Source organism: Myxococcales bacterium, from assembly GCA_022184915.1.
In the GTDB taxonomy this organism is placed as follows: Bacteria; Myxococcota_A; Polyangia; order Fen-1088; family Fen-1088; genus JAGTJU01.
This window is the reverse complement of the sequence record JAGTJU010000001.1, coordinates 807,402-922,744: the sequence shown is the minus strand read 5'-3', so window position 1 is coordinate 922,744 and position 115,343 is coordinate 807,402. Positions and strand designations below refer to the sequence as shown.

Sequence of the window (115,343 nt, the reverse complement as noted above, 5' to 3'; positions counted from 1 at the left end):
CACGAGCAGCGGGTGGCGCAGATCGCACAGATCGAGTTCGGGGCCATCGACGAGCGTCAGCAGGGTGCCGTCACACGCCACGCCGTAACGGGCCAGCGCCACGAGAAAATCGAGCTGGCCGAGCCGCGCGAGATCGGTGCGAAGGGCGGGAGCCGCTTCGGCCACCAGGGCGGCGAGCTCCTCCAGGATGCGGCGGCATTCGTGGCGGATCTCGAGCTCGAGCACCTTGAGCCTGTTGTTCAGCTCGACGAGGGCCGTGGGCTCGATGAACACGGTCTCTCCGGTGCGCGACGTATCGTGCACGATGCCCATGCCCATCGACTTGAACGACGCGCGCACCGGCAACACGAAGCGATCCCCGCGCTGGGTGACGAAGCGATCTTGCAGCAGGGGCTCGTACGCCTCCGACAGGAGCAGCGCCTCGGCCTGCTCGCGGATGCGGGCGGCGAGCAGATCGCGCTCGCGGCGCAGCCGGGCCAGCACCGGGGAGGCGCTGTCACGGATCTCCCCCGAGGCGTCGAAGGTCTCGCGCGCAAGCCGCGCCAGCTCGCCCCACTCGCCGAGCGGCGCCACCAGGCCCCACACGCCAGCGGCCTCGTGCACGCCTGCGCCCGGCGCAAAGCGCGCGAAGAAGCGCCGACAGGTGGCCCCGATCTCGCAAAATGCCCCGATCCGGCTCATCTCGTCCGCCCCCAGCACGCCCCCCTGCTGCGCGAGTTGCAGGTGAGGCTCGATCTCCGGGAAGGCCAGCGACGGCATGCGGCCCTCGCGGACCAAGATGTCCATGAGCTCGCGGGCCCACTGCCCCCGCGCGCGGGCTTCCTCCATGTTTTCCAGGGGCAGCAGCGCGCGGCAAAATTCCCTGCCGCGGTCGGACTGGGCTCCCGCGGCCAGACGGTCGACCACGGCGGGCCAATCGAGAAATTCGAGGTGTGACGGGGGGACTAACACGATGTTTGCTGGGGAGTTCCCCTATACTCCGAAATCGAGATGTCAACCAAGGTCACGTTGATTCGGGGGGATGGAATTGGGCCGGAGGTCGTGGACGCCGCCGTGCGCGCGATCGAGGCCACGGGCGCAGCGCTCACCTGGGACCCGCAGGACGCGGGGGCGAGCGCGGTGCCGAAACATGGCGCCCCGCTGCCTGAGGCCACGTTGGCATCGATCCGTGCCAACCAGGTCTGCCTCAAGGGGCCCTTGGCCACACCCGTGGGGGGCGGCTACAAGAGCGTGAACGTCTCCTTGCGGCTCGAGTTCGATCTTTACGCCAACTTGCGGCCCGCGCGGAAGTTCGAGGGCATCAAGGGGCGCTACGACACGGTGGACCTTTTCGTTGTGCGGGAAAACACGCAAGGGGAGTACGTGGGCATCGAACATTACATCGACCCCACGCGCAGCGCGGCCGAGGCGATCAGCATCATCACGCGGCACGGCTGCGATAGGATCATTCGCTTCGCCTTCGAGTTCGCGCGGGCTGCCGGGCGCAAGAAGGTGACCCTGGTCCACAAAGCGAACATCTTGAAGATGACGTCGGGCCTGTTCCTGGACACGGGCCGCGACATCGCGCGCAGCTACCCCGACATCGTGTTCGAGGACCTCATCGTCGACAACTGCGCGATGCAGCTGGTGCGCGATCCCTCACGCTTCGACATCATCGTCACCACGAACCTGTTCGGAGACATTCTGTCGGACCTGACGGCGGGCCTGGTGGGGGGCCTGGGGCTCACGGCGGGTGCCAACATCGGCGAAAGCGCCGCCATTTTCGAAGCCGTTCACGGCACGGCCCCCGACATCGCCGGGCAAGGCAAGGCGAACCCCACGGCGGTGATGCTGGCCGGGGCCATGATGCTGGATCGTCTGGGGCAACGAGAGCGCGCGCAGCGCCTGGAAAACGCGGTCAGAGCGGCCATCGCCGAGGGCAAGTACACCACGGTGGACATTGGCGGAACGAGCACGACCGAGGCCTTCACCACACGGGTGATCGACCTCATGCGCTGACGGCAGCTCAGGCCGGCAAAAACACCAACGTGGGGATCCCGGCCGCCTCGAGCGCCTTTTTGATGCGCTCGTGAACGACGATGATCCCGGTGTTCTCCGCCAGGCGAAAGAGAAGCAAGCCCAGCGCGCGATCGGGGTCGATCTTCAGCTCGTCGAAGTGAGTGTCCATCTTCGCGGGGCCATCCAGGTTCTCCCACTGGGACGCTTGCAGATCGGCCGCGGCGACCATGCCGATGATGTTGACGGCCTGATAGGCAAACGTGCGCCCGTGGGTCTCGTCGACCAAGACCGCATCGAAGGTCTGAAGGTTATCCACACCGGCTGCACGCAGCGCCTCGACGAGGGGATGGCTCATGAGACACAGATACCCATCGGCCAACGCGGGCACATCACCCGTGAAGCCCTCGATGGGGGTGAGCGGAACCACGAGGGGCGTGGCGAGAGAAGCGGTGATCGGCACCCCCAGGGCCCAGCTGCGCACGCCGTCGAGCTCGATGCCGTCGCCGATGTCGTAGTAGCCGCCCTCGTCGTCCACGGGGGTGCGCGCTTGCAGAACGAAGTAACTCATTAACTCCCCTTCATGAGCGCCGAACGCGCGGACGTGTAGTACCCACTGGCGATGGGCCACTTGCGCACGGGACCGGCCAAGAAGGCCCGGTGTTGGCGTGACACCCCATCGAGGCGCCCCACGAGGCCGTAGGGAGGGCGCGCCTTGTCGGAGATCTCTTTTTCGCAGATGCCACACTTTTCGGGGGCGTGCAGCTTGATCTTGTCAGCGAGGGCCCGGAGGGTGCGCTGCACGTTGCGGCTATAGTCCGGGTGTGCGTCGTGAAACTGCGCGCCGGCGCGCTTCATGGCCGCCAGGGCGTAGTCGTTCTGAAAGCCGTAAGCGCTCCAGGCCTTGCCGAACTCCGAATCGGACCTCACCCCATAGTTCGCTGGTAGCCAAATGCCGTTTTTGGCGCCGTTGACGTCGTACCCGATGTCCTCGCGCACCTTGCCCTTTTGTTTCTCCATGAGCGCGAGCAGCGAGGGCGTTTTTTTGAGCGAGGCGTTCCCCGGAATCAAGTGATGGGCGCCCGGAACCACGGTCACCGAGCGGGTCATGGTGCCACCGCTCGCGTCTCGGTCTGGCACCGTGATGTTCCACGAAGGCCTACGGCCAAGGTTGCGGCCGAGCTTGCTCGAGTCGTTGTGCAGATTGTTCTCGGCGGCGCTTGCCGAATCGGGATCTTCGGCGAGATCGTTGGGTTTGGGATCTTCGGGTGGGGGCGCTTCGCAGGCCCAGCACGCGCCCTCGTCGGGCGCGGCCACCATGACGGCTATGGCTTCTCCGAGCTGCATGTCAGTCAACCCATCGCATTCTTTTCGTTGTGGAAGAGCGGATCGCCCATGCGGCACACGTTTTTGCCTTCGAACTTCACGTCGAAGGAGTACATCATGAACTCACACGCGCCCTTGATCTTTCCGCTCATCACGCCCCCCACCGCGCCGGCCTCGTCCCCCCGCGCTCATCTGGTACTTTGCACCCTTGGTCATGGGCATCTGCCCGTCGACCTTCACCTTCGTGGGCCCCCCGCTCGTGTGACTGGCTTGCCCCATGTTGGGGTAAGGAATGGGCAGGGGCCCGGCCGGAGGGGCAGGCGTTTTGCAGACGTCAGGAAACACGGGGCTCGTGCCCCCCGAGCCCTTGTGGACGATGCCACGCATGTTCGCGAAGGTGGTCTGTGCCATGGCGGTCTCCTCGTTAGCTCAGGGTGTAGCGGTTTCGATGAACGCACAGCCGCAGGGACCCCGATCCGCATTGGCCCATACGAGCGCGGGGCCGTCCCGGTGCCCGAGCACCAGGGACGCATCGGCGAGCGCTAGCAAAAGCGGGCCCATCGCCGCTCCCACGTCGCCGAACCCCTCCGCGGGGTGCTCGAGCAGGGCTTCGGGTGAGATGAGGTCGCGGTGGCGTAGCTGCGCCACGCCCCAGGTCTTCGCGCCGAAGCTCTCGCCGGTGAGCCCGGCGAAGACGACCTCTGCGGGACCTTGGGGGCCACGCCCCGCCGCGCGCAGGCTCTCAAGGGCGGCCGCAAGGCCTTCACCCAGGGCAGGCGCTTCGGCGTAGCGATGCCCGGCATCAAACGCCGTGGCCACACCGGAGAGCCTACACGCCGCCACCCCCGCAGCAGGGGGCACCTTCGCGAGAAGCAGCACGGCCGCCCCTTCACCGGGGATGAAGCCGTCCATCGTGTGGGGACCCAAGAGCCGCCCTTCGGCGTCCAGACGCGCGAGGCGAACGGGATCGAGGTAGCTATCCACCCCGCCCACGAGAACGTGCGTAAAGTCTCCGCGCGCGAGCGCCTCCTCAGCCGCAGCCAACGCAAAGAAGCCCGCCGCCCGTCCCTGCCGAAACACACGGCTGCGCGCGGGGTCGATCGGCACGGCGGCAAGCTGCGCCACCTGCGACAAAAACCGCCTGTCATCGAAGGCTCGACCGAACCCCGGCTCGGGCTCGGGCATGCCGAGATAAAGAGGCAGGGGTGCGGAAGCGAGCGGCCCGCTCGCGATTTCGGCCAAAGGCGACGCCATCAAGCGCAGCAGCCGACCTTCGACCTGCGCGGGATGCTGTGCTTCGAGCGCGGGGTCAAGCGGTGCCAGCGCGTCTTCGGGCACCAGCGCCAGAGTGAGGGGCTCACCGGAGCCGCCTCGTAGGGGCGACGCGGCGGTGCGCGAGAGCCCCGCACGCGCCGCCGCCCAAATCTGCGCCACGCCGATGCCGAGGGCGCAAAGAGCTCCGCTTGCCAAGAGGTACACGGGTTGATTCACGCGGCCAGCCCTACTTCCTCGAGGCCAGCCACCTCGATTCGCACCTTCTTCACCGCGAGGACCTCTTTGTCGCACGCGAGCGCGGCCCGGTAGGACAAGCTCACGCGGGCCGTGTCGGCGTGGATCCACAGGGTCTCGAGCATCGCTTGCACGATCTGCTGCCGGCGCGCCAGCACGACGTGGACCCCCACCACGAGACGTGGCACCGCAAAGGCATAGGGTCCGTCGTAAGACACGCCAATGACAGAGACCGGTTCACCGCCTTGCAGCGGGTGCGCGAAGGCGAAGGGCGCGGGGGCCACGTGAAAAAAGCGAGGATCGAAATCGGCGGGCAGGTAGGGCGCCCGCGTGCGCTGCCAGGCCGCATCGTAGGTGCCAGCAAAGCGCCGACGCGCGGCCCAGGCGGCGGGCATCGGCCCAAAGCCCACAGGGGGGGGCCTGTCCCCGAGTGTTTGCATGAGGGCCGCAGGATCTTCGATCTGCGGGGCCGGTGTGCTGATGAAGCTCTCGGCGGAGCGGCGGCCCACGAAGCCCACCCCCAGGGGATTGGCGTCTTCGCCCAGCAGGGCCCCACCGGGCGTCACCTCGTGGCAACCACCGTAAGCGTGTTCCCACACGAGCGGGACCTTCTCGAAGGGCTCGGGCGGGCAGAGCGTGCCCCCGCGCCGCCACACGCGCTTGCCAAAAATGGCCGCCGTTTTCTGCCGATTGGCAACCACCAGGCGCACGGCGCTCTGCGGGGCGGGCCGGCCCTGCGGGGCCACGGCGTGCCCGGTGAGGAGCACGTCGGTGCCCGGTTTGCCGAGGTGAAATTCGCTGACCTCGGTGAGGCTGCTCTTGCCGGGCTCGCCCCGCCACGCGTCGACCGCCGACACGGGCAGCTGCTCATCGGCCAAGGCCAGCCGCGGTCGCAAGGCGAACGTAGCTTTGACGACGGTGTAGAGAGTATCGATGCCGTGGGGATCGGGAAACACGGCCAGGGAAGCCGGCAGGCCGGACGCGTTTTCGAGCTGCAACATGGGGCCAGGCTCAGGAGGCGAAGGCGTTCATCGCAAAGGGTATGTCAGCGAGCTCTGCGGTGAACTGCCGGAGCTGCTGGCGCTGGAACGAAGTGAAGGCGCGGGTCTGAAGGTCACAAGCCCCTGCGGTGCGGACGGCCAGCTCGAAGGCCAGCACGTGCCGGCGACGCATGGGCCCCCGCGCGAGCGCGTCCCACAAGGCGGTGGGCGACAGGGGCCGCCCTCCGATGTAGCGGGTGTGCTCATCGAAGCGGTTGCGGTGGGCCGCCCACCACGCAGAAACCCGCGCCACGTCGGGGGCGGGAAGCAGGTCATCCGGTTTGGGCACGAGGTCTGCATCCAGATCGTCGAGCTCGAAAGGCACGGGCCCCGCGGGCGGCAAAGGCTCCGGCAAGGCGGCGTTTTCTGCGGCCAGGTCGAGCCCCGTGATGGCACAAAAGGCCTCGGCCGCCAGGCGCGCCTGCGCGTCTTCGTTCATCAGCTCGAGGGCCAGATCGGCCGCCCTGCGTGTGCCCAAAAACCCCAGGGCCGAAAGGGCAAAGGGCCGTGTGCGCGCAAGCCCCAGCGAGGCTTCGACGAGACGCCGTTCGCGGGGCCCCCCGAGGCAGGCCGCCAGGAACACGAAGAGCGCCGATGATTGTGCCGCGGCCCGTTCGCAGCAGCGTGCCCACGCCGCAGGCAAGCCGTGCACGAGCCCCGCGCCGACCGCGGCGTTGGCCACCTCGCCCTCGATGTCGTCGAGGCCGCGAACCAGGAGCGGCTTGGCCAGCCCCGGCGGAAGGTGCTGGGCTGCCGCCATGGCCACCCGCCGGTGCGCCGGCACGTGGGACACGGCAAGCGCGCTCACCTCGTCGGGCGGTGAAGCTTGCTTGCGAAACACACGCAAGGACACCCGGAGAGCCCGCGAGGCCTCACCCTGATGCGCGAGCCACGCTTCGAGCGCGCTCACCTGGCGCGGCTCGGTGAGCGTTTGCAGGCCGCGCTCGATGTCGAAGCCGAGGGACGCTGTCCCCCGCAGACTTTCCCCCAGGGCGCCCCACGCCGGTGTCGCGTGGGAAGCCAGCACGTGCACCGTGGCCCGCACCCGAAAAGGGGATTCGGGGCGTGCCAGCGCGGGCAACAAGAGTTCGTCGAGCGCCCGGCGCCCGCCGAGCCGCACACCTTCGAGGGCCCCCTGCAGGCGGTCGTCGGTCCAAAACCAGACCTGGCCGAGGTGGCGCGCGTGGGTGTCGAGGCTCTCCTCCCAGGAACGCCACAAAAACTCGGCCTCGTCGAAGCTCTCTTCGACGAGGGGCCACAAAACAGGGAGCCGTGAGCGCATGGGCATGTCAGTTGATGCGAACTTGCCCACCCTTGATCCGGTTCGTGCCTTCGGCGTAGGACTCGATCTGCGTGCCTTGAATGATCACACGGCCATTGGCGCGCAAGGTGATCGAGGCTTTGCCGCAAGAAAGCACGATCTCGCGCTCGGCATGAAGACGCAGTCGCTGTCCGTCGACGTCGGCCTCGATGGGCGCACCCGCGGGCGCCAGCGGCGCCAGCGGCGGCGCCAACGCCAGGCCCACCACGGCCACCACCTCGAGACCTCCCGGGGCCCTGAACACGATGACGGGGCGTTGCTCGGCGGCGATGCGCTCGAGGCGCGCGGCCGACAGCGGCACCTGCAGCGCGGCCCGCTCGGGGCCCTGCCCCACATCCACCCAGGCCCAGACCCGCCCCGCCTCGTCCTCGTTCGCCGCCACCAGCGCCGCCGTCCGCGCCTGCCCCAGGGCCAGCGGTGACATACGCTCCTTAGACCTCGGGCTCTCCATCCCGCGAGTTTCGCCGGGTGCGGGCGCCAAGTCCATAGGCCGCCTGCCCAAAAGCGACGGGACTGCGATAGGCTGGCGCTGGCAGCATGGCCATTCGCTTCAACCAAGAGCTGTTCGAGGAGAGCCTAGAGGAGGCGGGCACGCTCTTCGTGCGGCGCTGCCAGGACCTGGATCCTCCCGAGCTCGGCCTGTCTCAGGTGCGATCCCTCGATGACCGTCTCGACGCCCATCTGGATCTGCTGTTTTTCGGCGGCAAAGACGCAGCAGACTTCTGTCGTGCGGTCCCGCTCGACGGCGGAGGAGCCGTGTACGCGGCCACGCGAACGCTCGCGCATGCGGGGAACATGGCGGCCTTGAGGGTCACGGCGAACGAGGCGCTGGCGCTGAACGTGGATCCCAACCGCCTGGCGGCGCGGGAGCCCTCCCCTGCCGAAGCGCTGAGAACGGCCCTGGCCCACGAGCCCTGGGGAGGTGACCTCGGCGACGTGCAGGCGACGCTCGTTGCCGGAGGCGCGGCGCCGGAGGCCGAGGCGTTGGCCTATGCCGCCGGTTACCAACGCTGGGACGTGGGGCCGGCCTTGTTGGCGGGCCTTCGCCAGGGCGTGCCGACCCCTGCCACGTGGCTCTGGGCTTTGGGGCAAATCGGTGAGGCGCCCGCGCGCGATGCCCTCATCGAAGCGCTGGGGGCAAGCGAAGCCCCGGTGGCCCGCGCCGCGGCACTGGCCTTGTGCCGGACAGAAGACCCGCAGCTGGCGCACTGGCTGCTGGCGCAAGCGCTGAACCAAGCATGGGCGCCCGTGGTGTTGGCGTTCCTCGGAGGTCCCCGCGCCGCATCCCTCCTCGCCAAACACATCGAGACCGGCGACGCCTTCGCCACCTTCGCGGCGGGCCTGCTGGGAGATGGCGCCCTCGTGCCCACGTTGCTGCGGGCCTTGACCATCGAGGGCCTCGCGCCCGCTGCCGCACAGGCGCTGCACCTCATGAGTGGCATTGGTCCGGTCGAGCACGTGATTGAGCCCCCGAACGCAGACGAAGCGTCACGAGAGCGCGCGCCGAGCGACGCCGACCCGCTGTGGCGGCTGTCTCAGGACGAGGCCCCCTGGACCGAAGCGCTCGCGCGCGCCCGCTTGGTGCTTGCCCCCGCCACGCGCTACCGCATGGGTAAGATCGCAAGCCCCGAGGAGAGTTTGTCGGCCCTTTACTCGCAACACCTGCGCGGGCAGATGCGTGCGCTGCTCATCGATGAGCTCTTCGTACGCTACGGTCTTGGCGTACACCTGAGGGCCGATCAGCACGCGGGACGCCAGCTGCGCGTGCTCGAGAAGCTCGAGGGCTTTCTTCCGCAGATGGCCACGAAGCCTGTGCCGGGGGCGTTTTCGTTTCAGGGACGAGGGGGCTTTGCGTGACGGAGCTCAGAGGCCGTAGCGCTTGAGCTTCTCGTAGAGCGTCGAGGGCGCGATCCCCAGCGTACGCGCTGCCTGCACTTTGTTCCCCCGGGTCTGCGTGAGCGTTTGCTTGATGGCCGCGCGTTCGAGATGTTCCAATCTCTGGCCTCCCAGCGGGAGGCGCTCGAGCACCGAGGGCGCGCCTTCGTGGCCAAGCGATCTGAAGTGCCTGGGCTCGAGGGTGCCCCCGTCCGCCAAGGCGAGGGCCGCTGCCAAGGCGTTCTTCAGTTCCCTGACGTTCCCAGGCCAAAGGTGCGCACTCAGCAACACGAGAGTCTCCGGGCTCAGCAAGAGCTCGGGGCGCCCCAACTCGGCGAGCAGATCATTCGCGAGCCGCGGCAGATCTTCCACGCGATCGCGCAGGGGAGGCACGTGAACCAGGGCCACGGCGAGACGAAAATAGAGATCCTGCCGAAAGGCGGCAGACGAAGCGACCGCTTCGATCGCGCGGCAGCTCGCGGAAACGACGCGGACCTCCCCCGCCCCTACAGGCATGTCGCCGAACGAGCTTCGCCCGTCCAGCCAGCGCAAGAGGCTCTGTTGAAGCGGGCCCGGAAGCTCAGCGACCTCGTCCAAAAAGAGCGTTCCGCCCCCCGCGCGCGCCGGGGCGCCCGGTGCGTCGTCGTCGAAGAGGTCCCGCGCGTCGGCGTGCACGTCTCGACAGTCGACGCGCACGAAAGGCGCGTGGGCGCGGTGACTTTCCTCATGCAGCGCGCGCGCCAAGAGGGCTTTGCCCGTGCCGGTCTCACCCAGGAACAGTACGTTGACCTGGCTACGAGCGAGACGCCTCACCTGCTCGACGACGTCGAGCATTACGCGTGACGAGGCGTGCACACGTGCCAATCCCGATGGACTCACGGTCAAGCCACCGTGTAAGCTGGTCATGGTCGAAACCCTTCCTGGCAGGCGCCCCCGATGGGCACCGTTCTGGACGGCGGTCTTATACCAACGCCCTTTTGCGACGCGTGTGACGTTTCAGAGCCAGGGCGTGTCGCGAGCGACCGTAGCCTCCGGTTTCGAGAGGGTGCAGGTCAGGGTGGCACCGTGGGCAAGCCGTCGGGGGCGCCGCGTGTACGAACATCCCATCCATCGCAGAGCCGGGCATCGATGGGCCAGGGTCCCGTGGTTCCGCCGAGGTCGAAGCGCGCCTGGCCCCGCCCCGATCCCTCGATCGGGGACCGCAGGCCCTGACCCACCCGAAGCTGACCCACCACCGCATCGGCGTTTTCGTCTTCGACCACGTAGTCGACGACCAGGGTGTTCCCGTTGCGGGCGTAGCTTGCGGAAATGGTTGGCGATCGCGCGTCTGCCGGAAGAGGGCCCAGACCTGCCGTCATCGCCTCGGTGAAGGGCAACGCATCGAGCTTCGCCACGAACCTCTCGAGCGTCTCTGCTTGCCACCCCTCGAGCGCGCGCCCCGGCTCGGGCGGCATCTTCGGACGGAATCCCGCGGCATAGGGCGTGATGTCGGCGAGGATGAGCCGCCGCGCCGCATAGAACGATGACGGAGGTGAGAGCCCCGCAACGAGGTCGTCAGCCTCCTCTTGTTTGCAGACGCTCGAGGCGTCGAGCAGGTCGAAGCGATAGTTGCCACCGTCCTTGGCGGCCGTCGAGCCGTGACAGTGCAGGCACTGCCCCTGAAGGATCGGATACACATCGGCCCACGTGGGGTCTGTGGCCGCGTCAGGCGGTGAACAAGCGCCCCCCACGGCGAAAGCAACGATTGGCAACCACGATAAAACCTTCACCATGGCCTCACAGGAAGTAGTGGAGCTGCGCGAGCAGCGTGGTCATCGCGCGGGCACCGTCGGCGGCTTGGTGGCGCGCCACCAGCTGAAGCTCGAAGTGGGGATAGGGAAACCACGACACGAGGCCCGTGAGCGCATTCAACGCCGTGTTCTGCGTGGCGAGGTCGGTCTGCAGCCGTTCGCCCCACAACGTCACCAGGAAGCCGCGCAGCGGGGGCAGCCACGAGGCGCCCAGCAGCCCGGCAAACTGCCCCACGGCGTCGACCCCCTCCGGCATGTTCTGGATGTAATTGCCCTCGCCCATGACGAGAAGACGTGCGGGCTCGATGTAGCCCTTGAGCACCACGCCTCCGATGCCCCGCTGGGCGCCCTCACGGCTGGCAAAGCGGCCCTGGACGGCGACGCTGGCGAGTTCGTTCAGCACCCGTCTTTCGGCGTAGGCGGCCACCCCGGTCTCTTGGCTTCCGTTTTGAAGGAAGTCCGGGGCAAAGAGCGTCAGATGCGCTTCCCAGCCGTTGTCGAGGAAACCCGCAGAGACGTTGTACGTTTCTTCCAGGATGTTGAAGCCGAGGTCGCGGCGCACGTACACGAGGTGTTCGGCGAGCCGAAGGCCAAAGGGGGCAAAAAAGCGCCCAGCCCGCACGTACATGCCACGCGCGGCAGGCTGCCAGATCGCCCAGTGCTCACGCGAGACGAGGCGGCTGCCGCTCTCGGGCTGGAAGTTGCTTTGCGGCACCGGGGCGTCGGCGCTTCGCACCTGGGCACGTCCCCCCACGATGCCCTGAAATGCGAACGCTCCCGCCTCGAGGCGCACGTGTGCGTCGAGCTGCATGGGAAAGAAGGCGTTCTTTGGTTGATCGGGGCCGCCGTTGTCGTTCGATAACATCGCGAAACGCAGGTCGAGCCCCAACTTCAAGACACGAGGAAGGTCCGCGGCGCCGTGAAGAAACGCCCCGTCGCCCTGCCACGTCGAGAGCTCCTCACCGATCGCATCGCGACCATAGCCGTTGATGAGGCCACCGCCCGTGGGGGCGTAGTGGCACTGATTGCAGCGTGTGGCTCCCGCAGAGAACTGCCACTGGGGATAAGCCTGCGCGGCGCGGGGCGCGAGCAGCATGACGACAAGCCCCAGCCCAAGGAGAGCAAGGAAACCAAGGAACGAGGTCTTGCCCCCACGTTTCATCCCACACCTCCGCCGTCGTTGGCTCCGCCAACGTCCGCATCAGACGCTGACGCTGCGTCCAGGTTCGCGGCAGGAGCGGCGGCATCCGGTGCGCCCGCATCGGCGCCCGGTGCCAACGGTTCTCCGCAACGGGGGAGGAGGTCCTGCGGACTTCGCTTGGCACCCGCCAGGATCCAGCGCTCGATGAGCTCGATATCCGCGAGGGGGAGCGGCCGATCCGGCGGCATCTGCTGCGTGCCGCGTGCGAAAAGGGTGTTCACCAACCTCGACTCGTCAGGGCGACAGGGCGCCACGAGGGGTCTCGTCGTCGGACACAAGATCCCACCCCGCTCTGCCCTGCAGACGGCAGGCGCCACGCCCACGGCCCCAGGGTCGAGGTACTGCGCCTCCTGCGCGAGCAAGCTCTCGTAGGCCTTCCCAGGCTCCGAGAGATCAAGCCCTGCGGCTGCGGCCTGCGCAGAGTGACAGCTGGCCGTGGCGCAGTTGGGCGCAATGATGACGGGCGCGATGAAGGCCCACTCCGCGGGACGCTCATCCACGTCATTGCAGCCGGGCACGAAACAAACCCAGCACGCCATGGCAAGAGCGATCCGCTTGCAGCTGGCGATTGCAGGTTTGCAGGGGCGTTCGTGCCGAATCACGCCCAGTGCCTATCCTACTGCGCCTGGCCGTGGCAAGTGACGACTTGATGACGTACGGACGGCGACACGCACAGCCTTCAGGAGCCCGCATCTCGCTGGGAGACGGGCCGACACGGCACGAAGATACGACTGGCATCGAAGCACGAGCCGTCGTCGTAGCGCACCATGACCTGTATCTCCGTATCGCTGAGCGCGGCGTCGCCCGCCTCGAAAGCCGAAGGCGCATCGGTACACGTGACCGTGGCACACGCGGCGGCACCCGCACCACAAGCTCCGCGGACCTCGAGAGTCGCCGTGGGTGAAGCGGCGCCCGCACGCTGAAGCCACCAGGAGAGCTGTGGCGTACCGCCATCAGCATCTGGGAAGGTCAGCAAAGCCGCCTCGATCCGAGCGGACTGTCCCACGGCGATTTCGCCAGGGTACGCAGCGACGATCTTCACGCGCGGCGTTTCGCAGGCGGGAAGGGGGCCTGTCTCGAAATCGAAGCGAGGGCCATCGCTCGCCACGAGGGCCGCGTCTGCACCCGCGTCGGGCGACCAAAGCCCATCGCCGCAGGACACGCACAAAGCACCGACGAGTAGAGCCAGGTTGATTCTCGTGCGCGCGTTCATGGGACCGCTTCTCGTCGACATGACCGCGCCTTGCTACGGGGACACGCAGGGGCCGCGGTTGGCCACGGAGGCGCCCACCGCATTGGCGAGGCAGACGTTCGTGTACTGTTTGCCGTTGCATGCGCACACGGGGGCGTACTGTATCGTGGGGCAAAGACGAGGGCGCTCCACGCAAACACCGACGCGCACCGGGTCCGCGCACGTTCCGTCCGCAAACGAGCAGAACATGGAGGCCGGACAGCCTGCGTTCACCGGACCTCCGCAGGGGATCGGCGCGCAAGCGCCTTCCGCGAGAACCGATGCCCCAGCCGCTGCCGCCAGACAGCGGTTCGCATACGTTCTTCCGTCGCAGCCACACACGGGCTCGGACACACTGGGGCACGCCACCGGCGCCGCCGTACATACACCCGTTTGGCCAGGACTGGCGCAGACGCCGTCCGGATACGTACACGCATAACCTGCCGCGCAGGTGACAGCATTTGGGCCTCCGCAGCTGCAGGCGCCTGCGTGGGCCACCGAACGATCTGCCGCGGCGGCTTCGCACGCGTTGGCATAGGTCACGCCATCACAGCCGCAGACGGGGTCGTATTGTTGCGAACAGGTGAGCGGCCTCTTCAGGCATCCGCCGGAGGCGTCCCCGCAGGCCAGCACGAAACAAAGCTCGTCGCTGCTGCAGGCGTTTGCGCCTGGCGCACAGGGCTTTGCGAACTCGAAGCCAAATCCTACCTCCGCCACCCCGTTTCGGCGGAGCACGAGCGTCAAAACAGCCGTGGTGCCCGCAACCAAAGTCTGTGTCTGCGGGGCGCTGCGCCACTCAGCGATGTCCGAGGTCGTCACCGAAGCGCAGGCCGACTCGAAGGCTTCCGCCTGAAAATGAACAATGCCGGTGGGCAGGCCCCCCGCGGAGAGAGACGTGACCTTGCCCGCCTCGACGTCCAAGGAAAACTGCATCGTAAACACCCCCGCCACCGTGACGCGCAGGCAGCGCACCCCCTCGGGAACCTCTTGGACCCTCACCAGGGCACGCGCCTCACGCACCAGGTCCGGGTTGCTCGGGCCTTCGGGGGCCAGCACGTCGTCTCCGCAGGACGCAAGGGACCAGGCCGTCATCAAGGCAACCAGGACGCCCCGCGCACGGGTCTGTGCTGAACGATGCCGAGGGAGTCGCATCTACCGTCTTATACACGGGCCGTGGCGGGCGGAAGCGAACAGTCGTGTCAACTTACGGTGACAACCCTTGCCACGAGGATCCGGATACAAAAAAGGGCAGGCCCCACGAGGTGACCTGCCCTTTTCCGTCCCGGAGCGCCCTGGACAGGCGCCCCTCAGTAAAGCCCCAAGGGCTTAGTTGTTCACGAGCGAGTCATACGAACGGGCGTCGATCGCGCATGCCGAGAGGGGCTGGCTCGAAGGAGCGCCACAGCCAGCGCTGCCCTGAGCACCCACGCACAGCGCGGCAGGCAGCGGAATGAAGCCCGCGTTGCTGCAGATGTCGCCGAGCACGTTGCCCGGCTGCCCCACCGTGAAGAACTCCTGCGCGATGCGGACCTGGTCCTCGCAGTAGGCCTTCGTGCCGCCCCGGTTCTTGCAATCCTCCATGATGTTCTCGAAGCCGCGCGAGGCGTTCATGAAGAGGAGGCGCGAGAACGGGTAGCTGCCGGCCGAAACGGCCTCACCCGAGGGTGGAAAGCCATTCAGCTTGACGGGCTCGTTTGACAGGTGAACCGTGGGCTGCGAGTTGTTGAACGCCGCTTCGCGGCCTGCGTAGCCCAGGGTGCACTTCGAGTTGGCCGTGAGGCAACCGATGTTCCGCGTGGCGTCGCTCTCCTGGCAGACCACGTCGGCGGCCGTGAGGACCTTGCCGTTGGCGAGCGCGCTGTTGTTCAGCACGGCCATGTTGTGACGCCAGTAGGCGGTGACGGGCAGACGGCGGTTCAAGTCGGCAAAGGAGACGGTGCCGTCGTCTGCGTGGACCACGAAGTTGTACGAACGGCCGTCGGTGCCCGCCGGAGCGGCCGGAGACGCAGAGCGTTGGTTCGCGATGCAGTTGAAGGTACGGAAGGCGCCGTCCTCGTAGTAGGGGAAGCGGCAGCGACCCGCCGAGGTCTTCGTGCCGTCGGGGCAAATGTTCAAGGCCGCGTTGATGTACTGCTGGTAGGCGAAGAGGCGCTTGCATTGATAGTCCGGATAGGCCTGGGCCACGGTGGCCGTGTCGGTGGAGCGGATGGCGCGGACGAGACCGAGCCGGCCGTCGCGGGCGCAGATGTCGTCCTCGGCAAGGCACGCCGTGCGGATCGGGTCGCCCAGATCGAAGGCGGCTTCACCACTCGGGCCGAAGTTCGTTGGGATCACACCTTCGATGTCGCCACCGTCGCAGAACGAGAGGTTCGCAGGCATGGGCGTGATGGCGCGGGGAATGCCCGAAACCACGTCTGCGCGTGAGGTGATGTTGGTGGACACGTTGAACGCCACGCCGATGAGCTCGAGGAACACGCCGGTCGTACCAGAGGCATCGTCGCGACGGAACGCGCGCACGAGGCCCGAAGGGCAGCCGCCGCTCTGCGAGCAAGCCACGCCCTGGAAAAGATTTCCCCAGTTCTCGACGACTTCGCGGCGCACGGCGCTCCCACAGCGGGTCACGCGGTTGGTGGTGTTCGCGCAGGTGCCGTCGGCGTTGGTACAGCCCGTGTATACGAGCCGAATCACGTCTTTCCAGTCCGCGATCTGATACCCGCTGGCCAGGGTACCGCTGTTGCGGAGAGCGCCCACTCCACGATCCGGGAACTGGTTACCCGTGTTCGGCGTGGTGGACGACGCGAAGTAGGCGGCGCACGATGCTGCGTCGGTGCCGTAGGCGCCGATGGAATCGTTGTTGCCGAGGATCACGAGGCCGTCGGCGCAGAACGCAAGGCCCTCGGCCTGATCGTTCGTGCTGCCGGGGAAGTTGGGGTCGTCATCGCAGATGCCGCTTTGAAGCGGGCGGGACATGCCCGAGATCTCCTGGCAGCCAGGGTTGGCTTCGGGAGCACCGTTGCCGTCAGAGGGTGTACAACCATTGTTGGCACCATCGCCGGAGCTGGGCGAGCCGGCAAGTTGACGCTCGCCGCAGGACGAACCGCAGCCGAAGTAGGTGTTGATGCCGCCCGAAAGCGGAAGCTGAAGGAGCAGGTCGTCCATCACCTTGTTGAGCGTGTCGGAGCCCGAGATGGCGTTGGGCGTGGCGCGGGTGGTGTCGATGAAGTTGGGATTCTGTGCGAATGCCGGGCTCGTCATGCCCAGCACGAACACGGAACCCGCTACGAGTCTCATGGTGCGATTCATTGTCGTTCCTCCTGGATGATCGCTCATGTGCAGCGACCAAGCGGTTCGAAGTTGGCGGAATACCCTTTCGAGGCAGGAGTCGTATAGCCCGGGCATTCCCCGCGAGGGGTTACGATTCAGAAAACGAACCGCGACCAAAAGACCACGCATCGACCGCATCTGTCGCGCGACCAAGCCTTGGACGCACGGGCCACGCCCGCCATGACGATATCTCCGATAATCGAACACTTTGAATCGGTGACCTCACCGATTCCAGGAGAAGCGGACGTGTTCCGTCGAAGACTTGCGACCGGATCGTCACACCGGGCCTCCGCCCTTGCGGGGTATACGAGGGACTCGATTCAGACCACGTCGCCAGGTTCATGCCGCGCGACAGATCATCGTGTTCAACCACAAAGACAACCAGGAGCAAACCATGTTCAAGAACTTCGGAACCGTCGGCGCGCTTGTCGCCGGCCTTACGCTGGCCGCTTGTAGCGGCGGCCCCGAGGGCGCCAACTCGCCCACCACCGGGTCCGTCAACTTCGACCTGACCCTGCCCGACGAGCAGACGGTCGACACCATCAACCTCCAGATCTCGTGCCCCGCCAGCAACGTGACCCAGAGCCACGTGCTGAATGTGGTCAAGGGATCGGTAACGGCTTCGTTCGGTGGTCTCACCCCCGGCGACTGCACCGTGAGCCTGGCCACGCAGGCCTCTGACGGCACGGACTGCACCGGCTCGAAGGCCTTCACCGTTGTGGCCGGACAGACCGTCGAGGTGGAGGTCACCTTGCTCTGCCAGGCTGTGAACATGAGCGATGACGGCGCCGCCGTGGTCATCCCCACGTTCGACAAGCGTGCTTGCAGCGCTGACCGTATCAAGAAGGTCTACGCCATCCCCGCCAACGTCCTCACGGGCGAGAGCACCACGGTCGAGGCCGAGGTGCACGCCGGCGCGGTCGTGGGAACCCCCGCCTTCTCTTGGTCGGTGCGCAATGACGCGACCAACACGGGCGTGGGCACTTTGGCCACGGCCACCTGCGCAGCCGGCTCGTCGGCCTGCCAGGCCTTCACCTGCACCGGCCTTGGCGCGAGCCCCGTGGTCGACACCCGCACGGGTCTGCCTTCGGCGGGCGTGTTCGTCAGCCTGAAGTTCGAGGACGACGACTGCTTCGACACCGAAGAGGTGTGGGTACAGTGCGTTCAGGCCAGCCAGTGTGGCGACGGTGCCAAGGAAGGCGCCGAGGCTTGTGACGACGGCAACCTCACCAGCGAGGACGGCTGCTCGGCGAGCTGCGTGGTCGAAAGCTGTGGCGACGGCATCATCCAGGCCGGTCTGCAAGAAGTGTGTGACGGCACGGTGGGCGTGGGCGCCAATCAGGCTTGCGCTTCGGACTGCAAGTCGCTCATCAACAACCCCGTCTGCGGCGACGGCGCCAAGAATCAGCCCTCTGAAGAGTGCGACGGCACCGACGGCATCGTGCCTGGCCAAACCTGCGGCGCCGACTGCAAGATCGTCGTGGCGTGTGGCAACGGTGTGGTCGAGGCCGGTGAGGAGTGCGACGAGACCTCCGCAACCTGCGTGGCTTGTAAGCGCGTCGCAGAGGACCTCTGCACGCCTTGCCTTTCGACTCTTCCCGAGATCGGCGAGTTCCTGGCCGGCGTGTGTACGCCCGACCAGGCTTGTGCGGACGTTCTGTCCTGCCTCAAGGCCAACCCCACCTGCTGGACCGAGATCGCTCCTGCAGCGTGCTACTGTGGCAATAGCCAAGCGGACATCGACGCTTGTGAAAACCCCAGCTTCGTTCCGCAGGGTGACTGCGCGGCCATCATGAAGGCCGGCGCCGGCGAAAACCCTGCGAACGCAGACGTGCTCGCGCGCTACTTCGACTTCAACTACTCGATGGGCAACGCGACGGTCATCTGGGACTCGGCTTTCATCAGCTGCAACGCCCAGTGCTTCTAAGCTACTAAAGAGAGAAGCTTGACGAGGGGCCCCGGCTTAGGCCGCGGGCCCCTTTTCTTTTTTGGCACGCCGGGCTCAAAATGTGGCGGCTCGGTGAAAGTCAATCATCGGTTTGGTTACGGCGCGGGAAAAGTTCGCCGTACGGGCTCTTCTGGTCTGGCTTGCGAACCGACGGAATGGCAAACGAGCGGAGCGCTCAGGCGGGAACATGCCGCCGGTGCCCCAATGTCTGGTGACGCCATGAAAAGAACCCTCACCTCGAAGAATGTTCTCCGCTCGCTCTGGCTCTTTGCGTTCGTGGGAGCGTGTTTTCCCGGTTGCAAGCGGAAACCCGCGGTGCCCCAGGCACCCGTTCAGGTCAAGCCCGCCGATCCCGCGGTGGAGCTCGAAGAGACCCTGGCCAAGCTGCCCACCTTCGTAGACAAGGACGTCTACAAGGGTTTTTGGAACATGGCCCGCCGGTGCAACGTCGATGTGGCCCGTTCGGCCTTGTCGTGCAACTCCGACTACTTCGAGAACATCGTCAAGATCTGTGCACGGGGGCTCAAGCCGCGCCACGGCGTTCTGCAGACGGTCTCGTTCGTCCTCGAAACCGGCGATGACAAGATGAAAACGGCCGCCGCCGAGCTTTTGGCGCGCGCCTACGCCAAGAACGCAGGCACGGTGCCGAACAAGGAGATCACGCGCAAGCTCATGGCGCAGTTTGCAGCGCTTCCCGAGGCCCAGGCGCTCGACGTGGCACCCGTGCTCACCCATGTCGTGGGCTCCGTGGGTCTCGAGGGCGAGCTTTACCCGCTCATCGACCAGCCTGGAAAGCAGAAACTGGCCTCCGCGGTTTACCGCAACATCATGACCACGGCCCGGTTGAGGGTCTTCGAGAAGCTCTGGGACGTTGCCCGGAGTGACTCGCTCGAGGTGTCTGTGGCTGCCGTGGAAGCGCCCCGCGCCCTGGGCGGGCGCACCCTCGAAGAAAACAAGCAGGTATGCGACTGGATGAAGGACCTCACGAAGGACACGCGGGCCGTCATCGTCACGCGGGCCCACGCCTTTTTGGCCTCGTGTGGAAGCCCCTACCTCGAAAACGTTTTGGCCAGCGACGAGGCGCGGCTTGCGGCGGGAAAGCCCCTGGCGGCAGGACTCGACGTATACCAGAGCCTCTGTGGCGCCGACGCCCGCAATGCGTATGGCGACCCGACCCGAGCCCAATGTTCGCGCCTCAAGAAGCTCGCCTTGGCAGTGGTCAAGGATGCCAACGCGCGGGAGGGCGAGCGGGTGCAAGCCCTTGGAATCCTGGCGGAACAGTTTCCGGACAAGGAGACCTTGGCCCTCGCCACACGTTTCGCCGAGGGCGACGCCGCCTCGGCGTTGTCACGGAAGGCCCACGCAGCCCTTCAGGATTTGGGCGCGGGCTCGGTTTCCCAGGGTCACTAGCCAACGAACTTTGGCCAGGTCCTCCACATGCGCGCTGCAAGGTTGCTTTTGGTCCTTGTGGCGTTCGGGTTCGGACAGAGTCGTGCGATGGCATTTTGCCTGGCGAGGCAATGCGATCCCGATGCAACGGACGGGGCGGCCTGCCAGCGCGACGCGGCTGGGTGCTCGATACAAGGCGCACCGCTCAGGCGCAGCAGCCCGTGCCTGACTCTGGCGGTTCAACGAAGCAGCGGCGTGCGGGTGGGCGTGAGCGACGACGAGCTGACCGCGCTCGTGCGACAGGCCTTCGAGACGTGGGCTTCCGTCGACTGTGCGGGAGCGCCACCGCGTTTCGCCGTGAGTGTGGCGGCGCCGGTTGATGCGGCCTTGCCGTTTGCGTGCACAGCGCTTCCTGAAGACAACATCGACGTTTGGGGCATCAGCCCCCAGTTTCCGAACCCGCCGGTCATCACACTCGCCACGGGGGTCGTGGCCGGAAGAACCACGCCCGTTTTCACACTCCCCGACGGACGCGTCTTCGACGCCGACGTGGAACTGAACGAATTGTGGCTACAGTTGCGCCGCGACGATGCAGCATCGGTACGCGGCCACCTTGCCACCGTGGCGCTCCACGAAGCCGGTCACGCGCTGGGGCTGGCCCACTCGCAGGACCCGCAGGCTCTGATGTTTCGCTCGTATGCGGTCGAGGCTTATCGGGGGCTCACCGCCGACGACGTGGCCGGCATCTGCGCCCTCTTCCCGCCCGTAGCCCCAGCGCTCGCCTGTACGCCCACCCCATCAACGCCTGCCGCCTTGAATCCGACAGCCTGCGCCGCAGTCCCGCCGGAGGCAGCCGGCGGGTGCACGTTTGCCAGTCGACACAGGGCCACCCCTGAACATTGGGCGTGGCTCGTGCTTGCGCTTGGCCTTGCCGCAAGACCGTGGCGAAGGCGCCCGAGCGCGAGGTGACCGATTATCGAAGAGCTGCTCCGGAGATCGGCAGCCCTCTGCGCGCGCCTGCGCGAGCTGCCACGGAATCGTCACGAAGACCCTGCGTTCCGGGATGTATGAAAGGCTCGTATCGCGTTCATCCCGTGCCTTCGGCACCAACCGGGAGACCTCTCATGATCCAGACCCTCACGCGTCTTCGCGCCGCTTTTGCCCTTGCCCTCGTTACGTCCCTCGTCGCTTGCGGCGACGGGGACACATCGGGACGCCCCACGGGGAGCGTTCGCTTCGAGCTGGACGTGCCGGAAGGCCAAACCGTGCAGTCTGTCGATCTGAAGCTCGTCTGCGCCGGCAGTGGCGTGGACATCACCAGGACGTTGCAGGTGCAAGACGGACGCATCCTGGCCGTTTTCGGCGGCCTTGCGGCCGGAGAGTGCGTGGTGACCCTGGGCACCAAGACCGGCGAGGGTTTCGAGTGTCAGGGCAGCAAGACCTTCTCGGTGGTGCCCGCATCCACGGTAGACGTGCAGGTCACCCTGCTCTGCAGCGGCATCTCCAATGGCGGCGGCGGGGCACGGGTGCGCGCCACCGTCGCGTACAAAGACTGCTCCGCCGATCGGATCAAGACGATCTACGCGGCCCCTGCGGACGTGCTCCTGGGCAGTTCCACCGCGGTGAACGTGCTTCTTCACGACGCTGCCGTCGTGGGTACGCCCTCGTTGACCTGGTCGCTCCGCAACGACGCGGCCCAGACTGCGCAGGGCACGCTCGGTGACGGCACCTGCCACGAGGGCGCGTTCGCATGCAAAGCCTTCACCTGCAGTGGTCTGGGCACAGCCTCCGCAGCGGATCCGTTCACGGGTCTGCCCGCCGCGGGGGTCTTTGTCTCCGTGACGTACGAGGACGACGATTGCCTCGACACCGAAGAGGTGTGGCTGTCCTGTCTTCAGGCCAACGTATGCGGAGACGGTCAGCAAGAGGGCACGGAGGCCTGTGATGACGGCAACACCACGAACAACGACGGCTGCTCGTCCACCTGCGCCATCGAACGCTGCGGCGACGGCATCGTGCAAACCGGCGAAGCCTGCGACGGCACGGCTGGTCTCAGCGAGGGCCAGGGCTGCACACCAGAGTGTCAGATCTCCTCGGCCGCGACCTGTGGCGACGGTGCGGTCAACCAGGCGTCCGAACAATGCGATGGAGACGCAGGGCTCGAGGCCAACCAGCTTTGCAGCGACACGTGCACCATCGTGCCCATCTGTGGTAACGGGGTGGTCGAGGGTGCCGAGGAATGCGACGACAGCATGAACCCCGCCTGTGTCGAGTGTAAGCTCGAGGTGCAGGAGAACAACCTGTGTCTGGAGTGCATCGCCACCCGGACCGAAGTCGGCGAGTTCAACGCAACGGTTTGTCAGCCTGACGCACTCTGCGCTTCGGTGCTCTCCTGCATTCTCGCCAGCCCCACCTGCTGGACGGCCATCGCGCCAGCAGCGTGCTATTGCGGCAACTCACAGGCCAAGATCGACGAGTGCGAGAATCCCTCGTTCGTGCCCGAGGGTGACTGCGCGGCGGAGATGAAGGCCGGCGCGGGAAACAACCCTGTGAATACCGATGTGCTGGCGCGCTACTTCGACTTCAACTACCCCATGGGGAACGCCACCGTGATCGTCGACGAGGCCTTTCTCAAATGCAACGCTGAGTGTTTCTGACGCTTCAACGACCGTAACCCGGGAGCTTCGCCATGCGCCTCGCCCACGCCGGTGTCTTCGGAGTTGTCCTGTGTGCCTCGTTCGTCTTTCCGAGCTGTAGCGAGAAGACGGACAAGGCGCCCTTTGATGGGTACGACCCAGGATCGACGTTCGTTCCCACGTCGCCGAGCACGCCGGGGACACCCTCCCAACCGGGCTCCTGCCGCGAGGTCAAGGCCGAGCTCCTGGCGGCGCGCCGCGAGGTCACGGCGGCTGGCGCTCCGGGGAGCGGCGGTGGAAACAACACGCGCAGCATTACGAAGCAAGAACTCTGGACGGACTTCGAGAAGAGCTGTGGGCAGGCCGGCTGCCACGGGGTGGCGGTCGGCGCGGCGCCGCGGCCCGACCTGAAGTCGGGGGTGACGGGCACGTTCACCATCAACCTGGAAACCTTCACCCAGCGTGCGGACCTGGGCAGCCTTTCGCACGCCCGCATTCTGTCCGCTGACCGCGACAAGGTCATGCCCCCCGGCTCGGGAGACGGAAGCCGCCGTGCGGCCAACGAGCCTCTTCGTCTCTTGGCCGAAAGAATGCTCGCCTGGGAAGAGCAGCAGTTCCCCGACGTGTTCCAGGTCCAGACCAACGAGCCTCTTGCCGGAGGCAGTCCCGCGCCCTCATCCGCGCCTTACCGGCTGCCAGCGACCATGGCAGCGGGCTTGACCAACATCGGCAGTTGTCTGCCCACCCAGAAGCTCGAGATCGTGCAAGACGAGGCGAAGGCGCTCGATGCGCGCTTCGCGAGCATGACGTCTTTTGCGGACCTGCCTGACACGCTCGTGGAGACCGACCTCGCGACGCTCGACTCGGCGGAACTCGCGCGCCGCGGAGTCTTTAGCTACGCCCCCACGTACACGCTGTTTTCCGATAACGCCTCGAAGATGCGCTACGTGCGCGTGCCCGTGGGTCAAAAGATTCGCTACAACCCGGAGACGAAGGACTTCTTCATCCCGCCCAACACGCGGTTCTACAAGACGTTCTTGCGCAAGGTGATCGACAAGAACGGTGAGGTGGGCTACCGGAAAATGGAGACGCGGCTCATCGTGTCCCGCCCCGACGAGCTCCTCCCGGACGGACGCTACGCGGTGCGATCGTTGATGGTCATCTATGCGTGGGACAAAGACGAGCAGATGGCGAGGAAAATCATCGATCCGCTCGAGAGCGGAGACCCCTGGGCCGATCGCCTCTGCCCCTACGTGACGGACGAACGCGCCCCGCGCGATCCCGACAAGAACCCCGTCAGTCCCGAATCCAACCGCGATACGTGCACGTACATGACGTCCGATGAGCTGGCGAACGCCGCCTCCGGGAAGATTCGACACTATCCCTTGCCCAGCCGCGAACGCTGCGTGGAATGCCACATGGGCTCTCAGAATCACTCCTTCATCCTCGGGTTCACCCCCTGGCATGTCGATCGACGATCGGCTGACGACGAGATGAGCGGGGTCTTCGAGCCTCCCTTTGCGGACGAGCTCGAACAGCTCCAGCGCCTCATCGAGTGGGGTGTGATTGAGGGCATTGCTCCGGGTGAGGCGAAACTCGAGGAGTCGCAAGGTACACGCAAGCCTCGCAACAAATACGAAGCGGTGGCGCAAGGCTACATGATGGGCAACTGCGCGTTTTGCCACAACCCAACCGGGTTTCCCACCGTGCAAAATCCCGTGCTGAAGGACTTCGATCTTTTCCCGAGCGCCACGGGGGGAGTGTTCCAGTTTCCTTTGGAAAAGTACTCGCCACGGGCGAAGGTGGGTCCCCTGCAAACGCTTCGGCACCCCTACATTACGCCTGCGATCGGCGACTTCGAACTGACGGACGGGTTCACCGGCTCCGAAACGGAAAAGCCAAACACGAAGACGCTTCGAGAGCTGACCTCCCGCGAGCTCTTTCCCACGCTCGACTATCTTCCACCCGTGGGGCCCCGCTCCAACAATCCCGGCCAGAACCTGGATGAACTCGACCCGGTCGAGGGCATTTTCAAGTTCTATGGCCCCTGGCGAAGCCTCATTTGGAGGAACGTGTATACGCCCTTCACCTACGAGGAGGACAATACGCTCTTCATTCACATGCCCCGCAACGTACCGGGCTACGACTGCCGGGCGCAGACGATCATGGCCGAGTGGATGCTGAGCATCCCCAGCATTCCGAAGCTCAAGAAGTTGGCGGTCAACGATCCCGTCACAAATACGATCCTCGTGCCTGGACACGAGCAGTACAAAAAGGGTGCCACGGGCTTTGAGCAGCCCTATCAGGAGGTCAAGGAGGGCGAGTTCCCCTACGAGAACGTGGTTGCGGGCGATGGCAACAAGCTGCCTGACAGGGATGGACGGGCGTATGGGTACCAAAACGCAGTGACTGAGGCCGAGCTGCGCCTCCAGCGCTTCCGCAACAGCTTGACCGGCAGCCACTGCCCTGACGACGACGACACGGTCGATCCCGGCGTGGCCAAGGGTGAGCGCAAAGCACCCATCGACGAGGGGCGGCTGAACGGTGCGCGTGTGAACGTCGCCGCGCAGGGCACATTGCGCGATGCCGTCCCCGACCGCGCGCACTGGGTGGTTGTCGACACCACGGATCGAAAAGACGTGTGGAAGCCGCGCCGCTCTCAGTGGAAAGATATCTTGGTTGATCGCAGCCCCTCGGTACCCGTGTCCCCTGAGGTGTCGACGGTGGTCGACATGCTCCAGGGGCTCTTCCTCGACAGCGAACAGGAACGGTTCGCAACCGAGTCTTTGCCCATGGGCTTCTGGGCGCCCGAATGCAGCGAGAGCCAGGAGGCGTCTACGTCCTCCAAGCGTCTGTCCGCGTGGCAGGCGGAGCTTGCGTCGAGTTCCCCTTCCCCCGGCTACCAGTGGCTGGTCGCGAAGGAGGGCCCACGGTTCGCGCTGCGCGACGGGGCCCGAAGGGTTCATCAACAAAGCCGCGGTGAGGCTGTCTTCCGTGCCACATGCCAGAATTGCCACGGACGAGACATCGATTCACGCAGTCCCTTGGCGGCCACCATCCTCGAGCTCACCGGCGGTGGGGTCAGGGTGGCGAACTTCCTCGATGGCATGCTGGGCCCGGTGGCCGCTCCGGGCCAGTTCGCCCACACAGAGTTCCAAGGGGCGAAGGGGGGCGGCACGCCCGCCGATTGGTTGGCGCGCTACATGGTGTTCATGGGCATGGGCGGAACACTGAGTGCCATTCCTCCCATCGCCGTGCGGCTCGTATCGACCAGCCCCTTTTACGGTTCTGCACCCAAAGCGGGCGACAACGTCAAGGACGCCAACATGCTCGAGTCTGCACGCGCACTCTGTCGAAGCGTGCTGGATCTGCCGTGGGAGGTGAAGTTCTTCCGCAATCCGGCCACGGCAGCGACCGGCATGTACCTGGACGCCCGATCGATCGTTCCCTTCGTGGAAAACTCAGGCCACTTGGAACTTTGGGCCTCCCTTTGCGGGTTCAGAAATACACCCACGGTCCGGGTGTTCACCGAGGCGTTCCCGTCTCCGGCAGCCACCGAAAATGCAGCCGACCTGTTCAGGGAACCGACCGGAAGTGTCTATCTGGCGAAAAGTCCAGAGGGAGAGTGGCTCTACCCGCAAAACCACCCCGTAGGCACCCTGGACGGGCGTGTGGAGAAAGGCATCAACGCCAACAACCTTTTCGCCTGGTGCGTGGCACCGAAGAGCGAAGAAGACCGTCAACGTGCGGTTTCGCACTTTCGCCTTGCAGGCGTCGACGACGAAAAGGACATGCCGTTTTGTCCTTCACCGGTGCTGGCACGCGCCTTTGGCAACAAGGGGGTTCATCAACTTTGGCCGAGGTCGAGTGCGCTGGTTCCCCGCTTGCTCGACGATTGGACGCGACGGGGTGCCATGAACGCAGGCGTCGCGGCGTACTACTTCCTCGATGGCATGACGAAGAAGAAGCTGCAGCCGAAGATCGGGTTCGATGAATGCAAACGTTGACACTTCTGAAGATCATCCGAGCCTGGCCATGAAGCGCCCTCTTCACACCTTTTTCTGCACGCGTCACGTTTTGTGGCTTGCCGCCTTGGGGGCACTGGCCGCCTGTGGCGACAACGTCCCCGCACAAAGCCCGGTTGATGTCTCAGTGGAGATCCCAGACGGCGGGTGTAGCGACGCGGGTTGTCCCGACCCCACCGCGCCCATTTGCGGCGACGGACTCGTGGCTCTTCCCGAGACCTGTGACGACGGCAACCTCGTGGCGGGCGACGGATGTAGCTCGCTGTGCCAGGTGGAGACCTGCGGCAACGGCATCGTCGATCCCTCGGAGTCGTGCGATCCCCCGGCCGCCGGCGTCTGCAGCGCGACCTGCGGCCTTTTGAACGTGACCTGCGGCAACGGCACGCTGGATCCGGGCGAAGAGTGCGACGACGCCAACACCGCATCAGGTGACGGCTGTCGCGCCTGCCGCAAGGAATGCGGCGATGGGCTCCTGGACGCGACCGCAGGAGAAGAATGCGAGCCTGGACTGGGGCCCCGCGCCGCCGACGGTTCCAGCACCACATGCACGGCGGCCTGCAAGCTCAAGCCCTTCTGCGGCGACGGCAGGCTCAACGCCGAGCTGGGAGAGGAATGCGAACCGGTCAACGGCATCTCATGCGTGGGGGCCTGCAAGCGCGCAGGCGCGACTATGCCTGATGCCGGTCTGCCGGGTTGCGTGGTCACGCCCGATGCGGGGGCGGCGGACGCAGGTGCGCCCGATGAGAATATCGTGCCCAACAGCACTTTCGACACGAACCTGGCGGGCTGGAGCGTAGGGCCCGCGGTGCAGGCGCAACATGACCCGAGCGCAGGAGCCAAGAGCCCCGGCAGCGTCAAGGTGACCTTTACAGCAGGCACTTTGCCCCCGTTCAGCGTGGACGGCGTCGCCCGCTGTGTGGCTTTTTCCCCCGGAGCCTTCCTGGAGTTCCGCGCCGCCTACCGCAACGCCGCAGGGCAGCCCGCAGGCGCCAAAGCCTTCGCCGTACTTCAGGCCTTCTCGAACGGAACCTGCACGGGCAGGCCGGTCAGTACAGGAGCCGCCAGCTCGCCAAGCGCTCAGCCGGACACATGGCTCACCTATAGCCGCCTCATCGATACGACCAGCCTCGCGGCCTCGTCCCCCGCAGCGTCGCTGCTCATCAAATTGGGCGTGGTGGCTCCCGCGGGGGCATCGGCGTCCGCCTCTTGGGATGATGTCACTCTGCGCGGCGCCAACATCACCGAGCTCTTCCCCAACTGTGGAAACTGCCAGCTGAACGACGGGGAAACCTGCGACGATGGGAATCTGCTCTCGGGCGACGGCTGCAGTCCCGTGTGTGGCAAAGAGTTCGATTGCGGCAACGGCAAGCGGGAGTTGGGCGAGGCCTGTGACGAGGCCGCGACCTCCTTCACCGCTGCGGGTTCGTGCACCCCAACCTGCCGCAACAAGACTGCGTGCGACAACTGCGCCATCGCCGAGTGCCGCCCGCGCATGGACGCCTGCCTGGGCCTCGAAGGCGTAGCCGCCGCGGGCCCCGCCAAAGGCCGCGCGAAAGCCTCACTGTGTGAGGGGCTAAGAGAGTGCATCATGCGCACCGGGTGCGACGGTAAGACGGTCATCTCGACCCGGCCGAGCTTGACGTCGAGCATATCCATACCCGCAGGCGAAAGCCGGCTCGAGAACTGCTACTGCGGCAGCGCGGGCCCCGGTTGCCTCGAACCCGGACGTGCCAACGGAAGCTGCCGTGCGCAGATTGAGCAAGCCCTCGAAACGGTGGACCCTCTCACGATCATGCAGCGGTTCGGCGGCTCTGACACGCGCTTTCCCGTCGTGGCCGCGGTTGGTCAGCTCCTCTCGTGCCAAGGCCAGGCGTGCGCTGCCGACTGCGTATCCCCCCTCGCCTGCGGCAACGGCATCAAGCAGGAGAGGCCGCTTGCGTTCGATGTCAACACCACACTCATGGTGGGCAGGACTCCCAATACCTGCAGCGACGGCATCACGCCCACGGGACTCGGTTGCACCTTCGAGGAATGCGACAGCACTCCCGATTGCGACGACCAATGTCTCCTTCTGGCCTGCGGAAACGGCATCCGCCAAAGGGGAGAAGCGTGCGACGATGGCAACACCACTCCCGGCGACGGATGCGATGCGGCCTGCAAGAGCGAGTTCGTGTGCGGGGACGGTGTGGTCACGGCCGACTTCGAGGCGTGCGACCCGCCTTCCACAGGCCCCGTGTGCAGTGTGGCGGAGGCGCAGGCCAACCCCATGGCCTGCGGGTGCGCCAAGGACTGCCAGCTCAAGGTCTGCGGAAACGGCATCGTTCAAGAGGGCGAGGTGTGCGACCCACCCGACGGCACCGTTTGCGACGATAAGTGCCAACGCATCGGTGTGAGCGCGTGCGTCGAGTGCATCGGTCTCGTTGAAGGCGAGTGCGGCAAGCCTCTGCTCAACGGGGTTCCTCTGGAGAAGGACCTGGGGCGAGACATTGGGTGTCTCAACGATGCCCCTTGCCTCGCACTTCTCAATTGCCTCCTGGACTCGCGCTGCGGCCTCGGATTCTCACCGCAAGCCTGCTACTGCGGACCTACCCCGGAAGACAACGAGATGTGCGAAGACCCCAACTTCGTGCCCAAAGGCGTATGCGCGGAACAGTCTCGAAAGGCCTACGAATCGCAGTTTGCGATGACACCGACAAACGCTGCGATCTTTGACGACTACTTCAGGGTCGAGCCCGCCCCGGGACGTCCGGCGTCCTGGTACATGGCCAACATCCTTGCCGACTGCCACCTTTATGTAAGCAATGGTCACGCGACTGAGCTCAGGATGTCAGGACAGAGCGAGGAGACCATCGCACGCTGCGTGGCGGCCTGCGGCTCTCGGTAGCAACCACCCCTTCAGGAAGCGAAGATGCAAAGACCCTTTAGGCTCTCTCTCTTTTTTCTCGTCGGCGCGCTTGCCGCCGGCTTCGGCCCGGCAACGCATGCCTCGGAACAGCCGGCACTTGCGTCTGGCGATCTCGCCTCGAAGTGGAAGGTGAACGACGACAATCCCAAGGCGAACATTCCGTCCGTGGCAGAGCGAAACGCCGATCCCCTCGAGTTCGCGTACTTCCTTCAGGACATGGCTGCGCGCGCGGAAGGAGCCTTCAAGGCCTCGGATTGGTCCGGCGCCGTCAAATATTACGAAGCGCTCGCAACAGCCGTGCCCGAGGCTTGGGTCTCGTTCAGCCGCCTTTGTCTGGCGTACGCAAAGCTAGGAAACTTCGACATCGCGGCAGGAAACTGCGGCAAGGCCGTATCGCTGACCGGCGCCAAGGTCATGGATCACCTGCGCTTCGTGGAATACACGCTCAAGGCGAAGCGCTTCGGACCCCGCGACATCAACAACATCGAAGCCAGCCTCGCGCATCTGCAGGAGCATCTCAAGGCGAACCCCCAGCCTTCCCTCGAGGCGTTCAAAGCGAAACTGAGCGGCAAGACTGAGCCCGCCCCTTCGCCCGCCCCGCCGGCGGCGCAAGCCCTTGCGCAAGCCGAGCCCCCCAGAAAACGCAGCCGCGAAGAGATCATCGAGGCGGTCAAGGCTCTTCAACTCAAGAAGGTGCGCGAGAAGCTCGAAGGCGCCGCGAGCGAACCCGCCCCCGTGATGCACTTGCCCACCGAGGTGGGATTTTTGGAGTGCCGGTTCGCCGTACGCCTCAACGATGCGGCCCGGCTCGGCCGGTGCGTGGCGCAGCTGCGGAGCCAGGGCGTTCCAGACCCCAACCTCTTGCCTTTCGACTGGGCGTTGGCACTCGCCGAAAAAAATCAAGCCGGCGCCGAGGCGATCATCGGACGCATGGAGGCGCTTGGTTTGTCTGCACAAATGAAAGCTTCGATGCGCGCCGAGCTCGAGAGGGCGTTTCCCCGCTTTCAGGCGCCGAAGGTGTTCGTGGCGCTTGCGGCATTGCTCGGTGCCGTGGCGGCGTTGACGATTTATCTGTGGGCCCGGCGCAGAGGGGCTCGGCCGGCACCCGCCGTTTGAGCTTCCCCTTCACGACCAGCAACCAGGGCCGCCCGCTTTTTGGGCGGCCTTTTTTCGTAAACACGAGGAGAGACGTACATGATTCGTAAACAACTTGGAACACTCATGGTCTTGGCGGGGGGGGTCGGCACGGCCGCCGTCCTGGCCGTCGCCTGCGGTGGTGACTCGAACGGGGGCGGCACCGGCAACACGGGCAACCTGCCTGCAGGCACCGGGGGCGTCCCTGCCGGTACGGGAGGCATGGGGATGGTCCCGGTGGGAGGCACAGGGCCTGCACCAACGCCCATGGGGGGCACTTCGGGCGGAACCGGCGGCGCCCCGGGAACCATGGCAGATCCTTGGTCATTGAAGAGCTATTTGGAGCTCCCCACGTTGGCCAACCGGGTGGGCCCGTCCGGGATCGACAACAAGGGACAGCCTGGCGCGGGAAGCACCCTTACCGGCGCTGCCTTCACCAAACCGGCCATGTGGAATGGCTTTCCCGTTCCTGCGTACTTCACCAACACGGCGTACGTAGGTGCCTTCGAGCCAGGAAAGCCCGCGTGGACAGACGGCTGGACCATCGGCATCAACGGCAACAGCGCGGTTTGGGACTTCGCGAAGGGGGAGCCCAACACCGCACTCGCAACGGCAACCGCCCCCGTGGCCAACAAATCCTGTCCCGCGGGCACCACGCTGGCTGCGCAGTCGTTCGCACAAACCTTCGGCCCTCTCACGAACGACGAGGCCAAGCTGTTCGTGGCCGCCGGCGACTACGACATCTGTGAGCTGACTTCCTTCGAGCAAGCTGGGACGATCAAGCTCACGAACGACAACGTTTACCGCTTGGCGGCCATGCCCGTGCGCATCGGCAACGGCTACCAACGTACAACCGTCGTCCCACCGGCCAGCCGTGTAACGGCCGTCCTCGAGATCGAGGCGGGCACCTTGATCTTTGGGTTTCGGGGGCAAGCTCTGGCCATCACCCGAGGCTCGAAGATCATGGCCAACGGCACGAAGGAAAACCCCATCGTCATGACCTCCGAGGATCAACTCAAAGGCCGCTTCGACGGCAGTCCCTCCACACCCATCGACACCAACGCCGCCGAATGGGGCGGACTCGTTCTGATGGGGCGCGCCAAGAGCAACGAGTGCGTCACTGAAAACGACGCGAACTGCGACGTCGAGGCGGAGGGCCAGGTGGGCAGCTACGGTGGCAACGACGACAGCGATGCGAGCGGCTCTCTCAAGTACGTGATCGTCCGTCACGCGGGCTTCGACGTCGATGGAAACGGCAATGAGCTCAACGGGATCTCCTACTTCGGCACGGGCTCAGGCACGCTCACCGACTACGTGCAAGTCCATCGAAACTTCGACGACGGCGTCGAGCACTTTGGCTCGGCAGACTTCATTGGGCACGTGGTTCTGACCTCGAACGGGGACGACAGCCTCGACTGGGGACAAGGCTGGCGCGGTGGTGCCCAACACGTGGTGGTCCTGCAATCCGATGTCTTCGGAGACTTCGGGATCGAAGCGGACAACGACGAAACGAACAGCGCACGTGCCCCTGTCTCGTTCCCTCTGCTCGCGAACCTCACCATCCTGGGGCCGGCCAATCCCGGGCCCGGTGTGTTCGCCGGTGGCACCGTGCTTCTCCGACGCGGAACGAAGGTGCAGATCTGGAACTCTGTCTTTTCGCGCGCAAAGACGGGCTGCATCGACGTTGACGACCTGGGTACGTTCGCCCACGTGCCAAGCCCCACGATGCCCAGCAATGATCTGCTGATTCGGAACTCGGTCTTCGACTGCCAGATGCCCTTCGTCCTCGAGTGAGGACACGGTGAAGCGCCAGGCAGACCACAGGGTTTCGCCTGGCGCCACCCACCGGCCGCAGCTCAGTAGCTAAGTGCGTAGGTCAACGAGCCGGACACGCCTAGTTTGTAGGCCCGCTGAACGCCCTCTCCCTGCTCGAAGCGGAACGTCGGATTCATGAGGTTCCGGAGCGACAGCTTCAGGGCGCCACGGCTTCCGAAGTTGAGACGACTCGTAAAGTCGAGCAGCGGGGCGGGCTTTTCGTAGATGTCGGGCAGGCCTTTGTTGCCCACGTCGCTGATCCGGGCGCCGAAGACGTTGAACGACAGCGCCGCCGAGAGCCAGTCTTCGCCATCGTCGTACTCGAGCTGGGCGTTCACGACCCACGGCGATTGGCCCTGCAAAGGTCGATTTTGGCTCGTGTTCGTGCCGATGGCTTCGCCCAGGTTCACCTCGGACCGGATCACGGACACGTTGGCGACGGCCGTCAGGCCCTCCATCCAATCGGCCCATCGTTCGAGGTCGTGCCGACCTTCGAGCTCGAGGCCAAAGTTGGACGCGGCGGGCACGTTCGCGAAGGTGCGCACCCCGCCGCTGTCTGCCCCTCCCCCCAAGATCACCTGCTCGATGGGGTTGTCGAAGTCTTTGTAGAACACGGCAACGGACGCCGTCTCCGTGACCGAAGGATAGTACTCGAAGCGGGCGTCCACGTTGCGAATGCGCGCGACCTCGAGGTTCGGATTGCCGCGCTCCTCGAACCTGGTTTCCGGATTGACGAAGATGTTCTCGGACAGCTCCTTGAGCTGCGGACGGTTCACCGTTTGGCTGTAGGCCGCGCGCACTTGCGTTTTGTCCGAAGTGAGCCAGGTGAGGGTCAGGGCGGGAAGGATGGGGGTATCGGACAACCGGGAGACGGCTCGCTGGTCAGTGGCCCTGAGACCGAAGGTTTGTGTTTCGATCGACGCGTCCTCGTAGCGCACGCCGCCCTGCGCCTTCACTCGCTTTCCCAGATCGAGCTCACCCGCCAGGTAAAGGCCGGTCACGTCGTAAAAGCCGTCGTAGTTGTCAACGTTGAGGCCCCCGTCCACGATCTCCCAGCGGCCCCGTCCGAGCGCGCCGGGAACGAGGTTTGCTTCGACCGAGGGATTGCTCGTGCGCTCCAGAATGTCCGGTGAAAGACCGAAAAAGTTGGTGATGACGTAGTTGTAACGGTTGATCCGTACCTCGCGTTTGGCTTCGCTCCGCGAGGCCCCGAGCTTCGCCCGTCCCTCGACCTGCGAGCCCAGGCGCAGCGGCGCCACGAGGTTGAGCCCGTAGCTAAAGGCGTCTTCCGTGAACTCTTCGTAGCTGCGCACCGCGGGGCGCCCGCCCGTGGCGGTTCCGAACGAAAGCGCAAAGGGATCGTTCTGCGCGCGCTCGAGCCGGGCGTACTTCGTCTCGCGCCGATCGGGCAATGCCTGCGCGGCCCGCGAGTAGGCGACCGCCCAATCCACACCGAGCCCCTTTTCGCCCCCCACCTTGTGTTCACCCCGAAGCTGCGCGCTGGCCATCTCGCGCTCGAGCCACTCCAGCATCGTCCAGCGTTCAATGCGCTGCTCGCCCACGTTGTCGACCTCACGGAAGAGCACGCTGTCCTGCGTTCTGCGCGTGATCATCGCAAAGGCGCCGATCTTGTGGTTACGACCGAACTCGGCAGACAAGGCGCCCATGGACGTCAGGGACACGTTCTTCGCCGTCCACGACAGATCCGTCGTGTCCAGAACCTGCAGACCTCCCGGTTGAAGGGAGAAGGTCTTGCGGAGCTCGTTCCTAAAGCGCGTGTTCGTGTCGTAGCCCGCGTAGAGCCTGTAGCCGATGACAGTGCTGCCGCGGGCGGCAAGCCGGCTGCCCACTGAGACGTCCACGCCGTAGTCCGGCCCCATGGTGAAGGGACGCGCGTCCCACACGTTTGGAAAGGACCGCCACACGGCGTCCCTCAGCTCGTCGGGGCTCACACGGCCGATGTCGTCCTGCCCGCCGTTGGTCGCCTCCTGCACGAGCCGTGGCCACGCGCGCGTGCCGTCGTCGATGCCCAAACGATCGAGCGACCCGCCTTGATAGCCAAGGCCTTCCCTAAAGGTGGATTGTGAGTTTCCACCGAGGGTCAACGAGGCGTTGAAGAAAAACGCCTCGGGCACGCCCCGGGTACGCAGCAGCACGAGCCCTCCCGAAAAATCCCCCGGCAGATCGGGCGAGTAGGTCTTTTGCACGACCACGCTTTCGAGAATGTCGATCGGAAACAGATCGAGCGGGATCACCCGGCGGGAGGGGTCCGGACTGGGCAAAAAGCTGCCGTCCAAGAGCACGGACGAGTAGCGCTCTCCGAGACCCCGCACGTAGACGTATTTACCGCCCACCACGGTCAGCCCCGCCACGCGCTTGAGGGCTCCCGCTGCGTCGCTATCGCCCGCCTTCTTCATCGCCTCGGCGCCCAGCACGTCGGCCACTTCGGTGGTCTCCCGCCGCTCGTGCGTGACCGCCACCACGCCGCCTTGCAGCCGCGGTGTCGACACCACGAAATCGTCCAGCTCCACCTCCGAAGACAGCAACCTGACCTCGAGGCTGGTGGTCGCTTCGGCTTCGACGCTCACGGGGCGCGCGGCGTCCGTGGCGTAGCGGGGGTGAACGACAGACAGGAACCACTGGCCCTGCGGTAAACTCAGGCGAAAGCGTCCCTGGGCGTCCGTCTTGACCTCGAGCGCAGCGCCGCGCACGAAGATGTACGCATCTTGTACGAATGCGCCCGTCTGATCCGCGCGCACCACCCCCTCGATGGTGCCTTTGGGTCCCTCGAGCGAGACAGGCCGCGCCGCGGCCATAGCGTCGGCGTTTGGCACTTCGACCAGAAGATTGACGAGGTGGCCGTCTGAGCTGAAGGTGGCAATCACCTCGGTGGTCTCGCCGTCTACGACCTTCACCGGCAGCGTCTCGAGGCTTCGCACAGGCGCGTCTGGGTTCCCGGGGGAGAACGTGTCGGAACCAAAGCTGAAGCGCAGAGGGTAAGCCCCCGCGGGGACCTCCAAGCGCACGGCGCCATCCATGTTGGTTCGCCCGGTCTGCGCGAGCACGTCGACCTGCACGTCCTCCATGACCACCCTCCGCTCGCCCGTGACTTGTCGAAACACGAGCACGGCAAGACCGCCCCTCGGGGGCTGGGGCTCAGTGTTCGCGCCGGCGTCCGCCCCCCCGTCCGCGGGCGGCCCGGAGCCTCCGTCGGGCGCAACGGACAGGGCCAATGACGTGAGGAGCAGGTGTAGAAGATGTGGAAAAGTCACGATGAGTGAAAAGGCCCCACTACGGTGGGCACCCGTCAGGCGGCAAACTACCCACATCAGCTCACCGTCCGGGCAACAACTCCATGACGTTCCGTTCACAGTCTTTCCCCACGCGCTCTCGGGCCCTGGGCGTAGCCCTGGGTACACGGGCGCAGACGGTGGCGCTCGTGCTCGCGCTCGTGCCCCTTGGGGCCGTCGCTTGCCAGGGCGGGGGGGAGGCGACGCCCGATGCGGCGGTTGATGCGGCGATCGAGGCCGGTGCCCCCTCCGTCTGCGACCTCCTGGCCGCGCGCGACGGGGGCAGTGACGCCGGGGTGCCCGACGAGTTCGGCCCCAACGCGGCCCCCGCCAAAAACGCCTCCGCCCTGGCGCGGCTCAACATCTACGAAGTCACCCGCCCGCGCTGGCTCACGGGCGTCGAAATCTTCCTCAACCCTACGCTGCCCAACACCCGGGTGACCCTGGCGGTAGCCGAAGCGCCCTCGAAGCAGGCGCCTTTCACCACGCTCTTTACCTTGCAGGTCGACACCGTGGCGTGCCCGGCCTACGTGAGCGCGGGCCCGCTCCAGATCCTCTTGCGACCCGGCCACTACTACGCCGTGGGCTTCGATCCGAACCAGGCCGTGGGCTTTGCCTCCGTCACCGACATGGGCAGCTTGCCGATCGATGGCGCCTTTGGCCGGCTCATTGGCTCCCGCACGGACTCGAGCGTGTCTTTGCCCACCCTCGGCTGGGACAAGTGGAGCGACAAGGACTACTTTCGGCAGCGGCTCACCACCACCGAGGCGAGCCTGCCTGATGGCGGGGCTCCCACCGATGCGGGCGCCACCGACGCGGGCGCCACCGACGCCAATTGACCGCGGGCCTTCAGGTGGGGGCCACCCAGGACTGCACGGGCCCTTCCAAGACCACACCGTCGGCTTCGAGGTAGAGGTGCCCGCCCGCAAGGGTCACGATCCAGCGCTGGCGCAGGGTCTCCATCTCCTTGAGGTACGCAAGCACGCTCGGCGGGGGCAGCCAGGCCGTGAGGTTGCCCCAGTTGCGCGGCAACTTCGGCCAGTGGCGCACCTTCTCCGTGAACGCCGCGTAGCGCTCTTCGCCATCGAAGACGATGTGCGCTTTGGCGTCGCGGTTGTGTTGCACCACTTTCTTCGCCAGGTCGGCGGACACGTCGCCACAGCCCACCCACAGACTGAGGTGGCCGGTCAGGTCGTTGGCCATGAGATCCGGGGCATCCCCCACGCACACGCCGGGCCCGAAGCTGAGCCCTTCTTCGTACACCAGGCAAAACGCAAGCACGCGCAGAGCCAGATGCTCCGTGGTCTCGGACGGGTGGCGTCCCACCACCACGGTGCGGTCGGCATTCAAGCCCCGCTCCACGTCGGTCAAGGTCAGGCGGTATTCCCAGCGTTCAGGGCGGTACAAGGGGGGCTCCTTCGAGACTCAGTTCACCGTGAGTGTGCCCACGATCAGGCGCTTGCTGCCGTCGCTCGCGGCGGTGGGCACCACGTCCATCCGTTCGGAGCCCTTCCAAAGGCCCACGTACAGCGTGTAGCTGCCCGGGGGCAGGTGGGGGGGGACCGCAGCAACGTGACGATCCACGATGGTTTGGCCTTGGCGCCACCGTTCCAGGGGAAACGCTCCCGCAAGCGGTGGGTGATCCAGATTGACGAACACACCGGACGGACCGTTGAGATGGAAAAACAGCTTCCAACCTTCGGGAATCTTGCCCAGCACCTCGAAGTGATAGGCCACCTCGAAAGACTCGCCGCGTGCCACCGTGGTGTTCGACAGATCCACGCCTTTGAAGCGCACCACCGCCCCCAAGGTCGCGTGCACGGGCAAGGTGGGCGGGGGGGGCTTTCGGCCTTCGACGAACACCCCTTTGGCGATCTGGGCTTGGGCGTCGGGCGGCACCGCGAGCCAGGCCATCCACTGTCGCAAACGCGCCTTGAGGGCCGGGCACACGTCGGCACCGGCAGGCGTGCCCCACAGATCGGGACCGTTCGGCTGGGCCAGGTCGTAACACTCTGTGGTGTTGTGAGGCGTCCAGTTCCACACCAGCTGATGGGTCTCGGTGACGATGCCGCGTTTTTTGTTGTCGCCTTCGTACGACACCTCCTGGAACACGGGCGCAATCGGCACCTCGGGGCGCGGCGTGCCGGCGAGCAGATCCACGAACGAGCGGCCCAGGAAGCTCTCTTCGTGGGGCGCTCCCAGCAGATTGACCAGGGTGGGTGCCACATCGACGTGGCTCACGGGCGTGGCCACCCGCCGCGGGGGCAGCCCCGGAACCCGCACGATGAAGGGCACCTTCGTTTGGGGCGGGTAAAGGTGGTAGCCGTGCGCGACCACGCCGCGTTCGCCGAAGCCTTCGCCGTGATCTCCCGTGACCACCACGATGGTGCGCTCCCACAAGCCCTCACGCACGAGCCCCTCGAAGAGCCGCCCGAGCTGCTGGTCGGTGAACCACACCTCGCGATCGTAGAGATCCGCGGGCGCAGCGCCAAAATCGGGCGCGCCCGGGTGTCGTTCGTAGGAGAGGTGGGGGTCGTAGTAGTGAACCGAAAGAAAGAACCGTTGGTCTTTGTGCGCTTCGATGAAGCCAAGAGCATCATCGGTGATCTCGCGGGCCGAAGAGCCCACCGACTCGGCGGGCCCCGCCACGTTGGTATGCAAAGCGGCCCGCCGCGTGTCGTAGACGTCGATGCCCCGCTCGAAGCCCCGGCGTTCGTCCGCATCGAAATAGCTGTACGCCCACAGGCTGCCCGTCACGAGCCCCGCGTCTTTGAGGGCCTGCCCCAGCGTGCGCACGGAAGGCGCCAGACGCGGCCACCAGCTGCGACACGCGTTGCAGTCCTGCCAGCTGAGGGCGCTTGGCCAGCGCCCCGTGAAGAGCGCCGGCATCGAATAACGGGTGGAAGGCGCATGCGCCCATCCGTTCTCGAACACCACCCCCTCTTGGGCCAGGCGGTCGAGGTGGGCAGAGGTGTTGCGAGGGTAGCCATAGGCCCCGAGGCGATCGGCGCGCAAGGTGTCGATGGCGACCAGCAGGATGTTCGCGTCCCGGGGCACCGTTTGGGGCACGGCATGAAACGGCGGTGACGTGAGGGGGGCAAAGACCGCGTCGTGGCCGTCGCAATCCTGATCCACGCCATCATCGGGCCAGTCGAGGGCGCCGGGGTTGATCTCGGGCTCGGCGTCGTTGCAGTCGCCGCCGCCGAGCAGGCGGGCATAGCCATCACGATCGGCGTCGAGCGCGCGGCTGCCGTAGGTGAGCGCAGGCCCCACCAGGCCGCCCCGCGCCGAAAGCACCTTGCGTGCGACCTCGGAGCCTGCGCTGGCAAGCGCGAGCGGCACACACAGGCCGAGTCCCACGGCCGCGTACATTCCCGCCCGCCGCAGGGATCGAAAGGCCCCCGCACGATGCAGGCCCACCCCCACGGCAGCGATGAGGGCGGCCACGATCAGGTCGGCCCAGGGCAGGAACTGCAGATCACGCTCCCAGCGCAGCGCCCCCAGCCCCGCCGCGGCGGCCAGGCAGAGCCCCGGCACCGCGACCTTCACCCCGCGTGCGCCCGCGACCCCCACGCGGACGTGCGCGCCCGCCCGGGCCGCGCGGGCGACGAACCAGGGCCCGCCCAAGCCAAGCAGCGCCACCCAGGCGCCCCGCTCGAGCAAGGCCGCGCCCCGCAGCGGCGCGCGCGTGCGCCACACGATCACAAAGGCAGCCCCCGACACGAGACCCAAGGCCAAAGGACCGAAAAGCCAGCGCCCGAGGACCGAAAGCCCGGCGGGCCGATCGCTGTCGTCGGCTTGGGGCGCGCCCCGCGAAAAGGCCCTGGCGAGCGCAGGCCCAAAAGCGGCCGCCAGCGCAAAGCCAAGCCCCAGCGCCAGCACCACGAGGCCCGCAGCCAAAAAGCGGTTGACCCGCGTCGCCGTGGCAAGCAGCGTGGCCACACCCAGGCCGGCGGCAAGGGCGCCCGCCGCGGCCGCGCCCCCCACACGGGCGACAGGCCCCGGGGATCCGGCCTGGCCCCAGACCCGCACCCAGCCCCACACCGAACACACGAGCCCGAGCGTGCCGCCCCCGATCGCGTCCACGGCCAGCGCCAAAGCCACCGTACGCCCGAAGCCCGCGGGGGAAAGCCCTGCCCCCAGCGCCACCCGCACCCCGTCGGCCAGACCCACCACGGCACCCGCGCCCAGGCCCGAAAGCACGGCGGAGGCGAGGGACGGGCGGTTCGACATGAGCGAAGAGCTACCAGGAGCGCCACGAATTGACCAGGAGAAGCAGCCACTTGCGCGGCTCGGAGCCGCGCGCGCGGCCCCCCGGCCCGGGGTGCTCCTGCTTTTCCTGTGCAAGGCTGAATCGCGGGGGCACTCTGGGTGTCCAACACTCATGGCACGTCTCTCTCGTCAGCGAAGCGGCCTCTACGCGCTTCTGGGTCCCGGCGCGGCCGCGGCGATGCTCGCCGCCTGCGCCACCACCACGCCACGCCTTGCGCCGGCCTCGGTTGACGCCCCCCCGGTCGCCACACTAAGCGAAGGGCCCCCGATGCTGCGCTTCCCCGAACGCCTCCACTTCCAGATTCGCCACTCCCTGGCTGGACAGGTGGGTGAAGTCACGCTGCTCGTCAAGGCAGAGACGTCCCCTGCGCCGCTGTGGGCAGGTGAGGGGTTCGGCTCGGGCTCGTTCCTGGGCTTTGGCACCCGCAGCAAGTTCTCGCTGTCCTTCGATCCGCAGACGGCGCTGGCGCGGGCGTGGACCGTCGAACGGGACACCGGCAGCGCCGTGATCCGCGACGACGCCGCACAAAGCGCCCCGGGCGTGGTGAGCACGCACCGCCTGCACAGCAAAAAACCCGAGAGCTGGGCCACGCTGAACGCGGGCGCGGCGACGTACGACCCCTTTGGATATCTGCTGGCGCTGCGCACCCGCGGCCCCCAACGGGAGCCCTGGACCGCCCCGGTGCTCGATGGCCGCGCGCTGTGGAGCGTGACGGCTGCGCCCCCACGGGCCGAGACGATCAAGCTGGCCACGGGCCCCCGCACGGCCCTGCGCTACGAGCTCGCGGCAGCACCCATCGACTGGCAGGGACGCCCTTCGACGCTGCGCAAGCCGCGCACGATCACGCTGTGGCTGTCGGACAACGCGGAACACACGCCGCTGGCACTGGTCACGAACGCACCGCTTGGCGAGCTGCGCGTCGAGCTGGCCGCTGACGGGCCTGCGGTGGCGCTTCACTGACGGGGATCATGCGCGCAGGGCTGCGCTCAGGCTTCGGTCACGAAGGGCGCGGCCAGCTGGCTCAACATTTGGCGGCGCGCGTTCGCCAATACATAGTCCGGGGCCAACCTCACCATGGTACGCCGCCGGTGGGTCGAACCGTACCAATGCACGATCCGTGTTTGCGGCGACAACACCTGATCGAGGTCGTGGCGCGCGTGATGCCGAAACCAGTGGTCGGCGATCTCGGGGGCCAACGGGTAAAAGTACTCTGGCGGATACACCACGAGACCGGCGCCCGCGTAGTCGGCCACATGCCGCTGCAGCAGATGAGTGCCCAGCGCAAAACGCACGCGCCGTCGCGCGGGTGGCACCTTCACCATGCGCGCGAGCAGCTCCAGCATGAACGGGTGACGAGCGGCGCAGCCCAATACAGCGTTGTTCACCGCCAGAGGATAGAGCCCTTCGACCATGCGAAAATGCAAGTAGCCGCGCGGCCACAGGCGAAAAGCTTGCCGCAAACCCAGAAGGGCCCACGACTTCAGCTGGTCGGCCGCGCGACGCTTCTGTATCCAGCGAAGCGGCCGCGCCACACGCTCCTGTCCGCAGAACGCGCCGCCGGACGCGCGCAGATCGTCGAGGCTCTTGACGGTCACGGTGTCGGTGTCGAGGTAAACGCCCCCCTCGGCCGCCAGGGCCAGGCAACGCAGCACGTTCGATCGCGCGCTCGGCGCGGTGAGCTCGGACATGAGCGCGGCGAAGGGCGCCGGGGCCACGCCCGCCCCGGCACACAGCGCCTCGAGATCGATGGGACGAAAGTGCACCCGCGGGTCCGCAAGCAGGGGGCCCAAGGCCGACGCCGCGAGCGCCTCATCGTGGTGCAACACCACGCGCGAAAAGCCCCCCCGCTCGAGCGCGGAGCGGATGGCCAGCACGTTGAACCAAGGAAACCAGGATCCCAGCCAGACGAAGTGGGCCGTTGCGGGAATCATGCGCGCGCATCCTGGCACGCGAACGTGCACCGTGCGCCGTGGCCTCACGAGTGCTGCGAACTCGTCACAATTGCCACGAAAGAGTTTCCAGTACGCCGTTGACCCTGCCCTGCAGGTGCGCTGCTCTTGCCGCCCGTGACCTTTCGATTTTCCTGGCGCCGCCTCGCAACCGCCTACGTCAAAAGCGCGCAGCGCCGCCCCCTCGCCTTCTTGGCACTGTGGAGCGTGCTGGTCGCGGCAGGGGTCTTTTCGGCCCGGCGCATCGTCATCGATCCGTCGCTCACCGCACTATTGCCGGCAGAGAGCCCTTCACAGGAAGCGATCGCCACGCTCAAACAGCGGGTGCGCAGCACGGCCTCACTGTATCTCGTGGTCGCCTCGAGCGATCCCGCGCTCAACATGCGCCTGGCCGAACGCCTCGCCGAGGAACTGCGTGCCTGGCCCGAGACACGATGGGCCGTGGCCAAACGCGATCCCCGCTTCTTTCTCGAGCGGCGCTTGCTCTTTCTTCCGCCCGAGACCCTCGATGGCTTCGCCACGCGCGTGCAGGAACGGCTGACGTGGGAACGCTGCGAAGCCAACCCCATGTGTGTCACGCTCGACACGCGCCCGCCCTTGCCCGATGCGGCCGAGGTACGGGCGGCGTTCCGCGACGACGCGAACGTCAAGGCGATGCTGGGCCTTTTGGGGGCGGACAGCACCGCCCCGTCCGCGGATGCGGCACCGACCGGCACGAGCAAGCCGCCGGCCGGCACGCTCTGTTCACCCGATGGGCAGGTGTGCGCGGTGGAAGCGTCGCTGCGAGGGGATCCGGACAACCTGGGCTTCGCCACGGCGATGAGCCAGCGGGCCGAGGCGCTGTTCGCCAAGCTGAGGCCGCCCCACGCGCCCTCCGGCCTTCGTTTGGAGGTGAGCGGCCCCTATCGCAACGCCCCGATGGAAAAACAGATCGTGTCGAACGATCTCCGCCGCACCACCTTGCTGGGCGCGGGGCTCATCGTGCTGCTGATGTTGGTGCAGTTTCGCTCGTTGAGGATTCTGTGGTTGCTGCTCGTGCCGTTGGTGGCAGGCATCGCGTGGACGCTGGGGCTCATCGGCCTTGTGCATCCGCAGCTCAACCTGCTCAGCGCCTTTGGGCTGTCCCTGCTGGCGGGGCTGGGGATCGATTACGGCATCCACCTCTTCATTCATTACAGCCAGCGCCGCGCGGGCGGCGAGCCCCTGGCTTCGGCCCTGACCGAAACGCTCGTGCACGTGGGCAACGCCATGGTCACCGCCACCGCCACGACGGCGTGTGGATTCGCCGCCCTGAGCGCCGCACGCTTCCGTGGCTTTTCGCAGATGGGCCTCATGGCGGGGCTTGGTGTGGTGATCTCCATGACCGCCTTCCTGGTGGTCATGCCCCCGCTCGTCTTCGCCACGGATCGGGTGTGGTCCGAACGCCCTCTTCGCTTTCGCCTGCGGGGGCTCGGGGTCTTCAGCTGGCTCGACGCGTGCGTGCGGGGCACGAAACGCCGCGCCCGCATCGTGGTGGCCGTGGCCCTCGTCGTGACGATCGCCGGGGGTCTTGCGGCCACGCGCATCGGGTTCGAGTACGACTTTCGTCGCTTGCGCCCCTCCCGCGTCAGCCACGGCCTGCCCTGGGGCAAGGCCCTTCACGGCACCACCCGTGTGCCGGTGTTCGTGCTGGCGCGCTCCCGGGACGAGATGCGCTCCGTGGCGGAGCGGCTGCGGGCCCAGGGCCCCGAAGGGGTGGCGAACCCCGATGAGCCCTGGCTCGTGACGGCGGAGAGCTTCATTCCCCGCGACCAAAGCGCCCGCCTCGCAGCGCTGGCGCGGCTACGTGTTGCGCTCGAGGAGGCCGTGCCGTTCATGAGCGATGAGCAGCAACGCGCCTTCACGACGACATGGGCGCCCCTTGTGGCCGTAAACCAGCCCTTTTCCGTGGAGCAAGCGCCTCCCTGGGTGGCGGACTGGCTGGTCGAACGGAACGGACAGGTGGGCTCGCTTGGCATCATCTACACCGACCTCAGCGGCGCGGACGCCCGCCAGATGCAGCGGCTGGCCTCGCAGATGGCGCGCTGGCGCCAGGCCTTTCCTCACGTTGTCTTTGCCTCACCGGCTGCGCAGGTGGGCGAGGTGGTTCCTGGGCTCGCCGCGGACACCCCCCTCATCTTGGGCCTGGCGTTTGCGGGCCTTGCGCTGGGCACATGGCTCATGGGGCGCTCGCTGCGGCGCACGTTGCTCGTGCTCACGCCTCTCGCGATGGCCATGGTGCTCACCTTGGGGATCGCCGTCGCCTTTGGGGTGAAGGTGAACCTCTACAACCTCATCGTGCTGCCCCTCGCCTTCGGCCTCGGCGTGGACGGCGCCATCTACCTCGTGTGGTTGCCTGCCGAAGGGCCGCGCACGGCCCGGCATACGGCGGCCTTCGCGATCGCAGGCTCCACGCTGACCACCTTGGCAGCCTTCGGAAGCCTGATCGCGGCCGAGAACCCCGGCATCGCTTCTTTGGGCTCCTTGGCCCTCATGGCGCTCGGCAGTGCGCTCGTGGCCAACCTCGTGTTCTTGCCCGCCCTGCTCCGGCTCGTACCCTCCGCTCAGGGTGCGCACAGGGGCCCAAGCGCCCCCTCGATCCCCTCGTCCCAGGGCGGCGCTTGACGCTTGTGACGGTTCACCACCGCGGGCGCCCGCAGGAGCCCGGTCAGGTACGCGAGGGCATGAAGCCCCGCCCAGCGTGACAGGGCTCGCCACGTCCCCAGAGGCTCGTCGCGCGTTTCCTGCGCCTGACAGTGGCTGCGGGCTGCCTCGAAGGCCGCGTAGTGCCGTTCGACCGCCTGGGCAGGGCCACAACGATCGAAGGCGCTGCGACGGGCGCTTTCCGCAAAGGCGCGGCGGCGCAAGGGGTTCGCGAGCAGGTGACACACGGCCTCTCCGAACGCGCGATCGGCGGCGGGCTCGGGCGTGGGCGTGATGAGAATACCCGTCCGCTCGTGTTCGATCTGGTGGCTGACGCCCATGTCGTCTGCCAGGGCCACCGCCGGAAGCCCACAGAAGGCGGCTTCACTCACCACCTGACCGTAGGTCTCCGACAAGGACGTGTACACGAAGAGATCCGCATGTCGGTAGTAGGCCGGCGCAGAGGCCGCGCTGCACTCGCCGGGGAAAAACGTGCGATCATCGATCTTCAGTGACTTGGCCAACGCCTTGAAGGCATCGTGATCGGGTCCGTCACCTACCAGGGTCAAGGTGGCGTCGGGACTGTGCGGCGCGATCTCCGTGGCGAAGATCTGAAGGAGCCGCGCCAGCCCCTTTTCGCGCGTGTGGCGACACAACACCAGCAGGCGCCCGCCCGGGGTGGCGCGGGGGTCGAAGGGATCCGACTGGCCCCGCTCGGCAAACATGTCCACATCGACGCTGCGGGGAATCACGAAGATGGGCGCAGTCACCCCGCGGGCACGCCAGTACATCTCGAGCCCCCGCGACAGCACGATGAGCCCATCACTGCGGTTGTAGATCCGTGCGGCCTGCCGCTCGAGCCGCGGGATCACGAAACGCTCGAAAAGCGCGCGCACCCGAGGCACGTCATGCCAACCATCGGGCAACACCACGTTGTAAACGCTGGGGAGGTGGATCGTGTTCACGCACAAAAACGGCACACGCTCCGTCTTGCGCAGCCACACGGCCAGCTCCGTGAAGGCCGAGCCGGTCTGACAGAGAAGTAGGTCGAAGTGTTGCTGTCGGGCGGCCTTGAGCGAGGCCCTCGAAGGCATGGGCAGATAGACGCCCGGATGATTCTCGAGCGGAAGGCTGGGCAGCATCAAGCTGCGGGCGGGCAGATCACCTGGCCCAGCCGCGGGGTCACGCGGGCCAAGCACCGTCACCGTATGCCCACGCCGACGGAACTCCCGGTAAAGGCGCTGCGATGCAAACGACGACCCGTTCGCATACGGGATGCGCACATAGTCATTCAAGATGCCGATGTGATGGGGCCAACCGGGCGCCGCCGGGGAGGCGAGCGCCAAAGTGCTTTCGTTTCGTAAGGGCAACGACACCATGGAAGATCTCTCCCCCTCAATTACAGGCTGAACACGGTGGGCGAGGTCGCCTTTTTGCGACAAGAAACGCGGCATTTTTGACGAATGGGCCACGACTCCGTGGCAGCTCTGCAGGTTTGTGACGGGAGCTGCGCGCACGCGGCCCACAAAGCACCCTCAGGGGGCAGCAGAGGCCCCGGCAGGGCTCGAACCTGGGTGAATCACATCGTCATAGGCCGCTCGCAGGCGCTCACACACCGCCGGCCACGTGAAGTCCTTGACGATGTGGGCACGCCCTGCGGCCCCCATCGCGGTCCGCGCCCCGGCGGGCGCTGCCAGCAGCCCCTCGAGGGCGTGCGCCAAGCCGCGCGCCTCCCCCGCCTTGAAGAGCACGCCCCCCCCGCTGTCTTCCACGAGCTCGCGCACCGCCCCGCGATCGGCCCCCACCACGGGCACGCCACTGGCCAAAGCCTCCGCGGTGGTAAAGGAGAAGGTCTCCGTCTGGCTGGGCACGACCACGGCGGTGCTCTCGCTCAACAAGCGCGCCATGTCGTCCACGGAGGCGACATAGTCGAGCACCCGCATCCACGGCCGCGACGCCGCGTGCTGGCGAACCCGCCCCTTCAACGGCCCATCTCCCACGAGGGTCAAGCCCGCCCCCGTGCGCGTGTGGACCTGATCGAAGGCCGCGAGCAGCAACGGCAGCTCCTTGTCGATCGTGAAGCGCCCCGCGTAGATCACATTGGGGCTCCCTTCGGCTTTTGGGCGCGGGCGGAAGGTTTGTACGTCGACGCCCAGCCCCACCCGCAGCACCCCGGGCACCCGTCGCGACACGAGCTGCGCTTCGATGTGCCGCGACGCCACGAAGGTCGACGCGTAAGACTTGTGTTGGCGCGCAAAGAACGACCACGCACGACGCCCGAGCCACCCGGTGCCGAGACGCCTTGGCAAGTGTGCCGTCACGTTTTGCACGATCTGCTCGGGATGGCTGTGAAAGAACCCCACCAGCCGCGGCCTGCGGGGCGAGGCCGCAAACGCCCGGCGCACCATCGTCGGCAGAAGATAGTGGCTGCCCACCTCCACGACATCGGGCGCAAGTGAGCGCAAAAGCTGGGGCAGCCGCGAGCTGAAGCTAAAGCGGCGGTAAGCCGCGTTGCCTGGCTGCAACGGTCCCGCCACGTGATGCAGCCAACCTCCAAAGAAGGGCTCGTCGCGATCGGACTCACCCGGCACCACGAAGTGGCACGTCACACCCAGGGCCGGCAGATGCCGGGCCTTCTCCTGATAATACCGCTTGATGCCACCACACGACGTCGAGAAGAAACTCGAGACGTCGACGACCGTGAGGGAAGTGTTGGAGCGCATGAGGCACGCACTCACCTACCAGGCCACGACGATGTGACCGTCACAATTTCGGCCCGTTTGTGACGCGTTGGCAAGCGCACGAAGCGAGGCCGTCACGCCCATGTTGCACGGGCGCCACCGGAGCGAGCGCATGCCCGTGACACCTTGGCTGGCGCAGCGGCAGCCGGCATGGGGCTCCGTGGCTTCCTCTCTTCCCTACTCATTGACCGCGTGACCCTTTCAACCCTTCAGCCTCTCGGCCCCGAGACCGCGCTCGCCTCCCGCGCGGATGATTCCGCATCGCTAGAAGCCGACGCCCTCGCTCCTGCGGCTCCCGCCACGCGTATTCGGGCCTGGCGCTGGCTGATGGCGGGCGTGGCCGTAGCGGCCGTCGTGATCCTGGCGGCGCGCGGCGACTGGTCCACCGCACTCACCCGGCTTGGCAACATCGGGTACGCCTGGCCTCTCGTGCTTTTGCCCTTCGCGGGTTCGATGGTGTGCGCCACGGCGGCGTGGCAAGTCACCTTGTTCCAGCTCGGCTACGTCACGCGCTTTTTTCCTCTGCTGCGCTTGCGTGTGGCGGCCGAGGCCGTCGTCGTCGCCGTGCCGGGAGGCCCTGTGCTGGCAGAAACCTGCAAGCCCTACTGGCTGCGCCATCGCCTGGGCGTTCCCTACGCCGAAGGCACGGCCAGCGTGGCGTTGACGAAGGCCTTCATCGTGCAGGCCGAGGGCCTTTACATCCTGCTCGCGTTCGCCTTGGCCTACACCACCTGGAGCGAAACGGCTGCCACCTTGACCGGGCCCGCGCATTGGGTGTGGCGCTCCGTGCCTCTGCTCGGCGCAGGCCTCCTGCTGGCGGGCATGTGGCTGCTGCACACCCTGAGGGGCGGGTTGGCCCTGCGCCTCGTGCACGGTGCGCTCACGCGGGTCCCGGTACCGCGCTTTCGGCGTTGGCTCAGTGACAAGGCCCACATGTTCGACGCCACGGCGGGAAGCTTCTCTCGCTTCTTCGGCGTGGGCGGCAACACCACCTGTGGGTTCGGCCTGGTGTTCACGCTCGGCCAGTGGCTGATGGAGGCTCTCGAGACCTACGTCATCCTGCGGCTTTTGGGTGTGTCCCTCTCCTTCTCGAGCGCCCTTCTCCTGGAGTCTCTCGTTTCGACGATTCGCGCGGCGGCCTTCTTTCTCCCTGCCGGACTCGGCGCCCAGGAGATGGGCTCGTTCGTGCTCCTCGAGCTTCTGGGTGTTCCTGGCGCCCCGGGCGCGGCGACGGCGCTCGCGTTCACAAAACGTTCGAAAGAAGTTTTCTGGATCGTCGCGGCCGCGGCGCTTCACTTCGTGAAAAGAAGGTGACCGATGGATGACTTCGTGGCTTCAACTTCTGCCCCCACCGGACGGCGCATGCAGCACCGGCCCCGCGTGTTGTTCATCTGTGGCTCCCTCAACCAAACGCGCCAGATGCACAAGATCGCGCAGGAGCTTCCGGACTGGGAGGCGCACTACTCGCCCTACTACTGTGACGGCCTGCTCGAGTGGTTCCGCAAGGCCGGCATGCTCGAGTTCACGATCTTGGGGTGGCGCCGTCGCAAAGAAGCCCTTCGCTACTGCAGGCGCGCCGGACTGTCCGTGGACTACGAAGGCCGCACGCACGCCTACGATCTCACGGTCACCTGCTCCGACGTGATCGTGCCGCGCAACGCGAGGCGCTCGCGCCTGGTGGCCGTGCAGGAGGGGATCACCGATCCCGAAAACTTCTGGTACTGGGCGCGCCGCGTGTTTCCCTTCGTGCCGCGGTGGGCGGCGGGAACCACCTGGACGGGCACGTCGAACGCTTACGACCGTTTCTGTGTGGCAAGCCAAGGCTACAAGGACCTCTTCGCCCGGCGAGGCGCCGATCCCGACAAGATGGTGGTCACCGGCATCCCGAACTTCGACGACTGCGCCGAGTACCACGCCAACGACTTTCCGCACCGCGACTACGTGCTCGTGTGCACGTCGGACGCCCGCGAGACGTTGAAGCTCGATAGCCGCAAGCGCTTTTTGGAACGGGCCCTTGCCATTGCTGCGGGGCGCCCCCTCATCTTCAAGCTCCACCCCAACGAGGACTGGGAGCGGGCCCAGCGCGAGATCGCGCACATGGCCCCTCACGCCCGGGTCTACACGACGGGCTCGGCAGAGCAGATGGTGGCCAACTGCGCGGTGCTCGTCTGCCAGTACTCCACGCTCGCCTTCGTGGGCCTGGCTTTGGGCAAAGAGGTGCACAGCCACTACCGCCCCGAAGAGCTCGCGCGGCTGCTTCCGGTTCAGAACCGAAGTGCGGCGAAGCTCATCGCGCAGGTCTGTCGCACGGTGATGGACGAAGCCCCGGCCCGCGAGCCGTGGCAGAGCGGCCTGGCAACCGCCAACCTGGAGCTGTCAGCATGAGGGTCGTGGCCGTGGTTCAGGCCCGGGTGGGCTCCTCACGCTTTCCGGGCAAAGTGCTCAAGCCCCTCATGGGCGCGCCGCTCCTGGCGCGCATGCTCGAGCGGGTGCGCGCCGCAACGACGCTGCAGCAGGTGGTGGTGGCCACCACCTTCGAGGCGAAGGACGAGCCCATCCGGGAGCTGGCGCGCGTGCTTGGGGTTCCTTGTATTTCGGGACACCCGACGGATCTTCTCGATCGGCACGTGCAAGCGGGGCGGGTGCACGAGGCCGAGGTGGTCGTGAAGATTCCCTCCGACTGCCCGCTCATCGATCCCCGCATCATCGATCGGGTCGTGTCCCACTTTTTGTCGAACCACGATCGCTTCGACTTCGTTTCGAACCTACACCCCGCCACCTATCCCGACGGTAACGACGTCGAGGTTTTGCCCATGGCGGTGCTCGAAGAGGCCCACGCCGAGGCCAAGCGCCCGCACGAGCGCGAGCACACGACCCCCTTCGTCTGGGACCAGCCCGAGCGCTACCGCGTCGGCAACGTCGCCTGGGAAACGGGACTCGACTACTCGATGACCCACAGGTTCACGATCGATTACCCCGAAGACTACGACTTCATTCGCGCGATCTACGAGGCCCTCTACAAGCCCGACGCGACGCCCTTTTCGCTGGCCAGCATCCTGCGGCACGTGGCCCACAACCCCGAGGTGTTCCGCATCAACGCCCACCTCGCCGGCGTCAACTGGTACCGCAATCACTTGACCGATCTACGCACGGTGAGCCGGCGCCAGACCGTGCTCTTCGAGGACGACTGATGAGATCTCTGACGTACGACAAGGCCCATCTTCAGGCCACCGCCCTGCGCGTGCGCGAGCACATCATCGGCATGGCGGGCGGCGGTGGATGCTTCATTGGCGCCTCGCTCTCGTGTGCCGACCTGCTGGTTCACCTTTATAGCCGTGTGCTTGCGCTCGACCCGCAGAACCTCACGGATCCCGGGCGGGACTACCTTCTGCTCTCGAAGGGCCACGATGTGCCTGCTCTTTACGGCACCTTCGCCGAGCTGGGCCTCATCGAGCGGGAGCGGCTCGCGCGTCACCTCGACCCCACCGATCACGTGTACTGGCATCCGAACCGGAGCATCCCGGGCATCGAGTTTCATTCAGGCTCGCTCGGTCACTTGCTCTCCGTGGGCATCGGCGTGGCGCTCGACATGAAGCTCCGGGGCACGTCGAACCGGGTTTTCGTGATCTTGGGCGATGGCGAACTCAACGAGGGCAGCATCTGGGAGGGCCTCCTGGTGGCCGCCGCGCACGGGCTCGACAACCTGGTGGCCGTGGTCGATCGCAATGGGTTTCAAGCCAATGAAGCCACCGAGGCCCTGATCCCGCTCGAGCCCCTCGCGGCCAAGTTTCAGGCTTTCGGGTGCAGCGTGCGCGAGGTGGATGGGCATGACTTCGACGATCTCGAGCGCACCTTCACGAACCTCATACCCACGGGACGCCCCCAGGTGGTGATCGCCCATACCGTGCGCGGCAAGGGCCTGCCGAGCCTCGAGAACCGTGCCGACCGCTGGTTCGTGCGCCTGCGCGACGAAGAGGTGGCCATGCTGCGTGACGAGCTTGCCGGACACGCCCCGGCACACCTCACGTCCGCCCCTCTCATCGTTCGCTGAAAGCCCCAAAGGAGCCCTGTGCCGAGCTACGAAGACATCCTCACCGATCTCGCCCTGGCCGACGACCGCGTGATCGTGATGACCGCGGAGAACCGCGCCGCAATCCGCAACCTACCAGCGCGCATCGGCAAACGCTTCATCGACGTGGGGATCTGCGAGCAAACGATGGTCGGCGCCGCCGCCGGCCTCGCGCTCCGGGGACGGATACCCGTGGTGCACGCGCTGGCCGCCTTCCTGACGATGCGCGCGTTCGAGTTCATTCGCACCGACGTGGGCATCGCCGGACTTCCCGTGAAACTCGTGGGGGGCGTGGCCGGGCTGCTCTCGGAGGCCAACGGCCCCACCCATCAGGCCATCGAGGACATCGCCCTCATGCGGGGGATCCCGGGCATGCAGATCGTCTGCCCCGCGGACGAGTCCGAGCTTGCCCTGGCTCTTCCTCACATCGTGGGCAGTCCCCTACCCTGCTACGTGCGGCACACGGCGCTTCCCGCGCGCGTGAAGCACCACGAGCCCTTCGAGCTCGGGCGGGCCGAGCGCCTGCGGGACGGCGAAGACGTGGCGATCCTCACGTACGGGCTGCTCGTGGGCGAAGCGCTGGACACGGCCAACCTGCTCGAAGCCCAGGGGGTCACGACCCGCGTGGTGAACTTGCGCACGCTCGTCCCGCTCGATACCGCCGAGGTCGAAGACGCCCGCCGTCAATGCCGGCTGGTGGTGACGCTAGAGGATCACTTCCTCACGGGCGGCTTGTTCTCGATCCTGTCCGAGCACCTGCTGCTGCACGGTGAATCCGCGCGCGTGCTGCCCATCGCGCTCGAGGGCCGCTGGTTCCGCCCCGCCCTGCTCAAAGACGTCTTGGAGGTCGAGGGACTCTCTGCGCCCTGGATCGCTGCGCGCATCCAGCACGCCCTCGGCCGTGTTCACGCCTCCCCCGGCCGCGCGCCGGCGGAGCCCTTTTCAGGAAGCATCCATGGCTGATCGACACCCCCTGTTTCCCACCGAACCCTCGCTGCCTGTCATCGCACGCTCGAACGCGCTGTGGGAGCGGGCCACCCGGCTCATTCCCGCCGGCACGCAAACCCTTGCCAAGGGGCCGAGCCAACACGTTGACGGCGTGGCACCGAAGTACCTGGTGCGCGGCGAAGGCGCGCGCGTCTGGGACGCGGACGGCAACAGCTACGTGGACTTCACCATGGGCGTGGGACCCTTGGTGCTGGGCTATGCGCACAAGGCCGTCGACGACGCCATCAAGGCCCAGCTGGCTTCGGGGATCACCTTTTCGCTGATGCATCCCCTGGAGGTGGAGGTGGCGGAGCAGATCGCGGCTTTGGTCCCCGGCGCCGAGCGCGTGCGGTTCTCGAAGACGGGCTGCGACGTCACGACCGCGGCCGTTCGTTTGGCCCGCGCGTATACGGGCCGCAGCAAGGTGCTCTGCTGCGGCTACCACGGCTGGCACGACTGGTACATCGCCACCACGGACCGGAACGCGGGCATCCCCGAAGCGGTGGGCGCGCTCACCCACACCTTCGCGTACAACGATCTGGATAGCGTGGCCGAGGGGCTCGACGCAGACACGGCCTGCGTGATCCTGGAGGCCACCGTGTTCGAGGCGCCCAAGCCGGGATTTTTGGAAGGCCTACGGACGCTCTGTGACCGTGCGGGCGCGCTGCTCATCTTCGACGAGATGTGGACGGGCTTCCGGCTTTCCACCGGCGGCGCTCAGGCACGCTTTGGCGTGACGGCCGACCTCGCCTGCTTCTCGAAGGCCGTGGCGAACGGCATGCCACTCTCCGTGCTCACGGGACGCGCCGAGGTCATGGACCTGCTCCACCGCGACGTGTTCTTCTTCACCACGTTCGGCGGTGAGGCGCTCTCCCTGGCAGCCGCGCAGGCGACCTTGTCGGTGCTGACCCGCGAGGATGTACCCAGCCGGCTCGACCGCCTCGGCAAGCAGCTGGCCGAGCGCTACAACGCCCTGGCCGACGCGCTCGACCTTCCGTTTACCCGCTGCACGGGCTTCGGCGCCCGCACGCTGGTGAGTTTCGCCAGCACCGGCCTCGCCGAGGGAGCGCCCCCCCTGGTGATGAAGTCCCTCGTCCAGCAAGAGCTGATTCGGCACGGCATCTTGTGGAGTGGCTTTCACAACCTCAGCGCGGCGCACACGGAAGCCCAGCTGGATCAGCTGCTCGAAGCCTACGCCCAGGCGCTCACCGTGCTGCGGACCGCGCTCGCCCACAAGGCCCTCGATCAGGCGCTTCATGGCGAACCAGTGGCACCCGTGTTCCGGAAAACCAGCGGTTTTCACACCAAACCCAAGAGCCCCTCAGGCTTGTCCGCGAAGGAGTGAGGATGGCAAGACAGGTCTATCCCGAAAACGCGCGTTTTTCCCTCGACGGCCGCGTGGCGATCGTCACCGGCGCCTGCGGCCTTCTGGGTCAGCGGTTTTGTGCGGCTCTCGCCGGAGCGGGCGCCCGCGTGGTAGCCGCCGATCTCGACGAAGAGCAAGCCCGCACCTTCGCGGCGGCCTTGGTCGAAGCCACGGGGGCTGACGTCGTGGGCGCAGGGCTCGACGTGGCCGAAGGCCGCTCGATCGAAGCGCTGCGCGTGCGCACGCTCAACGCCTTCGACGGCATCGATATCTTGGTGAACAGCGCCGCGATCAACGACCGCTTCGACGAAGGCGCGGCGGCCGAGCAATCGCGCTTTGAGTCCTATCCCCTGGCACTCTGGCAATCCCAGCTCGACGTCAACCTCACGGGCAGCTTCCTCACCTGCCAGATCCTGGGGGCCGAAATGGCCCGGCGAGGCCGCGGCAGCATCGTCAACATCGGCTCGACCTACGGCCTGGTGGCGCCCGATCAACGGCTCTATGAGCGGCCCGACGGGACCCAGGCGTTCTTCAAATCGGCCGGTTACGCCGCCAGCAAGGGGGGCGTGGTGATGCTGACCCGCTTCGTGGCCACCTATTGGGCCTCGCGCGGCGTGCGCGCAAACGTCATCTGTCCGGGCGGCGTGGCCCAGGGCCAGGCATCCCATTTCGTCGAACGTTACGCTACGAGAACGCCGCTTGGCCGCATGGCAGAGCCCGATGAGATCGCCGGAGCCGCCGTATTCCTCGCAAGTGATGCGGCTTCGTACGTGACCGGCGCCGTGCTTTCCGTGGACGGAGGCTGGACGGCATGGTGAGCCCCGCCACGTTGCTGACCCCCGCCGAGCTCCGCGCGCGAGCCGCACGCATCACGGTGGTGCTGACCGATTGCGATGGGGTGCTGACCGACGGCGGCGTTTACTATGGCCCCGGCGGCGAGGCGCTCTTGCGCTTCAACCGGCGTGACGGGCTCGGCGTGGAGCGCCTGCGCCAGGCGGGACTCGCCAGCGCGATCGTCACGCGCGAGGCCTCGCCCCTCGTCGAGCTCCGGGCCGCAAAGCTCGAGGTCAGGCTCTTTTCGGGGGTCAAGGACAAGCTGCACCTGCTGCCGGTCATCCTCGACGAACTCGAGGCCACCGCCGACGGCGTCGCTTACATCGGCGACGATCTCAACGATCTGCCCCTTCTTCAGGAAGTGGCCAAACACGGCCTGACGGCAGCACCCGCGGATGCCGCCGCGCCGCTCAAGCCCGCCGTTCACCTGGTGACCCAGGCGCTGGGCGGACAGGGTGCTTTTCGCGAGTTTTCTGAATGGATATTGAGCCTCAAAGGAGCGTCCGTATGACCACGAGGGTATTGAAGCTGGGTGATCGGTCTGTTGGTGACAACATGCCTGTCTACGTGATCGCCGAGATCGGGATCAATCACAACGGCGACCTGGCGCTGGCCAAGCGCCTCATCGACGGCGCCGTGCTGGCCGGCGCCGACGCCGTGAAGTTCCAAAAACGCACCCCGGAACTGTGTGTGCCGCGCGATCAATGGGAGCTCGAGCGCGACACGCCCTGGGGCCGCATGACGTACATCGCGTACCGCCGCCGCATCGAGTTCGGGATGGACGAATACACCCAGATCGATCGGCACTGCCGCGAGCGCGGCATCTCCTGGTTCGCGTCGTGCTGGGACGAGCCCTCGGTGGACTTCATCGAGACCTTCTCTCCGCCTTGCTACAAGGCGGCATCGGCCTCTCTCACGGATCACGCACTGCTCGTGAAGATGCAGAGCACGGGTCACCCCCTCATCATCTCCACGGGCATGTCGACCATGAAGGAGATCGAAGACGCCGTGGCGGTGCTCGACCCTGAAAACCTCCTCATCGCCCACTCCACGTCGGCATACCCCTGCCCGGTCGAGGCCCTGAACCTCCGCATGATCGAGACCTTGAAGACACGCTTTGCGGACATTCCCATCGGCTACTCGGGACATGAGACGGGGCTGGCTCCCACGTGGGCCGCGGTGTCGATGGGCGCCACCTTCGTGGAACGGCACATCACCCTCGATCGGGCGATGTGGGGCACCGACCAAGCCGCCTCCGTGGAGATCGGCGGCCTCATGCGCCTGGTGTCGAACATCAGGGACATCGAGCGCTCGATGGGCGATGGCGTCAAGCGCGTGTACGAAGCCGAGCTGGCCATGCGCCGCAAGCTGCGCCGGGTCCCGAGCGGCACCGAGGCGGGCGCAAACTGAGCATGTCCTGGACGCTCCTTTCCCCGCTGCTCATCGTCGTCGCGGCGCTGGTGCTGATCGGGCTCGAGCGGCTTTTGCCCTACGAGCCCCGTCAGAGGCTGTTTCGCCCCGAGTTCTGGAGCGACCTCTTGCTCTACACCTTCGCGCAGAGCTACGTGCTGGGGCTCGTCATCAACCAGTTGATCCTCTGGATCGATGACGCAAGCGGTATGTCCCGCTGGCACGTCGTGACCGACTGGCCCGTGGGGCTGCAATTTCTGTTCTTCTTCGTCACGCACGATCTCTACATCTACGTTTTTCACCGCCTACAGCACCGGGTGCCCGTGCTCTGGCGCCTTCACGAGGCGCACCACAGCACAACCGACGTCGACTGGCTCTCGGGCTCGCGCTCTCACGCCCTCGAGATCTTGGTGAACCAGACCATCGAGTTCGCGCCGATCGTGCTCCTGGGCGCTCATCCCGACGTTGCGCTGATGAAGGGCACGCTGGACGCGGTGTGGGGCATGTACATCCACAGCAACATCAACGTGCGGGCCGGTTGGTTGCAGTTCGTGCTGAACGGCCCCGAGATGCATCGGTGGCATCACGCCAAGGAGGTCGAAGACGGCCACCTGAACTACGCAACCAAGCTGGCGCTGTGGGACTGGCTCTTCGGCACGGCTTATTTGCCGCGCCACAAGCCCGCCGCCTACGGGATGTACGGTTACGACGTACCTCCCGGCTACCTGGCGCAGTTCGTCTTCGCGTTTCGCCCCTTCTCTCGCCCCTTGTCACCGCGTTCGAGCCTGCGCAAAGCTTCATAGCGCGAGGACTCTCGTTACGTTCCGTTGCTCGACCGTTTCCAAACGGTGCACGTGTGCGGCTTGGGTGTAGCGATTTTGAGCGGATTTTTCGCTGGATCTGCATTTAGTCGTTGCATCAACCACCGAAGATTCTCAGAACGAAATGCTCTTGCGGCGCCCCTCCTCCCGCTCATCCCGTCGGACCCTCTTGCGCGCGATCGCCGGTTTGGGACTCACCAGCCAGATCGACGCCGGCAGGGCGGCACCTGGCTCCCTTCTCTTGTCGCAGCTTTGGGCACCCACGCCCCTCTCACCCGACGAAGAAGACTCCCACGCACTCGTGCACCTGGCGCGCCGCCATGCGCCCGCGATGGCGCTTGCCAATCCCGACATCTGGCCCGTGGATGTCTCGTACGCCTGGCACGATGGCAGCGCCATGGTGGCGCGCGCGCGGAACGGCCAAAGCCGCGTCGTGCTCACGGCCGCCGAGCTTCGCGACCCCAAGCGCTTCCATGCGCCCCCACCCGACGATGGCACCCGCTACTACGTCGACGTGCCTGGCAGCGGACAGGGACAAGCCCCTCTGTCGTGGCGCGGGCGCTGGCGCGCGATCCAGAAGAACGACGAACCCGCAACGGCGGCCTATCCCCCCACGCAGCACGTTCACGGTTTCTGGCTGAACCGCAAGCAAGGTTTGCTGGCCCTGCAGTACTGGTTCTTTTATCCCTTCAACGATTGGGTCAACGTTCACGAAGGCGATTGGGAGCACATCGTGGTGGTGCTGCGCGGCGCACACACGCTCGATGACGCGGACGCGTTCGCCCCCGTGTCTCACCTTTATTACTTTCACGAGTGGATCCACGAGCCCGAGCGCCTGATTCAGCTCGGCGGGCCCGACCCCCGCGAAGCCCATCCCGTGGTGTTCGTGGGCGGCCGAGGCGATCTGTGGAACCTCTGGCATTGCGAGCGGCCGCAAAGCGGCGGCAGTTACCCCTGGCCAGGCCGCTACGGTCGTGTGGGAACGGAGTACCGCTGGTTCTCTCCCTCGGAGAAGATTGGATCGCCCCGCCGCTTTTTGGCACCCGAAGCGTTCCGTTTGGTCATGCTGCCCGAACCCGACCGGGTCACGGCCTCCCACCACCCCGAACTGTGGTGGATGCGCTGGCCACTCTTTTTGGGCCAGCGCCACGTCGCGGGCAACCTGCCCACCTTTTCGACCCTGGGCCTCGACCACCCGCCCAGCCACCCTGGCCGCCACCGCGACTGGAACGCCGCCCGGCGCTTTCAAACCTGGCCCGGGCAGGTGGAAGTGCCGCTGACCCCGCATTTACCGGTGGCCTGGCAGAAGCGGCGCCTCGCCCCGGAAGCCGTGGCCCTCCGCGGCTGAGTCCCGGCGCACACCACTTCACGGGCACTTGCCTGCCCGTACTCAAGGAGTGCTACGATAGGAGCCCCCTTTCGTTTGACGGCGTCCAGCGACAGGCGCCCGCTCGGCGAGGCCCGACATGAAGTACGACCGGCTCTGCCTCGAGGACCTGCAACAGCACCAACGCTGGCTCAAGAAGCTGGCGACGGACCTGACCCGCAACGCCGAGGCAGCGGAGGACCTCGTCCAAGACGCCTTCTTGGCCGTGCTGCGGCGGCCGCCCCCGGCCGTATCGCCGCCGCTCGATATGCGCGCCTATCTTGCCGGTGTGGTGCGCAACCTGTATCGGATGGCCGTGCGCACGGACGTGCGGCGAGAACGACGCGAGTCCCTGGTGTCGCCCCCCGCGGCAGAGCCCGCCCCTGACCTGCTCGCGGACCGCGCCTCGGCGGCGGCGGCTTTGCTTCAGGAAGTGGATCGCCTGTCAGAGCCCTACCGAAGCACCCTTCTGCTGCGGTACTACGAAGGCCTCGAACCGCAAGAGATCGCGGGAAGGCTGGGCTTGCCTCCAGCCACCGTGCGCAAGCGCAACCAGTTGGCGCTCGATCGGCTGCGTCAACAGCTGGCCCGGCGCGGGCAGAGCGACACCACCGCCTGGCTCCGCACGGTGTTCCGCGCGCTCGTGCCCACGACCCTGTGGCCGCGGCGCGCGCGCACCGCAACCGCCGCAGGTACCGCGTCTTCGCAAGGCAGCTGGCTGCCGCTCTTCGGCACGGTGGCCGCCCTGCTTGCCCTGGTGCACCTCTTGCCCGCCCGGTTTCCCGGCGGCGCCGAGGCCAGCGCGCCGGAGGCTCCTGCCCGCAGGGGCGCCCTGCTGCCCTCGTTCCTCGATCCCCTGCCCTCCGACGAGGCTCTCGCAGAGGCAAGCGCGGAACGCCCTGCCTCGTCCTCCCCCTTAGACGACCCGGCACGCGCCCCCGACGAACGCTGCGCCCCCCTGCAAGCCCGCATCGACGCCGCTCCTGCGGGCGCGACCTTGAAGCTGCAGGCCGGCTGCCTCTACCGCGAAAAACTCATCGTCACGAAGCCCCTCGATCTCCTGGGAGCAGAAGGCGCGGAGATCCGCGGCAGCGACATCTGGACGCGCTTTACGCCCCGGGAGGGCCGCTTCGTCAGCGCCGCCACGGTGCCCCCGTTCCCCGACGAAGACCGCGCATGCGTGGTCACCCACCGCACGGGCGTGTGCGTTGGGCCCGAGCAGGTCTTCCGCGATGGGCAAGCCCTGGAACGGGTGGGCAGCGACAGCCCCCCCGGACCAGGTCAGTTCGCGCTCGACGACGAGCGGCGGGTCATTCTCGGCGCCGATCCGCAGGGACATCGGATCGAGGTCACCACGCGCCTCGGCTGGTTGAGCGTGGCGGCCCACGACGTGCTCATCGACGGCCTGCGCATGCGGCACGCTGCCAGCCCGCTCTACGCGCTGGCCGTCATCAATCCCTCGAAGCGGGTCACGATCAGGAACAGCCAGCTCTCCGACGCCGCGGGCGCCTGCGTGAGCCTGGCGGGTGAGCATCATCGCTTCGAGCACAACCAGGTCTTCTCCTGCGGCCGCGAAGCCTTGCGCCTCGAGCCGGGCTTCGGCGCCTACGTGCTGGGCAACGAGCTTCATCACGCGAGACTCGCCCGCAAGCCCCGTGGATGGACATCGGGAGGCATCGCCCTCGTCCTGCATCCCGACGCCCGACTGGAAAACAACCACATCCACCACAATGGCGGCATGGGCATCTTCAGCGTGAAAGGCCATCGCCTGCTTGGCCTCGGCAACCGCCTCCACGACAACACGGGCGCGGCATTCACCTTCCTGAAAACCAACGGAGGGCTTCTGCGTGCCAATCAGGCTTGGTCGAACGGCGCCGTTGCGCTACCGCCCGAACCCGCCGTGTTCATCACGTCGTCCCGTAACATCGAAATCGTCGATAACGTCTTCGCCCATCATGCCGCGGGCGTTTTGGTCGGGCCCTTGCGCAGCGAGGTCGTGCCCGCAAGCTTCGATACCTGCCAGGACACCGCCAACAACCATGTGCACGACAACGTCATCGTGGCGGCCACGGAAGAGGCCACCCACATCGAGATGTCGGGGGATCCCCGCGTGGCCAACGAGATCAGCCCCTGCCCCACGAACCGCATCGAAAGAAACCGCCTGTGGCCGCTCGCAGCGGCAGGAACCGGCCTACCCCTCTCGCGTGACGAACGAGACACCGCGCTGCGGACGGCACGCATCCCGGCGCTCTGACCACCTTCGTTTGCGCCCCGCAGGAGGGCAGGCTCCTCTCGTCAGGAGGGTGGCAGGCGGGCGTGCGCGGGGCCATCCAACACGCGCCTGACCGCACGCAGAAGACCTTCAGGGTCGTAGGGCTTGCGCAGGAACGCATGCACGTCGTCGCGCAGCAGCGCCACCACGTTGGTCTCTGCGGTGTAGCCGCTCGCCAGAAGGAAACGCAGCTCGGGGCGCAGGGTCCTCAAGCGCTCGATGGTCTCCGCGCAGGTGAGCCCGGGCATCACCACGTCCAGGAGCACCATGTCGAAGGGCTCGATGGCCGCGGCGGCACACGCCGCTTCGCCGCTTTCGGTGGCCACCACCCGGTAGCCCCCCGATTCGAGGATGCGCACCGCCACGTCGCGCACGGCCGCATCATCTTCCGCCACCAACACCCGCTCGCCCCCCATGGGTACCGCTTTTTTCGCTTCAGCCTTCACCCAGCTCACGGGCCGCTCGAGGGTGGGCAGATACACCTTGAACGTGGTCCCCGCGCCGAGGGTGCTCGCGCACTGGATCATGCCGCCGTGCTGGCGAACGATGCCGTAAGCCACAGCCAGCCCCAGGCCGGTGCCCGCGCGCTCCTTCTTCGTGCTAAAAAACGGCTCGAACACCCGCTCCACCACCTCGGGGGCCATGCCCACGCCCGAATCGCAGACCGTCACGAGCACAAAGCGCCCTGCTTTGGCCCAGGGATGAATGCGCGCGTAGCGGCCGTTGATGACGACCGCCTCCGTCTCGAGCCTGAGGCGCCCGCCCTCGGGCATCGCGTCCCGTGCGTTCACGCAGAGGTTCATGAACACCTGATCCAGCTGCGACTCGTCACCTTCCACGAGGGGCAGGCGCTCGGCCCGCACGAAGTCGAGAGCGATGCTCTCCGGCAACACCCGCTTGAGCAGCTCCAAGAGCTGTGTCAGGCGCGAGTTGAGGTCGATCGGCGCCAGGGAGAGCCTTTGCGTGTGGCTCATGGCCAGAAGCTGACGCGTCAGCCCTCGCCCCCGCTCTGCGGCCGCCAGCACCGACTCCACCTCGGGCATGACGTCCGGCTCCATCTTCATCTTCGCCAAAGAGGCGCTGGACAGCACCACGGTCAGCAGGTTGTTGAAGTCGTGAGCGATGCCGCCCGCCAGCATGCCCACGCTTTCCAAGCGCTGCGCTTGCATCAGACGCCGCTCGAGCTCTTGCTTCTCCCGTGCGGCGCGCGCCAGGCCATCCACGTACAAGATGCGGCTGGCGGCCACGGAGATCTGGCCGGCCATGCCGATCAGATGATCCAGCTGCTCGGGGCCCGGCACCCGGGGTCCTTCCTCGCCAAACGTGCCCGTGCCCAACGCCCCGAAGGGCTTGTCCAGGAGGCGCAGCGGCACGTTCACGATCGTGCGGCTGTCGAGCGCGCGGCCACCCGGCTTTTGCGTGCGCGCGTCGGTGCGCGCATCTTCGATCACCTGCGGGTGATCGGTGCTGAGCATTTCCTCCAGCATCGCATCCCCCGCAACCGTGAGCACCGGCGCATGCTCCCAGACGTCCTGGGTGTTGGCGCCCGTGGCCGCCAAGAGCCGCAGCGTTTGCACGGGCTCCCGGTCGCTCACGAACATCCACGCGTGTTCGTAGCCCAGGGCTTCCCACAGCTCACGTTGCACCACGTCGAGCAGCTGCCCAAACGTCGTGGCGCTCTGCAGATTGCGCGCAAAGCCCAAGAGCCGCGCCGACAAAGACGGCCTTCTGCCCCCACCCCCTTGTGAGCCCTGCAGGCTCTCCGTAACCACCATGACTTGAAAAGCATAGCGGGTTTGTCCTGGAAGGCAGGCGCGGCCTGAGGGGCGCTCTGCTTTCGCGGCCCTCGAGCTTGGGCGGGGTTCCGTCGATGTGCCTGCGAGAGCCCCATTCCCCGATGACAGCACCCTCTGCGCCGCGGCTTGCCCCCGCAAGCCCGCCCCACCCGCCTGCCTTTGCAGCCACCGCCCTCACGCTGGGGCTGGCCGCCGCGTCGACGGGCACGGCCATCCCCTCGCTCAAGCCACTCGCCGCACACATGCCTTCGTTTGCAGGCCCGAGCGGTTTCGTGGTGGCCCACGTGGCTGGGGGCATTCTGGCGGCTTGGGTCTTGCGGCGGGACCAGGGGCACCTGTTCCGTAACGACCGCCGCGGGCTCGTACGCGTCGCACTTGCAGGCAGCCTACTTCTGAATCTCGCCATGACGCAGGCCTCTTCGGGCGCGACCCTCGTGGGGCTGCGGCTTTTGGAAGGCATCTGCCACGTGGCGGCGGTCTCGGCGTTGATGGCCAGCGTGCACGGCGCAGCGGCCCTTCGTCGCAAACACACGGCGGGTCTTGGCGCGGTGTTGGTGCTGGGGGTCGCTGCGGGCCTGGGGCTCGGCGGGGTTTTCGTTCACGACGGAAGCCCCACGCGCTGCTTCTCGCTTGCGGCCGGGCTGGCTGCGGTGGCACTGCTCACGTCGATGAAGGTGCCCTCGGCGAGGGGGCAAGGGCTGACCCCTGCACCGTCCGGCTTTCCGTCGGGGGCGTCGTGGGCGCCGGCGCTGGTCGTTGCTGCCGAGCGTTTGGCCATGGGTCTGCTGACCGTGCTGGTGCCGCTTTCGGCCCCTTCGCCCCGACAGGCGGCGTCCCTGCTGGGCAGCCTCATGCTGACGTCCGTGGCGGGCATCCCACTTGCGCGTCGGCTGGCCGATCGCCTGGGAGCTGCGCGGGTGGTGCAGCTGGGCGTGGTGATCTTGTCGTCCGCCCTTCTCGCATCCGGACTGCTTCACCCCTTTTTCGGCAGCGGCGCGGTGGTGTGGGCCGTGGCCGTGGGTCTGGGCGCCGCCGCGGTGTTCTCGGGCGCCCTCATGCAAGTGAGCGAAGGCAGCGAAGCCGAGCGGCTCCGCGGCATGGGGCTCGTGCACGCCTTCGGGGCGCTGGGGTTCTTGATGGGCTCGAGCCTGGCAGGCGTGGCCGCCGCGGTGACCACAGAGGCCACGGCGCTCGAGGGCCTGCTGGCGCTGGGTGCACCGGTGATGTGGGCGGCCTCCCTGGCCTCCCGCCGCCTTGACCGGCCCGCCCCGGCCGCCGCGTGAACGACGTTCAACGTCCCGGCGGGGCCCACCGGCGATGGCCGTGCAGGCAGGAGGCACAGCCTTTGCTGCAAAGCCCGCATGGTGGGCTTGTGGAAGACGACTTTGAATTGCTGGCGCGCGTAGAGTCTATCGAGGTTGTCCAGAGCTGCATCGGAGCAGCATGACCACCATCGGATCGACGATTTCTGGCCGGATCGCCAGGCGCGGTCCGTCCTAGGGATATGGTAGCCCCGAAATTCAAGCCGATGCTCGTTTTTGTCGCGATGATTCCCTGTGGTTTTGGTCAGCCGGGCCCCCACGACCTGGCGGGTGAGGACTGATAGCGCCGCTTACTTCGAGGCGCTGTGCGCGCCGAAGGAAAAGGAGAAGCCGAAGCCAGGATCTGCCAGTCCCCTCATGGTCCATGAAGGACGGGAGTACTTCGACTGCAGAAGCGCCCCGCCCGATGCCGCCACGTTTTGGGGCAGTCGGACGAGGCGGTTAACCCAGGAGCCCCCCAATGCCACGCATCAACATAATCGTTCACATCTGTGCCATTACTGCGTTGCAAGCTTGCACAGCCTGCGGCCACGGTGATGTTTCCGCGCCCCCTCTGGATAGCGACGCAGCGTGGGTCGATGAAGATGCTGGCTTTTCAGTCGGAACAGGCGGAGGCGGCAGCGGCGGAGGCGGCAGCGGCGGAGGCGGCGGAACAGATGCGCCAGCTGAATCCAACAACGCCGACGGCGGCTTGCTTATCGAATCCCAGTGCGGAAAGGCTGGGCAAGCCTGCTGTAGCCTTACGGGCTGTGATTCCGGCGGATGTTGTTCGGCCGGAACATGCATTAGCTCTGGCGATCAATGCATCCAGGTAGCGGCCATCTGTAGCGATGGCATTTGCGGGGCGTGTGGAGGGGCGAATCTCCCTTGTTGCGGCGAGGGACCGAACCGATTTTGTAGCGCACCGGGGGTAGTCTGCGGACCGTCCAAGACCTGTGTCGCATGCGGCGGAGCGGGTCAACCTTGCTGCGGACCAAAGCGTTTGTGTGCGGGCGCGGGTTTGAGCTGCAGTTCGCTGAACGTCTGTGAAACTTGTGGAGGCACAGGCCAGCTCTGCTGTGCGAATTCGACTTGCTCGTCAGGGGGCTGTTGTGTTGCCCAAGCTTGCGTGCGCAGTGGTGATTCGTGCGGTGCCAATGCGGGCACATGCGCGTCCGGCAAGTGCGGAGCGTGCGGAGGCGACGGGCAACCTTGCTGCGGGGGCACTTCATGCCAGCCTGGCGCAGGCTGCTTTGATGGAACATGTAAGACTTGTGGTGGTCCGGGGGAGACTTGCTGCAATGGTTCAGTATGTGCTCAGGGAATGTCGTGTCGATCTCATAAGGGAGAGACAGACCCTACCCCTCGATGCGAAGCATGTGGCGGTGCGGGACAGTTGTGTTGCCCGGGAGCACTTTGTAACGGTAGCTCATGCTGCAACGGATCGAAATGCGTGGCTGACGGCGCGACTTGTACCGGCAGTGGTACCGGCGCGGTAAAGTGCCAAGCGGGACGCTGCGGTTGCGGTGGCAACAATGAACCGTGCTGTGGCGGCAATCGGTGTACGGATCCTGCAGCACAATGTCTTGGATCAAGCGTCCCCGTCTGCCGTAAGTGCGGGGTCCGGGGTGGACCGTGCTGCGGCGACAGCACTTGTAACGATGGCGCTGATGTCTGTGATCGAACTCTAGAGATTTGTCGCAAATGTGGGGTGGCTGGCGGTCCTTGCTGTTCAGGCCTCACGTGTGGGGACGGCAGCTGTTGCGTTAGCAAGCCAGGAATCACCCCACTTTGCATCGCTCAAGGGGATTTCTGCCCGGAATCGGCGGGCATCTGTCAAAACGGCGCGTGCGGTGGAATGTGCGGAGCCCTCGGGATGGTCTGCTGTGGTCTCGGTTTGGGAGGAGTGAGTAACTGGTGCGCCCAATCCGGCACGCATTGCGAATATACCAACCGCAACCCGATCGCTTGTGAGGCATGCGGTGGGAAGGATCAACCTTGCTGCGGGTCTGCGAGTACAATCTCTAATTGTCGAACCGGGTTAAAATGCATGTCACAGGGTGCCGCCAACACGTGCCGCTAAACCTGTTGCAAATACACGTGGGCGACTACAGACCCCCGCCCCGGGGCGGACCGCAAGGGAGGGTCGGCCGAGCACAGCGCAGCATCATGGTCAACCGAGCCTACGGGATGTCCTCACACCCGAAGGTTGCCGGCCGAGGCTGGCCTCGAGCATCGAGCTGGAACGTGAGGTTCCAGCTCCCACAGTCGACACGTTGTCCTGGTTCGCAATTCGTGACTCCGAATCTACATCCCCCCTTCGTGCATACGTACGAGAACGGGTTGTATGATTCGTCAATCCCTGCCTCCACGACACCCAGCAGCAACTCTTCGACGGTCGACGCCTCCCTGTCGTCGCAATGGTTGTTCTCTGGCGTGATCTTCGTTTTTCCGGATTTCAGGACGTCTTTCAGTGACGGTCTTTTCACGTCCCCGATGGACTTGGAATGCTCCGACATCCGGCAGCTGCCCGCCAGAACCAAACAGATCACGCATGCCAACGATACCTTCATCGACAAGACGATAGCAGTCTCGTTCTCATGGATGTCTTTCGAGGGTCATCAGGGAGCGCCCGAAGCCAACGCTTGATTGACGAGGGCGGCCGCCTGTGCCGTCTCATTGACGACACGCCGGCTTACGACAGGTCGGCGCTCCATGTAGCCCAAAAGCCTCATCGTGAAGAAGCGAGGACGAAACGGCTGTGCGAAGGCTTCAGAATCGGCGTTTGTCAGGGGGAACGCCGCGCTCGCGTACTTCATCGCAGATGCCTCGACATCCACGCCGCGCTCTGTTTTGGCGAGATGCAAGGCTTGCTCGGCCAGATGGCAGGCGGCACAGGTCTGGGTGGAGAACCCATGTTTGTCAGGATTCAAGGTCTCGTGAGCCGCATTTACAAGAGCGCCGAGTTCCTCTGCAGAGGCTGACGACAGGGTCGCAACTTGGAACGACCTATCGAAGGGCGTTTCAGGCAGGGGCGCACCAATGATCGAGGTTGTTCCCTCGTTGGTGATTACGGTTTGTGACATTTCGGACTCTGGGTCTGCCATCGAACCGATCGCTACCTGCACCGCCGCGCCCCCTTCAATGCGGAAGTGGGCAAAGCTCCAAAGCACTCCCGAAGCTCCAAATCCGGCCTCCGTCATGAGTGTGACCTCCGCCAGGTTGTCGCCCCCAGCGTGCCTCAGAACCAGCGCGTTGAAGGCCTGAACGACGGCGCCATCCGCTCCCTGTGCTTTCATGATGGGGTGAACGGATAGCGGCGCATCGTAAGGAGGTCGACCGTACTTGTCCCCCATCACAAGAATCTCCTGAATGGCCGCTTCGAAATCCTGTGCGGTTAGCGCATAGGTTGCGTGGTAGGCAACGTCTTCTGCCGTCGGTTCCTCTCGATCCGGCCGGAACACCGCGAAGCTCAGTCGAATCGTGGGTGTGCACGCACTTGAGAGCGTCGGCGCCGCCGCAGGAGGCGGCAAGCAGGGGATGAAGCGCGCTGCCACGACACGTGTCCGTTCGTAGAGTTCAGGAAGGCCGTCCACTGCGATCAACTGATCAAAAAGACCTCGCGGGAGCAGGGCGCCCTTTCCCCCAACCTGCGCCGGTCCCAGCAGCGCGGCGGCATTCGTGGTTGGCAGGGGAAACAGAACAGTGAGCTCGTTGAGTCCCAACTTGCCAGGCGAAGCGCTCGGGGCTACGGGCGCCTGAGGGGAAGCTACGTCAACTCCTGCGTCCGGGGCTGGCGCAGGCGAACCCTCGGGCGAAGCGCCCTCGGCGGAGCACGCGCCCAAGGCACGCATGGAGAAAGACAGGGCCAGTATGTCCAACCTGATGCGTGAGTCTGAGTCCATGTCGATTCGTGGCCGCAGCTCGCAAAACCTTACCAATCCTTCGTTGGATGGTTGGACGCTCGAGGATCTCCGAAGGAGGGTTGCCGATCCGCTTGACGAAGCTCACAGAGAGCTGCATTCTGGAAACGATGTTCCGTTCCGTGTACGTCATGTGTCCCCGGGTAAGCGTCATGCAGACGCGGGGATGCTTGCGCGCGGAACACGGCCGATGAAGGCCCAGTAACCGGCGGCGCCAGGCTCCTCCCGAAAGGTCGAGGAGCCTGCCCCCCCGGACGGTTCCTCTTCCGGGAGCAGCTTGGGCCGTGTGCCCAAAGACGACGGAAAGGAAGCGAAAACATGGGTGACGAGACAACGTGGTGGAAACCGTTCTACGAGGATCTGTTCGGACACGTACAGTTATCCCCGGGGGACTGGACCAGCCGCCGGGAGACCGAGGCCGCCATGATCGAAGCGCGGCTCGCGCTACAGCCCGGGTCCGAGATCTTGGACGTGCCCAGCGGCACCGGACGCATCGCCAACGAACTGGCGGCCCGTGGCCATCGCGTGACGGGCATCGATTTTCACCCACGGGTTCTGGATGAGGCGCGGAAAGAGGCGCAATCCCGCGGACTCGCGGTGACTTACCAGCAAGGTGATATGAGAGCCCTGGACGCGCGCGAGGCCTTCGATGCAGCGCTGTGCTTCTGGGGCAGCTTCGGATACTTCGACGACGCCCACAACGAGCTCTTCGTCACCGCGGTTGCGCGCGCGCTGAAACCGGGCGGGCGGTTCCTGATCGATACGCCCGCCGCTGACTCACTCCCCAACTCTTTTCGGCCCCGGTCGTGGAGCTGGGTCGATGAGAAAGCCGGCCTGCGGCTGCTGGAAGAGACGGCTTTTGATCCGTATAGCAGCCGCATCACGACCCATTGGACGCTGCTTGGGCCGAACCTCTGCGTAGAGCGGGACAGCACCATTCGCCTTTACACCGTTCGCGAATTGGACGAGCTGTTCCGGCGCGCGGGATTCGCCCGGATCGAGGCCTACGATGGGCACCAGGAGGGACCCTACACGATGCTCTCGCGTCGATTGTTGTTGGTGGCCTGGAAAGCCGCCTGAAAGCGCCCGCGGCACCGCGCCTCCACGAAAGCACGTCGTGGAGGCGGCCGCGCGGCCAGAGCGCGACGCCCAGATCTTCTTCACCGAATATGTATGGTAGAGACATGACGATGAATGCGAAACGCGTTGCTTTGATCACCGGGGCATCAACGGGCCTCGGTGCTGAGTTCGCCCGTTTGTTCGCCCGCGATGGCTACGACCTCGTACTTGTGGCACGCAGCCTCGGGCGCTTGGAAACGCTTGCGCAAGAGCTTGCTGTGTTCCAGGTGAAGGCACACGTCATCGCAGAAGATCTCGCGAAGCCAGGAGCGGCGGGCCGAGTTTGGGAACGGGTGCAAGGTCTGGGCGTGCAGATCGAGTGCCTGGTTAACAATGCGGGATTCGGTAGCACGGGTGCCCTGCTGGATCTGCCCGCGTCGTCGCAAGTGGAAATGATCGAGCTCAATTGCGTCACGCTGCTCGAGCTTACCCATGCCTTCGGGCGGCCGATGCGCGAGCGCGGCCACGGCCGCATCCTGAACATCGCCTCCACGGCGGGCTTCCAGCCGGGCCCCTACATGGCCACGTACTACGCGACAAAGGCCTTCGTCTTGTCGCTCACGGAGGCGCTCGCCCACGAGCTGAAGCGTCACGGGGTGAGCGTCACCTGCCACTGCCCCGGTGCCACAGCCACCGAATTCGCCAGCCGCGCTGGCAACGACAAGTCGAAGCTATTTCAGCGCCCAGGAGTCGCAAAGGCCGATGCCGTGGCAGCTCACGCTTACAAGGCCTTGATGCAGGGCAAGGTCTTGTCAATCCACGGCATTCTCAACTGGTTGGCGGTGCAAGCCCTGCGCGTGTCCCCGCGCGCCATCGTGCGCCGCATCGCGGCCGCTCTCAATCAAGCGTGAACCCGCTGCACCGGAATCAGCATGTCTATTTCAGAACCGATTCACGAAGATGCCCTGATCATCAGTCCTGGCGCTGTCGGTGAAAACTCGGCCTGAATGGCGGCGGGCACGACGAGGGTCGCCTTGAAGGTAGAGACGGACTCACAGGCAACAAGGGCAGCCGCGAGGCCGAAAAGTAAGATGTGCTTGGGAGCTTTCATGAGGGGGCGACACAGCAACGGCCATGCCAGCTGTTCGACCGGTTAGGTGTTCACTTGGTTTTTGGAGTCCCCGCGCATCGGGGCCGACCACGTGTGAGTCACGCTTCGGTCCGAAACCTGACAGATCTGTCGCGGAATGGTCGCGGGGAGATCTCGCCTCGCATCCTCGGCCTCGCGGGGCAGAGGTGGACGTGTTGCCGGGGCCATCGGGAGGTCGCGAGTTTTTTGATCATGACGTTAAAATACTCGCGAGTTTTTTAATGTGAGGATAAAATCACTCGCACCGATGTCCCAGGGCGCCTACACGACGCGTTATCTTCTGCCCTCCGTGCAGAGCGACCTGAAAGAGAAGATGGTCTTTCTTGGTGGCCCCCGGCAGGTGGGGAAGACCACTCTGGCGCGCGCGCTGCCAGGAGGGAAGCAAGGGTACTTGAATTGGGACATACCCGAAGATCGCGCGCGCTTGCTCGCGCGAACTCTGCCGGACGCAAGTCTTTGGGTCTTCGACGAATTGCACAAGTTCCGCGGCTGGCGCGCCTTCCTCAAGGGGCTCTACGACAAGACCCTTGGAGATCCGCCCATCCTCGTGACCGGGAGCGCACGCCTCGATTGGTACCTTTATGGAGGGGATTCGTTGCAGGGGCGATACCACTACCTCCGTCTTCACCCTTTCTCCGTGAAGGAGCTTGGCGCGGCGCCAGGCGCTGTCATGGACCTATTCGAGCGCGGCGGCTTTCCCGAGCCCTTGCTCAAGCTCGACGGCCGCGGCGCGCGCCGCTGGTCGCTCGAATATCGATCACGTCTTCTGCGGGACGATCTGCAGGGTGTGGAGAATCTCTCGGACCTCGGCAGGCTGGAGATGCTCATGGCGGCCTTGCCCGACCGCGTGGGCTCACCGCTTTCCATCAACGCCTTGCGAGAGGATCTTCAAATCTCGCACCCCACCGTTGCGCGCTGGTTGGACGTCTTCGAACGAGTGTACGCCATCTTCCGAATTCCACCTTTCGGCGCGCCGAAACTGCGGGCCGTCAAAAAAGAGCAGAAGCACTACCACTTCGATTGGACTTTGGTGTTCGAGCCAGGTCCACGGTTCGAGAACCTCGTGGCGAGCCATCTACTCAAATGGGTGCACCACCAACTCGACATCGAAGGGCGCGAGCTCGAGCTTCGCTACTTTCGCGATGTGGACGGGCGCGAGGTCGACTTCATCGTGACCGAGCGTCGAAAACCTATCCTGGCTGTCGAGTGCAAGCTGAGCTCTGGCCCGGTGGACAAAAGCCTGCGTTACTTCGTGCAACGGTTTCCCCAGGTGAAGGCCTGGCAGGTCAGCCTCAACGGCACCGAAGATCTGCGGACGCCCGAAGGCATTCGCATCGCGCCGGCCCACACCTTGCTCGCCACCCTGGTGTGACACGGGGACAAGCCAAGCTCGTGCCGCGACGATTGTACGTCACGCCGCGGCCTGACTCAACGGACGCGCCCATGCCCCGCGACCTCGGTCTGCCCGTCCCCGGCACACCCCCCATCGCCTAGCCACAATGCTGTTCACTTAAGCACCACCCCTTTGGATGGTGCGACCGAAGGGACGTTTGCACTCCCTCGGATAGTGCCTGTCTTGTTGTGGGGCGTACGCGAACATTCGAAGGGCGGCGATGTCATCGTCCATCTGTTCATGGATGGATTTTCCTGAAAGCATCGCAAAGAGCAGATCACCGGCCGCTCGTAGGCAGTCTGCGCGAACGACGCGTCGGCCATCAAGGGTACGCTCCGCTTCTGCTTGAAGGAACGATGCCAGGGCTATCCAGATCATCGCGGAAATGAGTTCCTGTTCACATCCTTGGACGCTCTTGCTGTGGAAGTCCTCGGTCTGCATGAAGCTCTTCATTTCCTTGAAGAGAGATTCGATTCCCCATCGAGAGGCGTAGAGCTTGATGATGTCTTTGCGATCGAATCCGTCCTTTCCGCTCAAGGTGGACACGATGACCATCCTTTCGTTCTTCGTGCCTTTCCTCGGGCGGCCTGGCTTTGCGTCGCGCTCGACGACGCGCACCTGAAGCTCAATGTTCCCTTTCGCCCCCGGAAGCGTCAGTGTCACTTTCGCGGTCTTCTTGTTTGAAGACAAGAATGGCTTGAGCTCTTTCCACGCCGTCGCCTTCGATGCGCTCATTCTCGCAATGATGTCAACGCCATGTTCAATCAAGGCTGAGAACAGGTGGCGACTCGGAAACCCTCTGTCCATGACGGCCACGTCGCCTGCCTTGAACGGCAATCGGTGAACCAGCTTCTGCATGGACGTCCTCTCGCCGATGCCTTTTCCGGTCAGGGACCAATCCAACGGAAGACGGCGAAACACATCCGCAGCCATCACCACCAACCCTTGTGGATTGTGCACCGACGTCCCATTCGGCCGCTTCGGCCGCGCCATCTTCCTCGCTGTATCCGCGCTGCGCGGCAACACAACTCGCGTTCCATCGAACGCGATGAATCGACGTTTCCCCCACGGGGTTTTCGGAGTCGGCATGATGGACTCGCACCGCTCGACCAGCTGGTGCAGCAACCCACGGCATGTCTCGATCGAGACCTTCTTTCTTGCTTCACTGATGGACGACAACGTCGGTACCTTCGCCCAATCGAACACCTTGCGCCCGTAGTACGCCACGATCCGCAAGCTCCGTCGATAGCTCATCTTTCGGTCCGGCATCGTCAGGACCATCAGCCACATCAAGACGCTGCGGGCGCTCCATGTCCGTGTCCGGTCGAACTTGTCCGCACAGCCACTGGTCAGTTTGAAGAACGCTCGAAAGTGATCGCCAGGTCCACGAAGCAGGCTCATGAAGGCCGGCGCTCGCAGCCTCGGGCCTTGTCAAGATGAATTGCACAATATTTTCAGATGGTTACGAGGTTTCTTAAGTGAACAGCATTGCGCCTAGCCACGCGCTCGTTTTTCTGGCAGCCTCGGGGACATGGCTGCCAAGGGCGAGAACCGGGCGAAGAAGTCACGGCCCGTGGACCCCGTGCAATCACCGATCACCTTTCGGCCCTGCGCGAACGACGAGTTTCATCCGTTTCCGTACACCGAACGTGATCACCGTGCCGAGGCGATGTTTCAGTCCTTGGTCGATGAAAAGGCCTCACGGCTCGGTATTTCTCGCCGCGCCTTCGCCCAAAGCGCCTGTGGCTCCGCGGCGGCCCTGTTCGTGTTCAATCAGGTCTACGGCTGCAGCGAGCACGGCCAGACGCTACGCGATCCAACGACAGACGCCGGGTACGACGTTTCCCCCGCGATGATGGAAGACGCCGCGGCTGCCGAAGACGCCCTCGCGGGCGACGAGTTCATCTTCGACGTGCAGGTACACGCCGCGGCTTCCAAGCCACCGTGGACACCGGACGACCTGTGTGACGGCGCCCCGCCAGGCTGCATCAGCCCGGTGACCTTCATCAAAGAGATCTTCATCGCCAGCGACACCGATGTGGCGTGCCTTTCCGGTGTGCCCTCGTCACGCAGCGCTGACCCCCTGGCGATCGAAGCCCGCGCGCGCATCAAGGAGATCGTGGATCGGCTGAGCGGCGGGCCCCGCTTGGTGATCCACGCCAACGTACGCCCCAATCTAGGCGAAGCCGAACTCGACCTGATGGAAGAAGACGCGCGTGCCTTTGCCGTGGCCGCCTGGAAAGTGTACCCGAGCGACGGCTCGTGGGCGCTCGACAGCGACGAAGTGGGTCAGCCCTTCATCGAACGCGCGCGCAAGCTGGGCATCAAAGTGATCGCCGCCCACCGGGGCATCAGCAGCGACGCCGGCCGCTACGACGACGTCTCTTCACCACGTGATCTCGCCGCCGCCGCCAAAGCCAACCCCGACATCGCCTTCCTCGCATATCACGCAGGCTGGGAAGGCCGCATCCAGGAAGATCACCCTTTCGATCCCCGCGAGGCCAACCCCGCGGGCATCGACCGCATGGTCAAGGCCGTGCTCGATCACGGCATCGACAAGAACGGAAACGTCTACGCCGAACTGGGCTCCACCTGGCGCAACCTGATGGCGTCTCCCTCGCAGGCAGCGCACGCTCTTGGCAAGTTGCTCAAGTACCTGGGACCCGACCGCATCGTGTGGGGCACCGATTGCTTGTTCACGGGCTCACCCCAGGAGCAGATCGAAGCCTTCCGGCGGTTCCAGATCCCCGAGGCCATGCAAGAGACCTACGGCTATCCGGCCCTCACCGACGAGATCCGTCGCAAGATCTTCGGCCTCAACGCCGCCCGCGTCTACGGCGTCACACCTGGCCGCGTGCTCCAGCACATAAAAGCCGACGACATCAGCCGCGACAAATTGGCCGCCAAGTTGGATCCCGGCGCCCTGCCCCTGCCCCGCCGTAAGCACTACGGTCCTCGCACCCGCCGCGAGTTCTTCGCCCTGCGCGAGCGGCCTTCGCGTGGGATCCCCTCCCGCAGCCCGACCTAAAAGCCCTCTGGCAGCCTCGTTCACCGTGCCAGAATGCTCGCCCCATGAGCAAAGCCCTGAAACTGAAGTTGCCCCCCTCCATCGCCGAAGAGCTGGCCCTGGTGGCCACGGCCACGGCCCGCTCTACCGCCTTCATCGCCGCCCGCGCCCTTGCGGCGGCGCCCAAGCCTCTGACGCCGCCCGCGCCGCTTGGCCCCGTGGTGGCGTGCGAGCTACGCACCGACGAAGACGATCCGGCCAACCTGCTCACCAAGCTCAAGGCCAGCGCAGGCGCCCTGCCGCTCGACGAAGCTCTTGCCGCCGCGTGGACGGCCACACGCGACAAGTTCCAGAAGTTCCTGGCCCGCGAAGCCGAGGCCCGCAAGGCCGAAAGCGCCGATGAACTCGACCAAGCCCTCGCCGAGGCCACGCATCCGGACACGCCTGTGACCCGCCTCGTGGCTCTCGCGCAGAGCGAGTACCCGCGCGTCCGCGCCCTGGTGGCCGCCCACCCCCGCACGCCGCACGACGCTCTGGCCGGCTTGGCCAAGGATCGTGAGCCCTACGTACGCGATGCCGTGGAAAACCGGAAGCTGCGGGGAACTCACACCGCATGAAAGCGTCGCTGGGCGCGCCCAAGGGGCTGCCACGCCCTCAGATCAAAGGCAGCACCCGCGAGAGCAAAAGCGCCACCAGCAAGCCTGCCACACTGGCCGCCGTCAACACCACCGTGAAGGATTGCAAGGTCTGCTTTTCGCTGAGCCCCGCAAGACGGCTGACCACCCAGAAGCCGCTGTCGTTCATCCAAGAAAGCACGAACGAGCCGCTCCCGATCGCCAGGAACACGTAAACGCGGTGATAGGGCAACGGCGGCCCCGTCACCAAAGGCTCCATCATCGCGGCGGTGGTCAACATGGCCACCGTGGCAGATCCTTGAGCCGCCCGGATGACCGCCGCCACCAGCCACGCGAGCAGCACGAGGTTCAAGTCGAGCCCCGCGGCCAGCGCTTGCACAGCCTCACCCACGCCCGCGTGCCTCAACATGAAGCCAAAGGCCCCTCCCGCGCTGGTGATGAGGATGATGACACCCGCCGTTTCCAGCGGCGGTCCCATCCGGTGGCCGAGCTCCGACAGACGGACCCCACGCGCGTGCATGAGCAGCCACGCCCCCAGGAAAGCACCGAGCAGCAGCGCCACGTTGCGGTTGCCCAGAAACAGGAGCCACGTCGAAAGCGCGGACCGCGCCCCGGGCAGCGCGGCCACGGCCGAGCCGGCCCCGATGAGGACAATGGGCACCAGCACGGGCATGAGCGCGAACCAGAAACGGGGCAAGGTCAAAACGGCGTCGGGCTCTTCCGCCGCCGCAGGAACCTCCACGACCACACGACGGGCCACGAAGCGGCTGGCCAGCCAGCCTGCCAAGAGAGGCCCAACGCCCGCGGCCAGGCCCACGACGATCGTGAGCCCCACGTCCACGTGCAGGCTGCCCGCCATGGCCAGCGGCCCGGGATGCGGGACGATGAGCGCGTGCGTGACCGTGGCGCCGCAGCAGATCGCCATCACGTAAAGCAGGTAATCCCGGCCCGTGCGGCGGGCCAGGGCCTGCGCAAGCGGCACGAGCAGCATGAAGAAGGTGTCGAAGAAGATCGGGATCGACAGGACGTAGCTGGCCACGAGCAAAGCGAACCCCGCCCGCGCTTGCCCGCACAGCGCCACGAAGCGACGCACCACCGCATCGGCGGCCCCACTTTCGCCAAGGCACATGCCGATGAGCGACGCCAGGGCGATGGGCAGACCGATCTTGCCGCTCGTCTCTCCCATGTGCTGGGAAAGAAGATCCATGGCTTCGAGCCACTTGTGGCCGCCCGGGGAAAAGCGCGCCGCCGGGGTGGCCAGGCCCACCAGCGCCCCCGCCAGGACCAAGGAGACGAAGGCATGCAGGCGGGCCACCGTGATGAGCCCGATCACGGCCGCCATGCCCAGCAACAGGAGCCAAAAGGGCGCGTAGACCGCGAGGGACGAAGACATGCACGCGCAGACTAGACCGGGCGCGCGGACGGCTTCAACCCTGCTGACCGTTGAGCGGGCCAGGGCCTCCTCGGGGATCACGCTCATCGCAACGATGCGGTTGTCGCGGAGCCACCGGGTGCGGTGCGCGCGCGCACGCCTGCACACCGGCCTCGACAGGCCCCTTTGACGTGGACATTGACGGCCACAGCCCCTCACGACAACGTGGCACGTCGCCTCACGACGCCCCGCTCGCCTATCGCCCCTGCAGAAAAAAAAACGTGCCCTCACTTCGTTTCTTCTCAAAAGCTCTCCTGCTTGCCTGGTTGTGGTCAGGCATCGCCGCCGTCTTTGGCGGCGGCTGCGCGCACCCTACGCCCGAGCTATTCGCCCAGTTCCAGCGCCCTGATGCCGACGCGCGCCCCTTCGTGCGCTGGTGGTGGAACGGCGGCCGCGTGACGGAAGCGGAGCTCTTCCGCGAGCTCGACGTCATGAAGGCCGCTGGCATCGGCGGGGTGGAGATCAACACGATTGGCATGCCCCCCGGCGCCACGCCCGCATCGCTCGCGCGCTACCCCCGCTCACGCGTGGCTCGGACCTTCGTGGGCACACCTGGTGAAGGTGGCCGTGCAGGAAGCCCATGCCCGCGGCATGACGGCGGACCTCATCGTGGGCTCGGGCTGGCCCCTCGGGGGGCGTTTCCTCACCATCGACCAACAAACCCAGCGGGTACGGTTGGTCAAGCGGGAGGTGGTCGGCCCGGCGGTGCTGACGCTCTCGCGCGAGGAGCTCGCCGCCCCCGATCCCACCCGCCGGGCCCGCGATGAAGTGCCTCCGGCCCGGCAGGAGCTCGTGTTCCTGCGGCTTTTGCCTGGAGGTGCCCTCGCCGGGGCGTTTCAACCCGGCGCCGAGGCCCTGCCCCCGGCAGACCAGGCGACGCTGCGGCTCGAAATCCCGCCCGGTCCTCACACCCTCTACGTCGGCTTTCGCGAGCAAGGCTTCACACACGTCAAGCTCGGTGCACCTGGCGCGGACGGCCCCGTGCTCGACCACTTCAACGCAGACGCGGTCAGGCACTACCTGAACGAACTCGCCACGAAGCTCGGGCCCGCGCTGGGCGGCAAGCTCGGCAACGGGCTTCGCGCATTGTTCATCGACAGTCTGGAGCTGGACCACGCGAACTGGACGGGCGACCTGCCCGCCGTCTTCGCGCAGCGACGCGGCTACGACCTACGCCCTTACCTGCCCTTCGTACTGGATGCCGACGTCGCTTCTGCCGAGAGCCCCTTCATGCGTGACGTGCGTCGCGCCCGCCACGACTTCGTGCGCACGCTCGTCGAGCTCTTCGAGGAGCGCTTCCTCGCCACGTTCGTAAGCTTTTGCGAAGCCCAGGGCGTGTTGGCCCGCGTTCAAGCCTATGGGCGCGAGACCCATCCGCTACACGGAAGCATGCGCGTGCCCCTGCCCGAAGGCGAAACGTGGCTGTGGCACGACGAAAAGAACCCGACACGGATTCGCGTGGAATCCACGGTCGTCAACAAGTACGTGAGTTCCGCGGCACACCTGACGGGCAAAGCCCGCGTGAGCTTCGAGGCGATGACCAACGCCGTGCCCGTGTTCCGCGAGACCTTGGCAGACTTCAAACAGGGGCTCGACGCGTCCCTCTTGGCGGGGCTCAATCACCCGATTCTCCACGGCTTCAACTACACGCCTCCCGACGCCGGCTTTCCTGGATGGGTCAGGTTCGGCTCGTACTTGAACGAACGCGTCCCCTGGTGGCCCGCCTTCCGCCACTTCGCGGACTACGCCGCCCGCCTGGGCTCGGTGTTGCGCGCCACCAAGCCAGAGGCCCAAGTAGCCGTTTTGGCACCGAGGGCCGACGAATGGGCCCGCTTCGGCATGCTGTATCAGCCCTTTCCAGAGACCCACTACCCCTGGTACCAGTACGCCCTCGCCAGCGCGCTTGCGCACGCAGGCTACGGCAGCGACTTCGTGAGCGAGCGCGTCCTCCAGGACGCACACATCGTGGAGGGGCGGCTCACGTATGGGCCGCAAAGCTACGAACTCATCGTGGTCGAGCACGCCACGTCCCTCGAGCCGGACACCGCTGAGGTGCTGGTCAACTTCGTCGCGCGCGGGGGCCGGGTGCTCTTCGTGGGTCAGCCGCCTGTCGAGGCGCCCGGGCTGCGGGACGCCGCACGGCAAGGCGCGCGGGTGAGCGCTGCGCTCGCGTCTCTTGCGGCCCAACGGAACGGACGTGTCCACGTGGTGGAGGCCCCGGACGAGAGCCAGGGCTACCCGGGGCTCGTCAGGTGGGTGCAGCGCCACATGGTCGCCACCGGGATCAAGAGCCCCGTAGAGCTCTCGGAGGTCTCACCGCAGGTGGCCCAGATCCACCACCGCGACGAGCGGCACGATCTTTTTTTCTTCGCGAACCTCGACGTCGATGAGGCCCATAGCTTCGAGGCCCGCTTTCCCGCGGCGCGCGGACAGCCGTGGCGCTGGGATCCCGAGACAAGCCTGCGGCAGCCCTATCCTCACGTCCGCGAGGGACGCGTGGCGATCCATCTCGCGCCGCAGACCTCCTTGCTCCTGGTGTTCCAAGCCGAGGCGCCGCGGGGTGAGTTCGCGTCCGGGACCTGGCCCGCCCCCGGCGATCCGCCGCAGGGGGTCTCGCAGACGCCGCTTCGAGGACCTTGGACCGTTGCGTTCCACCCGGCAAACCAAGGAGCGCCGTTTACGCGCACCTTCCCCACGTTGATCGATCTCAGCCAACAGCTGGACCCTGCGCTCGCGGCCTTTGGGGGCGTTGCGATCTACACCACCCACGTCGAGGGGCATCATGGCAGCGAAGAGCTGATCCTGGATCTGGGCGCGGTGCACGCGGTGTCGGAGCTCATCGTGAATGGTCAGCCGCTCGGCATGCGCTGGTACGGGCGGCACCGCTACGCGCTTGGCACACATTTACGCCCGGGACCGAACACGATCTCCGTGAAGGTGTCGACGGGGCTCGCAAACCTCATGAAGGCAAAAAAAGACGATCCCGCGGCCCAGCGCTGGGCGCATTGGTTTGCGCCCCTTCCCACCGGGCTTTTGGGCCCCGTCACGTTATCGCAGAGCGAGCCGGCCCCCTGAAGCCGGAACGCCCCTCAGGGTCCGCCGGCCGCCGCGCGGCTCTTTGCAGGCCTGCCTTGGGGGGCGATGCGCATGACGAAGCCGCCGTACCCTCGCAGGGCAACCTCCAGCGCGTCCGTGGCCGCACGCACGTCCGTACGCGCAGAGAAGGTGCGATCCGAGTCGCCGTCGCTGATCAAGGTCACGTCGTAGCGGGCCTTGCCCCCCACGAACGCCAACGGCACCTTCACCGTCGAAGGCTGCGGCAGACCACTGATCCCGCCCACGTACCACACCCGCCCCTTGCGGCGCGCGATCACGGCTTGCTTGCCGGGATGACCCGCGAGCAAGCGCACCTCGTCCCAGGCCACGGGGACCTCTTTCAAAAACGCCTTGGGGGCCTCCGGCAAAGCGTCGTAGGCCTGATGGGAGTCGGCGAAATGCTGGAGGCCCGACTCGAACACCACGGAGAGGGCCAGCTCGTGAGCGTTGGTGGTTTTGTGAGGGTACTTCGAGTCCGAGAACGTCACCGGTGTGTAGTCCATCGGCCCCACCACGTTGCGCGTGAAGGGCAATATGGTGTTGTGCACGGGCGCATCGTCCGGAAACGTGCGGCTGAACTTGTAGGCCTCGGCCCCCTTGACCGCCTCGTGGGAGAGCAGGTTCGGGTAGGTGCGGGACCAGCCGCGCGGCAACGTACAGCCGTGGAAGTTCACGACCAGCTTGAACGCGGCCGCGTCCTCCAGAATGTCCTGGTACTGCGCGATGGTGCTTTGCTTGTCGCTTTGGAAAAAGTCCACCTTCATGCCCGCGATGCCGGCCTCGGCGATGGCCTTCATCTCCGCGCGGCGGATCCGCCTCTCGAACATGAGATCGCGCGGCGCCTCGGTCACCCGGTTGTGCGGCCCCCCGGAGTTGTACCAAAGCAGAAGCCGGACCTTCTTCGCCCGGGCGTATGCGGCGAGCTTTTTCCAGTCGCCGTTTTGCATCTCGCCCCAGTTGGCATCCACCAGGAAGTACTCCCAGCCCATGCGTGCGGCCAGGTCGATGTAAGGCACCATCAAGGCATAGTCCTTGGGGCTCGGGCTATCGGCCCACCACGACCAGGCGGCGCGCCCGGGCTTGATCCACGAGGTGTCCTTCACCCGTGAAGGTGCGGCCAGATGGGTCACCAGATTGGACGCGACGATCGTATCGAGCGCATCCCCCACCATGACGATGCGCCAGGGCATCGCCCACGGCAACACGGAGCGCGGCGCCACGGCCCCCACGCCTGAACCCTCTTCGGCCCGGGGCAACCGCACCCGATAAAGCCCGCCTTCGGGAGACAGGCGCGAGGCCGCGAAGCTTCCGTCGAGGCCGGATTCGGTCAGCAAGACCCAGCGCGCGCCCACCTGGAAGAGCGCGGGGAAGCTAAAGCCCGAAGCGGTGGGCGCAGGCGTTCCGGCAGGCACATCGGCTTTCCAGGTCGCCTCGTAGGCAGGCCCCCAATCGGTGGGCTCGTCGTGGGGAAGCAGGTAGCCCCGCGCGGTGGCATCGAGCCGAAAGGCCGTGTCCTCGCCGGTGACCTCGAAGAACCCTGGCTTCGCTTCGGGGAAGCGATAGCGAAACGCCACGCCATCGTCGTAGGCGCGCAGATCCAACGCCAGGACGTTGCCTCCCTCACCGAGCAAGGTCACGGTGGTCTCCTCGCCGTGGGCGCTCACGTCGAGAGCCTTGCCGCTCGACAGCTTGTAGCGTTCGCGCACGGGCCGGGATCGCGCGCCCTTCCAGGTGAGGTTCGTGACGAAGGACGTATCGAGACGCCGCACCCCCAGAGGCGACCACGGCAGAACCGCTTCGTGCTTGCCCTTGTCACCCCGCTCGACGCGGACGTAGAGCCGCTCGCCCGCGGCCAGGCCGGGCGTGCCCGCAAAATCAGCCAGCACGACCGCGATGCGGGTGCGTCCGTCCGGCGACGTGGCGCGGGCCACGGAGGGACGCGGCAGCTCCTCGAGGGCCGGCTCCCGCGCGCTGCGGACGAGGCGCAACGCCAGTTCGGAACGAGCCGGTCCCTCGAGCTTCGCCAGCCCCCCTGCGTGCACGTGGCGGCTCGTCGCCAGGCTCTCGCCCGTGACCGGGTCGAGCCACGTGACGTCGTACGCGCCGAAGGGCAGCGCCAGCGCGAGGCGCATGGGCCGTGCGGGTTCACCCGCGGCGCGGGCCAGGTAGAGCCCATAAGCGCGGCCCGCCGCGGCCAGGACCTGCACGCCCGCAGGGGCGCCGCCTTTGACCAGGCCCTCATCGGGACGCATGTGCACGAGGTCTTCGCCGAAGCCCCGCAAAAAGCGCGAGAGGACCCCGAGCTCCGCGCGGGAGGGGGCCGCAGCCGCCGCGGGCAGGGCCGGGGCGAAGTGGCCAAACGCGCCGCCGCCCGCCAGAAGGAACGACCAGGCCTGCCGACGCAGGGACGCTTCGTCGCTACCTGCGCGCCCCGCCACGTCGAACCCGAAGACCCTGGCGAGACCGGCGTTCATCGCGATCGCTGCGGGTGGACTGGCCTCGTGAAAGTCGAACACGGACACGTTCGGATCTGGCTCGGAGATCGCCACCGCGCGGCGGGCCACGTTCTGTGAGACGAGCGGCACACGCCCGCCGCGTGGGCCTTCTTGCAGGATCAACGCGGCCACCTGTTTCTGCCATGCCAACGAAGCGGCGTCCGCCGGCGTGGCGAACGTCTCCTTCGCGGGCCGGTCGAGCCACGGTTCGCTCGCAAGCTCGTAGATCACGTTGTCTGCTTGGGCCAGCGTACGCACGGTCTGCCGCACGAACGCCTCCTGGTATTTCCAGAGGGAGCCGTTGTCGAGCGTGTGAACCTGTTTGCGCTCGACCTTCCCGACGCCGTTGACGTTGTTGCCGGCAAACAGGGGACTCGCACGCCAGGCCGCCTCGTCGTCGAGGGCCGAAAACAGCGTCACCTTCACGACGATGTCGCGCTGGGCCGCCTCCGCCACGAAACGCGCGAGCCGGTCGAAGTGCGCGGGGTCGAAGCGGGCCAAGTCGAACTTGGGGCCACCGTCCGCGCTCCCCGGCTGGGTGCTGCGGGCCCAGGGGGCCGCGATGCGCTCCGCGGAAGCCCCCTCCGTGTGCGGTGCTTCGCCCGCGAAGACACGGGTGTAGTTGAGGCCTTGCGACACCAGCGCGTCGAGCTCGGCCTTCACGTCGAGCTCCTGACCCAACGACACGCCCTCGTGCGCACCGGCTCCTACGAGCACGGTGGGCACGCCGCGGAAGCGGAAGAGCCGGGGGTTATCGGGGTGCAGCGCCAGGCCTGGGGGAGGCAACGCGGCCCCCACGGGGCCGGCCCCAAGAGCCATGAAACCAACCGCAAACAGGGCCGCCCAACGGGAACGAGACGATACGCCAGCGAAAACACGAGGAAAGGGCATGAGGACTCCGGCAAACGGCTTAGCCCACAATCCCGCGGAGGCGCAACCGCAACCCGCCCACGGGGCCCTTTGGGCCGCGCGCGAGGCGGCGCTGGCCACACCGGGCTTCGATACCGCCCACGCGAGCCCCGCGCGTGCCGAACGGCCCAAATTGTGCGATACCACCCCGCGCCCGTGCCCGACGCTCCGATAGGTCCCCCCCCACCCGCCGCGCAAGCGCGGGGCCTCACCGCCTTTTTGCGCCGGTACGGCCCCGCCCTCGTGGCTTCAGCGCTCCTGGTGCCGCACGCGCTCTATTTCAACTTCGTCAACGACGACGCGTACATCTCCTTCCGCTACGCCCGCAACCTGGCCGAGCACGGGCAGCTGGTGTTCAATCTGGGCGAGCGGGTGGAGGGCTTCACCAACTTCCTCTGGACGGTCCTGCTGGCGGCCGCGATGAAGCTGGGTGCCCACCCCGCAGACGCCTCGCGGGTGCTGGGTGTGGGCTTTGGCATCGGGGGTCTCTTCGTGGTCAACCGCCTGGCGCTGCGCCTGGATCAGGAACGTCCGCACCTGCGGCACGCCGTGGCGCCCGTTGGCTTGGCGCTCACCAGCGCCTACGCCTGCTGGTGCATGGGTGGCCTCGAAACGCAGATGTTCACCTGCCTCTTTCTGCTCGCCACCGCCGCGTACCTGGCCGAGCGCGCGGCCCCTATGCGCCGCCCCTCGAGCGGTGTGTGGTTCGCCCTGGCCGCCATGACCCGCCCCGAAGGCGTGCTGCTCTTCGGGCTTGCGGGACTCGACCGAGCGCTCGGGTGGGTGGCCGCGCGGCGCCTGCGCCCGTCACGGCAGGAGCTCTTGTGGGTGGCGTCGTTCCTGGCGCTCTTCGGGCCGTACTTCGCCTGGCGCTGGTGGTACTACGGCTTCCCCTTCCCGAACACGTTTTACGTGAAGTCGTCGGGAGGCACGGGCGCGCTGCCGTGGGGGCTTTATTACCTGCGTCGCTTCGCCGAAGACCACACCGTTCATTTTTGGGCTCTGCTTACCTGCCTGGGATGGCCGCGCGCCCGGGACGAGGCCCGCACACGCCTCTTTCGCTTCGGTGCCCTGGTGATCGCCGCCTTCGCCGCCTACACCGCAAAGGTCGGCGGCGACTTCATGGGGCTTTACCGCTTCGTGCTGCCGGTCGTGCCGCTGGGCGCCTTGATGGGGCAAGAGGCGCTCCACACCCTGGGCGCGCGGCTTTCGGACTACCTGGCGCGCCCGGTGCAGCGGGCCCTGGCGTTGGGCTTGCTCCTTGGCCATGGCGTGGGCCAAGCCAAGGTGTCCCACGACGGCATGAACATCATCGGGGCTGACCGCGGGATCGACACCCCCGGGTACCTCGCGCTCTACGCCGAAGAACGCATCCCCGTGGGCCGCTGGTTCGCCCAACACGCACAGCCCGACGATCTCATGACGGTGGGCGGCGCCGGTGTGATCCCCTACTACGCGGGCATTGCCGCCTACGATGTGTTTGGCCTCGTCGATCGCACGATCGCCCACGATCCCACCATGACCGTCTCGCAGCGGCCAGGGCACCAGAAGTGGGGCTCGGACGCGTACATGCTGTCACGCAAGCCCACGCTCATCACCCACCATTACAAGCTGCACGCCCGCGCAAATGACAACGCGGACCTCTGGCGCGCGCGAGGCTACGAGTGGGTGACCGCCACCATCCCGGGCCTGTCCGATCCGCCGCTTTACAGCTTTCTCAAGCGCATCGATCGCGCCTTCGGACCCTTCCCGGCCCATGCGACGGCCGCGCCCTGAGGGTCAAAGCCTCACACCCAGCGCTTCGAGCTGCGCGTCCACCTGACCGGCCCAGCCGCGGTTGGCGGCCGGGCTTGCGGGGCTCGGGTGCAGAATGCAGCCCACCTGCAGGTCGAGCCCCTCCAGGGCCTCGCGCGCGCGCGTTTCGGCGAACGCACCCACCCCGATGACCCAGGTCGGCTTCCACAGAGCCACCATCTGCCGAAGGGCGCGATCGCAGACCTTGGTGACCGCCTGCCGTTCGGCGGCCGTGAGCTTGTCGGGCGTCACGTTGCGCCCCGCTTCGTCCATGAACACCAGGGGGCAGTAATTCACCACGAAGGCGTGCCGGAAGAAGCGGGCGGCAGAGCCAAAGCGCGCACGCGCCCAGCCCCAAAAGCGCGTGCCACTCACTTCGCTGCGCCGGCACGCAAAGCCGGTCACGGGCCGCTTCGGGTGCTCCGGGTGCGGACGCAACACCAGACCCTCGGCGCCCGTGCCCAGGCCCAAAAAATCTCGCACCATCGTCACGTCCCCGAAGGGCACGCCGGTTTGGGCCATGCCAAAAGGGCCCGGGTTCATGCCCAGGAACACCACCCGCTTTTGCCCTTGCCCGAAGCGCTCCAGGTAGGCCGCGTGAGGCGCCCAGGCGTAGACCAGCGGGTTGTAAACGAAAGCGACGGGCGGAGCGAAGGCAAGCTCGTCCACCGCGCGCGCCAGTTTGCGGCTGATCTCGGTCAGGCTCATGACGGCCCGGGTCTTAGCGCGCGGGCTCTCCGCTCGACAGGGCCCGCCGGGGCATCAGGCCCGGGCGGCGTGAGGCGGACAGGCGCTTCGCCTCAGCGGAGCGCCTTCCACCGCGGGGTGAACCCGCGCCCGCCAAGGGGGGGCGGCTCGAGGGCCAGGATGTAATCGACCCTCCTGTTCCGCGCCTCATCGCTGCCGTCGGGCGTGGCCACCGCCAAGGCGCGCTCGCCGAAGCCCTCGAACGCAATCGGAAGGCGCAGGCCCTTTTTGCGGAAGTAAAGCGCGATCGCCTGGGCGCGGGCCAACGACAGCTTCAGGTTGTGCGCGTCGTCTCCCACGGTATCGGTGTGTCCCGCCACGAAGAGCGTGACGGCCCCCAGCGTGCGCGCGCGCACGAGGGCCTCCTCGATGGCCCGCAGGCTCGCCTCGAGCTTGGGGGCCTGGTCGGGCAAGATATCGGCGCGATCGGTGGCGAAGCTCACCTCTTCGTGCGGAATGCGTACGGCCCAGGGCAAAAGCGACACGCCGGTGAAAAAGCCCTGGGTGTCGGTGGCCTTCAGATCGATGCGGCCCACGTCGTCGCCCCCCGGGAAGCTCACCTCGAGCGGCACGCCGGCCTCGCTGTGCGTGATCGCGTGGCGCTGTGTGCGTGCGGTGGCCCCCGGGGCCGCGCCATGAACGGTGACCTCGACCTCGGCGAGCGCGCGGGACGCAGTCAGCCACAGCCGGCCCGCCGCGAGGTCCAGCCGGCCCCGGTCGACGTCGAGCTTCAGGGCTTCACTCACCTGTGTCTCGAAGTCGAGCAGGCTCGTTTGCGGGCTTCCCCCCCTGGGCGAGGCGACGAGTTCCCCCGTGTACCGGTGCGTGCCCGGGGCGCCATCGAGCGCGACGCGGGCGGTTTGCCCTTTGCGCAGGGAGGGAAACAAGCGGCGCACGATCTTCCCGTCGTCGCGGGTCAAGGCAAGCCTGACGGCGGCCAAGGGCTCGCGCGCCTCGAGCTCGACGAAGGGCTGTTGCCCCACCGGCACCTGCGAGCCGTAGCGCACCGCCACCGCAGAGCCCTCGGCACCCTGCACGAAGGGCAAGGCCCCGAAGCCGAGCCCCACCGCAAAGGCCAGACTTGCCACGGCCCACCTCGGTCCTCTCGTCACGGCATTACGCCCCATGAGCTCGATCATGAAACCGCCGGAGGCTCGAAAACAACTCTTTTTCCCGGCGCGTGCCCCCGGCCAAAAGTCAAGTACGGCGGGGGCCGCGCTTCCTGCGGGCCTGGCGGTCCTGTATGCTGCCAAGCCATGTTGAACCCTAGCATTCGGCGATCTCTGGTGGCCCTCGTGGGCCTGGCGGCGGTAGGCCTGGCCACGGCCGCCTGTTCGAGCAGCAGCGAACCTTCAGACGAAGACGAAGATGATGGCGGCAACGGCGGTAGCTCGGGTGGCCAGTCCGGTGGCTCGGGTGGCAAGTCCGGAGGCTCCGGCGGCCAATCCGGTGGCTCGGGTGGCCAAGCCAGCGGCACGGGCGGCGGCAGCGGCGCGCCTGACAATGGCTGCGACGATCTGAAACCAAAAACCGGCACCCTCGCGGGCACCATGGCCCTGCCGAACGTGCTGCTCGCCGAGGTGGCCCCCGGCGAAGGGGTGGTGCTTTACAACACCACGAACGCGGACATCGAGCTGACCGACGAGAACTTCTTCCTTTGCGCGCAGTTTCAGTACAGCAAGGCGGCCAAGGAGCTGGCGGGCGGCGCGACCAAGATTCCGGCCCGCGGGTACTTGAAGCTGAACTGGCCCACGGAGTTCACGCTCTCGAAAACCGAGGGGGGTGAGGTGGTGCTCTACAGAGACGCAAGCTTCTTCTCGGCCTCATCCGTGCTCGACTACGTGTGCTGGGGCAACCTTCCCACCGGCAACCAGAGCCGCAAGACCAACACGGCAGGCGGCCGCAACGAATTCACAGGCGATTGCGCCCCGGCCCCTACCAACGGCACCATCCTGCGCAAGCCAGACACGGCGGGCGAGACGAAGGACGATTACGACGCCACGGCCGAAAAGAAACTGAAGAGCTGCCCCGAGTAAACGGAGCGGCTGCGTTCGGCACACAGGGGGCCCATGAGGCCCCCTTTTCTTTTTCGAGCGGCCGGCGGTGAGGCAGAATGCGCCCGTGGCCGTCACCGCCGTCGACGAATCTTCTTTTCCGCCGCTCGTCCTGGTTCGCCAGCCTTTCTCCAAGGCGGCGCCCGTGGACTTCGAGGCCGCGGTGGACGAGGGGCTCTCCCGGCTGCCGGCCCTCGCCGGCCGGCGCATCGCCGTGGGCGTGGGGAGCCGCGGGATCAGCAACCTGACCCGCGCGGTCGGCGCGCTGCTGGCCGGCTTGCGGGCCCGCGGCGCCCTGCCCTTCCTCGTGCCCGCCATGGGCAGCCACGGCGGCGCCACGCCCGAGGGGCAAAGGGGCGTGCTGGCCCACTACGGCCTCACCGAAGCCAGCCTGAACGCCCCCGTCGTCGACAGCCTGGACGTGGACGAGCTCGGGCGCACCACCAACGACATGCCCGTTTTCTTCTCGCGCGCCGCCCGAGAGGCGGACGGCATCATCGTGGTCAACCGCATCAAGCCCCACACGGACTTTCGGGGCGCGTTTGGCAGCGGGCTCGTCAAGATGCTGGTGGTGGGCCTCGGCAAACACAGGGGTGCGGGCACCCTCCACCGCGCGGCCGCACGCTTCGGTCACGAGCCCGTCATGCGGGAAGCCCTGCGCGTGATTCTGGAGCACACCCCCGTCCTGGGAGGGCTCGGCTTGCTCGAGAACGCGCGGCACGACACCCAGCACGTCGAGTTCGTGCCCGCCGCGGCGCTCGCAGAGCGAGAGGCAGTTCTGGTCAAGCAGGCGCACGCGCAGATGGCGCGGCTTCCCTTCGAGACACTCGACTTTCTCGTGGTGGACCGCATAGGCAAAGAGCTGAGCGGCACCGGCATGGATCCCAACGTGGTTGGACGAGGCGTCAACGGCTACATCTCGGCCCTGTCCCACGTGCCTGACTACCGCCCCGTCATCCGCCGCATCTTCGTGCGTGACCTCAGCGAGGAGACCCACGGCAACGCTTCGGGGATCGGCATGGCGGACTTCACGACCCAGCGGCTCGTGGACGCCATCGACCGCCACGTGACCTTCACGAACTCGCTCACCTCGTTGTCGCTGCAGTCCTCGAAGATCCCCATGCACTTCCCAAGCGACCGCGCCGCCATCGCCGCGGCCCTCTCGACGCTGGGCGTACCCCTCGAGCAAGCCCGTGTGGCTCGCATCCGGGACACCCTTCACCTCGAGGTTCTGGCCGCCTCCGAAGCCGCCCTCGCGGACACGCCGGGCCTCGAGCGGCTCGGGCCCGCCTCGGCGTGGGCTTTCGACGCCGAGGGCAATCTGCCGCCGCTTTCCGTTGTGGCTCCCCCAGCTCGAGAGGCGTCGTGACCCGCGCGTCGGCCGAAGACGCGGCACATCCAGCGCAACCGCGGGGTCTCTACGTGCTCTTCGGCGTGGAGATGTGGGAGCGCTTTTCGTACTACGGCATGCGTGCGCTGCTCGTGCTCTTCCTGGCCAACGCCGTCTCCGGCTTCGGCTACAGCCAGGAAGACGCCATCGCGGTGTACAAGTGGTACACGACCGCGGTCTACGTCACGCCGCTTCTCGGCGGCTACCTCGCCGACCGCTACATGGGCACCCACCGCGCCCTGCTCGTGGGGGCCGTCGTCATCAGCGCGGGCCATTTCAGTCTCGCCCTCGCCACGAAGCCCACGTTCTTCGTGGGGCTTGCCCTCATCGCGCTCGGCACGGGTTTTTTCAAGTCCAACATCTCGACCATGGTGGGCCAGCTCTACGACGAGGGGGATCGTCGCCGCGACGCCGGGTTCACCGTCTTCTACCTGGGTATCAACCTGGGCGCCGCGCTTGGGCAGTTCGTCTGCGGCTGGCTCTCGGAAAGCCCCACCTTCGGGTACCACTACGCGTTCGGGGCGGCGGGCGTGGGCATGCTGCTCGGGCTTGCGCAGTACGTGCGCGGCAAGCGCAAGCACCTCGGCCCCATCGGCGACGTGCCCGCGCGCAGGGCCACCACCGCCGAAGCCACGAAGGCTCCCGCCCCGCCGCTGACGAAGCTCGAGCTCGAGCGGCTGTTGGCGGTCGTCATCCTCGCCCTCTTCAACGTGGTGTTCTGGGCGGCGTTCGAGCAAGCGGGCTCGTCGATGAACTTTTTCGCTTTGAGCCGCACCGATCGCACCCTCTTCGGGCGGGAGATCCCCGCCCCTTGGTTCCAGAGCGTGAACCCCGTGGTGATCGTGATCTTCGGGGGCCTGTTTTCCTGGCTGTGGACCTGGCTCGGACGCCGGGGCCGCGAACCGAACACCCCGGCCAAGATGGGGCTGGGCCTGATTCTTCAAGGCATGGGCTTTGCGTTCATGGTCGTGGGCGCGTCCGCCTCGGAGGGAGGACAGCTGGCAAGCCCCGCATACCTGGTCTTGGCGTATGTCTTCATCACCTGGGGAGAGCTGTGCGTGTCACCCGTGGGGCTCTCGATGGTGACGAAGCTCGCTCCGGCGCGCTTCGCTTCGCTGCTCATGGGGTTTTGGTTTCTCACCACGGCCCTTGCGAACTTTTTGGCAGGGCAGCTGGCCGAAAGCACCACGCGCATCGCACGCGGAGACCTGTTCAGGGCCTTGGGGGGCCAGGCCGATTTCTTTCTGATCTTCGTGGTGGCCTCGACGGCCGCAGGGGTGCTGCTGCTGCTCGCGAGCCGCCGGCTCACCCGCATGATGCACGAGGGCGACGTGCCATCGCCGAGCTCCCACCGTTGACGAACGCCACGAACTGCTTCACGAATGTGTTCCCGAAACGGCCCAAGCCCGGAAGGCCCCCCCCATGAGCAAGACCCCTGTCGTGATCCTTTTTGGCGGCCGATCCTCCGAACACGAGATTTCGCTGCTCTCCGCGCGCAACGTGCTTTTGGCCCTCGACCGCGAGCGCTACGAACCCCGCGCCGTCAGCATCGACAAGCAGGGGCGATGGCGCCTCGAGACCGAGGCGTTTTTGCTCGCGGCCACGGGCGACCCCCGCACGCTTCGTCTGCCGGCCGATAGCCCTACCCTCCCCGTCCCCGTCTATCCCCAAACCGAGGGGCCCTTTGCGCCCGGCACGGTGGTCTTCTCTACCCTGCACGGAACGTTCGGCGAGGATGGGCGTGTGCAGGGCCTGCTCGACATGGCCAACGTGGCCTACGTCGGCTCCGGCGCGCTCGGCTCGGCGCTGGGCATGGACAAAGACGTGGCCAAGCGCCTGCTCACGCAGGCCGAGATCCCCGTGGTTCCCTGGCAAACCCTCCACGCCCCTGCGTTTCGCGCGGACCCCGAGGGCGTCGCCGCGCGCGCGGCCGCCCTCGCCTATCCGCTCTTCGTCAAACCTGCCAACGCGGGCTCTTCGGTGGGCGTCACCAAGGTGCCTGCGCCGCACGCGCTCGCGGCGGCGCTGGAACGGGCGTTTCGCTACGACACGAAGGTGCTGGTGGAGGCGGCCGTCAACGCCCGCGAGGTGGAGTGCGCCGTGCTGGGCAACGAGGCCCCCGAGGCATCCACCCTCGGAGAGGTGGTGGTGACCCACAAGGATGGATTTTACTCCTACGAGGCCAAGTACCTCGATCCGTCGGGAGCGCACTTGGTCATCCCTGCACCGCTGCCCGACGAGGTGAGCGCACTCATTCGCGACCTGAGCGTCCGCGCCTTCCAGGTGCTCGAGCTGTCCGGCCTGGCGCGGGTCGACTTCTTCGTCGAACAGGGCACCCTGGAGGTGTACCTGAACGAGGTGAACACGCTGCCCGGCTTCACCGCCATCTCGATGTATCCGAAGATGTGGGAAGCCTCGGGGCTTTCTCAAAAAGCGCTCGTCACGCGCCTCATCGAGCTGGCACGTGAGCGTCACGCAGTGCGGTCACGTCTCGAAACCAGCTTCGTCTGAGCCACGCGAGGCCACACACTGACTCTCCCTGGGCCCCCGACCACGGGGCCGCTTCGGGCTTTTCCAGGTCAGCCCCTGAGGGCCAGGTCCGCATTGACGCGAAAGGGCCTAAAAATGTCATCAGTGAGTCAAGCGGGCGCCCGTTTCGCTCGATGTTCTCATCGGATGGACCGCGGCTCTGTGGGGGGCGCCGAGGGGAACATCGAAGTGCCCCGTATCAATCACGCGTCCGTTCACCAGGATTAAGACCGGTGCTCAAAGTCCTCTTCGTCGACGACGAACCCTACGTGCTCGAAGCCCTGCGCGACATGCTGCGGCCGTTTCGCCACCGCTGGAGCCTGAGCTTCGCGAACGGGGGTCCGGAGGCCTTGGACCTGCTCGACCGCAACACCATGGACCTTGTGGTCACGGACATGCGCATGCCAGGCATGGACGGGGCAGAGCTGCTCTCGACGCTGAAGCAGCGACATCCCCACATCATGCGCGCCGTGCTCACGGGGCAAAGTGATCTGCGTTCGGCCGAACGGTTGCTTCCCGTGGCCCAGCAGATGATCCTGAAGCCCTGCGATCGGGGGCGCCTCGAGGACTTGCTTTCGCGCGCCGAACGCATCCGCGCCCTGCTCCCGGAGCAGACCGTGCGTGCCTGTGTTGGCCGCATCGAGCGGCTTCCGCCCGCTCCCCGGGTGTACGCCACGCTGGTCTCGGCCATCGAAAAAGGCGATACGAGCGCCCGCGACGTGGCCCAGATCGTCGCCGGCGAGCCCGCCATGGCCGCCAAGCTGCTGCAACTCGCGAACTCGTCGTTCTTCAGGCTCGCCCGCCAGATCAGCACCGTGGAAGAGGCGGTGGTTCACCTCGGGTTTCTCACGGTGCGCAACCTGGTGCTCTCGGTCGAGGTCTTCGAGTCGGCCGCGCCTTTGCCGGCCGCGTCCGAGCTCACGGTCGAGGGCATCCGGGAGCACGCGCTGCTCGTGGGGCGCATTGCGACCCGCATCTGCCCCCCCACCTTACCCACCCAGGTCGTATTCTTGGCGGGCTTGCTTCACGAGATCGGCCTTTTGGTGCTGGGGATGGGCATGCCCAAGGAGACAGCCGCCGCGATCCAGCACGCCGCCGACGCGCACATCCCGCTCGTGAGCGCTGAGCGGGAGCGGCTGCATGCGACCCACGCGCAGGCAGGCGGCTACATGCTGGGGCTTTGGGGCTTGCCGCTCGACTTGATGGAAGCGGTGGCCACCCACGATGACCCATGGCCCGAGCCGCGTCACATGGAACCCTCGCTCGATCTGTGTACGGTCACGCACTTCGCGAACGCCCTGGCCAATGGCCAGGGCTCCGTGTCCCCGCGGCTTCCCCCGGCAGAGCACCTGGATCAGGCGCTGCTTGCGGCGTTGGGTCTCGAACGCCACCTCGACGCCTGGCGCACCGTGGCCGCCGAAGAGGCGGGGCGCCTGCGCGCCTGAAGCGCACGCGTCAGGACAGCGGAAGCTTCACGAAGAACGTGGTGCCCTGTCCGGGACACGTCTCGAAGGAGATCTGGCCCTCGTGCCGATCCACCACGATGGCGCGGGAGATCGCGAGCCCCTGGCCGGTTCCGCGTCCCAGCTCCTTCGTGGTGAAAAAGGGATCGAACACATGGGGCTGCACGGCCGCGGGGATGCCAAGCCCATCGTCGCGAACGGACACCACCGCCAGGGTGCGGGCGCCCACCTGCTCTTCGTAGGTCTTGACCTCGATGAGGCCCCGGCGCCCCTGCTCTCGCGCGCGCGCCTCGATGGCGTGGGCTGCGTTGATCACGAGGTTCACCAGAACCTGCTGCACGTCACCCACGTGGCAGCGAATACGGGGCAGATCCGCAAGCTCGGTTTTGACCTCCGCCACGTGCTTGTACTCGCCCCGGGTGATGGTCAGCGCGCGTTCGACGGCGTCGTTGAGATCAGCCGGCGCCTTCTCTCGCTGGTCGGGATGAGAAAAATCCTTCATGGCCCGCAAGATGCCCGAGACGCGCCCAAGGCCGTCCACCACCCGATCCACGGCGCGGGGCACGCGGTTGATGAGGTAGTCCACGTCGTTGGCCTCCATCAGGGCGCGCAAAGCCTTGCGCAGCTCATCGGTCGTTTCCGGGGCGCCGTCCGCGCTGGGCCCTCCCGCCACGATCGCCTTGACGCCCTCGGCGAACACCTGGAGATCGGCGAACGCACCGCGAAGGAAGCTCACGCTGTCACCGACGAACTGCACGGGTGTGCTGATCTCGTGGGCGATCCCGGCGGCCAGCTGACCGAGCGCCTCGAGCTTTTGCGCATGGCGCAGCTCCACGTCGAGGCGGGGCTTCCGTGTCCGTGGGCGCTCTGGGTCAGCCACCTCATCGAGCAGGGAAGGTCCTGTGTCGTTTCGGATCGTCACTGGCACGTGGGCTGGTCATCGACGGGACTCCCTCGCGCCTTGACGTGGTCGGCCCTGTTCCTCTCGCAATGAGGGCTAAAGGCCCCGCTCACTTGGGTCGATGTTGACACGAGGCCAAGCAGGGCAACGGCGAATCACGAGCCCAAGGAAAAGGAATGTACGACAAAGTCCTGGTGGTGGATGACGAGCCCGAGGTGATCGAGGGCTTGAAGGTCGCGCTGAGAAAAGAGCCCTACGAAGTGATCGGGGCGCACTCGGCGGCTGAAGCCCGAGTGATTCTGTCACGGGAGCCGGTGGGGGCCATCGTGGTGGACGAGCGCATGCCCGGGCAGTCGGGCAGCGAGTTTCTGGCCGAGCTGGCCAAAGAACAACCTCACCTGCCCAAGATCATGCTGACGGGCCACGCGGATCTTCAGGTTGCCGTGAGAAGCATCAACGAAGGGCGCGTGTTTCGGCTGCTGCAGAAACCATGCGAGACCGACGAGCTGGCCATGGCCATTCGGGATGCGCTTCGCAAGCATGCCGTCAAATCCGTGACACAAAGGCTCGTTCACCTCTCGCGGCGCCAAGCCGTGTTGGTTGAGGAGCTCGACCGTGAGAGCGCGGGCTCGACGGACCCCGGCCTGACGGGGCTCATGAGCACGCAGGAGATGCCCTCGGTGGCGGTGTCCGACGACGAAGCGGACCCCGTGGCCATGTTGAGCCCCGAAGAATCAGCCAATTTGTCGCGCCGAGAAAAAGAGATCTTGCGCGCCATGGTCGCCGGGAAGAAGCCCCGCGAGCTGGCCCACATGTTCTTCATCAGCGTGCACACCGCCCGGAACCACGTCAAAGCGATCTACCGCAAGCTCGGGGTTCACTCTCAAGGAGAACTCATCGCCAAGGTGCTGAGGGCTCCCGGACGGGTCAAGTTCCGCCCGGCCTCCTGAGCGGCCTCCCTTTCATCGCCTGTTTTCGCAGGGTTGCCGCGCGCGGCCCGGGACGGCGGCTCCGCAGCGCGGAGCGTCCGCCAATTTCGGCACAACCGTCTTCCTGAAAGGTGGCGCCTGGTGTCAATATAGGCACCTTCACAATGGCATCACCTCATCGCAGGGGCTCCCCACGTGGACGGGGGGGCCAGTACCCCGCGGCCCGCTCCGTCTTGGTCATCGGTTTGGTCATCGGTGTCTGGGCGTGCTTCGGCCTGGGCGCGCCACTGGCCGCAGCGGCGCCGGTCAAGCCGCGTTTCGTCGTGCTGGTGGATACCTCGGGGTCCATGGCCGAAAACGCGTTGCGCGTGGAAACTCACGGCGATGGCTCCGAGACGCACCCCGGCTGCGATCTCGACGGCAACGGGCTTTTCGACGACAGCAAGCTCTTCCAGGCCAAAGCCGCGCTCACCGACAGCATCACGGCCTTTGGTGCGGCCGAGTTTTCCCTGGCCCGCTATCACCAAAACGAGCTGGGCGCGGTGTGCAATAGCCTGCAAAGCTGCCAAAGCGTCAACCCCACGGCCAACGTCTGCGAGGGGCGCTGCGGGTTCAGCATCCCGCTCATCAGCCCCGACTACGACGAGTGTACGGGCGGTACGGCCACGGGCAACGGCTGCGTGCGCTGCGCAGCCCCCGCAGACGACCCCACCCACATCTTTTACGAAGGCAACCTCTGCTGCACGGGCAGCGACCCCCGGGCGGGCGGCTTTGGCCTGGCGGGCGACGTGTTGGTGGGCTTCCCCGCTGCCAACGGCGCCAACCACGTCGAGCTTTTGTCCTGGATGGACGGCAGGGAAACCTTCCCTGAAGGAACGAACCGTGAGCTCCGGGCGGTGGGCATCACGCCCATCGGCGGCGCGCTCAACGCGGTTCGCGACTGGCTGGTGAACGACGCCAGCGTGGCCGGTCCCGAGCCCGGTATTTTGAACCGCGACGGCCAGGTGGATTGCCGGTCCTACAACGTCATTGTCATCACCGACGGGATCGAGACCAACTCCTGCACCACCAATTGCGGGATCAACGGCGCGATCGCGGCCGAGAACCTGTTTTTCGCCTGCACGAACGGCGGGCTGTGGGATCCCCTCGACAGCCGCTGTGAGCGCGCGGGCAACCCGGCGGGCACGCGCCGCGTGCGCGTGCGCACCTACGTCGTGGGCTTCACCGTCAACGATCCTTCGCTCAACGCGATTGCCGCATCGGGCGGCACCGGTACGGCGCTGCTCGCGAACGACCGCGCAGAGCTGACGGCCCGGCTGGGCGACATCATCGCCGCCTCGCTTCCGTCCGAACGCTGCGACTGCCAGGACAACACCTGCGACGGGGCGATCGACGAAACCTTCCCCCGCAAGGGCGAGATCTGCACGGTGGGCGTGGGGCGCTGCAAACGGCAGGGGGTGCTGGCGTGTTCTCCCGACGGCCTCGGCCTCGTCTGTGCCGCAAGCCCGGCCGGCCTGTGCCCGGCGCAAGGGCTCGGGGCGGCAAGCCCACTCGAAGAGCGCTGCGGCTCGGCGCCCGGCTGCCTCGCCCCCACCGCCCAAGACTGCGCCGACGACGATTGCGACGGCCTCGTCGACGAAAACCTGTCCTGCGCCTGCAGCGCCAAGCCCGAGGTGTGCAACGGCCTCGACGACGATTGCAACGGCGTGACCGACGACATCGCCGACACCGCGTGCGGCCTGGGCGTGGGCGCGTGCCGCCGCGGCAAGATCGCGTGCGCCGACGACGGGCAAGGGGGCAAAAAGGCCCTCTGCGTGGGCGGTACGGCCCCTTCCCCCGAGCTCTGTGACGGCCTCGACAACGACTGCGACGGCATCACCGACGGGTTCGCGCTGGCCTGCTACCCCGAGGGCGCCGCGGGTTGCACCCGCAACACCACTCCCCTGTCGTGCGGCGGGGCCCCGGCGGGCGACTGGACGTGCCGCGGCCTCTGTCAGACCGGGCTCGTGGCCTGCGAAGGCGGCACGTGCGGCGGGTGCGTGGGAGCCATCACCCCGCAACCCGAGGTGGCCTGTGACGGCGTGGACAACGACTGCGACGGCCTCACGGACGAGGGCTTCGGCCTTGGCGCTGCCTGCGGTCCCGGCCAGGCGGGCCAAGGCCGATGCAAGGCGGGCGTGTTGGGCTGTGTCAACAACACGCTGGTCTGCCAGGGCGCAGAGGGGCCCGAGGAAGAGGCCTGCAACGGGCTCGACGACGACTGCGACGGACTCACCGACAACCTGCCGGGCCCCTGCGGACCCACCGCGGGGGAATGTCAGGCGGGCACGTGGCGCTGCGAAGGCGGCCAGCCCGTCTGCGAGCAAGCCCGGGGCCCCACCCCCGAGTTCTGCGACGGCCTGGACAACGACTGCGACGGAGTGACCGACGACGAGCCCCGCGACCCCGACCTCGTGGTGCCCACGCCCTGCGGCCTCGACGAAGGCATCTGCCGCAAAGGCATGCTGCGCTGCCTGGGTGGCGGAAAGTACTGCGACGAAAGCGTCGACCCGAGCTTCGAGCGCTGCAACGCCCTCGACGACGACTGCGACGGCCAGGTCGACGAAGGCCTGAACCCTCCGGGCATGTGCCCGCCTCCGGGCCTGCCCCCGGGAACGGGCCCGCTTGGCGAGTGCCGTCCCGGTGCCAACATCTGCTTGGCCGACAGCCAGGGGGGCGCCACCTGGGCTTGCACGGGCGGAGTGGGCCCCGCGCCCGAAATCTGTGACGGCAAAGACCAAGACTGCAACGGCAAGACCGACGACCTCGCCCCGTGCCCCGAGGGCTTTGCCTGCGCGTTTGCCGAATGCGCCCCGAAGTGCCGCGACGGCGAGTTCCCTTGCGAAGGCGAACGTACCTGCGTCGACGGTGTGTGCGTGCAGGACGAATGCGTGCGGACGGCCTGTGCGGCCGGGTTCCGCTGCGACCCCAAGCGCGGCTGCATCGACCGCTGCGAAGGCGTCAGCTGCCCCGAAGGATTCCGGTGTGACAAGGGCTCGTGCTTGTCGTGTCAGACCGAAGGCTGCCCCGAAGGCCAGCTCTGTCGGGGCGCGGTGTGTGAACCCGATCCCTGTCGCACGGTCAGCTGTGCCGCGGGCACCTATTGCAGCGAAGGGTCCTGCGTGGCGTCTTGTCGAGGCGTCAGGTGCAACGCGCAGGACAAGCTTGCCTGCCGCCTCGGACAGTGTGCGCCCGATCGGTGCCTCGGTGTGGCCTGTGCCCGCACGGGGTTCTGCCACCCGGCCACCGGCCAATGCGAACCCAACCCTTGCCTGCTGATTCGCTGCCTCACGGGACAGGTCTGCGTGCCCACGCGGGCCGCCTGCGTGCCCGATCCCTGCCTGGCCACGGCCTGCAAGGGCGACGACGTCTGCGTCGTGCGCACCGACGGCGTGGCCGAATGCCTCGGGCCCGACCAGCTGCCACGGCTCGACCCCCTCGATCGGGTGGCCGCCGCGGGAGGCGGGGGGTGTAGCTGTGACGTCACCGGCAGCGCCTCCGCTCCCTCGCCCCTCGTCCTCCTGCTCTCCCTGGGTCTGGCGTTCTCATTCTTGAAACGGCGCCGGCGCCGCGCCCGTGCGGGAGGTGTGCAATGAACCGCCTCGTTTTCCTTTGCAGCGCCTTCGCCCTTTTTGCAGGCTGCGAGGTGCGCAGCTTTCCGTTCTTCGCCGAGACCCCCGACGGCGCTCCCACCCCGCAGCCTCGCCCCGACGGGGGGCTGCGTGAGGGCGGCCCCGTGCTCCCGCCGCCCCCCGACGGCGCAAGCCTCGAGACCGGGGCGCCCGAAGCCGGCACGATCTGCCAGCCGTCGGCCGAGCTGTGCAACGGTGCCGACGACGACTGCGATGGGCTCATTGACGAGGACTTCGACTTCAACACGGACGATTCCCACTGTGGCCGATGCGGCAACGCTTGTGCGCTGCTCAACGGGGCCGCCCGTTGCTCGGTGGGGCGCTGCCGGCTTTCCGCATGCAACCCGGGCTTCGTCGATCTCGACCGGCTCGAGATCAACGGCTGCGAATGCGCCCTCACGGCGGGTGGGCAAGAGCTCTGCGACGGCGTGGACAACGACTGCGACGGCCTCATCGACGAAGACTTCGATCTCGAAGCCGATCCGCTCAACTGCGGAGGGTGTGGCCGTGCCTGTGCCTTCGCCAACGCGGGAGCTCTGTGTGAAAACGCCCGCTGCGTGAGGCAAGCCTGTGTGCCTGGCTTCGTGGATCTGGACGGAGCGCCCCAGAACGGATGCGAGTACGCCTGCACGCCCAGCGCAGGGGGCCTCGACGCCTGTGACGGCCAGGACAACGACTGCGATGGCGCCACGGACGAAAGCGATCCGCTGGCAGGCAGAGCCTGCTTCCCCACCGGGATCGTGGGCTGTGATCCAGGCTCGGGCGCCTGCGGCGGGGGCTGCGCGCTTGGCACGTGGGCCTGCCTGCCCGGTGGCCTCGTTTGCCAGAACGCCAAGCTGCCCGAGCCCGACGTCTGCGACGGCCAGGACAACGACTGCGACGGCGCCACCGATGAAGACTTCGATCTGCAAAACGATCCCCGCTTTTGCGGCGCCTGCACCAACGCGTGCGCGCTGCCGAACGCCATCAACGGCTGCGCCGCCGGAGCCTGCCGTGTGGCCTTTTGCAAAGCCGGTTTCGTGGATCTCGACGCTGCACCGGACAACGGCTGTGAATACGCCTGCAGCCCGGACGGCCCCGAGGTGTGTGATGGCCGCGACAACGACTGCAACGGCAAAACCGACGAAGCCGATCCCGGCCTCCGCTTCCCACCCGAAAACTTTTGTCTGCAAACAGGCGAATGCGGCAAGGGCCAGGGGGGCTCTACGCGCTACCCGGGGTTCGGATCCTATCCCGTGTGCACCACCGCCGGGGACGGGACCGCGCCCGACTGGTACTGCAACTACCCGGCGTCCGTCGAGCTCTTCGCCCCCAATCAGGTGCTGGGGCAAGAGACGTGGTGCGATGGCCTCGACAACGATTGCGACGCCGAGACCGACGAGCACACCCAACCGCGCGTGGGCACCACCTGCAAGGACGAGGGCCTCGGCGCATGCCAGAAGGACGGCGTTTTGCGCTGCCAGGCCGATCGCTTGCTCCGCCCGGCCTGCGACGTCAGCGCCGCCCCCGACCACGTCGTGGTCCACGAGAGCTGCGACGGCCTGGACAACGACTGCGACGGCCTCACCGACGAGCCCTGGGACAACCCACAGGGCAGCAGCCTGCCCGCCTGTCAGGGGGCCCCGTGCCTGGGCGTGCGTGACGACGTCATCCATGTCACCACAGGCGGCAACGACTATTTCATTCACCGCTTCGAGGCGAGCCGCCCCGACGCCACCGCCGACGATCCGGGCAAGCTGGACGGCCGCGCCTGTGCGCTTGGCCCCGCGCACCTGCCGTGGACCTCGGTTTCCTACGACCGCGCGCTCGCCGCCTGTGAGGGCGCGGGCATGCGCCTCTGCCGCACCACCCGCCAAAGCGCCTGCTCGTCGAGCGCCCCTACGGCCGACGAGTGGGGCTTCGCCTGCGCCGCCGGCCTCATCTGCCCTGCGCCGACGGTGCAGCCTTACCCCTACGGCTGCGGCTACACCCCCAACGCCTGCAATGGCCTCGACGCCGCCCGCGCGTCAGCGGCCCCGGTGGGCGCCTTCGCGGCATGCGCCGGCCCCGACCTCGGCGGCGGGGCCCGCGCCTTCGATCTCAGCGGCAACGTGGCCGAGTGGACCACCGACTGCCGGGGTGTGCTGGCGGATGGCCGTCGCACCCATACCTTGAGGGGCGGCTCCTACCTCAGCATTCCCGCCGCCCTCGCCTGTGGCTTCATGGCCACCGTCGTGGGCGAGGACTTTGCCTTCGTGGACACGGGCTTCCGCTGCTGCTCGGGCTGCCCCCAAGGTCTCGCGGACTGCGAAGGCGCTTGCGTGTCGCTCGGCAGCGACGGCGCCCACTGCGGCGCCTGCGGCACGAGCTGTGAGCCCGGACAACGGTGCGACAATGGCCGCTGCCGCTAGGGCCGCGTCGCGCAACGAGACCGCGGCCTCGCAAGGTGACGCGCGCGCGGCGGGACAGCACCCTTTGGCGGCCGCCCGGGTCCACCTGCGCTATACTCGAAAAAGCTCCCCGCCCCCATGAAGCACCCTGGATGGCCGCGCGCGTTCGGGCATTCGTTCCTGGCTTTCGCCGTCGCTTTTGCCCTGCTCCCCCTACTCCCCTCCTGGAACCACCCGGGAGGCCCGCAGGTGGCGCCCGCTTGGGCCGACGGCATGCGCTGTGGCACCCGCCTCGTTTCAGACGGCGACAACGCCTACCAAGTGCGGTCGCTGTGTGGTGATCCCGACGCGATCACCTCGTGGGTCGAGTACCGCTCCGTCAAAGTTCGCGTGGGCAACGCGTGGATCGACCGGGTCGTCGAGGTCAAGCACGAAGAGTGGACCTACGACCAGGGCTCGAGCCGCCTCGTCCGCTTCCTGTTTTTCGAAAACGGACGCCTGCGTGAGGTCCGCACGGGGCCCTACGGCGAGAAGCACTGAGCCCCCGCCGAGGCCCCGGGAACCTCACAAGGGCTCGGCACACTCGGCCTTCACCACGTCGTCCACGGTCTCACGGCGCGAGATGAGCGTGGCCTGGCCGTCCTCCCACCACACCTGGGGTGGTCGGCCCTGAGACACGTAGTTTGAGCTCATGGCCATGCCATAAGCGCCCGCGTCGTGCAGGACCAAGAGGTCGCCTTCGTCGGGCAGAGGCAACAGGCGGGGATCCAGGAGCTCGCGATCGTCGCGCGTGAACACGTCACCGCTTTCACACAACGGCCCGGCCACCACCAAAGGCTCCTCGGCCCGGCCGGCCCCGCGGCCCACGATCGAGATGTGGTGGTACGACCCGTACATGGCGGGCCGCACCAGGTCGGAGAATCCGGCGTCCACCATCACGAACTTGTGCCCCGGGCCCTTGTCGTTCGTGCGCGTCTCCTTGATGTCCTTGACGCGGGCCACCAGGAGCCCCATGCCCGCCACCGGATAGCGGCCCGGCTCGATCTCGACCCGAATCGGGCGCCCTGCCTCCTCTGCCAGCAGGCGCACGGCGTCCTCGAGCACGGGACGGTACCAGGCATCGAGGTCATAGGCCGGCTTACCGGGGCGGTAGGGGTGAGGAATGCCCCCGCCCAGATTGACGGCGTTCACGTCGGGAAAGCGTTTCAACCAGGGCGCCATGAACGCCACCAGGCGCCTCATGTTCGCGTCGAACTCCCGCAGCTCGGGGCCCGTGCCCACGTGGGCGTGCAGGGTGACCACCGGGAGCTTTGCGTCCGTGGCGGCGGTGAGCACCGCCTCCAGCTGGTCAGGCCAGATGCCGTGCTTGGAGGAAGGCCCTCCCGTGTCGCACGACTTCACGTGCCCGTGCCCGAAGCCTGGGTTCACACGCAGGCCGATCGGGCCCCGGTAGCCTGCCCCTCGCAGCTCGTTCACCATGCCGGGCGAGCCCACGTTCGGCAACACGTGATGTTCGAGCACCGCCGTGAGCGCGTTGTCGCGAAACACGTCCGTGGTGAGCATGACGGCAGGCGGCTCGGAGCCCGCCGCAAAGCCCGCCGCCAAGGCGCGGAGCACCTCGTTGCCGCTGACCGCGTCGATCCACAAACCCGCCTCGCGCACCGTTTCGAGCACTTTGCGCGCCGAGTTTGCCTTCATGGCGTACCGACAGGCGAGATGTTTGCCCTGCACGAGTTGCGTCAGCTGCCCGAGCGACGCACGGAGAACCTGGCTGTCGTAGAGATAAAACGGCGTCCCGATCTGGTCGGCCAGGCGGCTCAAGGGGTAACGGGAAAGGTCGAGCATGAAAGCGCGGCAGATTAGCAACAGGCCCGGATCCTCGCCACAGAGCGCCCGCGACAGAGCCCGCGGGGCAATGTTTCATCGAGAGCTGCAGGCACGCTTTTGATTGCTTTGTGCCCCGGCATTTGGTAGCTCGCATCACGCGTAGGATCTCGCCCCACAGGGCCGAGGGGTGGTCGAGGGTGGCGTTAGGAGGGCAGGATCGTTCGTCCCGAGAAGCCCATGCCAATTCACCGAATCCGAAAAGGCCTCGATTTGCCCATCTCGGGCGCCCCTCGCCAGGAGACGGCGGGAACGGTACAAGTGCGCACCGTGGCCCTCGTCGCCGACGACTACCCGGGCATGAAGCCCCGCATGATCGTCAAAGAGGGCGACATGGTGAAGCGGGGTCAGGCGCTGTTCGAGGATCGCAAGACCCCCGGCGTGTTCTTTACTGCCCCCGCCGCGGGTACGGTCGAGGCCATCAACCGGGGCGCGCGCCGCGTGCTCCAGTCCGTGGTCATCAAGCTGAACGACCAGGAACTCTCCGGAGACCCCGATGCCGGGAACTTCGAAGCCTTCCCCAGCTTCACCGGATGGCCCGTGTCAGAGCTTTCCCGTGCGCAGGTGGTCGCGCTGCTCACCGAGTCCGGCCTGTGGACGGCCCTGCGGGCCCGGCCCTTCTCGCGCATTCCGTCGCCGACCACCACGCCTCACGCCATCTTCGTGAACGGCATGGACACCAACCCCCTCGCGGCGCAGCCCGAGGTGGTGGTCAGGGGCCGCGAAGACGACTTCGCCGTGGGGTTGGCTGCCATCGCCAAGCTGAGTGACGGGAAAACGCATCTGTGTGTGGCCCCGAACTCCCCCCTCAAGGCCGCGGCCCGGGCGGCCATCGAGACCCACGAATTCGAAGGGCCTCACCCCGCGGGGACGAGCGGCGTGCACATTCACACCATCGCGCCGGTAGGACGCAACCGGACGGCGTGGTGGCTCGGTTACCAGGACGTGCTGGCCATCGGCCACCTCGTCAAGACCGGCAGGCTCGACGGCCACGTGGTCGTTTCGGTGGCAGGTCCGCCGGTTCAAAATCCGCGCCTCGTCAGAACGCGGGCCGGGGCCAATTTGGCTGACCTCATCGACGCCACGAAGGTGCTCGCGGGTGGCCTGCGCGCCATTTCGGGTGACGCTCCGGACGTGCGCGTGATCTCCGGCTCGGTGCTCTCCGGCAAGCGCGCCCAGGGGGCCGTGTTCGGCTACCTCGGCCGCTACCACATGCAGGTGAGCCTTCTCACCGAAGGGCGCGAGCGGAAATTCCTCGGCTGGATGACGCCGGGTGGTCGCAGATTCTCGATCTTCCCCGTGTTCGTTTCCAGGCTGTTTGGCGGCCGCAAGTTCGACCTCGACACCGACACCAACGGCTCTCCCCGCGCGATGGTGCCGATCGGCATGTACGAAGAGGTCATGCCCATGGACATCCTGCCCACGTTTTTGCTGCGCTCCTTGATGGTGGGCGACATCGAACAGGCGGAGAAGCTCGGTGTCTTGGAGCTCGACGAAGAGGACCTTGCGCTGTGCACCTTCGTGTGTCCCGGCAAGGTCGATTACGGCCCCGTGCTGCGGGCCAACCTCGAGAAGATTTACGCCGAGGGCTGACCAAAAGGTGAGGTTGCACTGATGAAGGCTCTACGCGAAGCGCTCGACAAAGTAGGCAAGCCCTTTCACAAGGGCGGCAAGTTCGAGAAGCTCTATCCGGTCTACGAAGCGACCGACACATTCCTGTATACCCCCGGCCAGGTGACCCGCACCGGCTCGCACGTGCGCGACGGCATGGACCTCAAGCGCATGATGGTCACGGTTGTGGTGGCGCTGATCCCGGCCATTCTGATGGCCATGTACAACACGGGGTATCAAGCGCACCTGGCGATAAGCCAGGGGGCTCTGCCGCTCGACGACTGGCAGACCGGCCTTTACCAAGCGCTTGGCCTGGGCTTCGACCCGTCGAGCGTCGTGGCCAACGTGGTGCACGGCGCCCTTTATTTTCTGCCTGTCCTGCTCGTGACCTTCCTCGTGGGCGGTCACGTCGAGGTGCTGGGCGCCGTGCTGCGCAAGCACGACATCAACGAGGGCTTCCTCGTGACCGGCATGCTCTTCCCACTCACGCTGCCGCCCACGATTCCGCTGTGGCAGGTGGCTCTGGGCATCACCTTCGGGGTTGTGTTCGGCAAAGAGGTCTTCGGCGGCACGGGCATGAACTTCCTCAACCCGGCTCTCACCGCGCGCGCCTTCCTGTTTTTCGCTTACCCGGGCCAGATCAGCGGCGACAATGTATGGATCGCCGCCAACACCGCCGCCGCGCAATCGGATGCCGTCTCGGGAGCCACCTGGCTGTCACGGGCCGCCGTCGAGGGCAACGAAGCGCTCGCTCACGCAAGCTGGTTCGATGCCTTCGTGGGCCTGGTGCCGGGCTCGATGGGGGAAACATCGACCCTCGCCTGCCTGCTGGGAGCGGCGCTGCTCATCATCACCCGGGTTGGCTCATGGCGGACCATGCTGGGTGTTGCGGTCGGCACCTACATCATGGCGAGCCTCCTGAACCTGGTGGGGTCTCAGACCAACCCGTTCATGAACGTGCGGCCCGAGTGGCATTTCGTGCTCGGCGGCTGGGCCTTCGGCGCCGTGTTCATGGCGACGGACCCGGTGTCTTCGGCCTTCACCGACCGGGGCAAGCTAGTCTACGGCTTTTTCATCGGCGTCCTGGTGGTGCTGGTCCGGGTGGTCAATCCGGCCTACCCCGAGGGCATGATGTTGGCCATTCTTTTCATGAACATGTTCGCGCCGCTCATCGACCACTTCGTGGTGAACGCGAACGTCAAACGAAGGATTGCACGCAATGCCGCAGCATAGCACTGCCTACACGATAGGCTTCGCCGCCGCGGTCTGTGGCGTCTGCTCGCTCTTCGTGGCGGGTTCGGCGGTGGCGCTCAAGCCTCGCCAGCTCGACAACAAGGCCATCGACCGTCAGCTCAAAGTGCTCGCGGTGGCTGGCCTCATGGAGGGTGGGGAGGATCTCTCGAAAGAGCAGGTCCGCGAACGCTACGACCAATACATCCAGCCCGTGGTGGTGGATCTCAAAACGGGCGCGCCCGCGTCCGACGTCGACGCCAAGAGCTTCGACCAGCAAGAGGCGATGGCCAACCCGGCCAGCAGCGCCAAGGCCCCGGAGAACCCCGCCAAGGTGCAGCGTATCCCGAACAAGGGCGTGCTGTTCAAGATCGTCAAGGACGGCAAACTCGACGGCGTGATCTTTCCCGTTCAGGGCAAGGGCCTCTGGTCCACCATGTACGGCTACCTGGCCCTCGAGGCCGACGGGAACACCGTCAAGGGCATCACCTTTTACGAACACGGCGAAACGCCTGGCCTCGGCGGCGAAATCGAAAACCCCTTGTGGCAGTCGCTCTGGCCAGGACGGCAGATCTACGACCGCGAGGGCGTACCCAAACTGCAGGTGGTGAAAGGGCAAGCCGGCTCCGTAGCTGACGATCCTTACGCTATCGATGGGCTTTCGGGCGCCACCCTCACCAGCCGTGGCGTGACCGGTTTGGTCCAGTTCTGGCTGGGCGAAAATGGCTACGGACCCTATGTCGAGCGCCTCCGCGCGGAAAAGGGGGAAATATGAGCGAACCCAAAACGTCCGAGATCCTGCTGGATCCTTTGGCCAACAACAACCCCATCGCCCTTCAGGTGCTGGGCATCTGCTCGGCGTTGGCCGTCACCACGAAAATGGAGACCGCGGTGGTCATGAGCCTCGCGGTCACGGCGGTCACGGCTTTCTCGAACCTCGCCGTCAGCGCCATTCGCAATCTGATTCCGGCCAGCATCCGGATCATCGTGCAGCTGGTGGTGATCGCGTCTCTGGTCATCATCGTGGACCAGGTGCTGAAAGCCTACGCCTTCGCCATCTCGAAGCAGCTCTCGGTGTTCGTTGGCCTCATCATCACCAACTGCATCGTCATGGGCCGCGCCGAGGGTTTCGCGATGCAGAACAAGCCCATCCCGAGCTTCGTCGACGGTATCGGCAACGGACTCGGCTACAGCCTGGTGCTGGTGGCCGTGGCCTTCGTGCGTGAGCTTTTCGGTTCCGGCAAGCTCTTCGGGATCACGATCCTCAAGCCCGTCACCGAGGGGGGCTGGTATCAGCCGAACGGTCTCATGGTCCTGGCCCCGGCCGCCTTTTTCCTGATTGGCGGGTTCATCTGGGTCATCCGCAGCTACAAACCCAACCAAAAAGAGGAAGCCTTCCGTGTTGGAACACTACTTGAGCTTGGCCACCAAGGCGATCTTCGTTGAGAACATGGCCTTGGCCTTCTTCCTGGGGATGTGCTCGTTTCTGGCCGTCTCCAAGAAGGTAGAAAACGCGATCGGCCTCGGCGTTGCCGTGACGGTCGTGCTGGGCGTCTGCACGCCCCTGAACCAGCTGCTGCACAACAACCTCCTCAAGGAGGGAAGCCTGGCGGCCTTTGGTCTCGACGTGGATCTTTCCTTCCTCACGTTTTTGACCCTGATCGGCACCATCGCTGCCGTCGTGCAGATCCTGGAGATGAGCCTAGACCGCTTCTTTCCCGCGCTCTACAGCGCGCTCGGCGTGTTCTTGCCACTCATCGCCGTGAACTGCGCGATCTTGGGGGCCTCGTTGTTCATGGCCGAGCGTGACTACACCCTGGGTGAGTCGGCGGTGTTCGGGGTCGGCAGCGGCATCGGGTGGGCCCTTGCCATCGTGGCCCTGGCCGCCATTCGCGAGAAGCTGAAGTATTCCAACGTGCCCGCGCCGCTTCGCGGCTTGGGCGTGACCTTCATCGTCGTGGGCCTCATGGCCATCGGCTTCATGGTGTTCTCGGGCATCCAGCTCTAGTCCCCCCGCCCTCACGAGCTCCTAGAACCTTTCCAGGACCCTTCCCAGGACCCGCTCAGGAAACCTCTTCATGACCACCGTTATCGCTGGCGCCATTTTCTTCGTAACCCTCATCATCGCCCTGGTGGTGGTGCTGCAGGCTGCCAAGTCCAGGCTGGTTGCCAGCGGCGAGGTCACGATCACGATCAACGACGACCCGAACGCGAGCCTGAAGACCGCAAGCGGCAGCACTTTGTTGGCAACGCTCGCGAACAACAAGATCTTCATCCCCTCGGCCTGTGGCGGCAAGGGCAGCTGCGGTGTGTGCAAGGTCAAGGTCTTCGAGGGCGGCGGCTCGCTTCTGCCCACCGAAGAAGGTCACATCAATCGCGGTGAGGCGCGTGAAGGCTGCCGCTTGTCCTGCCAGGTCAAGGTCAAGCAGGACATGCGCATCGAGGTGCCCGCCGAGGTGTTCCACGTGCGCAAGTGGAAGTGCCGGGTGCGATCGAACAACAACGTGGCCACCTTCATCAAGGAACTGGTGCTCGAGCTGCCCCCGGGCGAAGAGGTGCCCTTCCGCGCAGGCGGCTACATCCAGATCGAGAGCCCACCCTACAGCATCGAGTTCAAGACTATGGACGTTCCGCCACGCTTCCGCGGCGACTGGGACAAGTTCAAGATCTTCGACCTCAAAGCGGTCTCGAACGAGACGGTCACCCGCGCGTACTCGATGGCCAACTGCCCGGACGAAAAAGGCGTCATCATGCTGAACGTCCGCATCGCCACGCCGCCGCCCCGACGCGCCGACCTGCCGCCCGGTGTGATGTCGTCCTACATCTTCAATCTCAAGCCTGGTGACGAGGTCACGATTTCGGGTCCGTTCGGCGAGTTCTTTGCCCGCGAGACCAAAAACGAGATGATGTTCATCGGCGGCGGTGCCGGCATGGCGCCCATGCGCTCGCACATCTTCGACCAATTCCGCCGGCTGAAGACCGATCGCAAGGTGACGTTCTGGTACGGCGCGCGCAGCCTACGAGAAGCCTTCTACGTGGAGGACTTCGACGGCATCCAGCGAGACTTCCCGAACTTCAGGTGGTACCTGGCCCTCTCTGAACCCCTTCCGGAGGACAACTGGACCGGCCTCAAGGGCTTCATCCACCAGGTGGCCTTCGAGCAGTACCTCAAGGCCCACCCGGCCCCGGAGGACATCGAATACTATCTTTGCGGGCCTCCCATGATGATCAAGGCCGTCACGGACATGCTCCTCAACCTCGGCGTCGAGCGCGAGAACATCATGTTCGACGACTTCGGGGGCTAAGACCCGGGTGCAGCGCCGCGGGCCCCTGTCGAAGCGCCAAGGCATCACGCTCGGGCTCTTGCTCGCGGCGCTTGTGGCTCTGTCCTGGTGGCGCCTCTCGACGGGCTAACCCCGTGCCGCACACAGACCGTAACTTGCTTGTCGAGGGCGGCTCGGGCCAAATTGGCCCGTAACCGAATGCCTGCACCCCCGTAGACCTCCATGAAGCGCGACGAGTTGACAGAGGAGGCGCTGATGGCCGCTTACGTGGCCGGCGATGGCGGGGCCTTCGACCGGCTCTTCGCCGCGCTTGCGCCTCGGGTCTACGGATTTTTCATGCGGACATTCAACAACCAGGCGATCGCCCACGACCTGATGCAGACCACCTTCCTCAAGGTGCATCGCGCGCGCAAGGACTACCAAAGTGACCGGCCGCTGCGCCCGTGGCTCTTCGCCATCGCGGCCCGCGTGCGGGTGGATGAGTTACGCAAACGTGTGCCGGGGCAGACGGAGTTGCTCGAAGACGAGTCGCTCGACGCGGAGAGCCCGCTTCACGCCGAGCCAACGGTCTCGCCCGAAGAGCACCTTGACGCGCAGGCGCGCCAGCGAAAAGTTCAGGAGGCCCTGGCCGCCTTGCCGGAATCGCAAAGGGCGATCGTTCACCTGCACCGCTTCGAGGGCCTGTCGTTCGCCGAGATCGCCACGGCGCTCGGGACGTCCGAAGGCGCCGTCAAGCTCCGCGCGTTTCGGGCCTACGAACGGCTGCGCAAGCAGCTCCGCGCCCTCGCGCAGCCAGCACCCGAGGGCGAACCGGTGCCAAGCGCCTCTGTGCGTGTATCATCGGCGGCGGCGCTTGCCGGTGCGGGTCGACCGCTGGCGGCCGCAGAGCCCGAGGAGCCTGCGCCATGAGCTTCCCGAAGACCCTCACGCCGCGCTCGACCTCGAAGGCCCTGAAGAGCGAGCTCAACAAGGCGGAGCTCGGGACGCCGGATCCTGTCCGCTGCGAAACGCTTCAGCGCGACGCCCTGGGCCTGGTCTCGCTGCCGAGCGAGGACCTCGACCGGCGGCAAGCCGAGGCCCACGCAACGGGTTGCCAACCCTGCGCCGATGCGCTCGGTGAGGCTCGAAGCCTCCTGGTGGTCATCGATGGCGCGGGGGACGCGCTCCCATGGGCTCCGGACGAGGCCGCGCTCGCCCGCGTGGCGAGCACGCTGCATCGGGTGGTGCAGGCGAGCCGCCACAGCCGCGTCTATGCAGCCCTGGCTGCCGTGCTCATCATCGCCACGGCGGGTGTGCCCCTGGCGGCAAGTGGAGCCCTGGCGCTGACGCCCACCACCAGCATCGCCATGGCCCTCGCCTTTGCAGGGGCCACGTTGGGGGCTTTGGCCCTGGGCGGTTTGGGGGCCCTTGCGGCTGTGCTTCCGCTGCTCTCCGCCGGGCTGGCGGCCTACGCAGGCCGAAGCGGGACCCTGCAGGCCGGGGTGGGCCTGCACTGCCTGGCGTTCGAGCTCGCGACGGCCGTGCCGACCTTGGCCTACGCGGTGATCTTGGTTCGTCGGGGTGTGTTCGAGCGCCCACGGTCAACGCTCGCCGCAGCGGCCGGGGCAGGAGCGATCGCGGGCCAGGCCGCGCTGCACGTGCTCTGTGAGGCTGCACCCTCGCACGCGCATCTTTTCGGCTTCCATCTCACCGGTGTGGCCCTGGCGTTGGGTCTGGGCGCGCTGGTGGGCGCCTCGCGCTGGGTTCTTCCTGCCGCCCTACGGGCCTAGGCGGAACCGGGTTGGTCAAGGACAGACACGTTCCATGAGCCTTTCCTGGATCGCCGTGCTGACGGCCCTCATGTTCCTGACCGGTGCGGTGGGAGCCATCACGGGAGGCAATAGCCTCATCAACGTGCCCATCTTGATCACGATGGGCATGAGCCCTCGTCACGCCGTGGCCACCAACATGTTCGGGGTGCTATTCATGACGGTCTCGGCCACGGCGCGGTTCGCCCGCAGCGGCCTCATCAAGAAGGATTTTTTGTGGCCCCTCGGCGTGATCACGGCCCTCACGTCAGCCCTGGGGGCCTTCATCGCGGTGAAACTCCCTGAGACCGTCGTCAAGGTCGTCGTGGGCGTCTCCATGGCGGCCCTGCTGCTCTTCCTCGTCTTCAAGCGACAGTCGGGGCCTCCGGTGGCCAGCTCCCCGGGGCGCCGCGCGGTGGGCTACACGGCCGCGACGCTCTTGGGGATCTACGGCGGCTTCTTTTCAGGCGGATACACCACGTTGATGACGGTGCTCTGCACGCTAGCTTTCGGGCTCACCATGATGGAGTCCGTGGCTCTCACGAAGCCCATCAACCTGATCTCGTGCGTGGCAGCGTGCGCCGTCTTCTTGGCAGGGGGGCTCATCGATCTACGGGTGGGTGTTCCCCTCGCCGTGGCCAACCTGCTCGGCGGCTACGTCGGGGCGCACGCCGCGATCAAGAGCGGCGACAAGTTCGTCCGCAGCCTCTTTCTGGCCACGGTGGGCGCACTGGCCCTCAAGTTGCTGGTGTGGGACGTGCTGCTCCGAGGGTCCTGAGGCAGCCCGGCCCGGGGCCCGATGGGGGTCCGCACGCCGCATCGACCGTACGCCCGCAGAAAGACCGAAACCCAGAGGGCCGTGCCCGCGTAGTTGTTTTCGTGCACCACACCCCTCCTTCCACGAAGTGGCGTCCGACGCTGGTTCTGGCGCCTTGGCTCATGCTCGCCGTCGCCTGTGACGACGCGGCTTCACCCCCAGCCGCCACCGCCCCGCCACCTTCCGATGCAGCGGCCCTGGCTCCCGAAGGGGGACCCCTTGGCTCGAGCCCGACGCCGTCCGATGGGGGCGCCGACGTGGCCCTGGGCGTGCAGTTCTTGAACTTGCGGGTGGAGGAGGTTGGCTCCCGCCGTGCGGTGGTGCGCTTCGATACGAGCGTTCCCACCACCTGCGAGGTGCTGTGGGGCCTTACCGCCGCGTCCCTCGACAGGGCGGCCAGTGATCCCGATATGGACCCGGCCAATCCCTACGCCCTGGCGCATGAGGTGCCGCTCGAAGATCTCCCCCCGGCCACACCCATAGCGTTTCGCGCCAAGGCCACCACACCCGGCGGCGAGACGTTTTTGTCGGAGCTCCGCACCTTCACCACGGCGGCCGCTGCCCCCGGCGAACCGGCCTGGGTCAACGTGGGGGACCTCGCCTCGGGGGCCTCCATCGCCGCAGTCAGCTCGAACTTTGGAAATACGGGCCCTGAGGGAAGTTTTGGAGCCAATAACGCCATCGACGGCATGATGGCCACCGAATGGTCGAGCCAAGGCGAAGGCAACGCCGCATCGCTCACGGTCGACCTTGGTGCGAACAAGACGCTGGTCGGCTTCGGCTTTCGCAGCCGCAAGATGTCGGACGGCACCTCGATCATCAAGGCCCTCAAGCTCACGTTCGATGGCGCGGCTCAGGCAGGCCCCTACCTCACGCCTGACCCTGACAACTTCTACAAATTCGCCTTCAAGGCCCCGCAAGGGGCGCGCCTCGTGAAACTCGAGGCGGTCGACACCACGGGAGGCAATACGGGCATCAAGGAGTTCCAGCTCTTCGCCACACCCTGACAGGCGCAGCGTCGCTCGCCAGGGCGCGGGCCGAGGTGCTATCACGGAGCCCCATGCGCCCCTGGACGACCCTGGATCGGGTGGACACCCCCGAAGGCCCGCTCGAGCTGCGTCAGCGCGGCGAAAAGGATTTCCTCATCACGATCGACAGCCGCGTGCTGATGACCAGCAGCGCGCACCGCTCGGAGGACGCGCTGGCGGTGGCAGCCTGCGAACCCCTCCTCGGACTTTCCAAACCGCGCGTCCTCATCGGCGGTTTGGGCATGGGGTTCACGCTCCGCGCGGCCCTCGACCACCTGCCCGCCGACGCCCGGGTGGACGTGGTGGACCTCAACGAGCGCGTGGTCGCGTGGTGCCGAGGCCCGCTCGCCCCTCTCACCCACGCCGCCGTCCTGGACCCGCGGGTGAAGGTGTCCGTGGGCGACGTGGCGCATACCATCGCCCGCGCGCCCGCGGGCCATTATGACGCGATCGTGATCGACCTTTACGAAGGGCCTCATCACGCGCTCAACGGCCCTCGCGATCCTCTCTACGGCACCGCGGCCCTGGCGCTCACCCACCATGCGCTCGCCCCCCGCGGCATCTTCGCGGTGTGGTCCGAAGAGCCAGATCGTCCCTTCGAGCAGCGGATGGCCGCGGCAGGCTTTTCCCTCGCACGCCAACGCAGCGGACAGGGAGGACGCCTCCACGCGGTGTACGTCGGCGAGAAGCAGCGGCTTCCGATCCGCCCTCCGCGAGACCTTGCCTCCCCGCCGCCCCGGCCCTCCGGGCGGCGGCCTCCGAAGCGCCGCGGCTGAGGCCCAACAGGCAACCGGGGCCGGCCTGGGTCATTCGAGCAGACCGCGTCAGTCCCTCGCGCGCAAACGCTCGAGGAGTGTTTGGGGCGTGTCGAAGCGAAAGGCAAAACGGCCCAGGACCAACGTCTCACCTCCCACCAGGGGCGCCTCTAGGCCGGATACGAGTTTTTCGCCGTCGAGCTCCGTGCCATTGGTCGAGCCCGTGTCACGAATCGCCCAGCCGCTCTCCCTGCGGAGGATCTCGCAGTGCCGCTTGGAGATGGAGTACTCCGGGATGTGCACGTCGGTCTCGGACGTGCGCCCCAGCGAAACGGGGCCAGGGCTCCCCGCAACCGCCTTCGCCACGAAGAAAACGCGGCCCACCAAGGCGCTCGCCTCGAGTTCTTCATTGAGAGATGTGGCGACGGTGGTCTTTTCCCCCGTGGGGCCATCGCGCAGCTGACGAGCCAATCCCAGGAGAACGAGCATGGGCGATGGGGCTGCGTCGAGATAGGCGCGAGCGCCTTTCTCCTTGAGCACTTTGGCAAAGTCCTTGAGGTAAGCGGGCACGGGCGGCTCGTCTTGAGTCATCGTCAGGGCTCGCGCTGCGGTTGAGGCCCGCGCTTCCCGGGACCTGCAGGACCTCCGAAGCCTGGCCAAGCGTCCTGGACTTGCCCTATCCTGGCGGGCGTGAATTACGTGAATCATCGCCTGCCCGCGGCCGTTTGGGGACTTGTCCTGGTGCTGTTCGGCTGTGGGGGCAACGACACGGAGGGCGGCGAGCCCCCCGGCCCTCCCGAGGTGCGGCTGGGCACCCCGGACGCAGAGACCGAGCTCAGCTTCGATCCACTGGAGCCCGGCGAACCCATCCGCTACGCAGGCAGCGGACAATCGGGGCTCTTCCTACGCATGGGGCTACGGGCCAAGCATCTGGGCGCAGACGTGACGGCGCTCGTCAGGGTCACCGACACGACCACCGGGCTGTCCGTGGAAGAGTCGTTTCGCTTTCAGATGGTCTGTGAGACGGACACCGGCTGGTGCACCGAGTTTCCGGTGTATCTGCGCGCCACGAGCCTCGGCACACCGCAAGAGCTGGACGGGCGCAAGGTCACGGTCTACGCGAGGGTCAGCACCAAGCAGGGCTGGGTGGCAGAGGCCACCACGCCGGCCGTGCTGGAGATGCTCTAACCATGGGACGCATCCTTTACGTGTGCCCCTCGGTGCGGCAACCCCGCGGCGGGGTGCGCACGATTTACCACCACGTCGAAACGCTCGTGGCCTCTGGGCGCGAAGCCGCGGTGGTGCACTTCGCGCCGGAGCGTCCTGATTGGTTTGCCTCGTCGGCACCCGTCATCGACGGAAACACCGCGCTGTCTCTGCGCGAGGACGACACCCTCGTTGTCCCCGAAGACTACCCGGCCGCACTCTTGGCCTTGCGACAGGTCCCGCTGCTCAAGGTGGTCTTTTGCCAGAACCACTACCACGTCTTCGAGGTGCTCGAACCCGAGGCTCACTACAGTGATTTCGGGGTGACACGGGTGCTGGCCAGTTCCGACATCATCGCCACCTTTTGTCGCGACACCTTCGGCTTGCCAACCGCCGTGGTGCCCTATGCGCTCGACCTGGACCGCCTCGCGCCTGCACCCGCGCAGAGGCTTCTGCAAGTTGCGTTCATGCCCCGCAAGGGTGCTTGGAACCTGCGCATCGTGCGAGGCCTGCTTCATCACCAACACCCCGAGCTCCGCGATGTGCCCTGGGTGCCCATCGAAAACAAATCTGAGGCCGAAACGGCCGCGATTCTCCAGCAAAGCAGCGTCTACGTGTCTACCAGCCACCGTGAGGGCTTCGGCTTGCCTCCTCTCGAGGCCATGGCGTGCGGCGCCGTGGTGGTGGGCTTCACCGGCGGCGGCGGCGCAGCGTTCGCCCGCCCCGACAACGGCGTCTGGGTGCCTGACGAAAACCCCCTGGCGCTCGCGCGCGCGGTGGCGCAAACGCTCACCGTCTTGAAGCGCGCCCCCGCAGAGCTCGAGCCTCTCCGCGCCAACGCCATGGCCATGGCCCACACCTTCACCTTCGCGCGACAAGCCGAAGCGTTGCGGACCTGCTGGGGTCTCAACGGGCACGAGCAAGGCGCGGGCGCCTGGCGTTAATGGCGCGTAAGCGCAAGCGCAGCGCCCACCACCGCCAAGGCGATGCCCACGGGCACGAGGCGCCGCCAGTGGGCCATGCCCACCGAGGTGGACGAGCCGTCTGTGGCGGTATTGCCCCAGGACCCCGCAGGCGCGCCCCCCGGGGAATCGAAGGGCAGCCCAGAACCAGGCAAGCCCCAGACCGCGGGCAGTCCGGCAGGAATCGAGCCCGCAGCGGCCCACAGCACCCGCCGCATTTCGAGCGCGCTCGC

The 115,343-nt window shown here is 66.5% G+C and carries 86 protein-coding genes and 1 pseudogene (2 of these 87 cut by a window edge); 55 read left to right on the top strand and 32 right to left on the bottom strand.

The genetic code is table 11. The features are described 5' to 3' along the window. Positions 1–951, bottom strand: partial view of a Smr/MutS family protein gene (locus KA712_03790; GenBank protein MCG5052061.1) — the 5' portion only. 1,392 nt of this gene lie to the left of the window's left edge; the window shows 951 of its 2,343 coding nt (coding positions 1–951); it begins with the start codon at positions 949–951; the stop codon falls past the left edge of the window. Between the two features lie 39 nt (positions 952–990). On the opposite strand from KA712_03790, the gene KA712_03785 reads away from it, so the two are divergent. Next, complete coding sequence (locus KA712_03785; protein MCG5052060.1) at positions 991–1,998, top strand: NAD-dependent isocitrate dehydrogenase; 1,008 nt, start codon at positions 991–993, stop codon at positions 1,996–1,998. 7 nt (positions 1,999–2,005) lie between these two features. Here KA712_03785 and KA712_03780 read toward each other — a convergent pair whose 3' ends face one another. The 7 genes and pseudogenes from KA712_03780 to KA712_03750 form a co-directional block, all read right to left on the bottom strand. Next, positions 2,006–2,566, bottom strand: coding sequence for a hypothetical protein (locus KA712_03780; protein MCG5052059.1), 561 nt, complete (start codon positions 2,564–2,566; stop codon positions 2,006–2,008). Continuing rightward, entirely contained in the window at positions 2,566–3,342 is a 777-nt protein-coding gene (locus KA712_03775) for an AHH domain-containing protein (protein ID MCG5052058.1), read from the bottom strand. Before KA712_03775 ends, KA712_03780 begins: the two co-directional genes overlap by 1 nt. 5 nt (positions 3,343–3,347) lie before the next feature. Beyond that, positions 3,348–3,732: pseudogene (locus KA712_03770) on the bottom strand (DUF4150 domain-containing protein). An 18-nt stretch (positions 3,733–3,750) separates the two neighbouring features. Next, positions 3,751–4,812, bottom strand: coding sequence for a hypothetical protein (locus KA712_03765; GenBank protein MCG5052057.1), 1,062 nt, complete (start codon positions 4,810–4,812; stop codon positions 3,751–3,753). Next, a complete protein-coding gene (locus tag KA712_03760) occupies positions 4,809–5,831 on the bottom strand; it encodes a DUF2169 domain-containing protein (GenBank protein ID MCG5052056.1) in 1,023 nt (340 codons plus the stop codon). The genes KA712_03765 and KA712_03760 overlap by 4 nt, the downstream gene beginning before the upstream one ends. 10 nt (positions 5,832–5,841) lie before the next feature. Further along, on the bottom strand, positions 5,842–7,152 hold the full coding sequence (locus KA712_03755) for a hypothetical protein (protein ID MCG5052055.1): 1,311 nt from the start codon (positions 7,150–7,152) through the stop codon (positions 5,842–5,844). A gap of 7 nt (positions 7,153–7,159) precedes the next feature. Beyond that, the gene (locus KA712_03750) at positions 7,160–7,615 is read right to left on the bottom strand and encodes a hypothetical protein (GenBank protein MCG5052054.1); all 456 of its coding nucleotides are present in this window, start codon (positions 7,613–7,615) and stop codon (positions 7,160–7,162) included. 113 nt (positions 7,616–7,728) lie between these two features. On the opposite strand from KA712_03750, the gene KA712_03745 reads away from it, so the two are divergent. Further along, a complete protein-coding gene (locus KA712_03745; protein MCG5052053.1) occupies positions 7,729–9,048 on the top strand; it encodes a hypothetical protein in 1,320 nt (439 codons plus the stop codon). Positions 9,049–9,054: 6 nt separating this feature from the next. On the opposite strand, the gene KA712_03740 is transcribed toward KA712_03745, so the two are convergent. The 7 genes from KA712_03740 to KA712_03710 all read right to left on the bottom strand — a co-directional run bounded on the left by KA712_03740 (position 9,055) and on the right by KA712_03710 (position 16,579). Further along, positions 9,055–9,972, bottom strand: coding sequence for a sigma 54-interacting transcriptional regulator (locus KA712_03740; GenBank protein ID MCG5052052.1), 918 nt, complete (start codon positions 9,970–9,972; stop codon positions 9,055–9,057). Between the two features lie 146 nt (positions 9,973–10,118). Further along, positions 10,119–10,817, bottom strand: a complete 699-nt coding sequence (locus KA712_03735; protein ID MCG5052051.1) for a hypothetical protein — start codon at positions 10,815–10,817, stop codon at positions 10,119–10,121. Between the two features lie 25 nt (positions 10,818–10,842). After that, on the bottom strand, positions 10,843–12,018 hold the full coding sequence (locus KA712_03730; protein MCG5052050.1) for a hypothetical protein: 1,176 nt from the start codon (positions 12,016–12,018) through the stop codon (positions 10,843–10,845). Beyond that, entirely contained in the window at positions 12,015–12,659 is a 645-nt protein-coding gene (locus KA712_03725) for a hypothetical protein (GenBank protein ID MCG5052049.1), read from the bottom strand. The genes KA712_03730 and KA712_03725 overlap by 4 nt, the downstream gene beginning before the upstream one ends. Positions 12,660–12,736: 77 nt before the next feature. After that, positions 12,737–13,270, bottom strand: coding sequence for a hypothetical protein (locus tag KA712_03720; protein ID MCG5052048.1), 534 nt, complete (start codon positions 13,268–13,270; stop codon positions 12,737–12,739). Between the two features lie 33 nt (positions 13,271–13,303). Continuing rightward, entirely contained in the window at positions 13,304–14,440 is a 1,137-nt protein-coding gene (locus tag KA712_03715; GenBank protein MCG5052047.1) for a hypothetical protein, read from the bottom strand. Positions 14,441–14,614: 174 nt separating this feature from the next. Next, entirely contained in the window at positions 14,615–16,579 is a 1,965-nt protein-coding gene (locus tag KA712_03710) for a hypothetical protein (protein ID MCG5052046.1), read from the bottom strand. 394 nt (positions 16,580–16,973) lie between these two features. Between KA712_03710 and KA712_03705 the strand changes: the two genes are divergently transcribed. The 8 genes from KA712_03705 to KA712_03670 all read left to right on the top strand — a co-directional run bounded on the left by KA712_03705 (position 16,974) and on the right by KA712_03670 (position 32,443). Then, positions 16,974–18,539, top strand: a complete 1,566-nt coding sequence (locus KA712_03705; GenBank protein ID MCG5052045.1) for a hypothetical protein — start codon at positions 16,974–16,976, stop codon at positions 18,537–18,539. Positions 18,540–18,779: 240 nt separating this feature from the next. Further along, a complete protein-coding gene (locus tag KA712_03700; GenBank protein MCG5052044.1) occupies positions 18,780–19,970 on the top strand; it encodes a hypothetical protein in 1,191 nt (396 codons plus the stop codon). 234 nt (positions 19,971–20,204) lie between these two features. Next, entirely contained in the window at positions 20,205–20,918 is a 714-nt protein-coding gene (locus KA712_03695) for a matrixin family metalloprotease (GenBank protein ID MCG5052043.1), read from the top strand. A gap of 98 nt (positions 20,919–21,016) precedes the next feature. Next, the gene (locus KA712_03690; protein ID MCG5052042.1) at positions 21,017–22,606 is read left to right on the top strand and encodes a DUF4215 domain-containing protein; all 1,590 of its coding nucleotides are present in this window, start codon (positions 21,017–21,019) and stop codon (positions 22,604–22,606) included. A gap of 32 nt (positions 22,607–22,638) precedes the next feature. Then, positions 22,639–26,592: a hypothetical protein gene (locus KA712_03685; GenBank protein MCG5052041.1), complete on the top strand. Its 3,954-nt coding sequence runs from the start codon at positions 22,639–22,641 to the stop codon at positions 26,590–26,592. A 28-nt stretch (positions 26,593–26,620) separates the two neighbouring features. Further along, positions 26,621–29,494 (top strand): DUF4215 domain-containing protein, encoded by a 2,874-nt coding sequence (locus tag KA712_03680; protein MCG5052040.1) that lies wholly within the window; start codon positions 26,621–26,623, stop codon positions 29,492–29,494. A 24-nt stretch (positions 29,495–29,518) separates the two neighbouring features. Beyond that, complete coding sequence (locus KA712_03675) at positions 29,519–30,631, top strand: hypothetical protein (protein MCG5052039.1); 1,113 nt, start codon at positions 29,519–29,521, stop codon at positions 30,629–30,631. A gap of 78 nt (positions 30,632–30,709) precedes the next feature. After that, positions 30,710–32,443 (top strand): hypothetical protein, encoded by a 1,734-nt coding sequence (locus KA712_03670; protein MCG5052038.1) that lies wholly within the window; start codon positions 30,710–30,712, stop codon positions 32,441–32,443. 62 nt (positions 32,444–32,505) lie between these two features. Here KA712_03670 and KA712_03665 read toward each other — a convergent pair whose 3' ends face one another. Further along, a complete protein-coding gene (locus KA712_03665) occupies positions 32,506–35,736 on the bottom strand; it encodes a TonB-dependent receptor (GenBank protein MCG5052037.1) in 3,231 nt (1,076 codons plus the stop codon). An 83-nt stretch (positions 35,737–35,819) separates the two neighbouring features. Between KA712_03665 and KA712_03660 the strand changes: the two genes are divergently transcribed. After that, positions 35,820–36,593 (top strand): hypothetical protein, encoded by a 774-nt coding sequence (locus KA712_03660; GenBank protein ID MCG5052036.1) that lies wholly within the window; start codon positions 35,820–35,822, stop codon positions 36,591–36,593. 10 nt (positions 36,594–36,603) lie between these two features. Here KA712_03660 and KA712_03655 read toward each other — a convergent pair whose 3' ends face one another. Then, the gene (locus KA712_03655) at positions 36,604–37,161 is read right to left on the bottom strand and encodes a YaeQ family protein (protein ID MCG5052035.1); all 558 of its coding nucleotides are present in this window, start codon (positions 37,159–37,161) and stop codon (positions 36,604–36,606) included. A gap of 18 nt (positions 37,162–37,179) precedes the next feature. Then, positions 37,180–39,987: a sulfatase-like hydrolase/transferase gene (locus tag KA712_03650; protein ID MCG5052034.1), complete on the bottom strand. Its 2,808-nt coding sequence runs from the start codon at positions 39,985–39,987 to the stop codon at positions 37,180–37,182. 151 nt (positions 39,988–40,138) lie between these two features. Between KA712_03650 and KA712_03645 the strand changes: the two genes are divergently transcribed. Continuing rightward, positions 40,139–40,987: a DUF3108 domain-containing protein gene (locus KA712_03645; GenBank protein ID MCG5052033.1), complete on the top strand. Its 849-nt coding sequence runs from the start codon at positions 40,139–40,141 to the stop codon at positions 40,985–40,987. Between the two features lie 26 nt (positions 40,988–41,013). Here the strand turns inward: KA712_03645 and KA712_03640 are convergent, their stop codons facing one another. Next, the gene (locus tag KA712_03640; protein MCG5052032.1) at positions 41,014–41,958 is read right to left on the bottom strand and encodes a hypothetical protein; all 945 of its coding nucleotides are present in this window, start codon (positions 41,956–41,958) and stop codon (positions 41,014–41,016) included. A 135-nt stretch (positions 41,959–42,093) separates the two neighbouring features. Here KA712_03640 and KA712_03635 point away from each other — a divergent pair, with 135 nt between their 5' ends. Beyond that, positions 42,094–44,619: an MMPL family transporter gene (locus KA712_03635; GenBank protein ID MCG5052031.1), complete on the top strand. Its 2,526-nt coding sequence runs from the start codon at positions 42,094–42,096 to the stop codon at positions 44,617–44,619. On the opposite strand, the gene KA712_03630 is transcribed toward KA712_03635, so the two are convergent. Further along, positions 44,559–46,016 carry a glycosyltransferase gene (locus KA712_03630; protein MCG5052030.1) on the bottom strand — a complete coding sequence of 486 codons (1,458 nt, stop codon included), beginning with the start codon at positions 46,014–46,016 and terminating at the stop codon, positions 44,559–44,561. The genes KA712_03635 and KA712_03630 overlap by 61 nt on opposite strands. A gap of 156 nt (positions 46,017–46,172) precedes the next feature. Further along, positions 46,173–47,360 carry a glycosyltransferase gene (locus KA712_03625; protein ID MCG5052029.1) on the bottom strand — a complete coding sequence of 396 codons (1,188 nt, stop codon included), beginning with the start codon at positions 47,358–47,360 and terminating at the stop codon, positions 46,173–46,175. Between the two features lie 210 nt (positions 47,361–47,570). On the opposite strand from KA712_03625, the gene KA712_03620 reads away from it, so the two are divergent. From KA712_03620 to KA712_03565, 12 genes are all read left to right on the top strand, one after another. Next, entirely contained in the window at positions 47,571–48,692 is a 1,122-nt protein-coding gene (locus KA712_03620) for a flippase-like domain-containing protein (GenBank protein MCG5052028.1), read from the top strand. A 15-nt stretch (positions 48,693–48,707) separates the two neighbouring features. Further along, positions 48,708–49,763 carry a hypothetical protein gene (locus tag KA712_03615; GenBank protein ID MCG5052027.1) on the top strand — a complete coding sequence of 352 codons (1,056 nt, stop codon included), beginning with the start codon at positions 48,708–48,710 and terminating at the stop codon, positions 49,761–49,763. Beyond that, a complete protein-coding gene (locus KA712_03610) occupies positions 49,760–50,569 on the top strand; it encodes a glycosyltransferase family protein (GenBank protein MCG5052026.1) in 810 nt (269 codons plus the stop codon). The genes KA712_03615 and KA712_03610 overlap by 4 nt, the downstream gene beginning before the upstream one ends. After that, on the top strand, positions 50,569–51,429 hold the full coding sequence (locus KA712_03605) for a transketolase (GenBank protein MCG5052025.1): 861 nt from the start codon (positions 50,569–50,571) through the stop codon (positions 51,427–51,429). The genes KA712_03610 and KA712_03605 overlap by 1 nt, the downstream gene beginning before the upstream one ends. 78 nt (positions 51,430–51,507) lie before the next feature. Next, on the top strand, positions 51,508–52,410 hold the full coding sequence (locus tag KA712_03600; GenBank protein ID MCG5052024.1) for a transketolase: 903 nt from the start codon (positions 51,508–51,510) through the stop codon (positions 52,408–52,410). Beyond that, positions 52,403–53,779, top strand: a complete 1,377-nt coding sequence (locus tag KA712_03595) for an aminotransferase class III-fold pyridoxal phosphate-dependent enzyme (protein ID MCG5052023.1) — start codon at positions 52,403–52,405, stop codon at positions 53,777–53,779. The genes KA712_03600 and KA712_03595 overlap by 8 nt, the downstream gene beginning before the upstream one ends. A gap of 2 nt (positions 53,780–53,781) precedes the next feature. Next, a complete protein-coding gene (locus KA712_03590; GenBank protein MCG5052022.1) occupies positions 53,782–54,618 on the top strand; it encodes an SDR family oxidoreductase in 837 nt (278 codons plus the stop codon). Then, the gene (locus tag KA712_03585) at positions 54,612–55,145 is read left to right on the top strand and encodes a 3-deoxy-D-manno-octulosonate 8-phosphate phosphatase (GenBank protein MCG5052021.1); all 534 of its coding nucleotides are present in this window, start codon (positions 54,612–54,614) and stop codon (positions 55,143–55,145) included. Before KA712_03590 ends, KA712_03585 begins: the two co-directional genes overlap by 7 nt. After that, on the top strand, positions 55,112–56,044 hold the full coding sequence (locus KA712_03580) for an N-acetylneuraminate synthase family protein (GenBank protein ID MCG5052020.1): 933 nt from the start codon (positions 55,112–55,114) through the stop codon (positions 56,042–56,044). The genes KA712_03585 and KA712_03580 overlap by 34 nt, the downstream gene beginning before the upstream one ends. 2 nt (positions 56,045–56,046) lie before the next feature. Continuing rightward, entirely contained in the window at positions 56,047–56,847 is an 801-nt protein-coding gene (locus KA712_03575) for a sterol desaturase family protein (GenBank protein MCG5052019.1), read from the top strand. Positions 56,848–57,034: 187 nt separating this feature from the next. Further along, a complete protein-coding gene (locus KA712_03570; GenBank protein ID MCG5052018.1) occupies positions 57,035–58,213 on the top strand; it encodes a hypothetical protein in 1,179 nt (392 codons plus the stop codon). Positions 58,214–58,331: 118 nt separating this feature from the next. Continuing rightward, positions 58,332–60,485, top strand: a complete 2,154-nt coding sequence (locus tag KA712_03565; protein MCG5052017.1) for a sigma-70 family RNA polymerase sigma factor — start codon at positions 58,332–58,334, stop codon at positions 60,483–60,485. 41 nt (positions 60,486–60,526) lie between these two features. Here the strand turns inward: KA712_03565 and KA712_03560 are convergent, their stop codons facing one another. Beyond that, positions 60,527–62,278 carry a response regulator gene (locus KA712_03560; GenBank protein MCG5052016.1) on the bottom strand — a complete coding sequence of 584 codons (1,752 nt, stop codon included), beginning with the start codon at positions 62,276–62,278 and terminating at the stop codon, positions 60,527–60,529. A gap of 122 nt (positions 62,279–62,400) precedes the next feature. On the opposite strand from KA712_03560, the gene KA712_03555 reads away from it, so the two are divergent. Beyond that, the gene (locus KA712_03555; protein ID MCG5052015.1) at positions 62,401–63,582 is read left to right on the top strand and encodes an MFS transporter; all 1,182 of its coding nucleotides are present in this window, start codon (positions 62,401–62,403) and stop codon (positions 63,580–63,582) included. 2,639 nt (positions 63,583–66,221) lie between these two features. Here KA712_03555 and KA712_03550 read toward each other — a convergent pair. Further along, positions 66,222–67,196: a hypothetical protein gene (locus tag KA712_03550; GenBank protein ID MCG5052014.1), complete on the bottom strand. Its 975-nt coding sequence runs from the start codon at positions 67,194–67,196 to the stop codon at positions 66,222–66,224. A gap of 645 nt (positions 67,197–67,841) precedes the next feature. On the opposite strand from KA712_03550, the gene KA712_03545 reads away from it, so the two are divergent. The 3 genes from KA712_03545 (at position 67,842) to KA712_03535 (ending at position 71,104) form a co-directional block, all read left to right on the top strand. Continuing rightward, positions 67,842–68,603 (top strand): class I SAM-dependent methyltransferase, encoded by a 762-nt coding sequence (locus tag KA712_03545; protein ID MCG5052013.1) that lies wholly within the window; start codon positions 67,842–67,844, stop codon positions 68,601–68,603. A 104-nt stretch (positions 68,604–68,707) separates the two neighbouring features. Next, on the top strand, positions 68,708–69,493 hold the full coding sequence (locus KA712_03540; protein MCG5052012.1) for an SDR family oxidoreductase: 786 nt from the start codon (positions 68,708–68,710) through the stop codon (positions 69,491–69,493). Between the two features lie 486 nt (positions 69,494–69,979). Further along, positions 69,980–71,104 carry an ATP-binding protein gene (locus tag KA712_03535; GenBank protein MCG5052011.1) on the top strand — a complete coding sequence of 375 codons (1,125 nt, stop codon included), beginning with the start codon at positions 69,980–69,982 and terminating at the stop codon, positions 71,102–71,104. 138 nt (positions 71,105–71,242) lie between these two features. Here KA712_03535 and KA712_03530 read toward each other — a convergent pair whose 3' ends face one another. Then, positions 71,243–72,526, bottom strand: coding sequence for an IS4 family transposase (locus KA712_03530; protein ID MCG5052010.1), 1,284 nt, complete (start codon positions 72,524–72,526; stop codon positions 71,243–71,245). 130 nt (positions 72,527–72,656) lie between these two features. Between KA712_03530 and KA712_03525 the strand changes: the two genes are divergently transcribed. Together KA712_03525 and KA712_03520 are read left to right on the top strand one after the other, a co-directional pair. After that, the gene (locus tag KA712_03525; GenBank protein ID MCG5052009.1) at positions 72,657–74,153 is read left to right on the top strand and encodes an amidohydrolase; all 1,497 of its coding nucleotides are present in this window, start codon (positions 72,657–72,659) and stop codon (positions 74,151–74,153) included. A gap of 44 nt (positions 74,154–74,197) precedes the next feature. Beyond that, positions 74,198–74,749: a hypothetical protein gene (locus tag KA712_03520; GenBank protein ID MCG5052008.1), complete on the top strand. Its 552-nt coding sequence runs from the start codon at positions 74,198–74,200 to the stop codon at positions 74,747–74,749. Between the two features lie 37 nt (positions 74,750–74,786). On the opposite strand, the gene KA712_03515 is transcribed toward KA712_03520, so the two are convergent. Next, the gene (locus KA712_03515; GenBank protein MCG5052007.1) at positions 74,787–76,160 is read right to left on the bottom strand and encodes a GntP family permease; all 1,374 of its coding nucleotides are present in this window, start codon (positions 76,158–76,160) and stop codon (positions 74,787–74,789) included. A gap of 594 nt (positions 76,161–76,754) precedes the next feature. On the opposite strand from KA712_03515, the gene KA712_03510 reads away from it, so the two are divergent. Continuing rightward, positions 76,755–79,274: a hypothetical protein gene (locus KA712_03510; GenBank protein MCG5052006.1), complete on the top strand. Its 2,520-nt coding sequence runs from the start codon at positions 76,755–76,757 to the stop codon at positions 79,272–79,274. Positions 79,275–79,288: 14 nt separating this feature from the next. Here KA712_03510 and KA712_03505 read toward each other — a convergent pair whose 3' ends face one another. Beyond that, on the bottom strand, positions 79,289–82,609 hold the full coding sequence (locus tag KA712_03505; GenBank protein MCG5052005.1) for a glycoside hydrolase family 97 protein: 3,321 nt from the start codon (positions 82,607–82,609) through the stop codon (positions 79,289–79,291). A 246-nt stretch (positions 82,610–82,855) separates the two neighbouring features. Here KA712_03505 and KA712_03500 point away from each other — a divergent pair, with 246 nt between their 5' ends. Further along, positions 82,856–84,475 (top strand): hypothetical protein, encoded by a 1,620-nt coding sequence (locus KA712_03500; protein MCG5052004.1) that lies wholly within the window; start codon positions 82,856–82,858, stop codon positions 84,473–84,475. A gap of 3 nt (positions 84,476–84,478) precedes the next feature. Here the strand turns inward: KA712_03500 and KA712_03495 are convergent, their stop codons facing one another. Together KA712_03495 and KA712_03490 are read right to left on the bottom strand one after the other, a co-directional pair. Next, the gene (locus KA712_03495; GenBank protein MCG5052003.1) at positions 84,479–85,201 is read right to left on the bottom strand and encodes a single-stranded DNA-binding protein; all 723 of its coding nucleotides are present in this window, start codon (positions 85,199–85,201) and stop codon (positions 84,479–84,481) included. Between the two features lie 92 nt (positions 85,202–85,293). Further along, positions 85,294–86,328: an OmpA family protein gene (locus KA712_03490; protein ID MCG5052002.1), complete on the bottom strand. Its 1,035-nt coding sequence runs from the start codon at positions 86,326–86,328 to the stop codon at positions 85,294–85,296. Between the two features lie 168 nt (positions 86,329–86,496). Here KA712_03490 and KA712_03485 point away from each other — a divergent pair, with 168 nt between their 5' ends. The 5 genes from KA712_03485 to KA712_03465 all read left to right on the top strand — a co-directional run bounded on the left by KA712_03485 (position 86,497) and on the right by KA712_03465 (position 92,658). Further along, positions 86,497–87,276 (top strand): hypothetical protein, encoded by a 780-nt coding sequence (locus KA712_03485; GenBank protein MCG5052001.1) that lies wholly within the window; start codon positions 86,497–86,499, stop codon positions 87,274–87,276. Positions 87,277–87,361: 85 nt separating this feature from the next. Then, positions 87,362–88,663 (top strand): nickel-dependent lactate racemase, encoded by a 1,302-nt coding sequence (locus tag KA712_03480; GenBank protein MCG5052000.1) that lies wholly within the window; start codon positions 87,362–87,364, stop codon positions 88,661–88,663. Further along, positions 88,660–90,042 carry a peptide MFS transporter gene (locus KA712_03475; GenBank protein MCG5051999.1) on the top strand — a complete coding sequence of 461 codons (1,383 nt, stop codon included), beginning with the start codon at positions 88,660–88,662 and terminating at the stop codon, positions 90,040–90,042. The genes KA712_03480 and KA712_03475 overlap by 4 nt, the downstream gene beginning before the upstream one ends. Before the next feature lie 64 nt (positions 90,043–90,106). Further along, entirely contained in the window at positions 90,107–91,195 is a 1,089-nt protein-coding gene (locus KA712_03470) for a D-alanine--D-alanine ligase (protein ID MCG5051998.1), read from the top strand. A gap of 251 nt (positions 91,196–91,446) precedes the next feature. Next, positions 91,447–92,658: an HDOD domain-containing protein gene (locus KA712_03465; protein MCG5051997.1), complete on the top strand. Its 1,212-nt coding sequence runs from the start codon at positions 91,447–91,449 to the stop codon at positions 92,656–92,658. 10 nt (positions 92,659–92,668) lie between these two features. Here KA712_03465 and KA712_03460 read toward each other — a convergent pair whose 3' ends face one another. Further along, positions 92,669–93,604, bottom strand: a complete 936-nt coding sequence (locus KA712_03460) for a hypothetical protein (GenBank protein MCG5051996.1) — start codon at positions 93,602–93,604, stop codon at positions 92,669–92,671. Between the two features lie 149 nt (positions 93,605–93,753). Between KA712_03460 and KA712_03455 the strand changes: the two genes are divergently transcribed. The 4 genes from KA712_03455 to KA712_03440 all read left to right on the top strand — a co-directional run bounded on the left by KA712_03455 (position 93,754) and on the right by KA712_03440 (position 101,086). Beyond that, positions 93,754–94,527, top strand: a complete 774-nt coding sequence (locus KA712_03455; GenBank protein ID MCG5051995.1) for a response regulator — start codon at positions 93,754–93,756, stop codon at positions 94,525–94,527. A 143-nt stretch (positions 94,528–94,670) separates the two neighbouring features. Next, complete coding sequence (locus KA712_03450; protein ID MCG5051994.1) at positions 94,671–98,141, top strand: hypothetical protein; 3,471 nt, start codon at positions 94,671–94,673, stop codon at positions 98,139–98,141. Then, complete coding sequence (locus tag KA712_03445; GenBank protein ID MCG5051993.1) at positions 98,138–100,567, top strand: SUMF1/EgtB/PvdO family nonheme iron enzyme; 2,430 nt, start codon at positions 98,138–98,140, stop codon at positions 100,565–100,567. Before KA712_03450 ends, KA712_03445 begins: the two co-directional genes overlap by 4 nt. A gap of 117 nt (positions 100,568–100,684) precedes the next feature. Beyond that, entirely contained in the window at positions 100,685–101,086 is a 402-nt protein-coding gene (locus tag KA712_03440; protein ID MCG5051992.1) for a DUF2845 domain-containing protein, read from the top strand. Between the two features lie 24 nt (positions 101,087–101,110). Here the strand turns inward: KA712_03440 and lysA are convergent, their stop codons facing one another. Beyond that, entirely contained in the window at positions 101,111–102,391 is a 1,281-nt protein-coding gene (gene lysA, locus KA712_03435) for a diaminopimelate decarboxylase (GenBank protein ID MCG5051991.1), read from the bottom strand. 219 nt (positions 102,392–102,610) lie between these two features. On the opposite strand from lysA, the gene KA712_03430 reads away from it, so the two are divergent. The 11 genes from KA712_03430 (at position 102,611) to KA712_03380 (ending at position 112,963) form a co-directional block, all read left to right on the top strand. After that, the gene (locus KA712_03430) at positions 102,611–104,023 is read left to right on the top strand and encodes a Na(+)-translocating NADH-quinone reductase subunit A (GenBank protein MCG5051990.1); all 1,413 of its coding nucleotides are present in this window, start codon (positions 102,611–102,613) and stop codon (positions 104,021–104,023) included. Between the two features lie 21 nt (positions 104,024–104,044). Further along, on the top strand, positions 104,045–105,274 hold the full coding sequence (locus tag KA712_03425) for an NADH:ubiquinone reductase (Na(+)-transporting) subunit B (GenBank protein MCG5051989.1): 1,230 nt from the start codon (positions 104,045–104,047) through the stop codon (positions 105,272–105,274). Next, on the top strand, positions 105,261–106,046 hold the full coding sequence (locus KA712_03420) for a Na(+)-translocating NADH-quinone reductase subunit C (protein MCG5051988.1): 786 nt from the start codon (positions 105,261–105,263) through the stop codon (positions 106,044–106,046). The genes KA712_03425 and KA712_03420 overlap by 14 nt, the downstream gene beginning before the upstream one ends. Then, positions 106,043–106,717, top strand: coding sequence for an NADH:ubiquinone reductase (Na(+)-transporting) subunit D (locus KA712_03415; GenBank protein MCG5051987.1), 675 nt, complete (start codon positions 106,043–106,045; stop codon positions 106,715–106,717). The genes KA712_03420 and KA712_03415 overlap by 4 nt, the downstream gene beginning before the upstream one ends. Next, complete coding sequence (gene nqrE, locus KA712_03410; protein ID MCG5051986.1) at positions 106,671–107,279, top strand: NADH:ubiquinone reductase (Na(+)-transporting) subunit E; 609 nt, start codon at positions 106,671–106,673, stop codon at positions 107,277–107,279. The genes KA712_03415 and nqrE overlap by 47 nt, the downstream gene beginning before the upstream one ends. A gap of 70 nt (positions 107,280–107,349) precedes the next feature. Next, positions 107,350–108,576 (top strand): NADH:ubiquinone reductase (Na(+)-transporting) subunit F, encoded by a 1,227-nt coding sequence (gene nqrF, locus KA712_03405; GenBank protein MCG5051985.1) that lies wholly within the window; start codon positions 107,350–107,352, stop codon positions 108,574–108,576. Positions 108,577–108,777: 201 nt separating this feature from the next. Continuing rightward, positions 108,778–109,464 (top strand): sigma-70 family RNA polymerase sigma factor, encoded by a 687-nt coding sequence (locus tag KA712_03400; protein MCG5051984.1) that lies wholly within the window; start codon positions 108,778–108,780, stop codon positions 109,462–109,464. After that, positions 109,461–110,324: a hypothetical protein gene (locus KA712_03395; protein MCG5051983.1), complete on the top strand. Its 864-nt coding sequence runs from the start codon at positions 109,461–109,463 to the stop codon at positions 110,322–110,324. The genes KA712_03400 and KA712_03395 overlap by 4 nt, the downstream gene beginning before the upstream one ends. A 34-nt stretch (positions 110,325–110,358) precedes the next feature. Next, a complete protein-coding gene (locus KA712_03390; GenBank protein ID MCG5051982.1) occupies positions 110,359–111,120 on the top strand; it encodes a sulfite exporter TauE/SafE family protein in 762 nt (253 codons plus the stop codon). A gap of 101 nt (positions 111,121–111,221) precedes the next feature. Next, a complete protein-coding gene (locus KA712_03385; GenBank protein ID MCG5051981.1) occupies positions 111,222–112,166 on the top strand; it encodes a discoidin domain-containing protein in 945 nt (314 codons plus the stop codon). Between the two features lie 53 nt (positions 112,167–112,219). Next, positions 112,220–112,963 carry a hypothetical protein gene (locus KA712_03380; GenBank protein ID MCG5051980.1) on the top strand — a complete coding sequence of 248 codons (744 nt, stop codon included), beginning with the start codon at positions 112,220–112,222 and terminating at the stop codon, positions 112,961–112,963. Between the two features lie 48 nt (positions 112,964–113,011). Here the strand turns inward: KA712_03380 and KA712_03375 are convergent, their stop codons facing one another. Continuing rightward, a complete protein-coding gene (locus KA712_03375; protein MCG5051979.1) occupies positions 113,012–113,533 on the bottom strand; it encodes an FHA domain-containing protein in 522 nt (173 codons plus the stop codon). A gap of 99 nt (positions 113,534–113,632) precedes the next feature. Here KA712_03375 and KA712_03370 point away from each other — a divergent pair, with 99 nt between their 5' ends. Both KA712_03370 and KA712_03365 read left to right on the top strand, forming a co-directional pair. Continuing rightward, positions 113,633–114,130: a hypothetical protein gene (locus KA712_03370; GenBank protein MCG5051978.1), complete on the top strand. Its 498-nt coding sequence runs from the start codon at positions 113,633–113,635 to the stop codon at positions 114,128–114,130. A 2-nt stretch (positions 114,131–114,132) separates the two neighbouring features. Beyond that, positions 114,133–115,092: a glycosyltransferase gene (locus KA712_03365; GenBank protein MCG5051977.1), complete on the top strand. Its 960-nt coding sequence runs from the start codon at positions 114,133–114,135 to the stop codon at positions 115,090–115,092. Here the strand turns inward: KA712_03365 and KA712_03360 are convergent. Then, positions 115,089–115,343, bottom strand: partial view of a serine/threonine protein kinase gene (locus KA712_03360; GenBank protein ID MCG5051976.1) — the 3' portion only. It continues 810 nt past the right edge of the window; only the last 255 of its 1,065 coding nucleotides appear in the window; its start codon lies off the right edge, out of view — the gene reads right to left on this strand; its stop codon occupies positions 115,089–115,091. The two genes, KA712_03365 and KA712_03360, sit on opposite strands and share 4 nt — an antisense overlap.

Excerpts from the sequence above, each read along its gene's own strand:
- KA712_03440 (MCG5051992.1), top strand. The coding sequence starts at position 100,685 with ATGAAGCACCCTGGATGGCCGCGCGCGTTCGGGCATTCGTTCCTGGCT.
- KA712_03650 (MCG5052034.1), bottom strand. The coding sequence starts at position 39,987 with ATGTCGAACCGCCCGTCCCTCGCCTCCGCCGTGCTTTCGGGCCTGGGC.
- KA712_03445 (MCG5051993.1), top strand. The coding sequence starts at position 98,138 with ATGAACCGCCTCGTTTTCCTTTGCAGCGCCTTCGCCCTTTTTGCAGGC.
- KA712_03630 (MCG5052030.1), bottom strand. The coding sequence starts at position 46,016 with ATGGTGTCGTTGCCCTTACGAAACGAAAGCACTTTGGCGCTCGCCTCC.
- KA712_03605 (MCG5052025.1), top strand. The coding sequence starts at position 50,569 with ATGAGATCTCTGACGTACGACAAGGCCCATCTTCAGGCCACCGCCCTG.
- KA712_03375 (MCG5051979.1), bottom strand. The coding sequence starts at position 113,533 with ATGACTCAAGACGAGCCGCCCGTGCCCGCTTACCTCAAGGACTTTGCC.
- KA712_03590 (MCG5052022.1), top strand. The coding sequence starts at position 53,782 with ATGGCAAGACAGGTCTATCCCGAAAACGCGCGTTTTTCCCTCGACGGC.
- KA712_03450 (MCG5051994.1), top strand. The coding sequence starts at position 94,671 with ATGGCATCACCTCATCGCAGGGGCTCCCCACGTGGACGGGGGGGCCAG.
- nqrF (MCG5051985.1), top strand. The coding sequence starts at position 107,350 with ATGACCACCGTTATCGCTGGCGCCATTTTCTTCGTAACCCTCATCATC.
- KA712_03580 (MCG5052020.1), top strand. The coding sequence starts at position 55,112 with ATGGATATTGAGCCTCAAAGGAGCGTCCGTATGACCACGAGGGTATTG.
- KA712_03600 (MCG5052024.1), top strand. The coding sequence starts at position 51,508 with ATGACCGCGGAGAACCGCGCCGCAATCCGCAACCTACCAGCGCGCATC.
- KA712_03535 (MCG5052011.1), top strand. The coding sequence starts at position 69,980 with ATGTCCCAGGGCGCCTACACGACGCGTTATCTTCTGCCCTCCGTGCAG.
- KA712_03425 (MCG5051989.1), top strand. The coding sequence starts at position 104,045 with ATGAAGGCTCTACGCGAAGCGCTCGACAAAGTAGGCAAGCCCTTTCAC.
- KA712_03455 (MCG5051995.1), top strand. The coding sequence starts at position 93,754 with ATGTACGACAAAGTCCTGGTGGTGGATGACGAGCCCGAGGTGATCGAG.
- KA712_03390 (MCG5051982.1), top strand. The coding sequence starts at position 110,359 with ATGAGCCTTTCCTGGATCGCCGTGCTGACGGCCCTCATGTTCCTGACC.
- KA712_03640 (MCG5052032.1), bottom strand. The coding sequence starts at position 41,958 with ATGATTCCCGCAACGGCCCACTTCGTCTGGCTGGGATCCTGGTTTCCT.
- KA712_03595 (MCG5052023.1), top strand. The coding sequence starts at position 52,403 with ATGGCTGATCGACACCCCCTGTTTCCCACCGAACCCTCGCTGCCTGTC.
- KA712_03515 (MCG5052007.1), bottom strand. The coding sequence starts at position 76,160 with ATGTCTTCGTCCCTCGCGGTCTACGCGCCCTTTTGGCTCCTGTTGCTG.
- KA712_03395 (MCG5051983.1), top strand. The coding sequence starts at position 109,461 with ATGAGCTTCCCGAAGACCCTCACGCCGCGCTCGACCTCGAAGGCCCTG.
- KA712_03720 (MCG5052048.1), bottom strand. The coding sequence starts at position 13,270 with ATGAACGCGCGCACGAGAATCAACCTGGCTCTACTCGTCGGTGCTTTG.
- KA712_03420 (MCG5051988.1), top strand. The coding sequence starts at position 105,261 with ATGCCGCAGCATAGCACTGCCTACACGATAGGCTTCGCCGCCGCGGTC.
- KA712_03495 (MCG5052003.1), bottom strand. The coding sequence starts at position 85,201 with ATGAGCCTGACCGAGATCAGCCGCAAACTGGCGCGCGCGGTGGACGAG.
- KA712_03675 (MCG5052039.1), top strand. The coding sequence starts at position 29,519 with ATGCAAAGACCCTTTAGGCTCTCTCTCTTTTTTCTCGTCGGCGCGCTT.
- KA712_03525 (MCG5052009.1), top strand. The coding sequence starts at position 72,657 with ATGGCTGCCAAGGGCGAGAACCGGGCGAAGAAGTCACGGCCCGTGGAC.
- KA712_03625 (MCG5052029.1), bottom strand. The coding sequence starts at position 47,360 with ATGCGCTCCAACACTTCCCTCACGGTCGTCGACGTCTCGAGTTTCTTC.
- KA712_03730 (MCG5052050.1), bottom strand. The coding sequence starts at position 12,018 with ATGAAACGTGGGGGCAAGACCTCGTTCCTTGGTTTCCTTGCTCTCCTT.
- KA712_03760 (MCG5052056.1), bottom strand. The coding sequence starts at position 5,831 with ATGTTGCAGCTCGAAAACGCGTCCGGCCTGCCGGCTTCCCTGGCCGTG.
- KA712_03545 (MCG5052013.1), top strand. The coding sequence starts at position 67,842 with ATGGGTGACGAGACAACGTGGTGGAAACCGTTCTACGAGGATCTGTTC.
- lysA (MCG5051991.1), bottom strand. The coding sequence starts at position 102,391 with ATGCTCGACCTTTCCCGTTACCCCTTGAGCCGCCTGGCCGACCAGATC.
- KA712_03755 (MCG5052055.1), bottom strand. The coding sequence starts at position 7,152 with ATGCGCTCACGGCTCCCTGTTTTGTGGCCCCTCGTCGAAGAGAGCTTC.
- KA712_03775 (MCG5052058.1), bottom strand. The coding sequence starts at position 3,342 with ATGCAGCTCGGAGAAGCCATAGCCGTCATGGTGGCCGCGCCCGACGAG.
- KA712_03680 (MCG5052040.1), top strand. The coding sequence starts at position 26,621 with ATGAAGCGCCCTCTTCACACCTTTTTCTGCACGCGTCACGTTTTGTGG.
- KA712_03610 (MCG5052026.1), top strand. The coding sequence starts at position 49,760 with ATGAGGGTCGTGGCCGTGGTTCAGGCCCGGGTGGGCTCCTCACGCTTT.
- KA712_03575 (MCG5052019.1), top strand. The coding sequence starts at position 56,047 with ATGTCCTGGACGCTCCTTTCCCCGCTGCTCATCGTCGTCGCGGCGCTG.
- KA712_03690 (MCG5052042.1), top strand. The coding sequence starts at position 21,017 with ATGAAAGGCTCGTATCGCGTTCATCCCGTGCCTTCGGCACCAACCGGG.
- KA712_03710 (MCG5052046.1), bottom strand. The coding sequence starts at position 16,579 with ATGAGACTCGTAGCGGGTTCCGTGTTCGTGCTGGGCATGACGAGCCCG.
- KA712_03685 (MCG5052041.1), top strand. The coding sequence starts at position 22,639 with ATGCGCCTCGCCCACGCCGGTGTCTTCGGAGTTGTCCTGTGTGCCTCG.
- KA712_03700 (MCG5052044.1), top strand. The coding sequence starts at position 18,780 with ATGAAAAGAACCCTCACCTCGAAGAATGTTCTCCGCTCGCTCTGGCTC.
- KA712_03660 (MCG5052036.1), top strand. The coding sequence starts at position 35,820 with ATGACGTTCCGTTCACAGTCTTTCCCCACGCGCTCTCGGGCCCTGGGC.
- KA712_03520 (MCG5052008.1), top strand. The coding sequence starts at position 74,198 with ATGAGCAAAGCCCTGAAACTGAAGTTGCCCCCCTCCATCGCCGAAGAG.
- KA712_03585 (MCG5052021.1), top strand. The coding sequence starts at position 54,612 with ATGGTGAGCCCCGCCACGTTGCTGACCCCCGCCGAGCTCCGCGCGCGA.
- KA712_03430 (MCG5051990.1), top strand. The coding sequence starts at position 102,611 with ATGCCAATTCACCGAATCCGAAAAGGCCTCGATTTGCCCATCTCGGGC.
- KA712_03505 (MCG5052005.1), bottom strand. The coding sequence starts at position 82,609 with ATGGCTCTTGGGGCCGGCCCCGTGGGGGCCGCGTTGCCTCCCCCAGGC.
- KA712_03380 (MCG5051980.1), top strand. The coding sequence starts at position 112,220 with ATGCGCCCCTGGACGACCCTGGATCGGGTGGACACCCCCGAAGGCCCG.
- KA712_03560 (MCG5052016.1), bottom strand. The coding sequence starts at position 62,278 with ATGGTGGTTACGGAGAGCCTGCAGGGCTCACAAGGGGGTGGGGGCAGA.
- KA712_03540 (MCG5052012.1), top strand. The coding sequence starts at position 68,708 with ATGACGATGAATGCGAAACGCGTTGCTTTGATCACCGGGGCATCAACG.
- KA712_03415 (MCG5051987.1), top strand. The coding sequence starts at position 106,043 with ATGAGCGAACCCAAAACGTCCGAGATCCTGCTGGATCCTTTGGCCAAC.
- KA712_03750 (MCG5052054.1), bottom strand. The coding sequence starts at position 7,615 with ATGTCACCGCTGGCCCTGGGGCAGGCGCGGACGGCGGCGCTGGTGGCG.
- KA712_03530 (MCG5052010.1), bottom strand. The coding sequence starts at position 72,526 with ATGAGCCTGCTTCGTGGACCTGGCGATCACTTTCGAGCGTTCTTCAAA.
- KA712_03740 (MCG5052052.1), bottom strand. The coding sequence starts at position 9,972 with ATGACCAGCTTACACGGTGGCTTGACCGTGAGTCCATCGGGATTGGCA.
- KA712_03715 (MCG5052047.1), bottom strand. The coding sequence starts at position 14,440 with ATGCGACTCCCTCGGCATCGTTCAGCACAGACCCGTGCGCGGGGCGTC.
- KA712_03745 (MCG5052053.1), top strand. The coding sequence starts at position 7,729 with ATGGCCATTCGCTTCAACCAAGAGCTGTTCGAGGAGAGCCTAGAGGAG.
- KA712_03785 (MCG5052060.1), top strand. The coding sequence starts at position 991 with ATGTCAACCAAGGTCACGTTGATTCGGGGGGATGGAATTGGGCCGGAG.
- KA712_03645 (MCG5052033.1), top strand. The coding sequence starts at position 40,139 with ATGGCACGTCTCTCTCGTCAGCGAAGCGGCCTCTACGCGCTTCTGGGT.
- KA712_03485 (MCG5052001.1), top strand. The coding sequence starts at position 86,497 with ATGTTGAACCCTAGCATTCGGCGATCTCTGGTGGCCCTCGTGGGCCTG.
- KA712_03365 (MCG5051977.1), top strand. The coding sequence starts at position 114,133 with ATGGGACGCATCCTTTACGTGTGCCCCTCGGTGCGGCAACCCCGCGGC.
- KA712_03780 (MCG5052059.1), bottom strand. The coding sequence starts at position 2,566 with ATGAGTTACTTCGTTCTGCAAGCGCGCACCCCCGTGGACGACGAGGGC.
- KA712_03670 (MCG5052038.1), top strand. The coding sequence starts at position 30,710 with ATGATTCGTAAACAACTTGGAACACTCATGGTCTTGGCGGGGGGGGTC.
- KA712_03400 (MCG5051984.1), top strand. The coding sequence starts at position 108,778 with ATGAAGCGCGACGAGTTGACAGAGGAGGCGCTGATGGCCGCTTACGTG.
- KA712_03555 (MCG5052015.1), top strand. The coding sequence starts at position 62,401 with ATGACAGCACCCTCTGCGCCGCGGCTTGCCCCCGCAAGCCCGCCCCAC.
- KA712_03470 (MCG5051998.1), top strand. The coding sequence starts at position 90,107 with ATGAGCAAGACCCCTGTCGTGATCCTTTTTGGCGGCCGATCCTCCGAA.
- KA712_03565 (MCG5052017.1), top strand. The coding sequence starts at position 58,332 with ATGAAGTACGACCGGCTCTGCCTCGAGGACCTGCAACAGCACCAACGC.